Source organism: Streptomyces sp. NBC_01410 (genome assembly GCF_045040195.1).
Lineage (GTDB): Bacteria > Actinomycetota > Actinomycetes > Streptomycetales > Streptomycetaceae > Streptomyces.
Genome location: NZ_CP109530.1, coordinates 6930239 through 7045581, shown reverse-complemented (window position 1 = coordinate 7045581; position 115343 = coordinate 6930239). Strand labels below are relative to the sequence as shown.

100 protein-coding genes and 4 pseudogenes (1 of these 104 cut by a window edge) are annotated in these 115343 nt (G+C 70.9%); 55 read left to right on the top strand and 49 right to left on the bottom strand.

All coding sequences use genetic code 11. The features are described from left to right. The first annotated feature begins 258 nt into the window (after nt 1–258). Nucleotides 259–1098 (top strand): formate dehydrogenase accessory sulfurtransferase FdhD, encoded by an 840-nt coding sequence (gene fdhD, locus OG741_RS32310; RefSeq protein ID WP_405605874.1) that lies wholly within the window; start codon nt 259–261, stop codon nt 1096–1098. A gap of 84 nt (nt 1099–1182) precedes the next feature. On the opposite strand, the gene OG741_RS32305 is transcribed toward fdhD, so the two are convergent. The 4 genes from OG741_RS32305 to OG741_RS32290 all read right to left on the bottom strand — a co-directional run bounded on the left by OG741_RS32305 (nt 1183) and on the right by OG741_RS32290 (nt 6571). After that, nucleotides 1183–2856, bottom strand: a complete 1674-nt coding sequence (locus OG741_RS32305; protein ID WP_405603617.1) for a PHP domain-containing protein — start codon at nt 2854–2856, stop codon at nt 1183–1185. 35 nt (nt 2857–2891) lie between these two features. Continuing rightward, on the bottom strand, nt 2892–4793 hold the full coding sequence (locus OG741_RS32300) for a LamG-like jellyroll fold domain-containing protein (protein ID WP_405603616.1): 1902 nt from the start codon (nt 4791–4793) through the stop codon (nt 2892–2894). A 149-nt stretch (nt 4794–4942) separates the two neighbouring features. Then, nucleotides 4943–5356: a (2Fe-2S) ferredoxin domain-containing protein gene (locus tag OG741_RS32295; protein WP_405603615.1), complete on the bottom strand. Its 414-nt coding sequence runs from the start codon at nt 5354–5356 to the stop codon at nt 4943–4945. 852 nt (nt 5357–6208) lie between these two features. Continuing rightward, nucleotides 6209–6571 carry a winged helix-turn-helix transcriptional regulator gene (locus OG741_RS32290; protein ID WP_405603614.1) on the bottom strand — a complete coding sequence of 121 codons (363 nt, stop codon included), beginning with the start codon at nt 6569–6571 and terminating at the stop codon, nt 6209–6211. A 96-nt stretch (nt 6572–6667) separates the two neighbouring features. Between OG741_RS32290 and OG741_RS32285 the strand changes: the two genes are divergently transcribed. Continuing rightward, nucleotides 6668–7549 (top strand): NAD(P)-dependent oxidoreductase, encoded by an 882-nt coding sequence (locus OG741_RS32285; RefSeq protein WP_405603612.1) that lies wholly within the window; start codon nt 6668–6670, stop codon nt 7547–7549. Nucleotides 7550–7617: 68 nt separating this feature from the next. On the opposite strand, the gene OG741_RS32280 is transcribed toward OG741_RS32285, so the two are convergent. Continuing rightward, a complete protein-coding gene (locus OG741_RS32280; protein WP_405603611.1) occupies nt 7618–8640 on the bottom strand; it encodes a bile acid:sodium symporter family protein in 1023 nt (340 codons plus the stop codon). 124 nt (nt 8641–8764) lie between these two features. Between OG741_RS32280 and OG741_RS32275 the strand changes: the two genes are divergently transcribed. Beyond that, nucleotides 8765–9640: a LysR substrate-binding domain-containing protein gene (locus tag OG741_RS32275; protein WP_405603610.1), complete on the top strand. Its 876-nt coding sequence runs from the start codon at nt 8765–8767 to the stop codon at nt 9638–9640. 370 nt (nt 9641–10010) lie between these two features. Further along, nucleotides 10011–11810, top strand: coding sequence for an AMP-dependent synthetase/ligase (locus tag OG741_RS32270; RefSeq protein WP_405603609.1), 1800 nt, complete (start codon nt 10011–10013; stop codon nt 11808–11810). Here OG741_RS32270 and OG741_RS32265 read toward each other — a convergent pair. Next, entirely contained in the window at nt 11801–11956 is a 156-nt protein-coding gene (locus tag OG741_RS32265; RefSeq protein WP_405603608.1) for a hypothetical protein, read from the bottom strand. The two genes, OG741_RS32270 and OG741_RS32265, sit on opposite strands and share 10 nt — an antisense overlap. Continuing rightward, entirely contained in the window at nt 11953–12372 is a 420-nt protein-coding gene (locus OG741_RS32260; protein WP_405603607.1) for an SPASM domain-containing protein, read from the bottom strand. Before OG741_RS32260 ends, OG741_RS32265 begins: the two co-directional genes overlap by 4 nt. A 396-nt stretch (nt 12373–12768) precedes the next feature. Here OG741_RS32260 and OG741_RS32255 point away from each other — a divergent pair, with 396 nt between their 5' ends. The 5 genes from OG741_RS32255 (at nt 12769) to OG741_RS32235 (ending at nt 16063) form a co-directional block, all read left to right on the top strand. Then, the gene (locus OG741_RS32255) at nt 12769–13611 is read left to right on the top strand and encodes an aldo/keto reductase (RefSeq protein WP_405603606.1); all 843 of its coding nucleotides are present in this window, start codon (nt 12769–12771) and stop codon (nt 13609–13611) included. A 73-nt stretch (nt 13612–13684) separates the two neighbouring features. Further along, on the top strand, nt 13685–14425 hold the full coding sequence (locus tag OG741_RS32250; protein ID WP_405603605.1) for an SDR family NAD(P)-dependent oxidoreductase: 741 nt from the start codon (nt 13685–13687) through the stop codon (nt 14423–14425). Between the two features lie 8 nt (nt 14426–14433). Further along, a complete protein-coding gene (locus OG741_RS32245) occupies nt 14434–14952 on the top strand; it encodes an NUDIX hydrolase (protein ID WP_405605872.1) in 519 nt (172 codons plus the stop codon). Nucleotides 14953–15063: 111 nt separating this feature from the next. After that, nucleotides 15064–15480 (top strand): hypothetical protein, encoded by a 417-nt coding sequence (locus tag OG741_RS32240; RefSeq protein WP_405603603.1) that lies wholly within the window; start codon nt 15064–15066, stop codon nt 15478–15480. Nucleotides 15481–15607: 127 nt separating this feature from the next. Next, nucleotides 15608–16063 (top strand): RICIN domain-containing protein, encoded by a 456-nt coding sequence (locus OG741_RS32235; RefSeq protein ID WP_405603601.1) that lies wholly within the window; start codon nt 15608–15610, stop codon nt 16061–16063. A gap of 1 nt (nt 16064) precedes the next feature. Here OG741_RS32235 and OG741_RS32230 read toward each other — a convergent pair whose 3' ends face one another. Together OG741_RS32230 and OG741_RS32225 are read right to left on the bottom strand one after the other, a co-directional pair. Further along, nucleotides 16065–16937, bottom strand: coding sequence for a class I SAM-dependent methyltransferase (locus OG741_RS32230; protein ID WP_405603599.1), 873 nt, complete (start codon nt 16935–16937; stop codon nt 16065–16067). 26 nt (nt 16938–16963) lie between these two features. Then, on the bottom strand, nt 16964–17926 hold the full coding sequence (locus OG741_RS32225; RefSeq protein WP_405603597.1) for an AraC family transcriptional regulator: 963 nt from the start codon (nt 17924–17926) through the stop codon (nt 16964–16966). 81 nt (nt 17927–18007) lie between these two features. On the opposite strand from OG741_RS32225, the gene OG741_RS32220 reads away from it, so the two are divergent. Next, nucleotides 18008–18841, top strand: a complete 834-nt coding sequence (locus tag OG741_RS32220; RefSeq protein WP_405603596.1) for an NAD(P)H-binding protein — start codon at nt 18008–18010, stop codon at nt 18839–18841. A 163-nt stretch (nt 18842–19004) separates the two neighbouring features. Continuing rightward, nucleotides 19005–20690: a penicillin-binding transpeptidase domain-containing protein gene (locus tag OG741_RS32215; protein WP_405603595.1), complete on the top strand. Its 1686-nt coding sequence runs from the start codon at nt 19005–19007 to the stop codon at nt 20688–20690. 116 nt (nt 20691–20806) lie between these two features. Here the strand turns inward: OG741_RS32215 and OG741_RS32210 are convergent, their stop codons facing one another. Beyond that, nucleotides 20807–21058 carry a TetR-like C-terminal domain-containing protein gene (locus OG741_RS32210; protein ID WP_405603594.1) on the bottom strand — a complete coding sequence of 84 codons (252 nt, stop codon included), beginning with the start codon at nt 21056–21058 and terminating at the stop codon, nt 20807–20809. Nucleotide 21059: 1 nt separating this feature from the next. On the opposite strand from OG741_RS32210, the pseudogene OG741_RS32205 reads away from it, so the two are divergent. Next, nucleotides 21060–21308, top strand: a pseudogene (locus OG741_RS32205) (hypothetical protein); the annotation flags it as partial. Between the two features lie 82 nt (nt 21309–21390). Next, on the top strand, nt 21391–21765 hold the full coding sequence (locus tag OG741_RS32200; protein WP_405603593.1) for a hypothetical protein: 375 nt from the start codon (nt 21391–21393) through the stop codon (nt 21763–21765). Nucleotides 21766–21997: 232 nt separating this feature from the next. Here OG741_RS32200 and OG741_RS32195 read toward each other — a convergent pair whose 3' ends face one another. Beyond that, nucleotides 21998–22303: a 4a-hydroxytetrahydrobiopterin dehydratase gene (locus OG741_RS32195; RefSeq protein ID WP_266483092.1), complete on the bottom strand. Its 306-nt coding sequence runs from the start codon at nt 22301–22303 to the stop codon at nt 21998–22000. Between the two features lie 109 nt (nt 22304–22412). On the opposite strand from OG741_RS32195, the gene OG741_RS32190 reads away from it, so the two are divergent. Further along, the gene (locus OG741_RS32190) at nt 22413–22919 is read left to right on the top strand and encodes an FBP domain-containing protein (RefSeq protein ID WP_405605870.1); all 507 of its coding nucleotides are present in this window, start codon (nt 22413–22415) and stop codon (nt 22917–22919) included. Between the two features lie 12 nt (nt 22920–22931). Here the strand turns inward: OG741_RS32190 and OG741_RS32185 are convergent, their stop codons facing one another. Both OG741_RS32185 and OG741_RS32180 read right to left on the bottom strand, forming a co-directional pair. Next, on the bottom strand, nt 22932–24473 hold the full coding sequence (locus OG741_RS32185) for an ATP-dependent DNA ligase (RefSeq protein ID WP_405603592.1): 1542 nt from the start codon (nt 24471–24473) through the stop codon (nt 22932–22934). Nucleotides 24474–24539: 66 nt separating this feature from the next. Further along, a complete protein-coding gene (locus OG741_RS32180) occupies nt 24540–25259 on the bottom strand; it encodes a DinB family protein (RefSeq protein WP_405603590.1) in 720 nt (239 codons plus the stop codon). 207 nt (nt 25260–25466) lie between these two features. On the opposite strand from OG741_RS32180, the gene OG741_RS32175 reads away from it, so the two are divergent. Next, nucleotides 25467–26528, top strand: a complete 1062-nt coding sequence (locus tag OG741_RS32175; protein ID WP_405603588.1) for a phosphatidylinositol-specific phospholipase C domain-containing protein — start codon at nt 25467–25469, stop codon at nt 26526–26528. 59 nt (nt 26529–26587) lie between these two features. Here OG741_RS32175 and OG741_RS32170 read toward each other — a convergent pair whose 3' ends face one another. Beyond that, the gene (locus OG741_RS32170) at nt 26588–27325 is read right to left on the bottom strand and encodes an RNA polymerase sigma factor (protein WP_405603586.1); all 738 of its coding nucleotides are present in this window, start codon (nt 27323–27325) and stop codon (nt 26588–26590) included. A gap of 156 nt (nt 27326–27481) precedes the next feature. On the opposite strand from OG741_RS32170, the gene OG741_RS32165 reads away from it, so the two are divergent. Then, nucleotides 27482–28291: a helix-turn-helix domain-containing protein gene (locus tag OG741_RS32165; RefSeq protein ID WP_405603584.1), complete on the top strand. Its 810-nt coding sequence runs from the start codon at nt 27482–27484 to the stop codon at nt 28289–28291. A 64-nt stretch (nt 28292–28355) separates the two neighbouring features. On the opposite strand, the gene OG741_RS32160 is transcribed toward OG741_RS32165, so the two are convergent. The 3 genes from OG741_RS32160 to OG741_RS32150 are packed head-to-tail and all read right to left on the bottom strand — an operon-like array spanning nt 28356 to nt 31954. Next, complete coding sequence (locus OG741_RS32160; RefSeq protein WP_405603582.1) at nt 28356–30665, bottom strand: FtsX-like permease family protein; 2310 nt, start codon at nt 30663–30665, stop codon at nt 28356–28358. Between the two features lie 3 nt (nt 30666–30668). Then, entirely contained in the window at nt 30669–31454 is a 786-nt protein-coding gene (locus OG741_RS32155) for an ABC transporter ATP-binding protein (protein WP_405603580.1), read from the bottom strand. Beyond that, nucleotides 31451–31954, bottom strand: coding sequence for a PadR family transcriptional regulator (locus tag OG741_RS32150; protein ID WP_405603578.1), 504 nt, complete (start codon nt 31952–31954; stop codon nt 31451–31453). Before OG741_RS32150 ends, OG741_RS32155 begins: the two co-directional genes overlap by 4 nt. A 156-nt stretch (nt 31955–32110) precedes the next feature. Here OG741_RS32150 and OG741_RS32145 point away from each other — a divergent pair, with 156 nt between their 5' ends. Continuing rightward, a complete protein-coding gene (locus tag OG741_RS32145; RefSeq protein WP_405603576.1) occupies nt 32111–33373 on the top strand; it encodes an ABC transporter substrate-binding protein in 1263 nt (420 codons plus the stop codon). Between the two features lie 304 nt (nt 33374–33677). Further along, a complete protein-coding gene (locus OG741_RS32140) occupies nt 33678–34106 on the top strand; it encodes an ATP-binding protein (protein ID WP_405603574.1) in 429 nt (142 codons plus the stop codon). 39 nt (nt 34107–34145) lie between these two features. On the opposite strand, the gene OG741_RS32135 is transcribed toward OG741_RS32140, so the two are convergent. Then, on the bottom strand, nt 34146–34511 hold the full coding sequence (locus OG741_RS32135) for a hypothetical protein (RefSeq protein WP_405603573.1): 366 nt from the start codon (nt 34509–34511) through the stop codon (nt 34146–34148). A gap of 258 nt (nt 34512–34769) precedes the next feature. Between OG741_RS32135 and OG741_RS32130 the strand changes: the two genes are divergently transcribed. From OG741_RS32130 to OG741_RS32115, 4 genes are all read left to right on the top strand, one after another. After that, nucleotides 34770–36242: a PHB depolymerase family esterase gene (locus OG741_RS32130; protein WP_405603572.1), complete on the top strand. Its 1473-nt coding sequence runs from the start codon at nt 34770–34772 to the stop codon at nt 36240–36242. Nucleotides 36243–36275: 33 nt separating this feature from the next. Next, nucleotides 36276–37679 (top strand): tannase/feruloyl esterase family alpha/beta hydrolase, encoded by a 1404-nt coding sequence (locus OG741_RS32125; RefSeq protein WP_405603570.1) that lies wholly within the window; start codon nt 36276–36278, stop codon nt 37677–37679. Nucleotides 37680–37788: 109 nt separating this feature from the next. After that, nucleotides 37789–38202: a hypothetical protein gene (locus OG741_RS32120; RefSeq protein ID WP_405603569.1), complete on the top strand. Its 414-nt coding sequence runs from the start codon at nt 37789–37791 to the stop codon at nt 38200–38202. Next, a complete protein-coding gene (locus OG741_RS32115; protein ID WP_405603568.1) occupies nt 38186–38671 on the top strand; it encodes a peroxiredoxin in 486 nt (161 codons plus the stop codon). The genes OG741_RS32120 and OG741_RS32115 overlap by 17 nt, the downstream gene beginning before the upstream one ends. Nucleotides 38672–39016: 345 nt before the next feature. On the opposite strand, the gene OG741_RS32110 is transcribed toward OG741_RS32115, so the two are convergent. From OG741_RS32110 to OG741_RS32100, 3 genes are all read right to left on the bottom strand, one after another. After that, nucleotides 39017–40051, bottom strand: a complete 1035-nt coding sequence (locus OG741_RS32110; RefSeq protein ID WP_405603567.1) for a zinc-dependent alcohol dehydrogenase family protein — start codon at nt 40049–40051, stop codon at nt 39017–39019. A 28-nt stretch (nt 40052–40079) separates the two neighbouring features. After that, nucleotides 40080–42164, bottom strand: coding sequence for a phage holin family protein (locus OG741_RS32105; protein WP_405603565.1), 2085 nt, complete (start codon nt 42162–42164; stop codon nt 40080–40082). A 104-nt stretch (nt 42165–42268) separates the two neighbouring features. Continuing rightward, nucleotides 42269–42673, bottom strand: coding sequence for a hypothetical protein (locus OG741_RS32100; RefSeq protein ID WP_405603563.1), 405 nt, complete (start codon nt 42671–42673; stop codon nt 42269–42271). A 269-nt stretch (nt 42674–42942) separates the two neighbouring features. Here OG741_RS32100 and OG741_RS32095 point away from each other — a divergent pair, with 269 nt between their 5' ends. Then, nucleotides 42943–43707, top strand: a complete 765-nt coding sequence (locus OG741_RS32095; protein ID WP_405603562.1) for an MBL fold metallo-hydrolase — start codon at nt 42943–42945, stop codon at nt 43705–43707. Continuing rightward, complete coding sequence (locus tag OG741_RS32090) at nt 43704–44384, top strand: DedA family protein (RefSeq protein WP_405603561.1); 681 nt, start codon at nt 43704–43706, stop codon at nt 44382–44384. The genes OG741_RS32095 and OG741_RS32090 overlap by 4 nt, the downstream gene beginning before the upstream one ends. On the opposite strand, the gene OG741_RS32085 is transcribed toward OG741_RS32090, so the two are convergent. Together OG741_RS32085 and OG741_RS32080 are read right to left on the bottom strand one after the other, a co-directional pair. Then, entirely contained in the window at nt 44364–45494 is a 1131-nt protein-coding gene (locus OG741_RS32085; protein WP_405603559.1) for an MBL fold metallo-hydrolase, read from the bottom strand. The two genes, OG741_RS32090 and OG741_RS32085, sit on opposite strands and share 21 nt — an antisense overlap. 12 nt (nt 45495–45506) lie before the next feature. Continuing rightward, the gene (locus OG741_RS32080; protein ID WP_405603557.1) at nt 45507–46724 is read right to left on the bottom strand and encodes an aminotransferase class I/II-fold pyridoxal phosphate-dependent enzyme; all 1218 of its coding nucleotides are present in this window, start codon (nt 46722–46724) and stop codon (nt 45507–45509) included. Between the two features lie 220 nt (nt 46725–46944). Between OG741_RS32080 and OG741_RS32075 the strand changes: the two genes are divergently transcribed. From OG741_RS32075 to OG741_RS32055, 5 genes and pseudogenes are all read left to right on the top strand, one after another. Further along, entirely contained in the window at nt 46945–48459 is a 1515-nt protein-coding gene (locus OG741_RS32075) for a bifunctional phosphatase PAP2/diacylglycerol kinase family protein (protein ID WP_405603555.1), read from the top strand. A gap of 72 nt (nt 48460–48531) precedes the next feature. Next, a pseudogene (locus tag OG741_RS32070) lies at nt 48532–48963 on the top strand (GNAT family N-acetyltransferase); the annotation flags it as partial. 66 nt (nt 48964–49029) lie between these two features. Further along, entirely contained in the window at nt 49030–49563 is a 534-nt protein-coding gene (locus OG741_RS32065) for a GNAT family N-acetyltransferase (RefSeq protein ID WP_405605868.1), read from the top strand. A 92-nt stretch (nt 49564–49655) separates the two neighbouring features. Further along, nucleotides 49656–50465, top strand: a complete 810-nt coding sequence (locus OG741_RS32060; protein WP_405603554.1) for a methyltransferase domain-containing protein — start codon at nt 49656–49658, stop codon at nt 50463–50465. A 51-nt stretch (nt 50466–50516) separates the two neighbouring features. Further along, nucleotides 50517–50870 (top strand): VOC family protein, encoded by a 354-nt coding sequence (locus OG741_RS32055; RefSeq protein WP_266483046.1) that lies wholly within the window; start codon nt 50517–50519, stop codon nt 50868–50870. 16 nt (nt 50871–50886) lie between these two features. Here OG741_RS32055 and OG741_RS32050 read toward each other — a convergent pair whose 3' ends face one another. Together OG741_RS32050 and OG741_RS32045 are read right to left on the bottom strand one after the other, a co-directional pair. Continuing rightward, a complete protein-coding gene (locus tag OG741_RS32050; RefSeq protein ID WP_405603553.1) occupies nt 50887–52866 on the bottom strand; it encodes a DUF5107 domain-containing protein in 1980 nt (659 codons plus the stop codon). 51 nt (nt 52867–52917) lie between these two features. Further along, a complete protein-coding gene (locus OG741_RS32045) occupies nt 52918–53487 on the bottom strand; it encodes a GNAT family N-acetyltransferase (protein ID WP_405603552.1) in 570 nt (189 codons plus the stop codon). A gap of 232 nt (nt 53488–53719) precedes the next feature. Between OG741_RS32045 and OG741_RS32040 the strand changes: the two genes are divergently transcribed. Then, entirely contained in the window at nt 53720–54466 is a 747-nt protein-coding gene (locus OG741_RS32040; protein ID WP_405603550.1) for a GntR family transcriptional regulator, read from the top strand. A gap of 64 nt (nt 54467–54530) precedes the next feature. Continuing rightward, a complete protein-coding gene (locus OG741_RS32035; protein ID WP_405603548.1) occupies nt 54531–55601 on the top strand; it encodes an adenosine deaminase in 1071 nt (356 codons plus the stop codon). Nucleotides 55602–55830: 229 nt separating this feature from the next. On the opposite strand, the gene OG741_RS32030 is transcribed toward OG741_RS32035, so the two are convergent. From OG741_RS32030 to OG741_RS31995, 8 genes are all read right to left on the bottom strand, one after another. Next, nucleotides 55831–56763 carry an LD-carboxypeptidase gene (locus OG741_RS32030; protein WP_405603547.1) on the bottom strand — a complete coding sequence of 311 codons (933 nt, stop codon included), beginning with the start codon at nt 56761–56763 and terminating at the stop codon, nt 55831–55833. After that, complete coding sequence (locus OG741_RS32025; protein WP_405603546.1) at nt 56760–58775, bottom strand: prolyl oligopeptidase family serine peptidase; 2016 nt, start codon at nt 58773–58775, stop codon at nt 56760–56762. The genes OG741_RS32030 and OG741_RS32025 overlap by 4 nt, the downstream gene beginning before the upstream one ends. A gap of 11 nt (nt 58776–58786) precedes the next feature. After that, entirely contained in the window at nt 58787–60121 is a 1335-nt protein-coding gene (locus tag OG741_RS32020) for a M20/M25/M40 family metallo-hydrolase (protein WP_405603545.1), read from the bottom strand. Continuing rightward, nucleotides 60114–60947 (bottom strand): M55 family metallopeptidase, encoded by an 834-nt coding sequence (locus tag OG741_RS32015; protein WP_405603544.1) that lies wholly within the window; start codon nt 60945–60947, stop codon nt 60114–60116. The genes OG741_RS32020 and OG741_RS32015 overlap by 8 nt, the downstream gene beginning before the upstream one ends. A gap of 143 nt (nt 60948–61090) precedes the next feature. Next, entirely contained in the window at nt 61091–61816 is a 726-nt protein-coding gene (locus OG741_RS32010) for a class I SAM-dependent methyltransferase (protein ID WP_405603543.1), read from the bottom strand. A gap of 126 nt (nt 61817–61942) precedes the next feature. After that, on the bottom strand, nt 61943–64342 hold the full coding sequence (locus tag OG741_RS32005; RefSeq protein WP_405603541.1) for a SpoIIE family protein phosphatase: 2400 nt from the start codon (nt 64340–64342) through the stop codon (nt 61943–61945). A 121-nt stretch (nt 64343–64463) separates the two neighbouring features. Beyond that, nucleotides 64464–66839: an MFS transporter gene (locus tag OG741_RS32000; RefSeq protein ID WP_405603539.1), complete on the bottom strand. Its 2376-nt coding sequence runs from the start codon at nt 66837–66839 to the stop codon at nt 64464–64466. 258 nt (nt 66840–67097) lie between these two features. Continuing rightward, nucleotides 67098–67541, bottom strand: a complete 444-nt coding sequence (locus OG741_RS31995) for an SRPBCC family protein (protein WP_405603538.1) — start codon at nt 67539–67541, stop codon at nt 67098–67100. A gap of 182 nt (nt 67542–67723) precedes the next feature. On the opposite strand from OG741_RS31995, the gene OG741_RS31990 reads away from it, so the two are divergent. Together OG741_RS31990 and OG741_RS31985 are read left to right on the top strand one after the other, a co-directional pair. After that, entirely contained in the window at nt 67724–68761 is a 1038-nt protein-coding gene (locus OG741_RS31990; protein ID WP_405603536.1) for an Rv2578c family radical SAM protein, read from the top strand. Nucleotides 68762–68906: 145 nt separating this feature from the next. Then, a complete protein-coding gene (locus OG741_RS31985) occupies nt 68907–69428 on the top strand; it encodes a GNAT family N-acetyltransferase (protein ID WP_405603534.1) in 522 nt (173 codons plus the stop codon). A 339-nt stretch (nt 69429–69767) separates the two neighbouring features. On the opposite strand, the gene OG741_RS31980 is transcribed toward OG741_RS31985, so the two are convergent. After that, nucleotides 69768–70334 carry an adenylosuccinate lyase gene (locus OG741_RS31980; protein WP_405603532.1) on the bottom strand — a complete coding sequence of 189 codons (567 nt, stop codon included), beginning with the start codon at nt 70332–70334 and terminating at the stop codon, nt 69768–69770. A 344-nt stretch (nt 70335–70678) separates the two neighbouring features. Here OG741_RS31980 and OG741_RS31975 point away from each other — a divergent pair, with 344 nt between their 5' ends. From OG741_RS31975 to OG741_RS31930, 10 genes are all read left to right on the top strand, one after another. Beyond that, nucleotides 70679–72460 carry a 3-hydroxyacyl-CoA dehydrogenase family protein gene (locus OG741_RS31975; protein ID WP_405603531.1) on the top strand — a complete coding sequence of 594 codons (1782 nt, stop codon included), beginning with the start codon at nt 70679–70681 and terminating at the stop codon, nt 72458–72460. A gap of 94 nt (nt 72461–72554) precedes the next feature. Continuing rightward, nucleotides 72555–73385, top strand: a complete 831-nt coding sequence (locus OG741_RS31970) for a TetR family transcriptional regulator (RefSeq protein WP_405603529.1) — start codon at nt 72555–72557, stop codon at nt 73383–73385. A gap of 555 nt (nt 73386–73940) precedes the next feature. After that, complete coding sequence (ccrA, locus tag OG741_RS31965) at nt 73941–75278, top strand: crotonyl-CoA carboxylase/reductase (RefSeq protein WP_405603527.1); 1338 nt, start codon at nt 73941–73943, stop codon at nt 75276–75278. An 11-nt stretch (nt 75279–75289) separates the two neighbouring features. Continuing rightward, a complete protein-coding gene (locus tag OG741_RS31960; RefSeq protein ID WP_405603526.1) occupies nt 75290–77302 on the top strand; it encodes a protein meaA in 2013 nt (670 codons plus the stop codon). Then, nucleotides 77299–78258, top strand: a complete 960-nt coding sequence (locus tag OG741_RS31955; protein WP_266482990.1) for a CoA ester lyase — start codon at nt 77299–77301, stop codon at nt 78256–78258. Before OG741_RS31960 ends, OG741_RS31955 begins: the two co-directional genes overlap by 4 nt. A 2-nt stretch (nt 78259–78260) precedes the next feature. Then, nucleotides 78261–78773: a MaoC family dehydratase gene (locus OG741_RS31950; RefSeq protein ID WP_266482987.1), complete on the top strand. Its 513-nt coding sequence runs from the start codon at nt 78261–78263 to the stop codon at nt 78771–78773. 2 nt (nt 78774–78775) lie between these two features. Further along, entirely contained in the window at nt 78776–79981 is a 1206-nt protein-coding gene (locus tag OG741_RS31945) for an acyl-CoA dehydrogenase family protein (protein WP_266482984.1), read from the top strand. Between the two features lie 170 nt (nt 79982–80151). Further along, nucleotides 80152–80799 (top strand): phosphatidylserine decarboxylase, encoded by a 648-nt coding sequence (locus OG741_RS31940; RefSeq protein WP_266482981.1) that lies wholly within the window; start codon nt 80152–80154, stop codon nt 80797–80799. Beyond that, nucleotides 80792–81649 carry a CDP-diacylglycerol--serine O-phosphatidyltransferase gene (gene pssA / locus OG741_RS31935; protein ID WP_266484421.1) on the top strand — a complete coding sequence of 286 codons (858 nt, stop codon included), beginning with the start codon at nt 80792–80794 and terminating at the stop codon, nt 81647–81649. Before OG741_RS31940 ends, pssA begins: the two co-directional genes overlap by 8 nt. 94 nt (nt 81650–81743) lie before the next feature. Further along, on the top strand, nt 81744–83588 hold the full coding sequence (locus tag OG741_RS31930) for an AMP-binding protein (protein WP_405603524.1): 1845 nt from the start codon (nt 81744–81746) through the stop codon (nt 83586–83588). On the opposite strand, the gene OG741_RS31925 is transcribed toward OG741_RS31930, so the two are convergent. The 6 genes from OG741_RS31925 to OG741_RS31900 form a co-directional block, all read right to left on the bottom strand. After that, nucleotides 83589–85262 carry a GNAT family N-acetyltransferase gene (locus tag OG741_RS31925; protein WP_405603522.1) on the bottom strand — a complete coding sequence of 558 codons (1674 nt, stop codon included), beginning with the start codon at nt 85260–85262 and terminating at the stop codon, nt 83589–83591. It lies immediately after the preceding gene. Nucleotides 85263–85339: 77 nt separating this feature from the next. Continuing rightward, on the bottom strand, nt 85340–86605 hold the full coding sequence (locus OG741_RS31920) for an ABC transporter substrate-binding protein (RefSeq protein ID WP_405603521.1): 1266 nt from the start codon (nt 86603–86605) through the stop codon (nt 85340–85342). Nucleotides 86606–86607: 2 nt separating this feature from the next. Then, nucleotides 86608–87642, bottom strand: coding sequence for a branched-chain amino acid ABC transporter permease (locus OG741_RS31915; protein WP_405605866.1), 1035 nt, complete (start codon nt 87640–87642; stop codon nt 86608–86610). An 85-nt stretch (nt 87643–87727) separates the two neighbouring features. Then, nucleotides 87728–88618, bottom strand: a complete 891-nt coding sequence (locus OG741_RS31910; RefSeq protein ID WP_405603519.1) for a branched-chain amino acid ABC transporter permease — start codon at nt 88616–88618, stop codon at nt 87728–87730. Beyond that, nucleotides 88615–89439, bottom strand: a complete 825-nt coding sequence (locus tag OG741_RS31905) for an ABC transporter ATP-binding protein (protein ID WP_405603518.1) — start codon at nt 89437–89439, stop codon at nt 88615–88617. The genes OG741_RS31910 and OG741_RS31905 overlap by 4 nt, the downstream gene beginning before the upstream one ends. Then, nucleotides 89436–90242 carry an ABC transporter ATP-binding protein gene (locus OG741_RS31900; RefSeq protein WP_405603516.1) on the bottom strand — a complete coding sequence of 269 codons (807 nt, stop codon included), beginning with the start codon at nt 90240–90242 and terminating at the stop codon, nt 89436–89438. The genes OG741_RS31905 and OG741_RS31900 overlap by 4 nt, the downstream gene beginning before the upstream one ends. 158 nt (nt 90243–90400) lie before the next feature. Between OG741_RS31900 and OG741_RS31895 the strand changes: the two genes are divergently transcribed. Beyond that, entirely contained in the window at nt 90401–91594 is a 1194-nt protein-coding gene (locus OG741_RS31895) for a PucR family transcriptional regulator (RefSeq protein ID WP_405603514.1), read from the top strand. A 656-nt stretch (nt 91595–92250) separates the two neighbouring features. On the opposite strand, the gene OG741_RS31890 is transcribed toward OG741_RS31895, so the two are convergent. Then, nucleotides 92251–93366 carry a glycerate kinase gene (locus OG741_RS31890; RefSeq protein WP_405605864.1) on the bottom strand — a complete coding sequence of 372 codons (1116 nt, stop codon included), beginning with the start codon at nt 93364–93366 and terminating at the stop codon, nt 92251–92253. A gap of 168 nt (nt 93367–93534) precedes the next feature. Here OG741_RS31890 and OG741_RS31885 point away from each other — a divergent pair, with 168 nt between their 5' ends. From OG741_RS31885 to OG741_RS31840, 10 genes and pseudogenes are all read left to right on the top strand, one after another. Beyond that, a complete protein-coding gene (locus OG741_RS31885; protein WP_405603512.1) occupies nt 93535–94611 on the top strand; it encodes an ADP-ribosylglycohydrolase family protein in 1077 nt (358 codons plus the stop codon). 46 nt (nt 94612–94657) lie between these two features. After that, nucleotides 94658–95047 carry a CU044_2847 family protein gene (locus OG741_RS31880; protein ID WP_405603511.1) on the top strand — a complete coding sequence of 130 codons (390 nt, stop codon included), beginning with the start codon at nt 94658–94660 and terminating at the stop codon, nt 95045–95047. Beyond that, nucleotides 95047–97215 carry a trypsin-like peptidase domain-containing protein gene (locus tag OG741_RS31875; RefSeq protein ID WP_405603509.1) on the top strand — a complete coding sequence of 723 codons (2169 nt, stop codon included), beginning with the start codon at nt 95047–95049 and terminating at the stop codon, nt 97213–97215. Before OG741_RS31880 ends, OG741_RS31875 begins: the two co-directional genes overlap by 1 nt. Beyond that, the gene (locus tag OG741_RS31870) at nt 97212–98192 is read left to right on the top strand and encodes an AAA family ATPase (RefSeq protein ID WP_405603507.1); all 981 of its coding nucleotides are present in this window, start codon (nt 97212–97214) and stop codon (nt 98190–98192) included. The genes OG741_RS31875 and OG741_RS31870 overlap by 4 nt, the downstream gene beginning before the upstream one ends. Nucleotides 98193–98197: 5 nt before the next feature. Further along, on the top strand, nt 98198–101989 hold the full coding sequence (locus tag OG741_RS31865; protein ID WP_405603506.1) for an SAV_2336 N-terminal domain-related protein: 3792 nt from the start codon (nt 98198–98200) through the stop codon (nt 101987–101989). Nucleotides 101990–102018: 29 nt separating this feature from the next. Next, nucleotides 102019–102513: an NUDIX domain-containing protein gene (locus OG741_RS31860; RefSeq protein WP_405603504.1), complete on the top strand. Its 495-nt coding sequence runs from the start codon at nt 102019–102021 to the stop codon at nt 102511–102513. A gap of 40 nt (nt 102514–102553) precedes the next feature. Then, nucleotides 102554–103282: an SIR2 family NAD-dependent protein deacylase gene (locus OG741_RS31855; RefSeq protein WP_405603503.1), complete on the top strand. Its 729-nt coding sequence runs from the start codon at nt 102554–102556 to the stop codon at nt 103280–103282. A 186-nt stretch (nt 103283–103468) separates the two neighbouring features. Continuing rightward, a complete protein-coding gene (locus OG741_RS31850) occupies nt 103469–103696 on the top strand; it encodes an NAD(P)-binding protein (RefSeq protein WP_405603501.1) in 228 nt (75 codons plus the stop codon). Continuing rightward, nucleotides 103696–105234: a hypothetical protein gene (locus OG741_RS31845; RefSeq protein WP_405603500.1), complete on the top strand. Its 1539-nt coding sequence runs from the start codon at nt 103696–103698 to the stop codon at nt 105232–105234. The genes OG741_RS31850 and OG741_RS31845 overlap by 1 nt, the downstream gene beginning before the upstream one ends. A gap of 81 nt (nt 105235–105315) precedes the next feature. Then, a pseudogene (locus OG741_RS31840) lies at nt 105316–106041 on the top strand (SIR2 family NAD-dependent protein deacylase); the annotation flags it as partial. A 99-nt stretch (nt 106042–106140) separates the two neighbouring features. Here the strand turns inward: OG741_RS31840 and OG741_RS31835 are convergent. The 5 genes and pseudogenes from OG741_RS31835 to OG741_RS31815 form a co-directional block, all read right to left on the bottom strand. After that, nucleotides 106141–106497, bottom strand: a pseudogene (locus tag OG741_RS31835) (ROK family protein); the annotation flags it as partial. A 133-nt stretch (nt 106498–106630) separates the two neighbouring features. Continuing rightward, nucleotides 106631–107125 (bottom strand): methylated-DNA--[protein]-cysteine S-methyltransferase, encoded by a 495-nt coding sequence (locus tag OG741_RS31830; protein ID WP_405603499.1) that lies wholly within the window; start codon nt 107123–107125, stop codon nt 106631–106633. A gap of 12 nt (nt 107126–107137) precedes the next feature. Continuing rightward, complete coding sequence (locus OG741_RS31825) at nt 107138–108613, bottom strand: AlkA N-terminal domain-containing protein (RefSeq protein WP_405603497.1); 1476 nt, start codon at nt 108611–108613, stop codon at nt 107138–107140. 49 nt (nt 108614–108662) lie between these two features. Continuing rightward, complete coding sequence (locus OG741_RS31820; protein WP_405603495.1) at nt 108663–109184, bottom strand: O-acetyl-ADP-ribose deacetylase; 522 nt, start codon at nt 109182–109184, stop codon at nt 108663–108665. Nucleotides 109185–109221: 37 nt separating this feature from the next. Further along, nucleotides 109222–110646 (bottom strand): phytoene desaturase family protein, encoded by a 1425-nt coding sequence (locus OG741_RS31815; protein ID WP_405603493.1) that lies wholly within the window; start codon nt 110644–110646, stop codon nt 109222–109224. Nucleotides 110647–110732: 86 nt separating this feature from the next. Here OG741_RS31815 and OG741_RS31810 point away from each other — a divergent pair, with 86 nt between their 5' ends. Next, nucleotides 110733–111527, top strand: coding sequence for a nucleotidyltransferase family protein (locus OG741_RS31810; RefSeq protein ID WP_405603491.1), 795 nt, complete (start codon nt 110733–110735; stop codon nt 111525–111527). A 580-nt stretch (nt 111528–112107) separates the two neighbouring features. Here OG741_RS31810 and OG741_RS31805 read toward each other — a convergent pair. The 3 genes from OG741_RS31805 to OG741_RS31795 all read right to left on the bottom strand — a co-directional run. Further along, the gene (locus tag OG741_RS31805; RefSeq protein ID WP_405603490.1) at nt 112108–112929 is read right to left on the bottom strand and encodes an inositol monophosphatase family protein; all 822 of its coding nucleotides are present in this window, start codon (nt 112927–112929) and stop codon (nt 112108–112110) included. 123 nt (nt 112930–113052) lie between these two features. Next, on the bottom strand, nt 113053–114432 hold the full coding sequence (locus tag OG741_RS31800; protein WP_405603489.1) for an FAD-binding oxidoreductase: 1380 nt from the start codon (nt 114430–114432) through the stop codon (nt 113053–113055). 70 nt (nt 114433–114502) lie between these two features. Next, nucleotides 114503–115343 carry the 3' portion of an antibiotic biosynthesis monooxygenase gene (locus tag OG741_RS31795; RefSeq protein WP_405603487.1) on the bottom strand. 137 nt of this gene lie beyond the right edge of the window, so 841 of the gene's 978 nt are visible here — the last part of the coding sequence; its start codon lies off the right edge, out of view; it ends in the stop codon at nt 114503–114505.

Below are 115343 nucleotides of genomic sequence, written 5' to 3'. Positions count from 1 at the left end.
GACAGTGGAATTACCCAGTCTTGGCGGCTACCACCCGGTACGACGGCATGTGATCCCACAGGATTCGGGGGCCGGAATTTGGAGCTTCCCGAAGGGTGCTGAGTCGCCATACCGGGACGAAAGGCATGCCGTACACAATATTCTGTCGATTCAACCCGATCTCCCTCGGTGGGCTCCAACGTCACCCTGCTGGTGCAGGAGAATGAGATCGTCCAGGTCACCTCGCCGCACGACCGTACAGAATCGGAATTGATCGCCATGGGACGGGTCACCGAGCGCCGCCGCACCATCCGCATCAGGGACGGCGCCGTCTCGTCCCGCCCGGACACCCTCGTGGCCGAGGAGCCCCTGGAGATCCGCCTCAACGGCAAACCGCTCGCGATCACCATGCGCACCCCGGGCGACGACTTCGCACTCGCGGCGGGCTTCCTGGTCAGCGAGGGTGTGCTCGGGTCCGCGGACGAGCTGCGGTCGATCGTGTACTGCGCCGGGGCCACGGCCGACGGCACCAACACCTACAACGTGGTGGACGTGCAGCTCGCGCCAGGTGTGCCCGTGCCAGACATCACCCTTGAGCGCAACGTCTACACCACGTCCTCCTGCGGTCTGTGCGGCAAGGCCAGCCTCGACGCCGTACGCACCACCGCCCGCTTCCCGATCGCCGACACACCCCTGGTCCGCGTCGAGCCCTCGCTGCTCGCCGCCCTCCCCGACCGGCTGCGGGCGGCACAGCGGGTCTTCGACCGGACCGGCGGTCTGCACGCGGCGGCGCTCTTCTCCGAGGAGGGCGAGCTGCTCGACATACGGGAGGACGTCGGCCGCCACAACGCCGTCGACAAGCTCGTCGGCCGGGCCCTGCGGGACGGCCGGCTGCCGCTGTCCCGGATGATCCTTCTGGTCTCGGGGCGCGCGTCGTTCGAGCTGGCGCAGAAGGCGGTCATGGCCGGGATCCCGGTGCTGGCCGCGGTCTCCGCGCCATCCTCGCTCGCCGTCGACCTGGCCGCCGAAACGGGTCTGACCCTGGTCGGCTTTCTGCGCGGCGCCAATATGAACGTCTACGCGGGCGACGAGCGCATCGCCCTGGGCACCGGGGTCTGAAGCGCCCCCGCGCCGGCCGGGACAAGGACCCGGCCGGCGGGGAGCGATCCCCTGCGCCGGCCGGGTCCCTCCGTGTGCTCTTCGTCAGCGGACGACGTCCACGAAGGCCGGGTTGGTGTAGCACCAGGTGTCCGCCCACGCGTCGCCGTTGCCCGGCTCGTGCGGAATCGGGCCGTGCGGGTCGATCGCCGCGCCCAGGAAGCCGGGGCCGTTGCGCTTGCCGTCGCTGCCGCGCAGCCGTACGTAGAAGGACTCCTCGGCCTTCCCCAGCGGGATGCGCAGCGTGTACCGGCCCGTGCGGCCCCCGACATCGGCCGTGTGCACGACCTTGGTGTCGGGTGCGCGCCACTCGTCGCGGTCGGCGGCAGGGCCGCACACCGCGCCGCGGATCACGTCGAGGTGGGCGAGCCGAGGCACTTCGCCGTGGTGGTTGGGGCGGGTGGCGGTGGTGACGGTGACGTTGAGGACGATCCTCTCGCCGCGGCGTACCCGCAGCCGGCCGCCCAGAGTCACGCCGCGGCCGATGCCGTGCTCCCTGTTCACCCGTACGTCGATGCCGTCGAGCAGCTGGCCGTGGTCGACCCAGACCCGGCCGGCCCGCAGCCCGGCCATTACGTGCCGGTAGCCGTAGCGGGTCACACCCACGTGCGTACGGCTGAACTGGCCCGGCCAGAAGTCGCTGCCGGGCTGCGGCTCGGTGGTGTCGACCGGGTCCGGGAGCCGCCCGGTGTTGTCGAAGTTCTGGCCCGGCAGCCAGTCCCCGTTGCGCCAGGTGTCGAAGGTGACCCGGTGTACGTCCGAGTTGGACGTGACCGAGAAGAGCCGGCCCTCGGCGAGCATGGCGTCCCACAGACCGCCGACGGTCGCGGTCGCCCAGTCGAAGCCGCCGTAGGTCCGGTAGGCCTCACGCGGGTAGCCGGCGAAGGAGTTCTCGGAGGGAGAGTTCTCGTAGTCGCCGCGGATACTGTTCGGGGCGTTGCGGCCGGGCGATGCGGCGGCCTGGGCGCCGGGCGCGCCCTCCATGCCGATCATGATGCCGGGGGCTGCGTCGCGCCAGGCGCGCATCTCGTGCGGGGAGTCGATGCCCAGCCGCAGCGGGTGGTTGGCGAGGACGAGGACGTCGTCGACGTAGCCGCAGCGGCGCTGCTGCTCCAGCCACTGGAGCGCCTTGACGGCGTGGGCCTCGTTGCGAGAGGTGTCCGGGTGGCTGGGGCTGCCGGCGGTGTAGCCGAGGAGCTTGCCGTCGTAGGCCTGCTCGAAGCGGGTGAGCAGCTCGACCTCGTGGCGGCCGGGCGGGGAGAAGACGGTGGCGTGCTCGGCGCCGGGGATGTACCACTCCAGGCCCTGGAAGAGCAGCATGCGCTTGTTCTCGGCACGGGCCTTGAGGATCTCCTCGTGCTCGGCGAGGGCGCCGCCCGCCTTGTGGTGGCCTATGTTGCTGTGCTCGGTGAGGACCATCCAGTCCAGGCCGTAGCGGGATGCCGCGCCCGCGAGCTGGGAGAAGGTGTACTTCGCGTCATGGCTGTAGACCGAGTGCACATGGTGGTCGCCGACGAGATACGAGAGCGCGGGGTCGCCGAGAGACGGGGTGTGGGCCTCGGCCGCGGTCGGCGCGAGGAGGGCGCCGCCGGCGAAGGCGGCGCCGAACAGGCCCGCGCTGCGCAGCAGTCCGCGTCGCGAGAGCCCCTGCGGGTCGAGGGAGTCGGCGGGAACCTCGGGGTCCGCCCAGCGCGGCAGGGGCTGGATGGGTCTCGGCATGGTGTTTCTCCTTGGCCTGCGGAAGGGGCGAAAGATCAGGCGTTCATGAAGTCACGTACGGGCAGGGCGCGTTCGACGATCCTGATGTCGCCGAGCCAGCCGTGCATCAGCTGGTCGAGGGTGCCTCCGTACTCGTAGCCGCCCAGCAGCCAGGGCAGGCCGACCGTGCCGAGTCCGGTGGTGGCGGTGGAGGGGTTGCGGGCGACCTGGCAGCCGTCGACGTACATCGTGGTGTGCTTCGCGTCGTTGACGACGGCGACGTGCCACCACCGCTCGCGCTCCAGCTCATGGCTCCAGTTGGTGACCAGGCCGGGCTGGTTCAGTGGCGCGGCCGCCCACTGGAGGCCCGGTCCGTCGGAGAGCGAGAGGGTGGCGACGGGCTCTTCCAGGTCGCCCGCGGTCTTGCCCGCGGCGCCGAGCGTGCCGCGGCGGCTGAGGATCGAGCCCCAGGCGTGGTGTCCGGCGTCCCAGTCGGCGGGGAGCCTGAGGAAGGCCTCGATGGTGTAACCGGCGCGGAAGGTCTTGGCGTTGAGCGGGGCGTCCTTGGCGGTACGCAGATACGCACCGTGCAGCGGGGGCTTGCCGCCGTCGAAGTAGAGACTGCCGTGTCCCGGCTGGTCGGGGTGGTGGCCGGCGGACCAGCGCAGGGCGTCGGCCGGGGAGCCGGGGACGGGCTCGCGGGTGAGGTCGTTGCCGTGACCCGACAGGTCGGGGACGCGCAGCGCGGGGTCGGCCGGGGAGCCTTCGGGGTGGGAGCCGTCGAAACGCCAGTAGGCGACGGTGCCGGGTACGAGCATCCTCGCAGCGGGGCGGGGGCCGCGCGGCGGGACGGGCGCGAAGCCCGCGAAACGCTTCTCGAAGTCGACGGGGACGGAGAAGCAGTCCTGGGGACCGGTGAGTTCTATCTCGCGGCGCTCGAGCTCATTGAGGTCCTCACCCGCGCGGCCGAGGATCCACGGGGAGATCGTCTCGACGTCGATGGTGTTCCTGGCGAGGTCGAACCGGTAGAGGCGGATCATCGCGCTGCCGCCGTAGTAACGGTTCTGGTAGTTGGTGATGTGCAGATGTACGTCGTTGCCCGCGGCGTTGGTGCGGGTGGTGCGGGCAGCGGGCCAGTAGTGGCCGTTGAGGGTCAGGAAGATCTGGTCGTTCTCGGCGATCAGCTCGTCCCACAGGTGCTTGCCGTGCGCGGAGAACTCGGCTTCGTCGCCGTACTCGTCCGCGTACACGAGCTCGTGCGTGGTGAGGATGACCGGAGTTCTGGGGTGCTTGGCGATGACGCCCCTGGCCCAGGCGAGCGAGGCCGCGGAGGGCCGCCAGTCCAGGGCGAGGACCAGCCACTCACGGCCGGCTGCGCGGAAGAGGTGGTACGTGTTGTAGCCGTCGGGCGTGGCGCCGCCGAAGGTGGGGAGCCGGCGCAGGCGCTGCGGGCCGAAGGCGTCCAGGTAGGGGGTGCGGCCGCGCTGGTCGTCGGTCGAGGACTTGATGTCGTGGTTGCCGGCGACGACGCTGTAGCCGACACGGCGCCGGTCCAGGAGCTCGAACGCCTCGCTCAGCGGCCCGAATTCGCCCGGCTGCCCGTTCTCGGTGAGATCGCCCAGGTGGGAGAGGAAGACGATGTTCTCGTCGCGGCCGTGGTCGAGGATGTAACGCAGGGAGGCCTTGACGGGGGCGGCGTGGATACTGGCGCCGTCGAAGAGGTACTGGGTGTCCGGCATGACGACGAAGGTGAATCTCTGGCTGTCCGGGTCGGGACGCCAACTGGCAACGTTGTCAGCGGACTTCTGCTGGGGAAGCGCCGCTGCGGCGGGCGTGGCGGTGGCGAGTCCCGCTGCCGCGGCCGCGGTGGCGGCGCCCGTGAGTCCGGTGGCACGCAGGAACGTGCGACGACTGGCGGCGGGGAGGGGACCGTCGGGCTGGTGGAGGGGACTGCACATGGACGTCTCCGCGGTGCGTTCGTCGGGGTGCCTTCGTCGGGGTGAACGGTGAGCACGCTAGGCGAAGGGGCCGGGCACGGCGGGGCCGGAGCGGGGACGTCTGGACGAAGACTGGGTGAACGAGGCGGCGGCCCGCTTGTGACGGTGGGTCAGCGGGCCCGGCGACGGGCCTCGGAGGGCGGCGGGATCATCTGGAGCGCGAGGGTGGCGGGGGGTTCGGCCACGCCGGGACCGCCGGCGGCGACCCACTCCAGCACGTCGTCCGTCGCGTCGTCGTCGAGCGCCCAGCCGATCCAGGCCGCACGGGCTCCCCGGCGGCGGGCCTCGGTGGTGGGCTGAACCACGATCACGTTCGCCTGTCCGCAGGGACCGAGGCAGTCGCTCGTACGGACGGCCAGCCGCCCACCGGAGCCCGCGGCGGCCTCGCGCAGCCGGGCCAACTGCCCGTCGTGGTCGGTGCCGGGGTTCTTGCGCGGGTCGCCACAGCAGCACCCGCGGCATACGACGAGGGTGCAGGGGCGGGGGCGGTGAGGGCCGTGGGGGCGTGTCGCGTACGTCGTCACCTGGCGATCTTGCCAGTCGGGGGGATGGGGTTGGGGCGGGGGGGGTTGCCCAGTGCGGCGGGGTGGGCGGGTCCGTGATGCGGGCCGCGGGGCTGCCCGGCGCCGCGGGGGCGCCGTTTGGGGGCCGCTCCGGGGTAGAGCCGGGACTGCATGATTTACGGCGCGTCTCTGGTCTGCCGCGGGGCGCGGGCGTACGTGCGCCACAAATCACGCTCTACGTCCCGACTCCACCCGCTCCACGGCCCCCTTGCGAGGTGACGTTTGTCGGTCCCCCCGCGCCGAGAGGTCGCGCGCCGGGAGGCGTTCAGTTCGCGCCGCGAAGCGGGCGCTTCGGGGGTGTGGGGGCTTTGCCCCACGGGTCATGTCGGCATCGTCGCAGGTCAAACGCTCAGCCCAGGTGCGCGGGAATTCCTTGCTCCCTACAGTAGGTGTGGGGACGGAAGAGCTAGCACCGATCACCGGCAGGGACAACGGGAACTCGCTGCTCTCTACAGAGAGTGTGGAGACTAAACAGGCAGCAGCGCTCAGCAGCGTTAGTACGGGGCGCAGACCCTTGACGACATAGTGAGCGCCGTGGAGAGGCAGGCGGCGAAGATTGCCGCTGAGTTCGCCCAGGAGCTGGACGAGGCGCGCGAAGCCTACGTCTCGGGGACGGACTGACCATGGCCGTTGACGCTCTCGACCCCGGACCGGACGGGAATTAACAGTTCAGCGCGTCGGCAACCGCCCCGTTCGTGTGCTTCCCCCGTGGCGCATGGGCGGGGCTGCTTTGCGTCCTGCCGCTCGTCGCCGTTGCGGTCCCGGCGGAGCCCTGATGGACAGTGGCTGTGACCAGCACGTTCACAACAGACCCTAGCCCGCCTTCTCCTCCAGCCGTCGAATGGCAGGCCGCTCGCGGCCCCAGGCGGCCAGCGGCTGGAGTGCGTCATTGAGGCGCATGCCGTCCTCGGTCAGCGAGTACTCGACGCGGGGCGGTACCTCGTCGTAGGAAACGCGGTGCACGACGCCGTCCGCTTCCAGCTCACGCAGGTGAGAGGCCAGCACCTTCTCGGTGATCCCCGGAAGCAGTCGACGCAGCTCGCCGAAGCGACGGTGGGGATGCTCGTGGAGCGCCCAGAGGATCAGCACCTTCCACTTGCCGCCGATCACCTCCATCGTGGTATCGATCCCGCAGACGTGTCCGTCTGGTGTGCCCGGCCGGTTCAGCGTCGTCATGCCCCATCCTTCTGACGTGCTCGCTCACCCCGAGGTAACCACCCACTACCAAGTGCGTACTTGATCGCCTCCGGACCTGTGACCAGCCTAATCAGCATGGCACAGAACACTGTTGAGAAGACTCCCGTCACGATGCTGGGCCTCGGCGCGATGGGCACCGCACTGGCCCGCACCTGGCTTGCCGCCGGCCACCCACTCACCGTCTGGAACCGCACCCCAGCCCGCGCCGCAGCGCTCGCCACCGAGAGTGCAAAGGTCGCGGACACCGCCGCTGAGGCAGTCGCAGCGAACACCCTGATCGTCCTTTGCCTGTTGGACGACACCTCGGTCGATGAAGTGCTGGCCGGCACCGACCTGGCCGACAGGGACCTGGTCAACCTAACCACCAGCACCCCCGAACAGGCCCGCGCCCGCGCCGAGTGGGCCCGCGAGCGCGGCGCCCGCTACCTGGACGGCGGGATCATGGCCGTCCCTCCGATGATCGGCGTCCCGGAAACCGGCGGCTACGTCTTCTACAGCGGCTCGCGGGAGCTGTTCGAGCGGCACCAGGAGACCCTGAGCGTCCCGGTCGGCACTACCTACGTCGGCGAGGACGCGGGCTTCGCGGCCCTGCACGACGTGGCCCTTCTCAGCGCCATGTACGGGATGTTCGCCGGCGCCGCGCACGCCTTCGCCCTGATCCGCAAGGAGGACATCGACCCCGCGGCGCTCGCCCCGCTGCTCGCCGACTGGCTCGTCGCGATGGCCCCGGCAGTTCACCAGACCGCCGACCAGTTGCGAAGCGGCGACTACACCAAGGGCGTCGTCTCCAACCTCGCCATGCAGGTGGCCGGCACGTCTACCTTCCTGAGCACCGCCGAGCAGCAGGGTGTCAGCCCGGAACTGCTCAGCCCTTACTTCGAGCTGATGCGCCGCCGCCTGGCCGAGGGCAGCGGCGAGGAGGACCTGACGGGAGTGGTCGACCTGCTGGTGAACTGACCAGCCACTCGCAGGCGCAGAGACGGCAGTGTGTCCCGCCCGGTCAGACACCGGGCGGGACAGAACACCTACTTACGAACATCGGGAAGGGCGGGGTGGGGGAACGGCACCGCGGTCACCGCGTCCCGCGCCCGCCGCTTCGCGATGACCGCGCACACCATCAGCTGCATCTGATGGAAAAGCATCAACGGCAGCACCGCCACAGCCGCCTGCGCCCCGAACAGCACACTCGCCATCGGCAGCCCAGCCGCCAGGCTCTTCTTCGAGCCCGCGAACTGGATCGCGATCCGGTCCTCCCGGCCGAAGCCGAGCCGCTTCGCGCCGTACCAGGTCAGCGCGAGCATCGCCGCCAGCAGCAGCGCCTCGACCAGGAGCAGCGCGCCGAGGCGCAGGGGCGTGACCTGGTGCCAGACGCCCGCGACCATGCCTTCGCTGAAGGCCGTGTAGACGACCAGCAGGATCGAGCCCCGGTCGACGTAGCCGAGCGCCTTCTTGTGACGGAGCAGGAAGCCGCCGATCCATCGCCTGACCAACTGCCCTGCCAGGAACGGCACAAGCAGTTGCAGGACGATCTTCAGCAGGGAGTCCGCGGAGAAGCCGCCCCCCGTCCCGCCGAGCAGCAGAGCCGCGAGGAGCGGGGTCAGGACGATGCCCGCGAGGCTGGAGAAGGAGCCCGCGCAGATCGCCGCGGGGACGTTGCCGCGGGCGATGGAGGTGAAGGCGATCGAGGACTGGATCGTCGACGGGACGAGGCAGAGGAAGAGCAGGCCGCTGTAGAGCTGCGGGGTGAGCACCAGCGGTTCGAGGCTTCGGGCGGCGAGGCCGAGGAGCGGGAAGGCGAGGAAGGTCGCGCCCAGGACGGTCAGGTGGAGCCGCCAGTGCCGTAGCCCGTCGAGGGCCTCGCGGGTGGACAGTCGCGCGCCGTACAGGAAGAAGAGCAGGGCGACCGCCCCGGTCGACGCTCCGCCCGCGATGTCCGCCGCCGTTCCCGACGCCGGGAGCAGTGCCGCGAGGACCACCGTCCCGAGCAGCGCCAGGATGTACGGATCGATCGGCAGCCAGGACGGCAGCTTCAACGTGCGGCGGCTCATGTGCTCCACTTGCTCTCGGTTCGGGACGCGCCCTCTCCATGCTGCCGTCGAGAGGGGCGATCGGGAATCCCGTATACCGCTCTGACTGTCATCACGGATCGCGATGACGCGTTAGCCTCGAGGGATGTACGACCCGGCCCAGCTGCGTACCTTCCTCGCGGTCGCCCAGACCCTGAGCTTCACCCAGGCCGCCCGTCGGCTCGGTCTGCGCCAGTCGACGGTGAGCCAGCATGTGCGGCGGCTGGAGGAGGCGACCGGGCGCCCGTTGTTCACCCGGGACACGCACAGCGTGGAGCTGACCGAGGGCGGCGAGGCGATGCTCGGTTTCGCCCGGACGATCCTGGAGGCGCACGAGCGCGCGTCCGCGTTCTTCGCGGGGACGCGGCTGCGCGGACGGCTGCGTTTCGGGGTCTCCGAGGACTTCGTACTGACCAGGCTCCCGGAGATCCTTCAGGCGTTCCGGCGCGATCACCCGGAGGTCGACCTGGAACTCACGGTCGAACTGTCGGGCACCCTCCACGAGCGGCTGGAGGCGGGCCGGCTCGATCTGGTGCTGGCCAAGCGGCGGGCGGGTGACACGCACGGCGAGCTGGTCTGGCAGGACACCCTGACCTGGATCGGCGCCCCGCAGTTGCGGCTGGACCCGGACCGCCCGGTCCCGTTGATCGTCTTCCCGCCGCCGGGGATCACGCGGGCCCGCGCTCTGGAGGTCCTGGAGGCCGACGGCCGCGCCTGGCACATCGCCTGTACGAGTACGAGCCTGAGCGGTCTGATCGCGGCGGCGCGGGCCGGGCTCGGCGTGATGGCCCACACCCGCGGGCTGATTCCGCCGGGCCTCGTCCCGGTTCCGGCCCGTGCGGGTCTGCCCGAGCTCGGCGATGTGGACTTCGTCCTGCTCCACGGCCGCCGTACGGGAGCGGACCGGGAGGCGCGGGGGGCGGCGGACGCTCTGGCGGCGTCGATCCTCGCGGGCGGGGACCGACTGCACCGCGGTGGGTGACAGCGCGCTGACGAGGGCTGCGGTGTCGCGGCCGACGACGTTCGGCGCAGCGGCCTTCGGTACGATCACAACCGTCCGGCCGACCGCATCGACGGCACAGGTACGGACCAAGGCCCCGCACCCGTAGAGCGACGGTGAGCGCACCGTACAGATTCGGTGGAGATTCCGGCCCGGCGTACTTACCGTGGGGTCAGAACCTCGCCCGGGCCTGCACCATGTTGCCGGACATCTGCGCCTGACCTGTGGTGATGCCCATTCGTCCACAGTTCATGAAGCCTCTCCCGCCCCGCGGCGGGGTGGGGTAGCGTCACGGCGCTGTGCGGGGAGCGCCACAAGGAGCAGGCCATTGCGCGAGTTCACTGTCCCACCCATGGCCGCGGCGCCTCAGGTAGGCGGACTTGCGGACGCGGTCTTCGACCATGCCGAGGACGATCCCGAGCGGGTCGCCCTCGGACGCAAGGATGCCGCGGGCAACTGGCAGGACGTGACCTCCGGGCAGTTCCGCGACGAGGTGCTGGCCCTGGCCAAGGGGCTGCTGGCGCACGGTGTGCGGTTCGGGGACCGCGTCGCGATCATGTGCCCTACGCGCTACGAGTGGACGCTCTTCGACTTCGCGCTGTGGACCGTCGGCGCCCAGTCGGTGCCGGTCTATCCGACCTCCTCCGCCGAGCAGGTCTTCTGGATGCTGCACGACTCCGGGGTCTCGGCGTGCATGGTCGAGCACGAGGACCACGCCATGACCATCGGCTCGGTCATCGACCGGCTGCCACAGCTGAAGCGGCTGTGGCAGCTGGACGCCGGGGCCGTCGCCGAGCTGCTGGAGGCGGGCGCGCACATCGACGACGAGGTGGTCCACCGCCACCGGCGGGCGGTGACTCCCGACTCGATCGCCACCGTGATCTACACGTCCGGAACGACCGGCCGCCCCAAGGGCTGTGTGATCACCCACGCCAACTTCATGTTCGAGACCGACACCCTGATCGAACGCTGGGAGCCGGTGTTCCACTCCAAACCCGGCGACGAGGCCTCGACCCTGCTCTTTCTGCCGCTCGCCCATGTCTTCGGGCGGATGGTCGAGGTCGCGGCGGTGCGCGGCCGGGTCAAGCTCGGCCATCAGCCGGTGCTGCAGGCGAGCGCGCTGCTGCCGGATCTGGCGGCGTTCCGGCCGACGTTCATCCTGGCTGTGCCGTACATCTTCGAGAAGGTCTTCAACGCCGCGCGCCGCAGGGCGGAGGCCGACGGGAAGTCGGGCCCCTTCGACAAGGCCGTCGACGTCGCGGTGAGATACGCGGAAGCCATGGAGCACCGGGCCTTCGGGCTCGGCCCGGGACCGTCGGCGGGGCTGCGCATGCAGCACCAGTTCTTCGAGAAGGTCGTCTACGGCAAGGTCCGTGAAGCGATGGGCGGCCGCGTACGGCACGCGATGTCCGGCGGCTCGGGCATGGACCGGCGGCTCGGGCTCTTCTTCGAGGGCGCGGGTGTGACCGTCTTCGAGGGATACGGACTCACCGAGTCGACGGCGGCGGCAACCGCGAACCCGCCGGAGCGCACGCGCTACGGCACGGTCGGCCAGCCGATCCCCGGCACCACGGTGCACATCGCCGAGGACGGCGAGGTGTGGCTGCACGGAGCGCACATCTTCGGCGGTTATCTCGGCGACCCGAAGTCCACCGATGCCGTACTGCACGACGGCTGGCTGGCCACCGGCGATCTCGGGGCGCTCGACGAGGACGGCTATCTGACCATCACGGGGCGCAAGAAGGAGATCCTGGTGACCTCGGGCGGCAAGAGCGTCTCGCCCGTGGGCCTTGAGGAGCGGGTGCGTAACCATCCGCTGGTGGCGCAGTGCATCGTCGTCGGCAACGACCGTCCGTACATCGCGGCACTGGTCACCGTGGACCAGGAGGCCGTCGACCACTGGCTCGCCATGCAGAACAAGGCTCCCCTGCCGCCGGCCGAGCTGGTGCGCGACCCGGATCTGGAGATGGAGATCCGCCGGGCCGTGGTGGCCGCCAACACCCTGGTGTCCAAGCCCGAGTCGATCCGTACGTTCCGGATCCTGGCGCATCCCTTCAGCGAGGAGCACGGTCTGCTCACCCCCTCGCTGAAGCTCAAGCGGAAGGCGATCGAGGCGGCTTACTCGGTCGAGGTGGACGCGCTCTACCACTGACGTGAACTGCCGGGCACGGGGCAGGAGTTCCGCGCCGGGCAGCGGTCGGCGAAGACTCGTGCCTCGAGCCGCGCCGCCCCGGCGACGCCGCCAGGGCCGTCGCCTCGGAGAGCGGCCGCCAGCAGCAGGGGAGTTGATCGCTTCATGGTCCTTCCTTGCGGTAGGCGTACGCGGGTGCGGCCACCGGCACGGGGAGGCGCGGGCGGTCGACGAGATCGCGTACGAACGCGTGGTCCGGCGAGAGACGGCAGGCCGGATCGGTGCGGGTGGCGTCGCCGGTCAGGGCGTACGCCTGGCAGCGGCAGCCGCCGAAGTCCTTGGTGCGCAGCTCGCAGCTGCGGCACGGGTCCTGCATCCACTCCTCGCCGGGGTAGAGGTTGAAGGACCTCGACTCGCGCCAGATCCACTCCAGGGAGTGGTCCTTGACGCTGGGGGCGTCCAGGCCGGGCAGGGAAGCGGCCGCCGGGCAGGGGTGGACCGTGCCGTCGGGTGCCACGGTGAGCGAGAGCGCGCCCCAGCCGCCCATGCAGGGCTTGGCGATGCCGTCGACGTAGTCGGGCACGACCCAGACGAGGTCCAGCCGGGTCCGCCATCGTTCGACCGCGGCGCGCGCGGCGGCGATCTGCTGACGGCCGGGCAGCAGGGCGTCGCGGTTGCGCAGGGCCCAGCCGTAGAACTGGGCGTTGGCGAGTACCTGCCTTCCTGAGATGTGGGGGTCAGGAGTGATTCAGGAGTGATTGCCCAGTGACGCATGGGTGGAGCGGGACTGAACTTTCGTTCACATGAATGTCCGGCGTTCAGTTACGTGCCATAGGGTTGCGTCTTGAGGAGAAGTGGTCAATGGTCCGGACCGATAAGGCCGGAGCTGTATCAGGCCAACTTCGGCGTCGGGAATGCGTCTGCGAAAGTGATCGTTGACGATGGGCGTACCAACCGACGACGTAAGGATCGACCGCTCGTGAGCAAGGTCCCCTCCCTCACCCTCAACAATGGCGTCGCGATGCCGCAGCTCGGCTTCGGTGTCTGGCAGGTGCCCGACGACGAGGCGGCGAAGGCGGTTGGCACGGCTCTGGAAGCCGGCTACCGCAGCATCGACACCGCGGCCATCTACGAGAACGAAGAGGGCACCGGACGTGCCGTGGCCGCCTCCGGAATCGCCCGCGAGGAACTCTTCATCACGACGAAGCTGTGGAACGGCTCGTCCGTGACGTGGACGCGTGACGCCGTCCTGCGTGAGTTCGACGCCTCGCTGAAGAAGCTGGGCCTCGACCATGTCGACCTCTACCTGATCCACTGGCCGCGCGCGATGCGCGAGGACTACCTCACGATCTGGAAGACATTCACCGAGATCGAGCAGAGCGGCCGCGCGAAGGCGGTCGGCGTCTCCAACTTCAAGGCGCCGCAGCTCAGTCGCATCATCGAGGAGTCCGGCGTCGTACCGGCCGTCAACCAGGTCGAGCTGCACCCGCAGCTCCAGCAGGCGGAGTTGCGCGCCTTCCACGCCGAGCACGGCATCCGCACCGAGGCCTGGTCCCCGCTGGGCCAGGGCAAGGGCCTTCTGGAGGTCCCGACGGTCGTCGCGATCGCGCAGAAGCACGGCAGGACGCCCGCCCAGGTGGTGCTGCGCTGGCACCTGCAGACGGGGAACGTGGTCATTCCCAAGTCGGTGACTCCGTCGCGTATCGCCGAGAACTTCGACGTGTTCGGCTTCGAGCTGGACGACGAGGACATGCTGGCGATGGCCGCTCTGGACGAGGGCAAGCGACTGGGCCCCGACCCGGACGGCTTCGACTGGAACTGACGTCCCTGATCGACGCAAAGGGCGTGCCCCTGGCTGCTGTTCAGCAGCCAGGGGCACGGTCAGGAGGCAGCACGTGTCACGTCCGGTCACGATCGTCACAGGCGGCAGCCGGGGTATCGGCGCAGCGACATGCGTCCGGCTGGCGGCCGACGGCCACGACCTCACCCTGGCGTACGTCAGCGACAGCGCGGCGGCGGACGAGGTCGCGGCCGCTGTACGTGCGGCGGGCGCCCGCTGCGTCACGGTGCGGGCGGACGTGTCCGAAGAAGCCGACGTGGAGCGGCTGTTCGACACCGCCGCACGCGAACTCGGCCCGGTGACCGGCCTGGTCAACAACGCCGGAGTGACCGGCCCGCTCGGCAGACTCACCGACACCCGCACCTCGGACCTGCGCCGGGTGATCGAGGTGAACCTCCTGGGCTACCTGCTGTGCTGTCGGCGGGCCGCCCGCGACATGGCGGCGCTCGGCTCCGGCGCCATCGTCAACATCTCCTCCGCGGCGGCAACGCTGGGCAGCCCCGGCGAGTACGTCCACTACGCCGCGACGAAGGCGGCCACCGACGCCCTGACGGTCGGCCTGGCCAAGGAACTCGGCCCGGACGGCATCCGGGTCAACGCGGTCGCGCCCGGCGTCATCAACACCGACATGCACGCCACCATGGGCGACCCCGACCGCCCGTCCAAGGCGGCCACCACGATCCCACTCGGCCGCCCGGGAGAACCGGAGGAGATCGCCGCGGCGGTCGCCTGGCTGCTGTCGCCGGACGCGTCGTACACGACGGGCACGGTCCTGAGGGTCTCCGGCGGCCGGTGACCGGCATGGTGTCCGAACGGGTGGAACGCGTGGACGAGCAGGACCGGGAGCTTGGCGCGGTCGACCGGGACGAGGCCATCCGCAACCGGTGGCTGCACCGGGTGGCAACCGTCGTATGCCGGGACGCGACGGGCCGGATCCTGGTGCACCGGCGACCGGAGAGCGCCGCGCGCTTCCCGGGCCAGTACAACTGGATGCTCGGCGGGGCGGTGGAGGCGGGCGAGTCCTACGCGGACGCCGCCGGAAGGGAACTCGCCGAAGAAGCCGGGATACGAGTCCCGGTCCGGTTCGTCCTCAAATTCCTCTGCCGCGGGACGATCAGCCCGTACTGGCTCGGCCTGCACGAGGCCGTGATCGAGGACGCCCTGACGCCGGACCCGCGGGAGATCGCGTGGCACGCCTGGCTGCCCGAACCCGCGTTGCGGGAGGCACTGGATCAGTGGCCTTTCGTTCCCGACTGCCGGGAGGCCTTCGCGAGGTATGCCGCACTGCCCGGGCGGCGACCGGTCGGGCGAGGACGCGACTGACCCGTAACGCAGCCGAAGGCCGTTTCACGGCGAGCGCGTCGATTCCTCATATTTACGCCCCATATGCCTAGGGTTGGTGATCCGCAGTCCCCCTTCCCCTGGAGTGATCCCATGGAGCGTTTCAAGCGTGCGTCGGTGACCGCAATCGCGACGGCCGCCGTGCTGGCCGGTTCGGTCGGAGTGGCCATGGCCGTTGTCTCCCCCGCGCCACCGGCGACGGACACCGGCCGTGACAGCGCGAGACCGGCCCAGGAACGACCCACGCTGACGGCGAGAGCCACGACCGACGGCGTCCAGGCGTGGCAGGAGTTCCGGGTGTACGGCAAGGCCAGGCATCTGGCGCCGGGTACCCGGGTCACGCTGCAGCAGAAGCAGAGCGGCAAGTGGGTCACCCTGCCCGCCTCCATGAACCTCACGCAGAGGTCGACCTACAAGATGCGGGTCTACCTCGGCCTCAAGGGCCGCAACACGCTCCGGATCGTCGGCGGCGGCACCGTTTCGCCGAACCTCAAGGTCCGCGTGCACTGAGGCCGGCACGGCTTCACCGGAAGGCGTCGCCCTCGCCGCCGTCAGGCGTCCGGCGAGGGCCTCGCCCAACCCCTCTCGTACGATCGGTCAGCGCGAACGCGACAGGGCCGACCGAGAGGTACGAACATTGAGCGGGGCACTGGCACCAGGGCTCTATCTGGTGCGCAACGTCGGCAGCGGGCTGCTCCTCGAGGTGTACGGCGGAGCCAAGGGCAGCGGTGCCAATGTCCAGCAGGGCAAGGACAGCGGAGCCCCGGCCCAGCAGTGGCGGATCGATCCCGTGCCGGGTGGCAGCGGGCTCTACCACTTCGTGAACGCCGCCAGCGGAAAGCGGCTGGACGTCGCCAACGCCTCCACCGAGAACGGCGCCAACATCCAGCAGTGGAAGGCCAACAACTTCGGCGCCCAGGAATGGATCGTCGAGCAGCACCTGGACGCGCCGGGCACCGTCACCGTCGTCAGTTTCATCAGCGGTCTGCTGCTGGATGTCGAGGGCGGCAGCACCGAGGACGGCGCGAACGTGCGGCAGTGGGAGGACACCGACTCCTCCGGCCAGTGGTGGCGTCTGGAGCCGTGTTCCTGACTCAGTCCCGCCGTGCGATGTGCACCGTGCGCGCGGTGAGCAGGTACACGTCCGGGCGGTGGAGCAGGCCCTGCGGGTCCTCGGGGTCGAGCAGCCGGTCGAGCACCGCGACATCGTCCGCCGCCAGCCGTCCGTCCAGCATCTTGCGCTGCCAGTCGAGGGCGCCGACGAGATGTTCGCGTACGGCGTCGGGCACCGGCGCGGGGATGTCGAGCAGGAACGAGCGCGTCCCGCTGGGTGTGAGCCCCGCGGCGGCCATCAGCGCGCGCCAGTCCTCGACCTCGTCCTTCGCTCCGGGCAGCCCGGCACGCATCTCGATGAACCACTCGCCCTGGGCCGCGTCGAGCCTGCTCTCCAGACCCGGGCGGCCGATACCGATGTCGCGCGGCAGCTGACGCGTGGGCAGTCCGCCCTCCGCGATCGCGAGCAGCCCGCCCGGGCGCAGCAGCCGGGCGAAACCGCCGAGCGCGGCGCGCTGGTCGCCGATGTGGTGCAGCGAGTTGCCCGCCCAGATCAGATCCGCCTCGCCCAACTCGTCGATTCCGTCGGGGAGTTCGGCATGGTGCGTACGGACACGGTCCCCGAGCCCGGCGCGCTCGGCGCGGGCGCGGGCCCGTTCGAGCAGCGGGTCGGTGGCGTCCACGGCCACCACTTCCGCGTACGGGAACGCCCGGGCCAGCAGCAGGGTCAGCACTCCCGGGCCGCTGCCGATGTCCAGCACCCGCCGGACCCCGGCCGCCGGCAGCAACTCGCCCAGCCAGGCGCCCACCTGCTCGTACAGGGGGCTCTGGAACTGCGCGTTGCGCTCGAGCAGCCCGCTCATCTCGTCCCAGTCGATATGCGTGGTGTCGTGATTGTCGTGGTGATGACTCATGCCCCCAGCGTCGCGCCGCGGTGCCGTCAGCGCGACTCTTGTTGCCGTTCCGGCAAAGCTGCGCCGGTGCGGTGTTCCTGCGGGCTGATGCCCCGTACCCGCTTGAATGCGGCGCTCAGCGCGAACGAGCCGCTGTAGCCGACCTTTCTGGCCACCGCCTCGACCGTCGCGTCGGTGTCGCGCAGCAGATCCGCCGCGAGCGCGAGCCGCCACCCCGTGAGGTATGCCATCGGCGGCTCCCCCACCAGATCGTTGAAGCGGCGGGCGAGCCCGGCCCTGGAGACCCCGCACTTCGCGGCCAGCGAGGCCACCGTCCACGGGTGCGCCGGGTCGTCCTGAAGCAGCCGCAGCGCCCGGCCCACCACCGGGTCACCCATGGCCAGATACCAGGCGGGCGCCTCGGCGCCGGGACGCGAGAACCAGGCCCTCACCACGGCGATCAGCACCAGATCCAGGATCCGGTCGAGCACCACGCTCTGGCCCGGCTCGTCCCGCGAGATCTCGTCGTCGAGCACCGGCATCAGCGGGCAGTCCCAGACGTCGGCGGGCAGATGGAGCAGCTGGGGCAGCGCGTCGAGCAGCCGGGCGCTGACCTCGCCCTTCATCTGGTACGTCCCGACCAGCATGGTGGCCGCGCCGTGCGGGTCGTTGCCCCAGCTGCGTACGCCCAAGTGCATGGATTCCGCGAGCGGTTCGCCCTGGAGGGTGTGGCAGGTGCCGCCAGGACCGATCAGCGCCGTCGGCTCGCGGGTGACCTGGTCGGCCGCGGTGTACGGGCCCGGGCCGCGTGCGATCGCGACATCGCCGGGACGCAACAGCACCGGGTCACCGTCGTCGGGCATGATCCAGGCCTCGCCCGCGGTCATGCAGAGCAGGGACAGCGGGGCCCGGTCCTCGATGCGTACGGACCACGGCGGCTCCATCACCATCCGCAGGAGGAAGGCTCCCCTGGCGCGCGGTCCGTCCAGAAGTCCGGCGAGAGCGTCCATGGTCCTCAGCGTAGACGGACGCATATGGCATTGAGCCTTTGGAGCATGGAGAGTCCAGACCGTGACCGCGAACCTTGAGGCATGACAGAGAACCTGAAGCAGGAAACGGTGTTGGTGACAGCGGCCACGGGCAAGACCGGCCGGCGGGTGACGGAGCGCCTCGCGGCGCGCGGCGTGAACGTGCGGGCCGGATCGCGCAAGGGATCGGTCCGCTTCGACTGGGAGGACGAGTCGACCTGGGCACCCGCACTGCGGGGCGCGGACGCGGCCTACGTCGCGTACTTCCCGGACCTCGCGGCCCCGGGGGCGCCCGAGGCGATGCGGGCCCTCGGCCGGGTGGCGGCCGAGAACGGAGTCGGGCGTCTGGTGCTGCTCTCCGGCCGCGGTGAGCCGGACGCGGTGGTGGCGGAGGAGGCGCTGCGGGAATCGGGCCTGGACCTGACGGTCGTACGGGCCAGTTTCTTCGCCCAGAACTTCAGCGAGGGCGCGATGTACGAGGGCGTCCTCACCGGTGAGATCCCCTTCCCCGCGGGCGAGACCGCCGAGCCGTTCATAGACGCCGACGACCTGGCGGACGTGGTGGTCGCGGCGCTCACCGAGGACGGTCACGCCGGACAGGTCCATGAGCTGACGGGACCGCGGCTGCTCACCTTCGGCGAGGTGGCGGCGGAGATAGGCCGGGCGTCGGGCCGCGACGTGCGGTACGTCCCGGTGTCCGGGGTGGAATACACCGAGATGCTTCAGCAGTTCGGCTTCCCCGGACCGGAGTCGGAGTGGCTGTCGGAGCTGTTCACGATGCTGCTCGACGGCCACAACGCGTCGCTGACGGACGGGGTCCGGCGGGTACTGGGCCGCGAGCCGAAGGACTTCGCGGCCTTCGCCCGGGACGCGGCGGGTGGGGGTGCGTGGGGGTAGGACCCCGGGGGCTTCGCCCCCCCTAGGCCCGCGTATGCGACGTTCGGCCGCATGTCTGGGACCTGGTGGCGGTCCTGCGGGGGGGGCTGAGGGGTTGACCCCGCCACCCCTATGGTGGGGCCTCCGGTGAGGAGCCTGGGGAGCGGGGGACAGCGGAGGACTTGTGGGCAAGAGAAGGCGCGCCGCGCGCAGCAGAACGAACCCCGCCGTGATCGGCGGGGTGGTCGCGGTGGTCGTGGGCGGTGCGGGGTTCGCCGGGTACAGCATGTACAGCGGCGACGCGGCGGGCGAGGACAGCACATCCAATCGCCCTGCGAAGACCCTCACAGCAGGCCCGGTGAAGGCCGCGGAGGTCCAGGCCACGGCCGACGGGTTCCTCACCGCCTGGCAGCGGGGCGACGCCGCGAAGGCCTCGGCGTTCACGGACCGGACAGCGGCGGCACGGGCCGCGCTGTCCGGGTACCGCAAGGACGCGCACATCGAACAGGTGACGCTGACCCGCGGCAAGGCGTCCGGGCCGAAGGTGACGTTCAGGGTCTCGGCCACGGTCTCGTACAAGGGAAAGAGCAAGCCCCTCACCTACGGCTCCGAGCTCACAGTCGTCCGGGCCGAGGACGGCAAACCGCTCGTCCACTGGCAGCCGTCCGTCGTGCACCCGGACCTCAAAGAGAATGACACGCTGGTCACAGACGGGGCCGGGGACCCGCCGGTCAAGGCAGTGGACCGGAACGGCGCGGAGCTCACCACGGCGAAATACCCCTCGCTCGGCACCGTCCTGGACAACCTGCGGGAAAAGTACGGCAGAAAGGCCGGGGGTAAGGCAGGAATCGAACTGCGGGTGGTCCGCGGGGACAGCGCGAAAAAGAGTGAGCATCGCGCGGAGGAGAGCCTGGACCAGCCCCCCAGCAAGACGCTGCTGACGCTGTCCAAGGGCATACCCGGAACGCTGCGGACCACGCTCAGCGCGACCGCCCAGACGGTCGCCGAGCGCGAAGTGGGCGAACGCGAGCGGGCATCCGTCGTCGTCATGAAGCCGTCGACGGGCGAGATCCTCGCCGCGGCCAATTCGGGCCATGGCTACAACACGGCGCTCCAGGGGTCCCTGGCACCCGGTTCCACGATGAAGATCGTGACTGCGTCGATGCTGCTGGAGAAGGACCTCACGTCGATCGACAAGCAGCATCCGTGCCCCAAGTACGCGTCGTACGGCGGCTGGAAGTTCCAGAACGTGGAGAACTTCGAGATCAAGAACGGTACGTTCCGTTCGAGCTTCGCGGCGTCCTGCAACACCGCCTTCATCACGCAGGCGGGGAAGCTCGACGACGACGATCTGACCAAGCAGGCCCAGCAGGTCTTCGGGCTGGGCCTGAACGACTGGTCGACAGGGGTGTCGAGCTTCGACGGCGCGGTGCCGGTGCAGAGCAACGCACAGATGGCGTCATCGCTCATCGGGCAGGGCGGGGTACGGATGAACCCGCTCAATGTCGCGTCCATCATCTCGACGGCCAAGACCGGCATCTTCCGGCAGCCGTATCTGGTCTCGCCCGACGTCGACGACCGGTCGCTCGCGACGGCCCAGCGCAAGCTGGACGCGTCCGCGCAGACGCAGCTGCACGAACTGCTGAGCTACACCGCGACGTCAGGCTCCGCCGCCGAGGCCATGGCGGGCCTGGGCCCGGACATCGGAGGCAAGACGGGCTCGGCCGAGGTCGACGGCCAGAAGAAGCCCAACGGCTGGTTCACCGCGTGGCGCGGCGACCTGGCCGCGGCGGCGGTGGTGCAACAGGGCGGGCGCGGAGGCAAGTCAGCGGGACCGCTGGTGGCAGCGGTACTCCGGGCGGGCGGCTGACGTCCGCGCTCGCACCGGTGAGCAGGGGAGCCGGTCCGCGTGCTGAACCGGCCGGTTACCCGCAGACGCTTCGCCGAACGACACCGAACGGTGTCAGGAGCTTCAGGTGCGTTCGCTCAGGCCGTTTCCGACTCGCCCGCGTTGCTGAGCAGTCTGTCCACGAGGAGTTCCGGGTAGCCGGTGGCCGGTGGTTCGATGCCGAAGATCGCTCGTAGGTAGAGCGGTGCGATGAGCTGGTCGAGGATCTGTTCGAGGGGCGGGGGGTTCTCGCCGCGGGCCGCGGCCTGCTCACGGATGCGTTCGATGGCGTGGATCCGGCGTTCGAAGTGTTGCGCGCGCTCCCCTTGCGCCTGGGCGCTGCCCGGCATCGACAACGTCCTGCACTTCGGCTGCGCGGCCGCCGGACAGCCGGCGCTGGACTGCCCGGACCGCGACCCGTCCCATTTCGTCCGGCTCGACAGAGTCGTTCGGCCATGGATCGGCTGCGTCTGGGAGCTGCCGCCGATCCAGCACGAACGCAACGCGTGGGTACGGCACATGCTCGCGCCGGACCGCCCGGATCTCGACGCCTATCTCGACGACTCACTGCCCGACGGCACGACAGGAGACCGCTCATGAGCACGACTGACTTCGACTTCTTGCAGGGCGAGTGGACCGTGACCAACCGCCGCCTCGAGGACTTCCTCGACGAGAGAAGCGGGTGGGAGGAGTTCACCGCGGTGAGCCGCGGTCGCGCCACTTCGACGGCGGGGCGAACTTCGACGAGATCGAATTCCCGACGATGGGCTTCAAGGGTCTGACGCTGCGGCTGTACGACACCGAGCGCGAGGAGTGGTCGCTGTACTGGTCGAACGACCGCCGGGGCGTTCTGGACCCGCCCGTGGTGGGCGGATTCGGGGCGGACGGGCGCGGTGTGTTCTACGGCGACGACACCTACCAGGGCAAGGACGTACGGGTCCGCTTCCTCTGGTCGGACATCACCACGACCACGGCGACATGGGAGCAGGCCTTCTCGGTCGACGGCGAGAAGGCGTGGCTGACGAACTGGGTGATGGAATTGGTCCGCCGCGGCTAGGCCCTGTCCGGCCGATCTTGCCGGGCTCGCGTGCCCTGGCACGCACTCCCCCGTAGCCCTTCGGGCACGGGAGGTGCCCCCATGCCGCGTTGCGTCAGTCGCCGACGCTCCGCGTCGGCTCCATCCTCCGCCTTGCGATCGCACGCACCAGACCCCGCTCACTGATCCGGCCTGATCGACCGGACAGGACCTAGGTCGGAGGCCGGGCGGGGGGCCCGGCCCGCCCCGCCCGTCAGCCCGCGCCGTGGCCCGCGGCGATCTCTTCCACGCGCTGGGCCAGCTCGAAGTCCTTCTCGGTGACCGCGCCGCCCGCGTCGTGGCTGTTCACCGACAGGGCGACGGTGTTGTAGCCGAGCGTCAGATCCGAGTGGTGGTTCAGCGCCTCCTGGATCTGGGCGATGTGCACGACCATCGCGGTCGCCGCGAAATGCGTGGAGAGGCGGTAGGCGCGGGCGATGCGGTCGCCCTCCTGGGACCAGCCGGGGAGCTCCCGCAGGCGGTCCTCGATCTCCTTCTGCGACAGCGGCTCTGTAGGCATGACCAGATCCCTTCGGAAAACGGCTCAGGAAACGGCTCAGGAAACGGCCGCGGCTTCGGCCACCATAAATGGGATGCCCGCCCGAACGCGCTATGTGTACCTTCCACCGGTGGAAGCACTGACCGAAAAGCAGATACGCGGATCCTTCGTCAACTGCACGAAGGGCGAGGCCACGCGCATGAAGCTGCCCGCCGATTTCGCCGAACTCCCCTGGGACGACCTCGACTTCCTCGGCTGGACCGATCCCGGTGCGCCCCTGCGGGCGCACATCGTCCTGCCCCGCGAGGACGGGCCGGTCGGCATCACCCTCCGGGTGCCTTCCACCGGACGGACCAGCGCCGTGAAGTCCAGCATGTGCCAGGTCTGCCTCACAGGGCACGCCTCGTCCGGGGTGACCCTCTTCGCCGCGCCCCTGGCCGGCGCGGCGGGCCGGGACGGCAACACCGTGGGCACGTATCTCTGCGCGGACCTCGCCTGCTCGCTCTACATCCGCGGACGGAAGCTGCCGAAGCTGCGCGGCGGCCTGCACGAGGAGACTCTCACCCTGGACGAACGGATCGCCCGCACGGTCGACAACCTGACGGCCTTCGCCGGCAAGGTGATGGGCCTGCGCTGAGCCGACCGGGGTTCAAGCGCGGGAATCCAGGACCTGTTCGATGGTGTCGGCCTGCTCGGCGGGCTTGTCGGGGCGGTGACGCAGCACGCGCGCGAAGCGCAGCGCGACACCGGCCGGGTAGCGGGAGGAACGCTGGACTCCGTCGTACGCGATCTCGACGACGAGCTCGGGACGGACGGTGACGGTGAACCCGTCGTCCCCGGTTACCAGTTCCCCCAGCCGCTCCGTCTGCCAGCGCAGCATCTCGTCGGTGAGGCCCTTGAAGGTCTTGCCGAGCATGACGTACGTACCGTCGGCGGCGCGTGCGCCGAGGTGCAGGTTGGACAGGAGTCCGGTGCGCCTGCCATGGCCCCGTTCGACGGCCAGGACGACGAGGTCGAGGGTGTGGACCGGCTTGACCTTGAGCCAGGAGCGGCCGCGGCGGCCTGCCGTGTAGGGCGCGTCGAGAGCTTTGACGAGCACGCCCTCGTGGCCGCGGCGCAGAGTCTCGGCGAAGAACTCCTCGGCGTCGGCGATCTGCCCCGCGTCCGCCGGGTCCTCGACGACCGTACGACGCACACGCATCGGCTCCTGTACCAGGCGGGCGAGGACGGTGTGCCGTTCGGCCCCTGTGAGGTCGAGGGTCGACTCCCCGTCGGCGGCGAGCACGTCGAAGAAGACGGGCGAGAGGGGGAGGGTGGCCCGGGCGGCGTCCACGTCGACGCGCGAGCCGACGCGGGAGGCGATGTCCTGGAAGGAGACGGGGCGTCCGCTGCTCGCGTCCAGGGCGATGACCTCGCCGTCCAGAATGAACTGATCGCTCGTCATGGCCCGTGCTGCGGCGGTGACTTCGGGGAGCCGGTCGGTGATGTCGTCGAGGGACCTGGTGTACACACGGATGTCCTCACCGGCGCGATGCACCTGGACGCGGATGCCGTCGAGCTTCTCCTCGACGACGCAGGCCGTCTCCAGCGCCTGGACGGCTTCGGTGACCGACTTCGCCGTGTGAGCGAGCATCGGGAGGACGGGGGTACCGACGCGCAGCCGGAACCGCGCCAGGGCGGTCGGCCCGTCGGCGAGCAGGGCGCGGGCGACGCGGGGCAGCGACCCGTCGAGCATGACGGCCCGGCGCACATCGGCGGCGGGCGCGTCGGCGGCCTTCGCGACGGCCTCCAGCGCGACCGCGTCGAGCGCGCCCTGGCGGACCTCGCCGATGAGCAGCCGCATCAGAAACTCCTGCTCCCCCGCGGTCGCGGCGGCCATCAGCTCCCGCACGAGCCGCTTGCGCTCGGCCTGGGACCCGGGTCCCGCGACGCTCGCGAGCCCGGTCAGGGCGGCGTCCGTGTCCGCGACGGTGAGGCTGGGGGCCTCGGCGGGAGGTACGGGTTCCTTGAGCACGCTCCAGCCGATGCCGATACGGCCCTGCGGGAGGCGCCCGGCGAGGTAGGAGATGACGAGCCCGACGTCATCGGGCTCGGCCTCGGCGAACAGCCCCGCGAGCGCGGCGATCTTCCGCGAGCGGGCGGAGGTGGCGGCGACGTCGCGCGACACATCGGCGACCCGTACGAGAAGCATGCGGCCATGGTCCCTCGCACCGAGGGCGAGCGCACGCGGTGCGACGGGGTGCGGGCGCGCCCGGGCCTACCCGGAAGTGGTGAAGCGGGCCCGCCACAGGTCGCGGAGCAACGCGATCTCGGCCATGTGGTGGATGAGTTCGAGGTTGGCCCCCGACAGCACGGTGATGAAGGGGTGGTCGGCGTCGTTGCTGTACGGGTACTGCGAGAAGCCGACCGTGTCGAGCTGCTCGTCGGTGACCGCGGCGACGCTGTCGCGCCAGCGGTCGATCACCGCCCAGAACCGCTCCAGTGTCGAGGCGGCGGAGGGGTCGAAGTCGACCATCAGCTTCGGATCCTGCCGCCGTTCACCGAAGGTCCACTCCCATCCGCCCGCGAATTGGAAGTGCAGGTGCGCCAGCCGCCACGCGATGGTCGTGATCGGCGTCGCGTCAGGCTCCGGCGCACCGGTGTGGGTGAGGATCTGCTCGACCCGCTCGACACTCACGCTCCAGTCATCGGCGATCTTGGCGACGGTCATGCCGCCGGCGGCCTGCCGGGCAACCTCGGCGTACTCGTTTGCCGGGATGTCCGGGGCGCCCAGGTCGAGCACCCACTCGCCCGGTCCGAACGCCCTGGGCGTCGCCGCCTCGCCCCGGCGCCGGATCGACCAGCAACCGGGCACCGGCTCCCACAGGTACTCCTCGTCGCTGAGCCCCGTCAGCCGCACCTGGGCCATCTCCCTGGCGTGGTCGAACTGGTCGAGCAGCAAGCCCAAACGGTCGGTCCGCGCGCCCTCGGTCCCCATGCCTGGCTCCCCTTCGCCTTCGCGCCTCGTGCCTCGCTGCGCTCAGGCAGAAGTTAACGGCTCACCTCACGGGGCGCGACCGATTTCCCCCGCACACATCCGCCGCATCCGTAACGGCCGGTCCCCGTCTCCCCCTGGTTCACTCAACTCCCCTACTCTTCCGTCGACTTGATCGCATCGACCCAATCGACGCAAAGGCAGGGGACCATGGGGAACCTCAAGCGCGCCGCCCTGACGGCCACCGTCGCAGCCGGGCTGTTGGCGGGCGCGCTCGCGCCGGCAGAGGCGGCCACGCCCGGTTCGGTGGATCCGGGGCAGCTGCCCTACTCCTCCGCCACCTGGGTGGGCGTCCACAACGCCTACGAGAAGGCCAAGTACCCGTACTTCGCCGACGCCCTCGACTCCGGTGCCGGGATGCTCGAACTCGACGTCTGGACCAATGTGTTCGGCCGGTCGTGGCGGGTCTCGCACAGCAATCCCCTTGGCAGCAACAACAATTGCGAGAACGCCTCCAGCCCCGCCCAGCTGCGCACCAAGGCCAGAAACCAGGACCTCGGCGGCTGCCTTTCGGACATGAGGGCGTGGCACGACGCCCACCCGGGCCACCGGCCCATCCTCATCAAGGTCGAGATGAAGGACGGCTTCCAGAACAACTACGGCCGTGGCCCCGCCGCGCTCGACGCGCTGCTCTCCGCCCGGCTCGGCGACGCGCTGTTCCGTCCGGCCGATCTGGCGGGCGGCCTCCCGGAGCTCGACACGGCCGTCAGGACGAACGGCTGGCCCGCCCGCTCGGCCCTCGCGGGAAAGTTCGTGGTGGAGCTGATCCCCGGCACAGTGGAGGAGAGCAACCCGGCGGACTCACTGTGGACGGACCGTGAGTACGCGATGCATCTGCGTGATCTCGCCGCCGCGGGGCGCCTCCGGGACGCGGCCGCGTTCCCGGCCGTCCACGGCGCCGCGGCGGGTGATCCCCGCACCCGGTACGCCGACGCGGGCATCCGCCCCTGGTTCGTCCTCTTCGACGGCGACGCCGGTACGTACGCGGGCGGGACCGTCGACACCTCGTGGTACGACCGGAACCACTACCTCGTCGTCATGACGGACGCACACAACGTGGCGCCCGCGATCGACGGCACGAACCCGACCGAGACGCAGGCGCGGGACCGCGTGAACCTGCTGGCGGGCCGTTATGCGAGCGTGGTCTCGGCCGACTGGTACCCGCTGCCGTCGGTGCTCGCGACGGTGGTGTCGAGGGGCCCCGGACAGTAACGGAACGTTACGTCCATCACAGGCCTGACCCCCGGTAACAGGGAACGGGCCGGGACGGTTTATCGTTCACCTATACGTGGGGACGCGATGCGCCCCCACCCTGTGCCGCCCCGGCCGGAAACCCCCGTTCCGGCCGGGGCTTCTCTCTCGAGTGCCAGCAGCGCTGGGCCGACCAGCGCGGGCAGCCGGTCATTCACGCAGGTCAGCAGGGCCAGCCGGGCGCGACAGTCCGCGCAGTCCTCCAGGTGGAGGCACAGTTGCCCGGCCTGTCGCGGTGACTCCGGGGCCTCGCCCACATGGGCGGGAATCCGCTTCCAGTGCCTCTCGCACGCAGGGTCGTCCGGTATCCCGGGATGCGCGCGCAAAAACGCGTGCCGCATGCCCTCCTGCGCCCGGTGCAGCAGTACCGCCGTCGCTCCGTGCCCGGCGCCCACGCGGTGTCCGACCACGTCGAGAGGGTGATCCTCGGCCTCGGCCAGCCAGAGCGCTTTGACCCAGCGCTCCGGCAGCTGCCGCAGAACGCGTGACAGGAGTCCGACGTACGCGATCCGGCGGCCCGGATCCCCGTCCGCATCGGCGAGATTACGCACAGTGGTCGCCAGACAGGCGGGCACGTCATCGACCGAGTGCCCCGAGGACAACCGCCGCCAGACCCGGAAATGCGCCTCGGCGACGAGATCGTCGGCCAGCCAGGGATTGCCGGTGAGGGAGCGGGCGTACGCGACGAGCCGCGGCTGCTGCTCTGAGCACAGCCGCGCATAGGCGTCCGAGTCCAAGGCCGAGGGACTCTCGGACATAAGCAGACTCCTGTCCTATTTGTGATGAATACGAAGCTGCCGAGCCTAACCAGCAAACCCCCAGGCCCCCCAATTTTGTGACGCAGGTCACATTGACCCGCTCGCCGTCCGCAGGGACTGCGCACGCCGTCGACGTGCCGTACTACGGTTTCGGGTATGACAACTGTCGCGTCCGGCACCGGAGTAGGCCCGCTGCTGCGCGGCTGGCGCGACCGGCGCCGGATCAGCCAGCTGGAGCTGGCCCTGCGGGCCGACTCCTCCGCCCGGCACATCAGCTTCATCGAGACGGGACGCTCCCGCCCGAGCGAGGAGTTGATCCTGCGCCTCGCGGAGCACCTCGACGTTCCCGTACGGGAACGCAACGCCCTGCTGCTGGCGGCCGGTTACGCGCCTCGATTCACCGAGACCCCGCTCGACGATCCGTCGATGGGCGCCCTGCGTGAGGGGATGGAGCGGCTGCTGACGGGCTACGAACCGTATCCCGCGACCGTCGTCGACGGCTCGTACACGGTCGTCGCCGCGAACCGGGGTGTCGCGATGCTGCTGGAGGGGCTTCCGGAGCATCTGCTCACCCCGCCCCTCAACGCCATGCGGATCACGCTCCACCCCGAGGGCCTCGCCCCGCGGATCCGCAATCTGCGGGAGTGGCGCGGTCATCTGCTGGCCCAGATGGAGCGGCAGATCGCTCTGGCCCGCTCCGAGCCGCTGCGCGCGCTGTACGACGAGGTCGCCGCCTATCCCCTTCCGGGAACCGGCGCCGACGCCGAGGACCGGGAGGAATCCGTGCCCTCTCCGTATTTCGCGCTTCCGCTGCAGATCGAGCACGAAGGGCGGGTGCTGTCCTTCGTCTCGTCCATCTCCACCTTCAACACCCCGATGGACGTGACTGTCGCCGAGCTGGCCATCGAGACCCTCCTCCCGGCGGATCCGGCGACGGTCAAGTATCTGCAGTCGCTCACTCCGTAGCGGCCGCGCGCAGCGCCGACCACTGCAGAGCCGCGAACCCGGCGACGGTGGGCGTGACGTCAGCTCACATGACATCGCTGAGCGTGTCCGCCAGCCTGCGCCGGGAGGCCCGCGCGGCCGGCAGGGTCGAGACGGCGATCGCCCCGGCGACGGCGGCTCCGCCGAGCAGGAGCAGCATTCCCGGGGAAGGAGGCTGGGCAATGCCCGCGCCGAGCCCGCTCGATCGCCCCTGAAGGTCGATCAGCCACGTCGATACGTACACGCCCAGGATGGTTCCCGTCAGGGCCGCTGCGGCAGCGATGAACCCCGTGCTGGTGACAATCACCGCGGTGATCTGACGGGGGGTCAGTCCGATGGCTTTGAGGGCGAGAAGGTCGCGGCCGTGTTCGCGAAGTCCCGCGGCGATGACGGTGAACAGTTCGGCCAGACCGATGAAGGCGAGCACTCCGACGAGTCCGATGATGACCCCGCGGGCGGCGGAGAGCTGGTCGGCGGGATTGGTGTTCTTCCGCACCTCGAGACCACCGTCTGAGGACTCGGCCAGTGCACTGCTCACCGCTTCGGGGTCGGCCGCATGCGTCAGGACCAGGTTGTAGAACTCGGGCCGCAGCGAGGCGTCCCCCTCCCGAAGCGTGTCGACGGTTGTGGAGATCACGCGGCCGCCGTCCTGTGGCTCGATGCTGCGGCCCACGATATGGAGGACCTGCGGGCTGCCTCCGACGGTCATGCGGACCCAGTCACCGACCTCCGCTCCCAGGAGGTCGAGAAGTCCCTGGCCCGCCACCGCTTCGTCCGAGTTCTGGATGGTGCGGCCGTCAGCAATGGTGAAGGGGTAGGGGTGCCCCAAGGTGCCCAGGCCGCGAAGCGTGATCGTCCTGGTCTGGCCAGGGACGAGCGCCGCGACCTCGACGCCCGGGTGGGCGGCGGACACTCCCGGTTGATCGGACAGCAGCCTGCGTGCCGTCGCGTCGTCGATGCCCTCCGGCTTGGCGCGAAGTTCCGCGGCGAGTCCCACGTCCTCGGGTCGGCTTTCGAAGCGGTCGAGGGTCGACCAGGCCCCCAGAGCGATCGTGATCATCAGCAGCGGGAGCGCGAGCCGCCCCACGGCCGCCGCGGCGCGCGCCGGGCGGTGGAACGCCCCGCGCCAGCCGAGCACGAGTGCGGGCGGCGTTCTCAGCTGCAGAGCGAATCTGGCAGTCCTGGACAGCCGGCGGCCGCTCTTGATGGCTCCCCGGGCGATGGGAACGGGTGAGACACGACCAGCACGCCAGGCAGCAAGGACGGTGGCTGTCGCGATGACGAGAACCGCCCCGAGTGACGTGGCAAGGACTCTCCAGGCATGCTCGGGCAGGTCGCGCCACAGCACCATCGCGTCCCCGATGCGGCCGGGAATCCGGGGGCCCAGCGTCTCTGTGACGAGCGCCCCGAAGGCCACGCCGATAAGCGCGAAGGCCGCGTGCTCGACCAGGAACGCGCGGACGACCTGACCGGGGGTGAAGCCGATGGCTTTCAGGACGGAGATGTCCCGGAGATGTCCCCGAACTCGGGTGCTGATGGCTCCGGTTACCGCGAGGGCGGCGGCCAGCAGGGCCCCGAGGCCGAAGGAGCCGAGCAGGAGTCCCAGGAGGCGGTTGTCGCCCTCCGCTTCGTCCCGCGCCTCCTCCCAGGTGGAGACTTTGGCGACCTGGTCGGCACCGATCAATGTCACCGCCTGCTGCACGGCGAAGTCGGTGTCCTGGGGATCGGTAAGGCGAAGGCCGACCGTCTGCCCGACTCGGCGGGTGTCGGGTTCGACCTGGTGCAGCTGTGAGGGCGGCAGCCAGGCGACGCCGGGTATCACACCACGTACGAAGCGCGGCTCCGCGGTGTCCGCGATTCCCACGACCTGAAGAGTCGTATCTCTGCCGTCGCTGCCGCGGACGCGCAGAGTGTCGCCGGGCTTGACCCAGAGCGCATCGGCGGCCGATCGCTCGAGCACGATGCCGTTGGGGACGTCGTTCTCCAGCCAGTGTCCGGAGTCGACCAGTGGGCGAGCCGCTTTGGGGGGTTCGGTTGGGGCACCGCGCAGCTCCAGTGACACCTTCGCGCCGCGGATTTCGGCGGTGGCGGGGGCAGTGGGGAAGGGCCCGGAGAAGGCTGCGACGCCGTCGATGTCAGTCAGCTTCTCGGTGGGCGCGTCTGCCCTGGTGTGGATCCATACGTGCGCGCCGGAGGACTCGGTGAAGACGCGCTGCCATGGGTTGGCCGCATAGAGCAGGAGCGCGCCCGCCAGCAGGAGCGAGGCGATAATGCCTGCGGTGGCCAGGATGATGAACAGTGCCTCGCCGCGGTTGGCCCGAAGGTCGGCGCGCGCCCACCGCACGGTGGCCCGCATCGGTCAACCCTTGATTCTCAAGATGTCGGCGACACTGCGCGGCACATGCTCAGGACCGCCGAGGACCGCGTCGTCGACGACCTGGCCGTCGAAGAAACTGATCACTCGGTCCGCGGTGCTGGCAGCCCTCGCGTCGTGGGTGACCAGCAGGATGGTCTGGCCGCGCTGGTGGAAGCGGGTGAGCAACCGCAGGACATCGCGGCCTCCCTTGCTGTCCAGGCTGCCGGTCGGCTCGTCGGCTAGGAGCAGACGTGGGTGGTTGACCAGGGCACGAGCCAGCGCCACCCGCTGCTGCTCGCCTCCGGACAGCTCGCCGGGCATGCTGCGCTGCTTGCCTTCCAGGCTCAGCTCAGCGAGCAGCTCCTCGCAGCTCGCCCTTGCCTGCCGTGGACTTTTGCCGGCCAGGAGCGCCGGGAGCTCGATGTTGTCGGTCACGGTCATGTTGGAGACCAGGTTGAAGAACTGGAAGACGATTCCGATGCTGCGCCGGCGCAGCACTGCCCAGCGAGCCTCGCTCAGCGAGTCGACCTGCCGGCCGTCCAGCCAGATTTTCCCGCTGTCCGGGCGGTCCAGGCCACCCAGCAAATGCAGGAGTGTGGACTTGCCCGCGCCGGAGGGCCCGGTGACGGCGACGAATTCGCCCAGCTCGACCCGCAGATCGACGCCACGCACGGCCCGTGCCTCGGCGCCTTCCGCCTTGTACGTCTTGACCAGGCCCTGCGCCTTCACCATCGGCTGGGGATCAGCAGCAGACTGGGGATCAGCAGCAGAGGAGGCTTCGCGGCTCATTCCAGCTCCTCCTGACAGCGTTCCAGCCAGTCGAGGTCAGCCTGTAGGTGCAGCATCGCACCCTCGATCAGCAATTGCGAGATGCGCTTGTCACGGTCTTCCGAGGCCGCGAGCCTGGACAGATCACGCATGGTGTTCAGGCAATAGCGGCGCTGTTTGTTGATCAATCCGATCCGGTCGGCCGCTCCCGTCTCGTGGGCGAGCGCGAGCTTCATGAAGAAATCGTCCCGGATCTTCGGCTCGGCCGGCTCCTCGAACCAGTCGGCCGCTGCTTCCTGCCCGGCTTCGGTGAGCCGGTAGATGCGCTTGTTCGGCCGACTGGATTGAGTGATGTCCTCCCCCTGGATCAGACCCGCATTCTCCAGGCGACTGAGAGTGACATAAATCTGCCCGATGTTGGGCTGAGAGTAAGCTGCCCCCATGAGCTTCTCAAGAGCTTGCTTGAGCTCATATCCATGAGCCGGCCCCTTGAACAAGAGCACCAGCAGGGCGAGACGCACTCTGTACATTCCCCTCGCCGCGGATCAGGGAAGCGATTGTTACTTCCTCCGGCTTCGTTTCCCTTTTCGACCGGGTCCACTATCCGTCATGGCTAACAGGTATGCATAGAGCATACGCCGGGCGAGCGACGCACGCGGCGCGCGAAGGAGGCATCCATGCGGTGGGCGCGGGCCGCCAGTGGAGGGCTCATGGCCGGAGCCCTGCTCCTCGCAGGCTGCACCGGGGACGGCGGCGGACAACGGCCCGCTGACACCGGTCCGATGACCTTCGTGACCGGCGGTGACCTGACGGATTACCTGCGCAACGTACTGAGCGAGTGGAACCGCTCGCACCCCGCCGAGAAAGTGAAGGTCATCGAGCTGCCGGAAGCCGCGGACGAGGTACGCGCACAAATGGCAACCGGTTTGGCTTCGGGCAGTGGCCGCTTCGACGTGCTCAACATCGACGTGACGTGGACCTCGGAATTCGCCGCCGCCGGCTGGATCACCCCGCTCGACGCCGACCGGTTCCCGCTCGACGACTTCCTGCCCCCGGTCGTGGACACGGCAACCTTCCGGGGGGAGCTCTATGCCGTCCCCTACGTCACCAACGCGGGGCTGCTCTACTACCGCAAGGATCTGCTCCAGCGAGAGGGCAGGCAGCCGCCACGCACCTGGCGGGAACTCGAGAGTATGGCGAAGTCGATCGCACCCAAGTACGGCCTCGACGGCTATGCCGGCCAATACCTCCCCTATGAGGGGCTCACCGTCAATATCGCCGAGGTCATGCAGTCCGCCGGGGGCCAGATCCTCAGCGACGAGGGAGCACGGGTCACCGTCGATTCCCCCGCCGCCCGCGAGGGCCTTGATTTCCTCTCCCGCGGCGTTCGCGACGGCTGGATTCCCCGGGATGCCCTGACGTTCAAGGAAGAAGAATCCCGGCGCGCCTTCCAGAATGGCGACCTGCTCTTTCTGCGGAACTGGCCGTATGTGTACGACCTGGCCAACGAGAAGGGCTCCGAGATTGCCGGGAAGGTCGGTGCCGTCCCGCTGCCCGGACCGAACGGCCAGGGTTCCAGCATCCTCGGAGGCTCCAACCTCGCCGTCAACGCCAACTCACGGCATCAGAAGTCGGCGACCGAGCTGATCGCCTACCTCACCAGCGAGCGCGTCCAGCGCCAGGTGCTCACCCAGGGGTCACTGCCACCCGTACGCGCGGCCCTGTACTCCGACCCCGCCCTGGTACGCCGGTTCCCCTACCTGCCGACGCTCAAGCAGAGCGTGCTGACAGCCAAGCCGCGCCCCAAGAGTGCGCACTACGAGCAGGTGAGTCTGGCTGTCCAGGCAGTCGCTCACGACGCCCTTGCCGGTCGGCAGACATCGGATGAAGCGGTCGCCCGCCTGGCACAAGAGCTGCGGGCCATCGTGCGCAGGGGCTGAGCTGCGCGGATCGGCCGCAACGCCCGACATTGCCGGACATAACATCTTGATCCTTCGCCTGGAGCCATTGACACGCCCCCTACACACCTACTTAACATGTATGCATAACTCCAGTTTCCGGCTCAGAGGTGCCCCCTCCACCGCCGACACCGCACGGCCCCAGCCTCGCTCTTCTCCGCGGGACATCAGGCCGATCGCGATCCCCCACACTCCAGTCCGACACAATTCAGGACGGTCACTGGAAATGTATACAACCCAGATTCACAGCAGCCGCGCAGATGGTGTGGCGACACAGGAGTCGCTGATGCAGCCCCTGAGCGCCCCGCGGTTCCGCTATGAAATGACCTTCCAGACCCACGATCATTCAGTCCCCGCCACCCGTCGGGCTGCCAAAGCCATCCTTCTGGAGGGCACTCCGGGCATGAAGGACGACTGCCTCGACCGTGCGCTGCTGATCATCACCGAGCTGGTGGCCAACACCGTCCAGCACGCCGCCCGGCTGTCCCCCCGCGCCGAGCTGACTCTCGTGACCGACGACCACTGTCTGACGATCGCCGTCCACGACCGCGACCCCCGTCTCCCCCGCGTGCTGCCCCCCTCGCACCCGGATGACATCGGAGGACGGGGCCTTCGGCTGGTCCACGACCTCGCCGCCGAGGTCGACGGCACCCTGGAAGTCCACTGCGACCCCGATCGGCGGGGCAAGGCTGTACACGTCTCCTTGCCCCTCTGACCTACCCGGGGTTCTCCCTGTCGAGGGAGACGTTCGACCTCAGGAAACCCGCTTGATCGTCCAGGTGTTGGGGTCATGGCTGGGCACTGCCGAGTACTGGCAGGCGCCGCTGTAGAAGCGGTTCACCATCACCCAGCCCGCCGGGGGCAGGGTGGACATGCAGGCGTTGACGGTGGTGCCGATGGGCATGCCGGACACCTGCTTGATCTTCTTCATATTGGGGTTGAACGTGGTGCCGCACGCCCAGGTGTTCCACCACTGCACATCGACCCAGCCGGACGGCGTCAGATTGCTGTAGCACATGGACGCGGTGTCGCCGGGTGCGGCCGAGGCCGACAGCCCGGGGAGCGCGACGCATGCGGCAGCGGTCAGCAGAGCCAGCGAGGCCGAACGGAGACGGACCATGGTGGTACCCCCAGATTCATCGATCTCTCTACGTGAACTCCACAATCAGTACCGTTCCTCCGCATATGAAAAATAGTCAGTTATCGGACTGAGCTGATGGTGACCGAAAAATGGGTGCTGCCTAGCACCCCACGCCCGCACCCGCAACAGTCCCCGCACCGCCGGGCGTTCCCCGCGCTATAGGCCCCGTCACCATTCCTCCCCCACCGGCCCCGTTCCTACTGTGACCGCACCTCGGTACGCCTGCGGGAGGCCCTGATGCGGTTGCGTGAACGCCTGTCCAAGTCGCCCGGCCGTCTGGCCGTCGTCCAAGTGCTCCTCGCGGCCGCCCTGTTGCTGGCGCCGGCGCCCGCCGCCCAGGCGGCCGTACCCCTGGAGAGGGTGAGCAGCTTCGGCGCCAATCCCGGCGCCCTGAACATGTACGTCTACCGGCCCGCGGGCCTCCCCGCGCACCCGGCTGTCGTGGTCGCGTTGCACGGCTGTACGCAGAGCGCCCAGGTCTACGCCGACAATTCCGGTCTCACGACCTTCGCGGACCGGCACGGCTTCCTGCTGGTCTTCGCCGAGACGACCTCCGCGAACAACGCGAGCAGCTGCTTCAACTGGTTCCAGACGACCGACAACCGGCGCGGACAGGGCGAGGCCGCCTCCGTCAGCCAGATGGTCGCGCATGCGGAGAGTGCCTACGGCGCCGATGCGGCCCGTACGTATGTCACCGGTCTGTCGGCCGGCGGCGGCATGACCGCGGTGACGCTCGCCGCCTATCCGGACGTCTTCGAGGCGGGCGCGGTGGTCGCGGGGCTGCCGTACGACTGCACCAAGGACTCGGGCGCGTTCACCTGTATGGACCCGGGCGTGGACCGTACGCCCGCGGTATGGGCTCAGCGGGTGCGGGACGCCTATCCCGCGTACTCCGGGCCCTGGCCGCGGGTGGCGATCTGGCACGGCGACAACGACCCGAAGGTCGTACCGAGGAACGCCGGTGAGCTGAGGGACCAGTGGACCGCGGTGCACGGTGTGGACCAGAGTCCGGACCGTACCTCCACGATCGGGCCGGATCAGACGCGCCGGGAGCAGTATCTGGCGGCGGACGGCAGCGGGACGGTCGTCGTCGAGGTCGACCGGGTGCCCGCGATCGGGCACGGGACACCGGTGGATCCGGGCAGCGGGCCACAGCAGTGCGGGCAGACCGGTACCGCGAACTTCATCGACTCGATCTGCTCCGGCTACTGGATCACCGAGTTCTTCGGTCTCGACGGCTCCACGCCGGGTCCGGGTCCCGGCAGTCTCCCGGCACCGTCCGGGCTCACGGCCACAGGTGTCACCGACGCCTCAGTCTCCTTGACATGGACGGCAGTTGAGGGAGCGTCGAGTTACGCGGTGTACCGGGACGGGACGCGTATCGCGACCCCGGCGGCCGCGTCCTTCGCCGACACGGGTCTCAGCCCGGGCACCGCTCATGGCTACTCCGTCGCCGCCCGCGACGCCGCCGGAACCGAGGGCGCGCGCTCCGGCACGGTCACGGCCACCACCACCGGCGGGGCGCCCGCCGCCTGCTGGACCACCGACAACTACCACCAGGTGCAGGCGGGGCGGGCCACCGCCGACGGCAGCCATGCCTACGCCAAGGGCTCCGGGCAGGACATGGGCCTCTACAACACCTTCGTCACCCACACGCTCAAGGAATCCCCGGTCGGCCACTTCGTCGTCGCCGACGGCAACTGCCCCTGACCCCACGGTCCGTACGCCCCAGGAGGTCTCTCCGTGCCCCTGCCCCTCGCCGTTCCCTACGCGGCCGCGCTGCTGCTCTCCGTCGCCGCGCTCCCGGCCGTCGCCCATCAGCAGGACACCCCGGCGTCCGGCCACTGCACCCGGATCGCCCGGCTGCATGTGCCGGGTGCCGAGCACCAAGAGGCGTCCTGCCTCGACGAGTTGACGACCGCGGGGACGGTCGCGTCCGGTCACACCGACCCGGCCGACTGGGCGGGGCTGACCCCGGCGGGCCTTGCCACTCCCACCGGTGTGCCCGGCATCCAGATCGACGGCTACTTCCCCGACACGTCCGCCGGCAACACCAACCATGGCTGGAAACACGACGCGCAGTTCGTCGTCCGGCTGCCCGACCGCTGGAACGGCGGCCTTGTCGTCGCGGGCTCCCCCGGTGTGCGCGAGCAGTACGCGAACGACCGGGCCATCGGCGACTGGGTCCTCTCCCGCGGCTATGCGTTCGCCGCGACCGACAAGGGCAACACCGGGCCGGCCTTCTACCGTGACGGCGCGGCGCCCGGCGAGGCGATAGCCGAATGGAACGACCGGGTCACCGAGTTGACCAGGGCGGCCCGCGCGGTCGTCGCCCAGCGCTACCACCGACCGCCGTCCCGCACCCTCGCCACAGGCATGTCCAACGGCGGCTATCTGGTGCGCTGGCAGCTGGAGAACCATCCCGGGCTGTACGACGGCGGCGTCGACTGGGAGGGGACGCTCTGGCGGACGAAGGGTCCGAACCTGCTGACCTTTCTGCCCCCCGCGCTGCGCCACTATCCGCTCTACGCAACGGGCGGACCCGGCGCGGGCGAGGCGCACCGGGCCATGGTCGCCGCCGGATATCCGGCGGGGTCGGAGTTTCTGTGGCCGTTCCACCATCGGTACTACTGGGATCTGACCCAGCGGATCTACCGCGAGGAGCTGGACCCTGGCTACGACGGGTCCGCCGAGGCGGGCACCCCGTACTGCGCGCCCGGCACGTCCGCGTGCGACGCGGACTATGTGTACGCCTCTCGGCCCCCGGAGGTCCGCCGTGCCGTCGCCGCGATCGCACTGACCGGCCGGATCGGAAAGCCGTTGATCACCCTGCACGGCACTCTCGACGTACTGCTGCCCATCGGCCAGGACTCCGATGTGTACGCCCGCATGGTGCGCGACGCGGGCCGCGGCGGGCTGTTCCGCTACTACCGGATCGAGGGCGGCACGCATGTCGACTCGCTGTACGACGTCTTTCCTGACAATCTCCGGCCGTTGACACCCTGTCACCGCTCGGCCTTCACGGCCCTGGAGGCATGGATCGGACACGGCAGAGCGCCAGTGCCGAGCCGCACCGTGGCCCGCCCGGAAGGTGCCGGTCCGGGCACGCTGCTCACAGAGTGCTCCCTCGCGGGCAAAGAGACCTGATTCTGAGCAATCCCGGGTCTCACCGGCGCCGAATGACAGCGTGTGGCGGCGCGCCGGTCGGCGGCGCGCCGGACCGGCTCTGGGGGCGCAGGTGCGAGCGACGATACGGGTGCGTGTACTGGCGGAGGACGGGCCACAGGTGTGGCTCGCCGTGAGCGGCCGACTGGCCCGGTCCACCGCTCCGATGCTGACCGGGGCGCTGCGCCTGCGGGAGGCCGAGGGCTTCACTGTGCTGTTCGTGGATGTCGGCGCGCTCGCCGACGACCGGGAGCTGACCCTCCAGGAGATCCGTGACCTGTTCCCGGGCGGCAGGCGACTGGCGTTCCACATCATCGGTTCCGCCGATGACCTTCGATTGCAACCCGGCCACGATCGCCGGTTCGTCTTCCATCCGGGACCTGCTTCGGCGTGGACTGTGTGGGTACGCGGCCCTTCGACGATGCCCTCGACGAGGGGCCGCAAGGCAGTACTCCCGTCCGTCCGCACTCGTAGCCGCAGGAGTTCCCTTGGCAGCATCACCTGAACACGGCCAGTCCGTCGCCGACTTCACCCTCCCCGGCGGGATTCTGGTCGACGACGTCTTCGAGCGCCGCGACTTCACGCTGAGCGGGCAGCGGGGCCGCCCGCTGGTCATCGCCTTCTATCCCGGCGACGACACCAGCGTGTGCACCAAGCAGCTCTGCTCGTACTCCAGTGGTCTGGAGTCGTTCACGGACTGCGGCGCCGAGGTCTGGGCGGTCAGCCCGCAGAGCGTCGACAGCCATGAGTCGTTCGCCCGCAAGTACGGGCTGCGCATGCCGCTGCTCGCCGACACCGACAGGGCCGTCTCACGGGCCTTCGGCATCGCGGCGCCGGGCATCGGGCTGCGGCGTGCCGTCTTCGTCATAGCGGCCGACGGGACGCTGCACTGGAAGCATGTGGCCCTGTTCGGGGCGACGTTCCAGTCGAAGGAGACGCTGGCCCGACAGCTCGCGGCGCTCCAGGACGCGTGAGGGGGCGCCTGCGGCGGGCTTGTTCCCCACCCCGCCCCTTCCCGTAACCAGGGGCTCCGCCCCCGGACCCCCGCACCTCAAACGCCGGCGAGGCTGAGTTTCGCGCCGTCTGCCCCGGGGCTCCGCCCCGGACCCCGCGCCTCAAACGCCGGCGAGGCTGATATGTGCGGCAGGGCCGCACATCCAGCCCGTCCGGCGTTTGAGGACACGCCCGAAGGGCGTACGGGGGCTCGGGGGCGGAGCCCCCAGTTCGCGCCGCGAAGCGGGCGCCAGGAGGTTGGGGGTCCCCCCGGACGGAGTCTGGGGGAGGGCGGGGTGGGGAACAAGCCCGCCGCAGGCGCACCCTTACCCCATGTGCGGCGCTATCACCGTCACCCCGGACCCGCCGCCCAGCGCCGCCAGCGCCCCCGGCGCCTCCGTGAGGCCGATCGTCCTCGTCACCAGCAAGCCCGGCCGCAGCGACCCCGACGCCACCATCGCCATCATCTCGGGGTACGCGTGCGCCGCCATGCCGTGGCTGCCGAGGATCTCCAGCTCCAGCGGGACGACCCGGTCCATCGGCAGGTGGACGCCCTGGGGCAGCAGGCCGACCTGGACGTGGCGGCCCTGACGGCGCAGGCTCTGGACGGAGTTGACGCAGGTCACCGGCGCGCCCAGCGCGTCCAGTGACAGATGCGCACCCCCGCCGGCCGCGGAGCGGACCGCGTCCGCGACGCCCGCGCCGAGGGCCGACGCGTCGAGGCACACCTCCGCGCCGAAGGTCCGCGCGAGCTCCAGCGCGTCCGGCGAGACGTCGACGGCGACGACCCTGGCCCCGCAGGCCGCCGCGATCATCACCGCGGACAGGCCCACACCGCCGCACCCGTGGACGGCGACCCACTCCCCCGGCCGCACCCTGCCCTGCGCCACCACCGCGCGGAAGGCGGTCGCGAACCGGCAGCCCAGGCTCGCGGCCGTGCTGAACGACATCGCATCGGGCAGGGCGACCAGATTGGTGTCGGCGTGGTGGACGGGGACGTACTCGGCGAAGGACCCCCAGTGGGTGAAGCCGGGCTGCTCCTGGTGCTCGCACACCTGCTGGGCGCCGCGCGTGCATGCCGCGCACCGGCCGCAGGCGCAGATGAACGGCACGGTGACCCGGTCGCCGGGCCGCCATTCGGCGACGCCGGTTCCCACCGATTCGACGACTCCGGCCAGTTCGTGCCCCGGGACGTGCGGGAGCGTGATGTCGGGGTCGTGGCCCATCCAGCCGTGCCAGTCGCTGCGGCACAGCCCGGTCGCCTCGACCCTGATCACCGCGCCGCCGGGGGCCGCCACGGGATCGGGCACCTCGCGCACGTCGAGTGGCCCGCCGAACTCCTCGAACACCACAGCACGCACTCGGCACACTCCCGGTTCGCCTGACGTTCTACGGCGTCAACGTATCCGGAGGGAAGGCTTCTGCGGCAGACCCGATCGGCACCTGCGGCCCCTGGGACTCGCGCAGCCAGCGCCGCAGCACGCGGTGCACACGCTCGGCACCGACCACTTCGGCGTCGGGCTCGGCCGGTGCCGACAGGTCGAGTGGCGACAGCAGGAAGGGCTGGGACTGTTCGCCGCCGAGCCCGCCGTGCGAGCCGATCTGTTCCTCGAAGGCGTGCACGGTGCCCGTCTTCGGGTCGTACATCGAGTTGACCATGATGTCGGCGACGTGCGGGAAGGAGTCGGTGCGCCGTACTGCCTCCGCGGCGCCGGTGCCGAAGACACTCAGCGGGCCGTAGTCGGTCAGCCGGCCGACGGGTACCTCTTCGCCGTCGGGGCCGAGGACCAGTGAGCCGTACCGCTCGCTGCGTACCAGCAGGAAGCCGATGCCCGGGTGGCCGGCGAGCGTCCGGAGCAGCGCCGGGTGGCGGCGCTCGATCTGCTCGCGGCTGAGACGCTCCTTCGTGTCGGCGAAGGAGATCAGCGCGAGGTTGCCGGAGGCGAGCACGATCGGGTCGGAGCCCGCCTGCGGATGTTCGTCGGCTCCTTCGGCGCGCTGCCGGTGCAGCGCCATGCGCAGGGCGTCGCCCGCGGCGTCGCGTGCCTCCGCGCCGCTCTTGGAGCGTTCCGCCCGGCGTGAGACGGGCAGTCCGCACCCGGCGCGCACGAGATCCTTGAGGGTGAGTCCGTACCTGCTCTCGAAGGTCTCTCCGGGGCTCTGGCCGTGGTCGGACAGCAGCACGATCCGGTAGTCGCGGGGCGCGTGTTCGGCGACCTTGGCCATCAGCGCGATCGACCGGTCGAGGCGTTCGAGCACCAGCGAGGCGTCCTTGCTGTGCGGCCCGGAGTGGTGGGCCACTTCGTCGTACGCGACGAGGTCGGCGTAGACGGCGGTGCGCCCGGCGAGCATGTCCCCCATCACCGAGGCAACCACCACATCGCGCTCGATGACCGTCGCGAACGCCCGGATGAAGGGGTAGAGCCCGCCGCGCCCCACCCGCGGCCGGTCGCCGCGCAGGCGCGCCCGCGTCGACTGCCCGATCTCACGGGCGACTTCGGCGACGAAGGACAGTGCGGTACGCACGGCATTGGCGGGGTCGGAGAAGTACGCGAAGTAGCCCGCCCTTGAGCGGTTGGCCTTGCCTCGTCTGGCGGCCATGGACAGGACGAGCGCGAGCTGGTCCGCGCCGCCGCTGAAGAGGTTGCCGCGGCTCGCGCCGTCGACGGTGAGCAGTCCGCCGTCGCCGGTGCGCTCGATGGCGCGGCGCTGGAGTTCGGCGGCGCTCGCGGGCCGGTTGCTGACCATGACCCGGCCGCTGTCCTTCTCGTACCAGCGGAAGGCGGGGACGTCGTGGTTGGAGCCGTGCAGGATGCCGAGCTGGCTGGCGCCGGTCTGGCTGGACCAGTCGGTGCGCCAGCGGCTGAGCCGGTGCGTGGTGCCGATCCATCCGGCGACGGTCGGCATGACGCCGTCGTCGGCCGCGTTCCGCAGGACTTCGTAGCCGACCCCGTCGAGCTGCAGGAAGACCGTGCCGGGCGTCCGAAGGGGCCCGCTGTCCTCGCCGCGTCTGCGTCTTCGGCGGTCGGCGAGCCGGGAGAGCCGGCGGCGGTAGGCGTTGTCGTCGCGGACGGCGAGCCCGGTGGAGGTCGCCGACGCGACGGCGGACATCACGGCGGCGACGACGACCGCGGTCTCCGGGTCGGCCGCGCCGCGCCCGTTTGGGATCAGCCAGAGCGCGATCAGCAGCAGCGAGCCGTTGAGGAAGAACACCAACAGGCCGAGCACCAGGGCGGGTACGAGCAGCAGCGCCCGTACGACGACGGGCCAGACCAGCGCGGTCAGCAGACCGAAGGCGCCGGCGCCCCAGGCGGCGGTGACGGCGGTCCTGGTGATGGAGTCCCCGTCGTCGGACTGCAGCTGGAAGTCGGGCAGCAGCCCGGCGAGCGCCAGCATCGTCAGTGTGGACACCGCCCACACCACGATCACCCGCACCAGGGCTGCGCCGGCCGTACGCCATCGCCCTTCGACCACGCCGCTTTCACCTCACCCTTGGATCAGGTCTCCAGCCTGGCACAGGGGCTCGGTTTGTCCGGCGGGGGTGGCCGCGCGGTCATGGGCGGGGCCGGGCGGTGCGGTCAGCAACCGTCGTAACCGGCGGTCGGCATGGAGAGCCTGCGATGCACACTGGCCTTCATCGCCGCGTCGTAGACGGGCTCGTCGAGGTTCGCCGTCTCCAGCGGTACGCCTCTGCGTTCGCACTCGGCGAGGAAGTCCGGCAACGACGTCAGGGCGCGGGCCAGCACCCGCTCGTTGGGGGCGACGAACAGATCCACGCTGCCCGCCCCGACGTCGGCCCACAGGGCGCAGTGGTCGGGGCGCAGCCCGTAGAAGAGGAGCTGCCGGGTGACGACATAGCCCTTGTCGGCGGCCCAGCGGGCACACATCGCGTGCTGGCTGCGGGTGTCCACCAGAAAGGGATCGCTGTCGAGTTCCTCGAGGGGGGTCAGGCTGGCGATGGCCGCCACGCGTAAGCCGTCCATGGACATGGGATCCCCCTGCACTCTCGGTCACTGGCCGATGACCCTACTCCGGGCTCCGGGTCCCGGCATCCAGGTCCTGTCCGGTCGATCAGGCCGGATCAGTGAGCGGGGTCTGGCGTGGTGCATCGCAAGGCGGAGGATGGAGCCCACGCGGAGCGTCGGCGACTGACGACAACGCAGCGAGGTGCCGTGCCAGGGCACGCGAGCCCGGCAAGACCGGCCGGACAGGACCTAGGCTCGGGGCGTACGGGTGCAAGGAGGAGGCGCGCGTGGAGGTCACCTGGTGGGGTCATGCCACCTGCACGGTCGAGGACTCCGGTGTCCGGGTGCTGACCGATCCGCTCTTCGTGCGCCGGCTCGCGCATCTGCGCAGACGGCGCGGTGAGCTGCCGCCCGCGGAGGCGGCGGTCGCCGAGGCGGTCCTGGTGTCGCATCTGCACTCCGACCATCTGCATCTGCCCTCGCTGGCGCGGCTGGCTCCGGGCACCTGGCTGGTGGTGCCGCGCGCCGCGACACGGTCCGTGCCGGGGCTGGCCCGGCTGGGTCTGCGGGTCACCGAGGTGGCGCCGGGTGACGAGGTACGGGTCCGGGACCTGGTGGTGCGGGCTGTGCCCGCGCTGCACGACGGGCGGCGGCTGCCGCTCGGGCCGCACCGTTCACCGGCGCTGGGCTATGTGATCAGCGGCGAGGCGCGTACGTACTTCGCCGGGGACACCGGGCTCTTCGACGCGATGGCCGACGAGGTCGGCCCGGTCGATGTGGCGCTGCTGCCGGTGGGCGGCTGGGGGCCGTTTCTCGGCCACGGGCATCTGGACCCGGGACGGGCGGCGCAGGCGCTGGCCTCGCTGGCGCCGCGCGCGGCCGTGCCCGTGCACTACGGCACGTACTGGCCGATCGGGATGGACGGGATCCGGCCGCACGAGTTCTACGCCCCGGGCGAGGAGTTCGTACGCAAGGCGGCGCGGCTGGCTCCGCAGGTGGCGGTGCACCGGCTGGGGCACGGCGAGCGGGTCAGGCCGGAGGCTGCCCGGTGAGGTCGACGCCCTGGGAGTCGCTCGGGCAGCTGTCCGAGATCGTCGGGAAGCTGCCGCCGGAGTCGACGCAGCAGGCGGTCGGCTACCCGTCGCTGTTTCTGCTCGTGGTGCTGGGTGCGCTGGTGCCGGTGGTGCCGACAGGGGCGGTGGTCAGTTCGGCGGCGGTGGTGGCCTTCCATCAGACGGCCCCGCTGTCGCTGCTGTTCGTGTTTCTGGTGGCGTCGCTCGCGGCGTTCCTCGGCGATGTGACGCTGTACTGGCTCGGCCAGCGCGGGTTCCGCTCGAAGAACGGCTCGCGGTGGCTCGCGGCGCTGAGCGACCGTGCCGCGCCCGACCGGCTCGATCAGGCGCAGCGCAAGCTGGACGAGCGCGGGGTGACGGTCCTGGTGCTCTCCCGGCTGGTGCCGGCCGGGCGGATCCCGGTGATGCTGGCCTGCCTGCTGAGCCGGATGCCGCTGCGCGACTTCGTGCGCGGCGACATCCCCGCATGCCTGGCCTGGGCGGCGACGTATCAGCTGATCGGGATTCTCGGCGGCTCGCTGTTCGACGAGCCGTGGAAGGGCGTGGTGGTGGCGGTGACCCTGACCGTGGTGATCAGCGGGGCGCCGACGCTGTGGCGCCGGGTCCGGCGCGGGTCGCGCCCCGGCTCGGCGGGCTCAACCGGCCAGCAGGCGTGAGCCGCCCACCGGCAAGTCCCACAGCCGGTCCCGCGGCCGGCCGGTGCGCTCCCAGGCGGCGCGGACCCGGCTGAGCGGCTCCAGGACCGGTTCGGCGGAGAGCACGAACGTCGCCCAGTGCATCGGGGCCATATGCCGCGCGCCGAGATCCTCGAAGGCGCGTACCGCCTCTTCGGGGTCGGTGTGGACATCGCTGAGCCACCAGCGCGGGTCGTACGCGCCGATCGGCAGCAGCGCCACATCGAGGTCCGGGTGGCGGCGGCCGATCTCCTTGAACCAGTGGCCGTAGCCGGTGTCACCCGCGAAGTACACGGACTGGCCGAGCCGGTCGGTCAGCACCCAGCCGCCCCAGAGCGAGCGACAGGTGTCCATGAGGGTGCGCTTGGACCAGTGGTGGGCGGGGACGAAGTCGAAGCGGACGCCGCCCAGCTCCGCGCACTCCCACCAGTCCAGTTCGGTCACGCGGGTGAAGCGGCGGCGCCGGAACCAGCGGGCGAGGCCCGCCGGGACGAAGACGGGGGTGTGGCGCGGCAGTCGCTTCACGGTGGGGGCGTCCAGATGGTCGAAGTGGTTGTGGCTGATGACCACCGCGTCGATCGGCGGCAGGTCCTCCCAGCGCACTCCGACGGGCGTGATGCGGGCCGGGGTGCCGAAGATGCGGCGGGACCAGACGGGGTCGGTGAGGACGGTGAGCCCGCCGATGCCGAGCACCCAACTGGCGTGTCCCGCCCAGGTGACGGCGACGGTCGCGGTGTCCACGGCGGGCAGCGGCCCCGGCGCGAAGGGCAGCAGCGGAATGTCGCGCAGCCCGTCGGGGCCGGGGCGCACGGCGCCCTCGGTGGCGAGGCGGGCCATGGCGCGTACGCCGGGCAGGGGCGCGGTGAGCCGGCCGGCGAAGGTCCTCGGCCAGGTGCGGATCTCTCCGAGGGGGCGGGGCCGGGAGCGTACGCCGGGGTGGTTCGGCGGTGCGGGGTGAGGTGGCTGTGCGTGGGCGGTCGCCTGTGCCGAGTCGACTGCGTGTGCGGGGTCGGTCGCCTGTGCCCCGTCGGTGGTGTGTGCCGCGTCGTCTGCCTGGCCCGAGTGCTCCGCCTGCTCCGTCTGTTCCGTCATCCGGGGCTCCGTTCAACGCAGTTCGTCGAAGGCCGTTCCAAGAATGCTCAACGCCTCCGCCACGTGCGGCAATTCCAGAGGTGCCGGTGAGGTGAGTGATTCCTGCCGCTGTTCGGGAGTCGAACCCAGCAGCGGCCCGGTGGCCAGCCGTACGCGCAGCGCCCCCAGCTCGTCGTCGAAGCGGTGCCCGCCGGGAACGGGCGTCCCGATGCGGTCGCTCAGATACTCCTCCAGCTCCATCGAGTCGTTCACCCCCCGATCAGCGAGGCGCGAGCGCAGCGGCCCGAGGTCGGCGTACAGATGGCGGCCCGCCTGCGGCGGCCGGGCCAGGGCCCCGGAGGCGAGCACCGCGCGGTGCACTTCCGCGGCCACGCGCGCGTGCAGGGCGGCCGCCCGCTCGGCCCTTTCGGTGACCGGACCCGGCTCGTCGAGCGCGTGGGTCGCGGCCACCGCGATCGGTTCGGCGACGACCGCGCCCAGCGCGGTGAGGAAGTCGAGGGTCCTGGCCCGCCTGAGCGCTCCCTCGTCGGTGCGGGGGAAGCGGGCGACGGCCACCGGCCAGGATGGGGGCGTGAGCGCTCCGGCCAGATCGCTGATGATGGTCACGTCCTCGGGGCACATCTCCGCGGGGCTGAGCAGCACCGTCTCGTGGGGCCGGTGCAGGGTGTCGCGCCAGGTCTCGTCGCTGATGATGTGCAGCCCCTCACCGACGGCGGCCTCGCACGCCTCGCGCACGGTCTCGGGCGGGGCGACGGTCGCGGTGGGGTCGTCGGCGACGGAGAGCAGCAGCAGCCGGGGCATGCCGCCCTCGGCGCGGACTCTGCGTACGGTCTCGAGCAGGGCGAACGGGTCGGGCACACCGCCGCACTCCGCCGGGGTCGGCACATGGTAGGCGGGCCTGCCGAGCAGCCGGACCTGCGGAGTCCACCAGGCGGGGCACGGACGCGGCATCAGCACATCGCCGTCGTGCGCCCCGATCAGGGCGAGCAGCAGGGGCTGCGCGCCGGAAGCTGCTGCCACCTCCTCGGGCCGTGAGCGCAGCCCGCGCCGCCACCAGTAGCCGCAGGCCGCCTCGCGCAGCTCGGGGCCGCCGCCGGGAGGCTCCCCCACGGCGCGGTCCGACGCGGCCGCGAGCACATCGACGAGCTCGGGCAGCACGGGCAGTCCGGACTCGGGGGCGGGCGGTCCGAAACGGACACGGCCACGGTCTTCCGGTGCCGTCCGCTGCATGTGCCGTCACCTCCGCGTGTCCCCAGGACCGGTCACCGGCCCACGAGCCCTTTATACGGAGGTTTGCGCGAGCTCGCCGTGCGGGATCCCGCGCTGGAGTCGCGATCGGCCGGGCATCGGACGACGGTGCCGGGCGACGGTGACCGGGTGGCGGACCACCGACGTGGGTGAATGGGCCCCCTCCTGCGTGGCGGCGGCGTCCACCGGGTACCCGCGTTCCATGTCAGACGCTCACGCACAGGCTCAAACACAGGGAATGCCGCAGGCCCGCGCCCGGGTCACGGCGCTGCTCGGCGCGTGGGACCGGCAGGTCCACCACGCCATCGCGGCCCGGCACTGGCCGCTCGCGGAGCCGGTGCTGCCTCGGCTGAGCCGCAGCGCCAACCACGGGCTGCTCTGGCTCGGCACGGCCGCCGGGATTGCCGCGCTCGGGCGCGACGCGCGCTCGCGGCGCGCCGCCGTACGGGGCGTGGCGTCTCTCGCGCTCGCCTCCGCCGCCATCAACACCATCGGCAAGCGCTCGGTGCGCAGAGCACGGCCGCTGCTCGACGCGGTGCCCGTGATACGGCAGCTGAAGCGGCAGCCGTTCACGACGTCCTTCCCCTCCGGGCACGCCGCCTCGGCGGCGGCCTTCGCGACCGGCGTGGCACTGGAGTCGAAGAGCTGGGGCGCGATTGTCGCGCCGGTGGCCGCGTCTGTCGCCTTCTCGCGCGTCTACACGGGCGTGCACTATCCGAGCGACGTGCTGGTGGGCGCGGCGCTGGGCGTAGGTGCGGCCTTCGCGCTGCGCGGCGCGGTGCCGACCCGTTCGCAGCTTCCGCCGCCCGGCCCGCCGCATGCCGACGCACCCGCGCTGCGCAACGGCGAGGGCCTGGTCGTCGTGGTCAACCGGCAGGCGGGCTCGGCGGATTCGGCCCGGCTGGTGCATGAACTGCTGCCGCTCGCCGAGATGGTGGAGTGCGCACCCGACGAGCTGGCGGCGGAGCTGGAGAAGGCGGCCGAACACGGCCGGGTGCTGGGGATCCTCGGCGGCGACGGAACCGTCAACCGGGCGGCGACCCTCGCCGCCGCGCGCGGTGTGCCGCTCGCCGTCTTCCCGGGCGGCACACTCAACCACTTCGCGTACGACCTGGGCATCGAAACGGTCCAGGACACCTGCCGTGCCCTCGCGGGCGGCGAGGCCGTCCGCGTCGACCTGGGGCGCTTCACCCCGGGACCCGGCGGCGGCGCCGAACCGGGCCACTTTCTCAACACCTTCAGCCTGGGCGTCTATCCGGAGCTGGTGCGCATCCGTGAGCGCTGGTCGCCGCGTATCGGCGGCTGGCCGGCCGGGGTGCTCGCGGCGGCACGGGTGCTGCGCGGCGAACACCCGCTGGAGGCCGAGGTTCAGGGCCGCCGCCGCCCCATGTGGATGCTGTTCGCCGGCAACGGCATCTACCAGCCGGTGGGCCCGACGCCCGGAAACCGCCAGTATCTGGCCGACGGCCTGCTGGATGTGCGCGTGGTGCACGGCGGTCGCTGGCCGGGGCTGCGGCTGCTGGCCGCGGCGCTCGCCGGCCCGCTGAGCCGCTCGCCGGTGCACGCGGCGCAGAAGCTGCACCAGCTGCGTATCTCCGGGCTCGCGCCGGGCACGCCGCTGGCATACGACGGTGAAGTGACCGCGGCGCCACGGGAGTTGGTGGTGGACAAGCAGGTCGAGGCGCTGACCGTCTACCGCCCGCAGGCCCTGCTCTGAAGTCCGTCCACTCGCGGGACTCGCGCGGAAACCGGATCGACGGGCTCGGCCCGCGTCCCGCACCATGAGCACATGCAGATCCGCCGCGCGCAGACGCATGACGCACCGGGGATCGCCGCGGTCCACGTACGGTCCTGGCAGGCGGCGTTCTCCGGTGTCGTGCCTCAGGAGCATCTCGATTCGCTCGATCCCGCGCGTGAGGCGCTGACCTGGACGGGACGGCTCACCCAGCCCCGAAGGCCCGCCGCCGGTGTGCTGGTCGCCGAGACCCTTGAGGGGATCGTCGCCTTCGCCTCGTACGCACCGGGCCGCACCGCGGGCACCGCGGAGATCGGCATGCTGTACGCGCTGCCGGAGGTGTGGGGCTCCGGAGTCGGCTCAAGCCTGCTGGCGGCCGTCGTCGACGAGCTCACGGAGGCGGGCTGCACCCGGGCCACGCTGTGGGTGCTGGAGGCCAATGACCGGGCCCGCCGGTTCTACGAGGCATCGGGCTGGCGCCAGGACGGCGCCGTCGAGGTGGACACGAGCTCCGGCCTCCCGCTGATCAAGCTGCGCTACCGGCGCCCGCTGCTGCCACGCCTCGCCTCCGAGCTCATCCGCAGCGAACGGCTGGTGCTGCTGCCGCTCGCCGTCGAGCACGCGGACGAGATGGCGAAGGCCCTGGCCGATCCGTCCCTGCACACGTTCGTCGGCGGCGCGCCGGACACGGTCGAAGCCCTGCGTTCGCGGTACGCCCGCATGCTGGCGGGTGCGCCCGATCCCGCCGTGTCCTGGTGCAACTGGGTCATCAGCCTCCGGGCCGAGTCCCGTCTCGCGGGCACTGTCCAGGCGACGGTGCGCCCCTCGGGACACGGCCGCACGGCCGAGGTCGCCTGGGTGGTCGGCACGCCCTGGCAGGGCCGGGGTGTCGCCACCGAGGCGGCACGCGCGCTCGTCGGCTGGCTCGCGGACCGGTCGGTGCACACGGCCGTCGCCCATGTGCACCCGCACCATCTCGCATCGGCGGCGGTCGCCACAGCGGCCGGCCTGAAGCCGACCGACCGAGTGCGGGACGGCGAGGTGCGCTGGCAGGCGGACCTCGCCATGAGCCCTCGGCATTCCTGACGCAGCCCATCCCACATAACAAGACATGGGTCTCGTCATACGGGACAGCGGCGTACGGTTGCCGTACCCGCTTCCGGAGAAGGAGTTCGGCCATGCCGAAGGAGACCGCCGTCTACACCCATGGGCACCACGAGTCGGTGCTGCGTTCTCACCGCTGGCGGACGGCCGCGAACTCCGCCGCGTATCTCATCGGTGAACTCCGGCCGGGTATGGACGTGTTGGACGTGGGCTGCGGTCCGGGCACCATCACGGCCGACTTGGCCGAGCTGGTGGCGCCCGGCCGGGTGACAGCCGTCGACGCCGCCGAGGACGTACTGGTCCAGGCGCGCGAGACCGCCGCCGGACGGGGCCTCGACAACATCCGCTTCGAGATCGCCGATGTCCACGCACTGGACCACCCCGACGACTCCTTCGATGTCGTCCACGCCCATCAGGTGTTGCAGCATGTCGGCGATCCGGTGCAGGCGCTGCGCGAGATGCGGCGGGTCTGCCGCCCCGGCGGCATCGTCGCGGCGCGCGACAGCGACTACGGCGCGTTCACCTGGTTCCCCGAGCTCCCCGCGCTCGACGACTGGCAGGGGCTGTACCGGCGCGTCGCCCGCGCGAACGGCGGCGAGCCCGACGCCGGCCGCCGGCTGTTGTCCTGGGCCCGGGCGGCAGGCTTCACCGAAATCACCGCGTCCGCCGCGGCCTGGTGTTTCGCAGGGCCCGACGAGCGCGCCTGGTGGAGTGGCCTGTGGGCGGACCGTACGACCGCGTCGGTGTACGCGCGGCTCGCCGTCGACGGCGGGCATGCGACAGCGGAGCAACTGGCGGCGGTCTCCGACGGCTGGCGGGAATGGGGCCGCCTGGACGACGCCTGGTTCATGGTTCCGCACGGCGAAGTCCTCTGCCGGGTATGACAATCCGGCAATCGATTTCGCCGCCCGCCGCCGCGAACTACGCTCGCTCGTATGGAGATCCTCGGAACCACGCTTCGCATCTGCGTCGACGACCTGGAGGCCGCGGCTGCCTTCTACGAGCGGCTCACCGGAGCCACGCCCCTGCGTTTCGAGCGCGGCGGGGTCTCGGTGGCGGCCGTCGGCTGCTTCCTGCTGATGAGCGGTCCGGAGTCGGAGCTGGAGGTGCTGCGCAAGGTGACGGCGACGATCGCGGTGAAGGACGTGGACGAGGCGTACGCCACGCTCTCCGAGACCGGCGCGAGGGTCGTCGCGGGTCCGGTGCCGACCCCGGTGGGCCGCAATCTGATCGCCGTGCACCCGGACGGCGCGGTGTTCGAGTACGTCGACCGCAAGGCCGCCGAATGACCTGCGGTCGCCGCCCTCAGCCGCCTGCCGGGCGCATCCGGTAGTCGTACGCCTCGGGCAGCGGCTCGTCGGTGATCCGGGACCACACGTCTTCGAGGATCTCCGCGCCCTCCCGCAGGTCCGCCACCTCGAAGCCCGCGTCGAAAATCGCGCGCGCCTCGTCCTTGCGGCCCTCGGCGGTGAGGAGTTGGGCTTCGGCGAGCCGGAAGCGGCCGCGCTGCTGGACCGCCGGACGCAGCCGGTCCCAGACCGCGCGGGCCTCCGTGGTGCGGCGGGCGGCGAGCAGCGCGGCGATCGCCTCGCGGCCGAGCGCTGCCGTCGCCGACGTCCACGTCGCGCCGTCGTCGCGGCGCTCCTGGCACAGGTCGTCGAAGGCTTCGGCGTAGCGGTCGGCGGCGCGCGTCGTCTGGCGGCCTTCCAGGTCGGCGACCGCGAGGCAGCGCAGCAACGGCCAGCGGGAGGGGGCGAGTCTGAGGCCGCGTTCCCAGCTGCGTACGGCCTGGGCGAGGTCGCCCGCGTGCCACTGGGCGACACCGAGGTGGTACTCGGTCAGCGGTTCGGCGGGCGCGGTCTCCAGCATGTCGCGCCAGTGCGGTGCCACGAGCGAGGGGCCGGGCGGTACGACCCTGCGGGGCGCCGGGAAGACGCCGGTCCTCAGCAACTCCCGCCAGGGCGCCTGCTCTTCGCCGAGCGTCGACTCGTCGAAGGGCGTGCCGGGCAGTTTGTGTCCGCCGCGCAGCACCTCCAGGGCTCCCCAGCCCGATCCGGTGGCGAGCCGCTCGCCCGGTTCGGTGTCCGCGCAGGGCCGCCACGCCTCGTACGCGGCGTCCACCGCCTCCCGTGGCAGAGCCTGCGACAGCCGGTTCTCCACCTCGGCGCGCGCCGCGTTCCAGTCCTCGCCGTGGACGGCCGCGGGGTCGGCGGCGAGCGGTCCGTACGACTCCAGCCAGCTGAACTCCCCGCCCCCGTCGAGGCGTACATGCTCCAGCTGGGTGCGCGCGAGCCCCGCCTGGATCTCCGCGTAACCCGCCGTGCCGGGCTCGGTCAGCCACTGCTGCCAGCGCCGTCCGCCGCGCCCCGAGCCCCAGAGGAAGAGCTTGCGGCCGCGCAGCGCGTCGGTCGAGGTCTGGACGAGGCCGTGGCCGTCCGCGTCCAGCGAGGCGATCCACTTGCGGGCCTCGGCGGGCACCTCGTAGAAGTAGTCGGCGGGATACTCGCTGCGCAGGGGGTACGTACGGTCCGCGCTCCGGAATTCGGGCACGGGCACCCGGCGCAGGCTGCGCTCGTATCCGAAGTGCCAGGCTTCGTCGGCGGGTGCGAGCACCCGGGTCGTCTCGTGCTCCTCGACGGCGATGTTGGACCACCAGTAGACGGGCGCGGGCCGCTCGTGAGGATTACGGATCCGCACGCCGACATGGAGGAAGTCGGAGCCGTCGGGCAGCCACAGATCGACCTGGAAGGGCAGATCGCGCAGCCTCTCCCACTCCCAGAGCCTGACCATCTCGCCCCCGTCGGGCGCGGGCACGACGGCGGCGTGCAGCGGTGCGCAGGACAGCGTGGTGTGGCCGGTGGCGCCGATGTTCCACTCGATGCCGCCGGAGTACCAGGCGCCGTTGAGCGCGAAGTCGGCGGGCTGGAACACGGGGTTGCGGTAGAGGAGTTCACGCCCGGTCGGCTTGTGGTGCAGCGAGTGGATGCGGCCGCCGAGGCCCGGCAGCACCGTCGCCCGCAGCCGCTCGTTCTCGATCACGATCGCGTCGAGCGGGGTCTCGGTACGGCGGCGGCCGTACCCGTCGAGCACCCGCACCGGCAGCAGCGTGCGCAGTGGCTCGTACCCGATCTGCCGTGCCATCTCGCGCGGCAGATCCTGCTTGGAACGCTCGTCGACGGCGTGCATCTCGTCGAGCGGACGCAGTGCGGGCAGCGGATTCGGCGGCCCCACGGGGGCGGCCGGCAGGGTCAGTACGGTACGCCGCACGGTTGTCATGGCGACCATCGAACACGGAGGTCGCCGCCCTGACCAGGGGCTCCGCAGGTCAGACTTCGGTCAGGCTTCGGCAAAGTCAGCGGTGAGCATCTCGCTGGTGATCGCCCAGCGTTCGTGGTCGCGCCAGGCGCCGTCGATGAAGAGGAAGGCGGGCGAGAAGCCCTCCAGGCGGAAGCCCGCACCGCGCACGAGCCCGATGGAAGCCGCGTTCAGCGGCTGGATATTGGCCTCGAGTCGGTGCAGTCCCATGACGCCGAAGGCGTGTCGCACGACCAGGCCGAGGCCCTCGCCCATCAGGCCGCGGCCGACGGCGTGTGCGAAGGCGCCATAGCCGATCGCCCCGGAGCGGAAGCCGCCCGCGACGATGTTGTTGATGTTGATGAAGCCCGCGATCCCGCCGGACTCCCGCTCGCAGACGAGGAATCCGGCCTTGGTCGGGTCCTCGATGAGCTTCTGCGCGTACATGGCGTAGGTCTCGGCCGTGGCGGGCGGGAAGAGCCAGGGCCGGTGGTGTTCCGTACTCCGGCGCACCAGCTCGGTGAATTCCTCGCCGTCCTCGTACGTGTAGGGGCGGATGCCGACCCGTGGGCCCGTGGTGAGGTACGGGGAGGCGGAGGAGGTCTCGGCCATCACGCCAGCCTAATCGGGTCCTGCTCCCATGAGGGCGGCGGAGTGGGCCGTACGGGTGAGGCGAATCGATCTTGTCTGACAAGTAAGCCCGATACGGAGAGGGACCTACAGGCGCATGACGCGGCTGTGACGTCCACGGAACCGCGAGAGCGCAGCTCGCCCACGCTTCGTTGAACATTGCCACGCCGCCGCGGCTCGCATAGCTTGCTGACAAGTGAGCCGAGGAGGGTCAGTGGCAGTCAGCGGGCAGCAGCGGAGGCCGGTCGTCGTTCTGTACGAGCGGATCGCGGACGCCATCCACGAAGGCACCTATCCGCCCGGCTCAACCCTGCCGTCCGAGCCCCGGCTCGCGGCCGAGCTGGGGGTCAGCAGACCGGCCCTGCGCGAAGCCCTGCTGCTGCTCCAGGAGGACGGGCTGCTCTCGGTACGCCGAGGAGTGGGCCGGACCGTCAACGACCGCCCGCCGCGGCGCGGTTACGAGCACATCCAGCCGCTCGAAGATCTGCTGTCCACCGGCTCACCGCTGCGGGTGCGGCCACTGCTTCGTGCCGTGGAGGAGCCCACCGACTTCACCACCCAGCATCTGCTCGCCCCGGCCGGGGCGGAGCTGCGGTTCTGGGAGTCGCTGCTGGCCGGGGAGGGCACGGCGGCGGCACTGAGCCACGAGTGGGCGGCCGCCGAGGAGGTCCTGGACCTGGTGCATCCGGCCTTCGCCGATGCGCTGCGGGCCGCGCCCGCCCCGGCCGGCTCGATGCTCGCCGTGCTCGTCGGGGCATCCCGCGGGGTGACGCTGACGGGGCACAGCGGGGTGAGCGCGACGCTGCTCGGACAGCGGCGCGGCGAGCAGCTCGGCCGGGCGGCCGAGACTCCTGCGGTGCTGGTCACCCAGGTGGTGCGGGTCGACGACACCCCGATCCTGGCGGCCAAGCACATGCTGCCGACCGGGGCGCCCGCCCTGCCCGTCGTCCAGTCGAACTGAGGGTGGCCGAGCGCGGGAGACGCCCGTCACGGCACCGTCCCGGGACGTGCCGTACACTCCCGGGATGCACTTGTCTGACATCCTCCGCGCACCCAAGGCGGTCCTCCACGACCACCTGGACGGCGGTCTGCGCCCCGCCACGATCATCGAGCTGGCCCGGGAGTGCGGCTACCGCGAGCTGCCCACCGAGGACCCGGCCGAGCTGGCGGTCTGGTTCCGCGACGCCGCGGACTCCGGCTCCCTGGAGCGCTATCTGGAGACCTTCGCCCACACCTGCGCGGTGATGCAGACCCGCGAGGCGCTGGAGCGCATCGCGGCGGAGTGCGCCGAGGACCTGGCGGCGGACGGGGTCGTGTACGCGGAGGTGCGCTACGCCCCCGAGCAGCACCTGGAGCGCGGCCTGACCCTCGACGAGGTCGTCGACGCGGTCAACGCCGGCTTCCGCGAGGGCGAACGCCGCAGCGGCGGCCGGATCACGGTCCGCGCCCTGCTCACCGGCATGCGGCACACCGAACGCTCCCTGGAAATAGCCGAGTTGACGGTCGCCCACCGCGAGCGCGGGGTGGCCGGCTTCGACATCGCGGGCGGCGAGATCGGCAACCCGCCGTCCCGGCATCTGCCCGCCTTCCAGCATCTGAAGCGGCACAACTGTCACTTCACGATCCACGCGGGCGAGGCGGTCGGCGCCGAGTCCATCCACGAGGCGGTGCAGATCTGCGGCGCCGAGCGGATCGGCCACGGCGTCCGCATCACCGACGACATCACGGTGCACGACGACGGCACCGCGGACCTGGGCCACCTGGCCGCGTACGTACGCGACAACCGCATCGCTCTGGAGGTCTGCCCGACCTCCAACCTCCAGACGGGCGCCGCCAAGGACTACGCGACGCACCCCATCGACCTGCTGCGCCGCCTCGGCTTCCGGATCACGCTGAACACGGACAACCGGCTGGTCTCCGGCACCACGATGAGCCAGGAGTTCCGGCACATGGTGGACGCGTTCGGCTACGGGCCCGAGGTCTTCGAGGAGTTCACCGTGGCGGCGGTCGAGTCGGCGTTCCTGCCGCTGCCGGAGCGGCGGCGCCTGATCGACGAGGTGATCCGTCCCGGGTACGCGGCGCTGTCGGCGCGCTAGTCCGCGTGGCGCCTGCGGCGGGGCTTGTCCCCTACCCGCCCTCCCCCAGACTCCGTCCGGGGGGACCCCCAACCTCCCCGTATGCGACCTTCGGCCGCATGTCCTCAAACGGCGGACGGGCTGAATAATTCAGCCCCGCCGGCGTTTGAGGCGCGGGGTCTGGGGCGGAGCCCCAGTTCGGGAAGGGGCGGGTAGGGGAACAGGCCCGCCGCATGCGCACCCCGCACCCTCACCGCAGCGCCGGCTCGTCCAGCGTCAGTGTGCGCGCCTCCGCGTCCAGCACCGCTGCCACCCCGAACGGCATCGTCAGCGCCGGCGCCCCGTGCCCGAAGCCCAGCTTCTCGACGACCGGCGCGCCCAGGCCGCCGAGCCGGTCGAGCAGCACCGCCCGTACCTCCTCGTACGGACCGCACTCCTCCCACGATCCGAGCGCGACGCCCGCGACGCCCTCCAGCCATCCGGAGCGCAGCAGTTGGGTGAGGATCCGGTCGAGCCGGTAGTCCTCCTCGCCCACGTCCTCGATCAGCAGCAGACCGCCGCGGGCCGACGGCCGGGCGTGCGGGGTGCCGAGTTCCGCCGCGAGCAGGCTCACACAGCCGCCGAGGGTGACGCCCCGGGCCCGGCCGGGGACCATGGTGCGGGCCGTTTCCAGGCCCAGGGTGCGTACCGACTCGGGCTCGAAGAGCGTGGCGCGCAGCGACTCCCGGGTGCGTTCGTCCTTGAGGAAGGTGAGCGCGCCCGCCATCGGCCCGTGCAGTGTGGCCAGGCCCGCCCGGACGGCGAAGGCCTCATGGAGTGCGGTGACATCGCTGTAGCCGATGAAGATCTTGGGACCGGCCGCGCGCATCGCACTCCAGTCGAGCAGGTCGACCAGGCGCTGCGCGCCGTATCCGCCGCGTGCGCAGATCACCGCCGAGACCGAGGGATCGCACCATGCCCGGGTCAGATCACGGGCGCGGGCCTCGTCGGTCCCGGCGAGATACGGGAGCCGCGGGTGCCGGTCCCGGACGTGTGGCATCACGACGGGATCCAGGTCCCAGCCGCGCAGGATCTCCAGGCCCGCTTCGAGCCGGTCGTCGGGGACGGGACCGCTGGTGGACACGACGGCGACCTTGGCCCCGGGCCTCAGTCGCTCCGGCCGGGTCAGGGGCTTGAGGGTCACTTCTTCAGCTCCAGCAGCGGGACGTCGGGGCGGACGATGCGGAAGGTCTGGGCGTAGAGGGACAGTTCGGACTCGAGCGCGCGGACCATGGTGTCCGCCCGGCGGAAGCCGTGGCCCTCGCCCTCGAAGGCGATGTACGCGTGCGGGATGCCGCGGCCGGCCATCTGCGCCAGGAAACGCTCGCTCTGCACCGGAGGGCAGATCACGTCGTCGAGCCCCTGGAGCAGTAGGAACGGCACGCCGATGCGGTCGGTGTGCTGGAGCGGCGAGCGCTCGCGGTAGCGGCTGGGCACCTCGTCGGGCGGGCCGATCAGCGACTCCAGATACCGCGACTCGAAGTCGTGGGTCTCGCCGTCCGCCCAGCTCACCAGGTCCAGAACCGGATAGATGATGGTGCCGCAGGCATAGATGCCGGTGGTGGCGAGCGAGGCCGCGGTGGTCCAGCCGCCGGCGCTGCCGCCGCGGATGGCCAGGCGCGCTGGATCCGCCGTTCCCTCGGCGGCCAGGGTCTCGGCGACGGCCGCGCAGTCCTCGACGTCGACGACGCCCCACTGCTCGCGCAGCCGTTCGCGATACTCGCGGCCGTACCCGGTGGAGCCGCCGTAGTTGACCACGGCGACGCCGATGCCGCGCGAGGTGAAGTAGGCGATCTCCAGATTGAGGACGAGCGGTACATGACCGGTGGGGCCGCCGTGCGCCGCCACCACGAAGGGCGGCAGTTCGTCGTCGGGAGCGATCCGGTCGGGGCTGTGGGGCGGGTAGATGTGGGCGTGGATCTCGCGGTTGTCGGGGCCGGTGAAGGTGCGGATCTGGGGCTCCGGGTAGTACACCGGGTCCACCGGGTCGTCGTGCGCCGAGCCGATGACCCGGGTCCGGCCGGTGCGGGTGTCGAGCTCCACGACCTCGTACGCGCTGCGCGGGCTGGCCGCGACTCCGATGACCCGGTCTCCGTGCACGGCGAGGGTGGACGCCCACTCGGTCCAGGGCCCCGCGGCGTCGACGAGCTCACCGGTATCCGGGTCGAGCAGACCGAGGACGGTGGTGCCCTTGCCGTGGATGACGGCGATCAGTCCGTTCTCCAGCGGGTGGAACCACTTGAGGCCGATCTTCCACAGCGGCCCGCCGAACTCCTCCCCGCGGCCGGGGCACAGGCCGGTGCCCGGGACGAAGCCCGGCCCCGCGCCCGGCTCGAGCGCGTCCGGCCGGACCCTGTGCAGCTCCCACCAGTTGCTCACGTCGGAGACGAAGAGGAGCGAGCCGTCCGGGGCCCAGTCGACCTGGCACACCGATTCGTCCGTGTCCCCGACGACCGGCCGGACCCCGCCGAAGGGACCGTCCTCGCTCACCTCGCCGAGCATGACGACGGTGGCGTCCCAGGGCATCTGCGGATGGTCCCAGGCGATCCAGGCGGCGTGCCGCCCGTCCGGTGAGAGCCGCGGCCCGGTGACGAAGCGGTGCCGGTCGTCGCAGAGTTCCCGTACCGCCCCCCGGTCCATTGCCGCGGAGCCGTCCAGGGGTACGGCCGCGATCACCCGGCGTACGTCGGTGGGGCCCTCGCCGGTGAACTCCTCCAGCACGCACCAGACTTCACCCCGCTCCGGGAGAAGCTGGGGGTCGGCCCAGCGCAGTCCGCCGCCGACCGGGGACAGGGGGGTGAGCGGGCGCGGGGCGGCCTCCGGTGCGTCCGGCTCGTACGCGTACAGCCGCTGGTCGGGGAAGTGCACGAAGACGACGAGGGGCCCACCGTCGGCGCGCCGGGCCCCCGCCCAGGGGTGACCGCCGTACTCGATGACCCTGCTGCGTACATTCCACGGGGCGGGGAGCACCGACTCCTCCGCGCCGTCGGCCCGTCGGCGCATCAGAGCACGTCTGCCGCCCTCGGTGGGGCGCGGCGCGGTCCACCACACCTCGTCGCCGATCATGCCGAGGAACTCAGGGCGCCCGTCGTGCGAGGCGGCGAGTGCCGCGTCGATCGGCGACGGCCAGGTTCCGTAGGCTCCCGTGGGTACCATGACCGACTCCCCTATGCGGACCGCAGATAGTGGTCGAGGACCTTGACCCCGAAGTGCAGCGCCTCGACCGGGACGCGCTCGTCGACCCCGTGGAACATGGCCGCGTAGTCGAAGCCGACGGGGAGCTTCAGCGGCGAGAATCCGTACCCGGTGATGCCGAGGCGGGAGAACTGCTTGGCGTCGGTGCCGCCCGGTGTGCAGTACGGCACGACATGGCCGTCCGGGTCGAAGAGTTCGACGGCCGCGCGCATCTTGGCGTACGCCGGGGAGTCGAGGGGTGACTGCAGGGCCACCTCGCGGTGGTGGAACTCCCAGTCGACGTCCGGACCGGTCAGCCGGTCGAGGGTGTCCTTGAACTCGTCCTCGCCGCCGGGCAGCATCCGCCCGTCGACATACGCGGTCGCGTGTCCCGGGATCACATTGAGCTTGTAACCGGCTTCGAGCATCGTCGGGTTGGCGCTGTTGCGGACGGTGGGCTCGACCAGGGCGGCGGCCCGGCCTAGCTTGGCGATCAGCGCGTCGGCGTCGAAGCCGTCCGCCTCGACATCGACGTCGATGCCGTGCAGCCGGGCGAGCTCGGCCAGCGCGGCCCGTACGGTCGGGGTGAGCCGCAGCGGCCACTCGTACTCGCCGATCCGCGTGATGGCCGCGGCCAGCCGGGTCACCGCGTTGGCGCGGTTGATCTTGGAGCCGTGTCCGGCCGTGCCGTGCGCGGTGAGCTTGAGCCATGCCGTGCCGCGCTCACCGGCGCCGATCGGGTAGAGCGTCATCCCGGGTCCGGCGTGGAAGCTGAAGGCCCCGGATTCGCTGATTCCTTCCGTACACCCCTCGAAGAGGCCGGGGTGGTGGTCGGCGAGGAAGCCCGAGCCGTCGATGGCGCTGGCCTCCTCGTCGGCGGTGTACGCGATCACGATGTCGCGCCGGGGCCTGATTCCGGCCCGCGCCCAGGCCCGGACGACCGCGAGGATCATCGCGTCCATGTTCTTCATGTCGACCGCGCCGCGGCCCCATACGACGCCGTCGCGGATCTCCCCGGAGAAGGGGTGCACGGCCCAGTCGGCGGGTTCGGCGGGCACCACGTCCAGATGGCCGTGGACGAGCAGGGCGTCGGCAGAGGGGTCGGTTCCCTCGATCCGGGCCACGACGTTGGTGCGCCCCGGGGTGCGTTCCAGCAGGGTGGGCTCAAGTCCGGCACCGGCGAGGCGCTCGGCGGCGTACTCGGCGGCTGGCCGCTCCTGGCAGTCGCCGCCGCCTTTGTTGGTGGTGTCGATCCGGATCAGCTCGGAGGTGAAGGTAACCACCTCGTCGAGCGCTTGACAGTCGATGGGCGTTGTCACGTCAGCCATACTGCTCCTCCACTGCCGCCGATACGATCGTCGTGACCGCTTTAAAGGTACGAATGCCCTCAAACATCGTCTCGCTGGTGTACGCGACCCTGCGCTCACCGCTGCCCGCGACTCCCGGCACGACGGTGGCCGCGGCCGCGAGGTGTTCCGCGTCGAACTCCAGATCCACGGTGAACGGGCCGCCGCGCACCGGCTCGTGGCGCCCGGCCAGGGCCGTCGCCTCCTTGGCCGCCGCGCGGATGTCGGACGCGGTCCGGCCGGGCGTGCGGCACACCGCCGCATAGCGGGACACGTAGTCCTTCACGGCGACCTTCCGGGCTTCCGGCGCGTAACCGTCGGCGTCCACGCAGGTCAGATCGTCTCCGGTGACGAGCACCACCGGTACGCCGTACTCGGCGACCACATGCGCGTTGAGCAGCCCCTCGCTCGCGCGCATGCCGTTCAGCCACACGCCCGTGATCGAGTTGGCGAGATAGGTGTGCGCGAGCACACCTTCGGTGCCCGCGCCCGTGTGGTACCCGACGAAGGCGATGGCGTCCACGTCGCCGTGCTGCACACCCTCGACCATCGACAGCGACTTGTGCTTGCCGGTGAGCATCTCGACCCGGTCGTCCAGCCGCTCCAGCAGCAGATTGCGCATGGACCAGTGCGCTTCGTTGATGAGCACGTCGTCGGCGCCACCGTCGTAGAAACCGAGTGCCGCGGCGTTCACGTCCGAGGTGAACATGGCCCGGCAGCGCTCCCACTGGGGCGTGCCGGGCAACACGTCGGCAGGCCAGGTCACACCGGTGGCGCCTTCCATGTCGGCGCTGATGAGGATCTTCACGGCATCACGGTACGCGTCGTTCAACAACCCGGCCAGGACTGATGGACGTGCCAGTGGTCCGGTCTACGGAGGCCTGGTCGCCCATCCCCCGGCTGCTTTCACTTCGGCGGGACGAGGGTGCGCGGGAAGAGGGCGGTGCTGCGCTACCCGTTCCGGCCGACGATCAGCCACTTCGAGGGGAGTTCGATCCGGGAGCCGTCCGCCGCGTACTCCGTTGTCGTCAGCGGCAGGTCACCGCTCGCAAGCACGTCGAGACCGGCGATGCGGAACAACTCGGCCACCTCCGCGTCGGCCACCGCTCCGGGCACGATGCCGTGCCTGAAGACCGGCTGGAGCTTCGGCGGGGGGCCCGAGGGCAACTTCGCGAGGCCCATCAGCTTCTGGCCGGCCGCCTCGGCGAGTTCCACCACGAAGGCGCGTCCGCGCTCGCCCACGAGTGTGGCGATGGTGTCGACCAGCGGCTGACGGTCCTCGGGGTCGCACTGGTGCAGGACGCCGCGCATATAGACATTGGCGTCGCCCAGTTCCGTATGCAGCTGCGCGACCTGGTCCCCGTCCACGGCGTCGATCACCCGGAACAGCGCATCGCCCTGTTTGTCCTGCCTCCTGGCGAGTTCGATCGCGGCGGACGACAGGTCGACGCCGAGCACCTTCGGGAAGCGGTCGGCCAGGAAGAGCGTCTGGGTGCCGTTGCCGCAGCCCAGGTCGAGGAGCGTCAGCCCGGGATGGTCCACAAGCGGTTCGTAGAGCGCGAGATGCAGTCCCGCGGTCAGCGCCGGCTCCGCGTCCCAGAAGACCGATCCGGGCTCCCCGGAGACCTCGCTCCAGAAGCCTTCCCAGGCGTTCTTGTACCGACTCGTCACGCTCATGACCAGCTCCCCAGGGGTATGACACAGCGTCAAGATCGGTCTACCGCTCCCGGGTTGCGGCGACAAGCACCCTGCCTATTCCTTCACGTGGCGTTCGAGCGACGGGCCGAGAGCCCTCGCAATCGCCTACAGCAGCGCCAGCTCGAACCAGACCGTCTTGCCCTCGGTCGTGCGGCTCGTGCCCCACTCCCGCGCCAGGCTGCTCACCACCCGCAGTCCGCGCCCGAGCCCGTCGGCCGGGCGCGCGTCCAGCATGGCCGGCAGGTTGTGATCCTCGTCGGCCACCTCGCACAGCAGGGATCCCGCCCGGACGAGGCGAAGCTCCGCGCTCCGGCCGCTCGCGTGCCGTATCGCATTGGTGACGACTTCGCTGACCAGCAGTTCCACGGTCTCGGTCAGTTCGGCGAGCCCCCAGGAGCGCAGCTGCCCGCGGACCAGGCGCCGTGCCCTGGCCGCCTCGCGCGGTTCGCGGGACAGCTCCCAGACGGCCACGTCCTCGGGGTCGATGCCGTTCAGCCGGGCCATCAGCAGGGCCACGTCGTCCTTGCGTCCGCCGCGGGTGTTCAGCGAGCGGATGATGGTGTCGCAGGCGTCGTCCATGGAGGCCGCGGGGTGCGCGGCCGACTCGCAGAGCGTCGCGAGCCCGACGCCGATGTCCTCGCCCCGCACCTCCACCAGGCCGTCCGTGCACATCACCAGGCGGTCGCCCGGCGCCACCGGCACGCGGACGCACCGGAAGGGCACTCCGCCGACACCGATCGGCGCTCCGGTCGGCAGGTCGAGGAGTTCGCTGCGCCCGTCGGCCGCGCGGACGATCACGGGCGGGACATGGCCCGCGTTCGCCATCTGCAGCTCATTGCCGATCGGGTCGTACACCGCGTACAGACAGGTCGCGAGATAGTGCTCGCCCAGGCGCTGGGCCAGGTCGTCGAGATTGCGCAGGAGCTGCTCGGGCGGCAGATCCAGCGCGGCCATGGTCTGCACGGCCGTACGCAACTGGCCCATCATCGCGGCCGAGTTGAGGCCGTGGCCCATCACATCGCCGACCACCAGCGCCGTACGCGAGCCGGGCAGCTTGATGGAGTCGAACCAGTCGCCGCCGACCCGGCCGAGCAGGGTGCCCGGCAGATAGCGGGTGGCCGTGTCGCATCCGGCCATCCGCGGGGTGACCTGCGGCAGCATCGAGTCCTGGAGGGTCTCGGCGACATTCTCCTGGTAGGTGTACATCCGGGCGTTGTCGAGGACTAGCCCGGCGCGCGCGGCCAGTTCCGCCCCCGTGACGCGGTCCATGTCGTTGAACAGGGCGCGCTCGGGGTGGCGCAGCAGAATCATGAAGCCGAGCACCACGTTGCGCGCCTTCAGCGGAACGACCAGCATGGAACGTCCGCTGATGAGGGGCCGTATGTCGCGCTTCTCGAACTGCGAGGCGATGGCCGTGCCCATCTGCTCGCTGATGCGCGGCACCAGGACCGGTTCGCCGGTGGTCATGCACTGGAAGAACGGCGTGTGTTCGGGAAACGGCATGGATTCGCCGACCGGCACCACATCGTCCCAGCGGCCCGGCTCGTCCACATGCTCGACCGCGACGCGGTGCCACATCGTCGTCGCGTCGGGCGGTCCGTCCGGGAATCCCTCACCGGCGATGACCTGTTCGCGCAGATAGGTGCCCGCGACATCGGTGAAGCGCGGCACGACGGCGGCGCTGACCTCCTGGATCGTACGGGCGAGGTCGAGGGACGAGCCGATGCGGCCGCTCACCTCGTTGAGGAATTCCAGCCGTTCGCGCACCGCGGCGTATTCAAGGTCCTGCTCGAGATCGGCCGTGTCCACCGCCCGGCCCGCGGCGGCCGCGGCTTCGGCGGCCTGCTGCCGTGCCTTGCGTTCCGCGCGGCGGGGCACTCCCCAGTCGGGTGTGACCGGCACCCGGTCGTGGTGGCTGAACTCGAGCACCGGATAGCCCAGATCGAGGACCTGGGAGACGATCCGGGTCGACTCCTGGACGCTCATGCTCGGCAGGATCTCCGGGAGCCTGCGCGCCAGTTGGTCGGAGCCGGGGAACTCGGTGTGCAGGGCGAAACCCGGAGCTATCCGCTCGACGCTCTGGTCCTCGCCCACGAACTGCGCGGCGTCCGCGGCCAGTACGAGCAGCCGCTCCTCGCCGGGGCCGACCATGGGATACGCCCACCACAGCACATCGACCCGCTCGCGTCCCGGCTCGGCGAGCCGGGCCCTGCCCGCCGCCGGATAGGAGGTGAGGCCGTTCAGGGAGGCGTCGAGTCCGGGGCCGAGGCCGCCGTAGCCGTCGTACGACTCGTACTCGCCCTCGGGGGCCAGCGCTCCGGTGACGGGGAGCAGATCGACGGCGGGCCTGCCCACCGCCTCCTCCCTGGTGGGACCTAACAGCCGCCGCGCACCTGTCGACCAGTGCGAGACCAGGCCGTCGCCGTCCACGACGACCACGGCAAGCGGAATCCGGCCGGCCACGGCGTACTGCTGTGGCGGTGTCGGCGGAACACCACTGTCCATGGGTGGGAGGCTCCTTCCCCGCCGCAGTTCCTGCGGCCTTACCCCACGGTACGGCCCCACGCACGCCCTGCGCCGGGCAACGGCGGAATAGGTTGTGCGCCCGCTCGCAACTGACGCCGGATCAGTCCTCGTGTCCCAGCTGGAGATCGCGCTCGGTGCGCCCCCCGCCCGCGACCTGCAGGACTGTGGCGACCGGCGGGTAACCTGCGGCGATGACCGTGTACTCGCCCGAGGACAGGTCGACGAATCGGAAGGTGCCGTCGGGGCCCGTGGTGAGGGTGTCCACCACATTGCCCGCCACGTCGAGCAGAGTGACCCGGGCATCCTCGACCGGCCGCCCGCCGCCGGCCCGTACCGTGCCCTTGAGCACCGCACCCCCCGCCAGCTCGACGTCCTGCCTCGTCTCGCGGGACGCCTGGACGCTCACGGGGAGCGCGGCAGGACGGAAGGCGGGGGCGCTCGCCGCGAGGGTGTACTCCCCCGCCACCAAGTCCGTGAACTGATAGCCGCCTTCGCGGCCGCTGCGGGTCGATGCGACGACATCGCCGCGTACGTCGGTGAGCGTGACGGCCGCGTCCCGCACGGGTGAACCGTCAGCGGTGACGACGGTCCCGGCGAGGCGTCCGGCACCGCCAAGGACCACATCGAGCTCGACCGGCCGGTCGCCGACGGTGACAGTGACCGCCTGCGGCTGATGCCCGCCGGCCGCCGCGATCATGACGTACGAGCCGGAGCCCGGCACGCTCAGCGCGTACCGCCCGTCCTCGCCGCTCGCACCGCGCCCGATCTGGCTCCCGTACACATCGATCAGGGTCAGGGCGGCGCGCGGGACGCCGCTGCCGTCGTGGTGCTGGACGGTTCCGCAGACCGGCACGCCGGAGGTGTACGCGGGCGCGCTGCGGGCCTTGGGCACGGACGCGGTTTCGGCGGGGGCGATGTGGGACACCAGCGGTTTCTCCTTGAGGAAGAAGGCGATGAACAGGCCGAGCGCGAGCACCGGCACGAGTAAGAGGAAGATCCGCGGCATCGCGTCTGCGTAGGCCTGGACATAGCCGTCGCGCAGGGCGGGCGGCAGGGCATGGACGAGCTGGGGAGTGATGGACTGCGGGTCCGGCAGGTCGGCGCCGGCCGGGAGGCGGTCGGCGAGAGCGCGGGTGAGGCGGTCGGCGAAGAGGGTGCCGAAGACGGCGGCGCCGACACTGCCGCCGATCTGCCGGAAGTAGTTGCCGGCGCTGGTGGCGGTGCCGAGGTCGCCGGGCGGTACGGAGTTCTGCACGGCCAGGATCAGTACCGGCATCACCAGTCCGATGCCCACACCCAGCACGGCCTGCCCGATGCTGTGGTCCAGCCGCGGGGTGTCCCTGTCCAGGCGGGACAGCAGCCACATCCCGACGACCGCGACCGCGCTGCCGAGGACCGGATAGAGCTTGTAGCGGCCGGTACGGGTGATGAGCCGGCCCGACACGATCGAGGCGACGACGATGCCGCCCATCATGGGCAGCATGAGCAGCCCGGACTCGGTGGCGCTGACGCCGTCGACCATCTGGAGGAAAGTCGGCAGATAACTGGCCACGCCGAAGAGCGCGACGCCGACGACCGCGCCGACGAGGCTGGTGACCGTGAAGACCGAGTCGCGGAACAGCCGCAGCGGGATGATCGGTTCGGGGGCGTAGTTCTCAACGACGATGAAGAGCAGGGTGCATCCCGCCGCCCCGGCCGCCAGTCCCAGGATGACGCGCGAGCCCCACGCGTACTGGGTGCCGCCCCAACTGGTCAGCAGAACAAGGAAGGTGGAGGCGGCAGCGAGGAACAGGGCACCGAGGAGGTCGAGCCGGCCGCGGGCCGCGGGCTTCGGGAGCTTCAGCACCGCGGTGATCACGAGCAGGGTGACCAGGCCGAGGGGCACGTTGAAGTAGAAGCACCAGCGCCAGGAGACATGGTCGGTGAAGTAGCCGCCGAGCAGGGGTCCCGCGACGGATGCGAGTCCGTAGGCGGCGCCGATGAGTCCCATGAAGCGGCCGCGTGCTCTGGCCGGGACGATGTCCGCGATGATCGTCTGCACGCCGATCATGAGGCCGCCGGCTCCGATGCCCTGGAGGGCGCGGAAGGCGATGAGCTGGTCCATGCTGCGCGACCGGCCGGCCAGTGCGGAGCCGATGACGAAGACGACGATCGCGAACTGGAAGACGCCTTTGCGGCCGAAGAGGTCGCCGAGCTTGCCGTAGAGGGGCAGGCCGATGGTGGCGGTGAGGAGATAGGCGGTGATCGCCCACGGCATCCGTTCCAGGCCCTGGAGCTCGCCGACGATCTTCGGCAGGGCGGTGGCGACGATCATCTGCTCCAGCGCGGCGAGGAGCAGCGCGAGCATCAGGCCGGTGACGACGAGGCGTACGCGGCGGGGGCTGAGAGCGGTGCCCTCGGCAGGTCCGGGGGGTGGCGGCGGTGCGGCGGCGGCCGGAGCGGCCCGTTCGTCCTTCACCAGAGTGATCCCGCCCACGTCAACTGCTCCCCTCGTCGCGACTGCGCGGCGTAATTCTTCGCATTACACGCCAACGGGGAGCAAGCGGGACGTTATTGAGAACGGGGGCGCTTCGTGCGGCCCAACTCGCCCTGGCGGGGCGCGCGTCGGGCGCTCATCAGGGGCTTTCCCGCGACCCGTGGCGCGTGGGCGCATCACGGAGCCGCGGGGAAAACCACTCGAAACGGTGAGAGTTGGAGTCGATTCCTTGCTCGGCTGCTTCTCGACTCTTCTCGGCTACTTCTCGACCTCGGCGGCCAGCTTGGCGAGCAACGCGTCGTAAATACGCCCAAGTCCCTTGGGGGCGAAGGTCCTTTCGAAGAATCCGCCGATGCCGCCCGCGCCGTTCCAGACACTGCTGACGACGACCTTGGACCGGCCCTCGCCCGCCGGGGTGACCGTCCAGGTGGTGACCATCGAGGAGTTGCGGTCCTTCTCGACCAGCTGACCGTCGGTCGGCTCGGCCACTTCGAGGAGGCAGTCACGGATGCGCTTGCTGGTCGCCTGGAGCTTCCAGTGGACGAGGGTGCCCTCGCCGTCGCCGCCCTCGCGGACCTCGTACTCACTGAAGTGCTCGGGCAGGAGCTTCGCGCGGGTGTTCTCGTAGTCGGCCAGCGCGTCGAACACCTTCTCCGCGTCCGCCGAGATGATCCGTTCCGTGGTGGCCTCGACCTGCGCCATTCCTGTTCCTCCAGCACTTCGTTCTTCGGGGGTGACCGCTAGCCAATCACCTCGGATGCGGCCGCCCAAATCCACCTCGGGTCCGGCCCGGGTCCCGTCCGGATCCGGTTCGGGGAACGGGGTTGCGGTGATCAAGGGAACAAGTGTTCTATTCTGTGGTCAGTGCTACCGAGGAGGCGTCCATGCGCTGGGACAATCTGGTCGAGAACCCCCGGGCGGCCGGGGACACCGCGCTCTTCGCGACGTCGGCGGTGACCACCCGAACCTTCGACACACCCGAATTCCGCGGCATCACCTTTCATGAGATCCGCGCCCGGTCGATCCTGAACCGGGTACCGGGGGCCTCACGCATGCCGTTCGAGTGGACCGTCAACCCGTATCGGGGCTGCACGCACGCGTGCGTCTACTGCTTCGCCCGCAAGACCCACAGCTATCTGGACCTCGACACCGGGCTCGACTTCGACTCCCAGATCGTCGTGAAGATCAACGCGCCGGAGCTGCTGCGCCGGCAGCTCGCGTCCCGGCAGTGGCAGGGCGCGCATGTCGCGATGGGGACGAACGTCGACTGCTACCAGCGGGCAGAGGGCCGCTACCGGCTGATGCCCGGCATCATCGCCGCCCTGCGCGACCACGCCAATCCGTTCTCGATCCTCACCAAGGGCACGCTGATCCTGCGCGATCTGGAGCTGCTGCGGCAGGCGGCCGAGGTGACCGAGGTGGGCATCTCCGTATCCGTCGGCTTCACCGACCGCGAACTGTGGCGCACGGTCGAGCCCGGCACGCCCTCGCCCGAGCGCCGCCTCGACGTGGTGCGCACGCTCACCGACAACGGCATCGGCTGCGGGGTGCTGATGGCGCCGGTCATCCCGTTCCTGGGCGACCACCCGGACCAATTGCGCGCCACCGTCCGGGCGATCGCCGCGTCGGGGGCGACATCGGTGACCCCGCTCGTGCTCCATCTGCGGCCCGGCGCACGGGAGTGGTTCATGGCTTGGGTGGCGCAGCATCATCCGCATCTGGTGCAGCGCTACGAGCGGCTGTACGCGGAGGGGGCGTACGCGCCGAAGTGGTACCAGCGCCGGATCACGCGCCATGTCCATGAGCTGGCCACGGAGTTCGGGATAGGGCCGGCGGACCGGGGCATGCCCCGGCGCATTCCGGTGCCGCAGGAGCCGGATCCGGCGATTCTTCCGGAGCCGACGCAGCTGACGCTGCTCTGAGCCGGGTTGTCAGTGGCGTACGCAAGGATGGACGCATGAATTCGCGACTCACCCGTGTACTTGCCCCTGAAGGCGCTTCCCCCGGCACCGGATACAGCCATGTCGCCTGGGGGACCTACTTCGCCCTCGTCGGGGAGAGCGAGTGATGGACGTCCGGGTGCGGGACATGACGCTGGAGGACGTCGAGGCCGTCGCGACGATCCGGGTGCGCGGCTGGCAGTTCGCCTACGACGGGCTGATGCCGGCGTCGTATCTCGACGCGATGAGCGTGGAGGAGGACGCGCCGCGGCGCCGCGAATTCCTCACCAAGGGCGGCGGCGTGATGACCAATGTGGTCGCCGAGCAGGACGGCGAGGTGGTCGGCTGGGGCTGCTTCGGACCGAGCAGCGACGAGGGCCAGCCGGCCGGGGTGTCCGAGCTCTACGCGATATACGTGCTGCCGGACCGGGTCTCCACGGGGGTGGGGCGGGCGCTGATGGACGAGCTGACGGGGCGGGCCGAGTCGGACGGTTTTGAGCGGATGCTGCTGTGGGTCGTGAAGGAGAACGACCGCGCCCGCCGCTTCTACGGCAAGGCGGGCTTCGCACCGGACGGCGCGGAGGAGGGGTTCGAGGTGGCGGGCGTCGAGGTCCCGGAAGTCCGGTACGCCCGGCGGCTCAACGGCTAGGCCGCTGCTGGGGTTGTCCCCCACCCCGCCCCTTCCCTGAACTGGGGGCAAGCCCCCAGCCCCCACCGGGGCTCCGCCCCGAACCCCGTGCGGGGGCTCCGCCCCCGGACCCCCGCGCCTCAAACGCCGGCGGGGCTGAAATGTGCGGCAGGGCCGCACATCCAGCCCGTCCGGCGATTGAGGACATGCGGCCGAAGGTCGCATGCGGGGTCCGGGGCGAAGCCCCGTCGGGGGTCTGGGGGCTTGCCCCCAGTTCGGGATGGGGGTACCTCCCACGGCCGCCAGGCCGTAGGGGGAGGGCGGGTCGGGGAACAGCCCCGCCGCAGGCGCCCGCCCGCGTCACGCCAGCCGCGCCAGCGCCGCCTCCGCCGCCGCGGCCAGACGCGGATACGCCCGCGCCGACCTGAGTATCTCCCCCGCCCGCTTGTCACCCAGCGCGCCCAGCCCCTCGACGCATGCGAGCGCCAGCCTCCAGTGCGGGTCGCCCGGGGCCAGCCTGCGCCGCAGGACGGTGATCAGCGCCGGTACGGACTCGGGTGCCCTCAAGCGCGTGAGCAGGCGTACGGGGACCAGCGCATAGGCGACCCGCAGCTCGTTCGTGGCGAGGGCTGCCGCGGCTCGCGGCGTGCGGGGGTCGGCCAGCCGGGACAGGGCGTGCGCGGCCGAGACACAGCGTTGGGGGTCGCGGTGGTTGAGGAGCAGGACCAGGGCCTCGAAGGCCCGCCGGTCCCCCGCGCAGCCGAGCCGGAAGGCGGCCATCTCGCGCGCCCACAGGGGCCTTTCCTGTTCGGTGAGGACGCCCGCAAGCTCCTCCCGGTCCTCGGTGGTCAGCAGTCTTTCGCATGCCACCGAGCCGCCCGACTCGCCCCGAAGCCGCTGCGCCAGTACCCGTAACTCCTCATCCATGGCGGCCAGGGTAGCGGCGCGGCGTCGGCGATCCAGATCACATTGCCTCACCCCTGGCGCGCTCGTTACTCGCGAGTTAATCTCAAGTGAGCGGGTAACCCCCGCACAGCTCACGGTGGCCTGGTGACGCAGCCGCCGCGAGTGTTTGTCGGTTCGGCAGTACCTGCACGACGTACGACGCGACTCCGGGACAGAGTCCGTCGACCCGCACCACGACACGTATGTCATCCGGTGCGGCGAATTCTCCGTGCGCCCCGCGCCCCTTGGCGTTCCGCCCGCGTACTCGCCCGCGCTCCGCCTGCGCGCTCCCCTCATCAGTCGTCACTCATCCCTGGAGTCCCCCGATGGACACCCCTCTCCACACCATTGCCGTCGTCGGCCTCGGCACCATGGGCACCGGCATCGCCGAGGTCCTTGCCCGCGCCGGACGCGAGGTCATCGGCATCGACATCAGCGACGCCGCCGCCCGCCGGGCCGTCACCGCCCTGGAGGCCTCCACCGCCCGCGCCGTCGAGCGCGAGCGAATGACCGAGGAGGAGCGCCGGAACACCCTCGCCCGTTTCCGCACCTTCTCCGATCTGCAGGCCGCCGCCGATGCGGACCTCGTGATCGAGGTCGTGTCCGAGTCGTACGAGGCCAAGCAGCAGGTCTTCCGCGCCCTGGACACAGTCGTGCGCCCCGGCACCATCCTCGCGACCGGCACCAACGCGCTGTCGGTGACCCGGCTCGCCGCCGACTCCGAGCACCCCGAGCGCGTGCTCGGCCTGCACTTCTTCAACCCGGCCCCGGCGATGAAGCTGGTCGAGGTCGTCTCCTCGGTGCTGACCGCGCCGGCCGCCGTCGAAGCGGTCACCGTGCTCGCCCGTGAGCTCGGCAAGGAGCCTGTCGCGGTCGGCGACCGGCCCGGTTTTGTCGCCGACGGGCTGCTGTTCGGCTATCTCAACCAGGCCGCAGCGATGTACGAGGCCAAGTACGCCTCCCGCGAGGACATCGACGCCGCGATGAAGCTCGGCTGCGGACTGCCGATGGGCCCGCTCGCGCTGCTCGACCTGATCGGCATCGACACGGCCCGTACCGTCCTGGACGCGATGTACGCCGAGTCCCGCGACCGGCTGCACGCTCCCGCACCCATCCTCAAGCAGCTCAGCGAGGCGGGCCTGACCGGCCGCAAGACGGGCCGCGGCTTCTACACCTATGCCGCCCCGGGCACCGGGGACGTGGTGCCGGACGCGCTCACCCCGCAGCCGTCGGCCGAGGCGTCGGGCGGCCGCGAGGTCAGCTCCGTCGGCGTCGCCGGTTCCGGCACGATGGCGAGCGGCATCGCCGAGGTCTTCGCCAAGGCCGGTTACGACGTGGTGCTGGCCGCCCGCGGTCTGGAGAAGGCCGAGACCGCCAAGTTCCGTATCGCCAAGTCGCTTTCGCGATCCGTCGACAAGGGCCGTATGACGGCCGAGGCGCGCGAGGAGACGCTCGCGAGGATCACCCCGGCCGGTTCGCTCGACGCCTTCGCCGATGTCGACCTCGCGGTCGAGGCGGTCGCCGAGGACCTGGAGATCAAGCAGCAGCTCTTCGCCACCCTGGACAAGATCTGCAAGGCGGGCGCGGTGCTCGCCACCACCACCTCCTCGCTGCCGGTCGTCGCCTGCGCCCGCGCCACCTCGCGCCCGCAGGACGTCATCGGGATGCACTTCTTCAACCCGGCCCCGGCGATGAAGCTGGTCGAGGTGGTCCGTACGGTCCTCACCTCCGACGACGTCCACGCCACGGTCCGCGAGGTCACCACGAAGATCAGGAAGCACCCGGTGGACTGCGGCGACCGGGCCGGTTTCATCGTGAACGCCCTGCTCTTCCCGTACCTCAACAACGCGATCAAGATGGTCCAGGAGCACTACGCCACCCTGGACGACATCGACACCGCGATGAGGCTGGGCGGCGGCTATCCGATGGGCCCCTTCGAGCTGCTCGACGTGGTCGGGCTCGATGTCTCGCTCGCCATCGAGAAGGTGCTGCACCGCGAGTTCCGCGACCCGGGCCTGGCCCCGGCGCCTCTGCTGGAGCACCTGGTGGCCGCGGGCTGCCTCGGCCGCAAGACGGGACGTGGTTTCCGCGAATATGCCCGGCGCTGATTGCGAAGCGGGCTGGGGCGGGCTGCTCGATCCCTCGGGCGGCCCGCCCGATGCCTCCGGGGCACCGAACCCGCAGGCGCGCTCGGCTGCACGAATGCAGTACGTTCAGCTCATGCCCCAGCCCGCCAAGCCCACCCGTACCAAAGCCACTCCCGACGCTCCGGAAAGTGCCGCGGGCTCCCGCGCCGCCGCCCAGCGCCTCAAGATGCGGCGGGAGCTGGCGGCCGCGGCCATGGAGCTGTTCGCGACCAAGGGCTACGAGGCGACGACCGTCGACGAGATCGCCGCGGCGGCCGGGGTCGCGCGGCGGACCTTCTTCCGCCACTTTCGCTCCAAGGAAGAGGCGATCTTCCCGGACCACGACGACACGCTCGTACGCGCCGAGGCGGTGCTGAACGCGGCTCCGGCGCACGAGCATCCGCTGGACACGGTGTGCCGGGGCATCAAGGAGGTCATGCGGATGTACGCGGCCTCCCCCGCGGTCTCGGTCGAGCGCTACCGCCTGACCCGTGAGGTGCCCACGCTGCGGGAGCGGGAGATCGCCTCGGTGGCCCGCTACGAGCGGCTGTTCACCCGCTATCTGCTGGGCCACTTTGACGAGCGCGACCACCACGACGGCAACGACGACCCGCTGCTGGCGGAGGTGGCCGCGTCCGCGGTCGTCACCGCGCACAACCACGTGCTGCGCCGCTGGCTGCGGGCGGGTGGCCAGGGGGATGTCGAGTCCCAGCTGGACCACGCCTTCGCGATCGTCCGCGAAGCCTTCGGCACGGGCATCGGCGCGGGCCGCGCGCCGCAGGGCGAACGGACGGGGCCGGCGGCGGTGGCGACGCGGACGAGTGACGATGTGCTGGTGACGGTGGCGCGGACGGATGCGCCGCTGGACGAGGTCATGCGCACGATCGAGCGCGCGCTGCGCGGCTAGCCCCCACCGGGGGCTCCGCCCCCGGACCCCCGCGCCTCAATCGCCGGCGGGGCTGGATGTGCGGCTGGGCCGCACATTCAGCCCGTCCGGCGTTTGAGGACATGCGGCCGAAGGTCGCATACGGGGTCTGGGGGCTTGCCCCCAGTTCGGGAAGGGGCGGGGTGGGGAACAAGCCCGCCGCAGGCGACCCGCACACAAGCGAACACAGAACGCGACGGCCCCGCACATAGCGGGGCCGTTTCGCGTGTGCGGCGCCCAGGTGACATCCGCGAGACACCTTTGTTTCAAAGTCTTGGCACGCAGTGTCTTGCGAGCTGGCACGGCGTGCCATACGTTGAGAGAGTCCGGGCGGCCGGCGTGCAGAGACCACTCGTACGCCGGCTGTCCCCGCAAACCATCGGTTTGTGCGCCCGGACGCCTGCGTCACAGGCAACCTCCCGCGCCCACCAGCGCTGCCAACAGCACCACCCCCGCCGAACCGACGGCACACCTCCACAGCAGCATCCCGACGTTCCCCTCAGCGTTCCCCGAAACGCGCTTCGCCGGAGGCACCCCGTGAAGGAAATCCTGGACGCGATCCAGTCGACGGACAGCACGTCCGCCGATTTCGCCGCACTGCCCATCCCCGACTCGTACCGCGCGGTCACCGTGCACAAGGACGAGGTCGAGATGTTCGCGGGTCTCGAGACCCGCGAGAAGGACCCCCGCAAGTCCCTCCATGTCGAGGACGTGCCGGTGCCCGAACTCGGGCCGGGCGAGGCCCTGGTGGCGGTGATGGCCAGCTCGGTGAACTACAACTCCGTCTGGACCTCCATCTTCGAGCCGATGGCCACCTTCGGCTTCCTGGAGCGGTACGGAAAGCTCTCCGAGCTCACCAAGCGGCACGATCTGCCGTACCACATCATCGGCTCCGACCTGTCGGGCGTCGTGCTGCGCACGGGCCCCGGAGTCAACGCCTGGAAGCCGGGCGACGAGGTCGTGGCGCACTGTCTGTCCGTCGAGCTCGAGTCGAGCGACGGCCACAACGACACCATGCTCGACCCCGAGCAGCGCATCTGGGGCTTCGAGACCAACTTCGGCGGTCTGGCCGAGATCGCGCTGGTTAAGTCCAACCAGCTGATGCCCAAGCCGCAGCACCTGAGCTGGGAGGAGGCCGCGGCTCCGGGCCTGGTCAACTCCACCGCGTACCGCCAGCTCGTCTCGCGCAACGGCGCGGGCATGAAGCAGGGCGACAACGTGCTGATCTGGGGCGCGAGCGGCGGACTCGGTTCGTACGCCACCCAGTTCGCGCTGGCCGGCGGCGCCAACCCGATCTGTGTCGTATCCAGCCCACAGAAGGCGGACATCTGCCGCGCGATGGGCGCCGACGCGATCATCGACCGCAACGCCGAGGGCTACAAGTTCTGGAAGGACGAGCACAACCAGGACCCGCGCGAGTGGAAGCGCTTCGGCAAGCGCATCCGTGAGCTCACCGGCGGCGAGGACGTCGACATCGTCTTCGAGCACCCGGGACGCGAGACCTTCGGCGCGAGCGTGTACGTCACCCGCAAGGGCGGCACGATCGTGACGTGCGCCTCCACCTCCGGCTACAACCACGAGTACGACAACCGCTACCTGTGGATGTCGCTGAAGAGGATCGTGGGCTCGCACTTCGCCAACTACCGCGAGGCATGGGAAGCCAACCGCCTGGTCGCCAAGGGCAAGATCCACCCGACGCTGTCGAAGGTCTACTCGCTCGACGACACCGGCCAGGCCGCGTACGACGTGCACCGCAACCTCCACCAGGGCAAGGTCGGCGTGCTCGCCCTCGCCCCGCGCGAGGGTATGGGCGTCCGCGACGAGGAGCTGCGCGCCAAGCACATCGACGCCATCAACCGCTTCCGTAACGTCTGAGAGACGCACACATGACAGAGCGTCAGAAGGACCGGCCGTGGCTCATGCGGACGTACGCCGGTCACTCGACCGCCGAGGCGTCCAACGAGCTCTACCGGCGCAACCTCGCCAAGGGCCAGACCGGCCTGTCGGTCGCGTTCGACCTGCCGACGCAGACGGGCTACGACCCGGACCACATCCTCGCCCGCGGCGAGGTGGGCCGGGTCGGGGTCCCCGTCTCGCATCTCGGTGACATGCGGCGGCTGTTCCAGGACATCCCCGTGGAGCAGATGAACACCTCGATGACGATCAATGCCACCGCGATGTGGCTGCTGGCGCTCTACCAGGTGGTCGCCGAGGAGCAGGGCGCCGACGCCACCAAGCTCCAGGGGACGACACAGAACGACATCGTCAAGGAGTACCTGTCGCGCGGGACGCATGTCTTCCCGCCCGGCCCCTCTCTCCGGCTGACCACCGACATGATCACGTACACGGTGGCCAACATCCCCAAGTGGAACCCGATCAACATCTGCAGCTACCACCTGCAGGAGGCCGGCGCCACACCGGTCCAGGAGATCTCGTACGCGATGTCCACCGCGATCGCCGTGCTGGACGCCGTCCGCGACTCCGGTCAGGTGCCCGCCGAGAAGTTCGGCGATGTGGTCGCGCGTATCTCCTTCTTCGTGAACGCGGGCGTCCGCTTCGTCGAGGAAATGTGCAAGATGCGCGCCTTCGGCCGCATCTGGGACAAGGTCACCCGCGAGCGGTACGGCATCGAGAACGAGAAGCAGCGGCGCTTCCGCTACGGCGTCCAGGTCAACTCCCTCGGCCTGACCGAGGCCCAGCCGGAGAACAACGTCCAGCGCATCGTCCTCGAAATGCTGGCCGTGACGCTCTCGAAGGACGCACGCGCGCGTGCCGTCCAACTGCCCGCCTGGAACGAGGCCTTGGGCCTGCCCCGCCCCTGGGACCAGCAGTGGTCGCTGCGTATCCAGCAGGTGCTGGCCCACGAGAGCGACCTGCTGGAGTACGAGGACATCTTCGAGGGCTCGCACGTCATCGAGGCCAAGGTGGACGCCCTGGTCCACGAGTGCCTCGCCGAGATCGCCCGGATCCAGGAGATGGGCGGCGCGATGGCGGCCGTCGAGTCCGGCTATCTCAAGTCGCAGCTGGTCTCCTCGCACGCCGAGCGGCGCGCCCGGATCGAATCGGGCGACGAGAAGATCGTCGGCGTCAACATCTTCGAGACCACCGAGCCCAATCCGCTCACCGCGGACCTGGACGAGGCGATCATGACGGTCGACCCGGCCAACGAGGCGCGGGTGGTCAACAAGCTCCACGAGTGGCGCGACAACCGCGACGAGGCCCGGGCGACCGAGGCGCTGGCCGCGCTGAAGAAGGCGGCCGCGGGGTCCACGAACCTGATGGCCGCCACCGTCGAGTGCGCCCGCGCGGGTGTCACGACCGGCGAGTGGTCCTGGGCGCTGCGCGATGTCTTCGGCGAGTTCCGCGCGCCGACGGGCGTCTCCAGCGCACCGGTCGCCGTGACCGCCGAGGCGGGCACGCCGCTCGCCGTCGTACGCGAGAAGGTGTCGCGTACCGCCGACGAGCTCGGCGCGGGACGGCTGCGGCTCCTCGTCGGCAAGCCCGGCCTGGACGGGCACTCCAACGGCGCCGAGCAGATCGCCGTACGGGCCCGCGACGCGGGCTTCGAGGTGGTCTACCAGGGCATCCGGCTCACACCCGAGCAGATCGTCAACGCGGCCCTCGCCGAGGACGTGCACTGCGTGGGCCTGTCGATCCTGTCCGGCTCGCACGCCGAGCTGGTACCGGATGTACTGGAGCGGCTGCGCGAGGCCGGCGCGGCCGATATCCCGGTGATCGTCGGCGGGATCATCCCGAACGCCGACGCCGCCGATCTGAAGGCGGCGGGTGTGGCCGCCGTGTTCACCCCGAAGGACTTCGGCATCACCGAGATCATCGGCCGTATCGTCGACGAGATCCGGAAAGCGAACAAGCTCGACCCTCTGGAGGTCCCCGCATGACCGTCAACCGTCTCCGCCCGCGTCGCTCGTGCCTGGCGGTTCCCGGCTCGAACCCGCGCTTCCTGGAGAAGGCCCAGGGCCTGCCGGCCGACCAGGTCTTCCTGGACCTGGAGGACGCCTGCGCCCCGCTGGCCAAGCCCGAGGCCCGGCACACCATCGTCAAGTTCCTCAACGAGGGCGACTGGACGGGCAAGACCAGGGTCGTACGGGTCAACGACTGGACCACCGAGTGGACCTACCGCGATGTCGTCACGGTCGTGGAGGGCGCCGGGCAGAACCTCGACTGCATCATGCTGCCGAAGGTCCAGGACGCCCAGCAGGTCGTCGCCCTCGACCTCCTGCTGACGCAGATCGAGAAGACCATGGGCTTCGAGGTCGGCAAGATCGGCATCGAGGCGCAGATCGAGAACGCGAAGGGCCTGGTGAACGTCGACGACATCGCGGCCGCCTCGCCGCGCGTCGAGACCATCATCTTCGGCCCGGCCGACTTCATGGCGTCGATCAACATGAAGTCGCTGGTCGTGGGCGAGCAGCCGCCCGGCTACCCGGCGGACGCGTACCACTACATCCTCATGCGCATCCTGATGGCCGCCCGGACGCACAACCTCCAGGCGATCGACGGCCCGTACCTCCAGATCCGCAACCAGGAGGGCTACCGCGCGGTCGCCCAGCGCGCCGCCGCCCTCGGTTTCGACGGCAAGTGGGTGCTGCACCCGGACCAGGTCGCCGCCGCGAACGAGATCTTCTCGCCCTCGCAGGAGGACTTCGACCACGCCGAGCTGATCCTGGACGCGTACGAGTACTACACCTCCGAGGCGGGCGGCAAGAAGGGCTCGGCGATGCTCGGCGACGAGATGATCGACGAGGCGAGCCGCAAGATGGCGCTGGTCATCTCCGGCAAGGGCCGCGCGGCCGGCATGCAGCGCACCTCGAAGTTCGAAGCCCCGGAGGCCTGATCATGCAGTTCGGACGCACCTACGAGGAGTTCGAGGTCGGCGCGGTCTACAAGCACTGGCCCGGGAAAACGGTCACCGAGTACGACGACCACCTCTTCTGTCTTCTCACCATGAACCACCACCCCCTCCACATGGACACCAACTATGCGGAGAAGACGACGGACTTCGGCAAGAACGTCGTCGTCGGCAACTACATCTACTCGCTGCTCCTCGGCATGTCGGTCCCGGACGTCTCCGGCAAGGCCATCGCCAACCTGGAGGTCGAGTCGCTGAAGCACGTCGCGCCGACCTTCCACGGCGACACGATCTACGGCGAGACCACCGTCCTCGACAAGACCCCCTCCCGCTCCAAGAGCGACCGCGGAATCGTCTATGTCGAGACGAAGGGTTACAAGCAGGACGGCACCCTCGTCTGCGTGTTCCGGCGCAAGGTGATGGTCCCGACCGAGACGTACATCAAGGAGCGCGGCGGCGAGCAGCCCGGCCGCCCGGAGCTGAAGGCACAGGAGAAGTAGCCATGGCGCGTCTCGCCCAGACCGCAGGTCTGACCGATATCCAGCAGGAAATCCTGGCCACCGTCCGGGACTTCGTCGACAAGGAGATCCTCCCGGTCGCGACCGAGCTGGAGCACCGCGACGAGTACCCGACGCAGATCGTCGAAGGCCTCAAGGAACTCGGCCTGTTCGGGCTGATGATTCCGGAGGAGTACGGCGGCCTGGGCGAGTCGCTGCTCACCTACGCGCTGTGCGTCGAGGAGATCGCGCGTGGCTGGATGTCCGTCTCGGGCATCATCAACACGCACTTCATCGTGGCGTACATGCTCAAGCAGCACGGCACCCAGGAGCAGAAGGACACCTTCCTGCCGCGGATGGCGCTCGGCGAGGTGCGCGGCGCGTTCTCGATGTCGGAGCCGGGTCTTGGCTCCGATGTGTCGGCCATCACCTCCAAGGGCGTCAAGGACGGCGACGAGTACGTCCTCAACGGCCAGAAGATGTGGCTGACGAACGGCGGAACGTCCACTTTGGTCGCCGTCCTGTGCCGGAGTGACGAAGGACACCCGGAGGGCACCGCCCCCCACAAGTCGATGACGACCTTCCTCGTCGAGAAGGAGCCCGGCTTCGGAGAGGTCCGCCCCGGTCTCACCATCCCGGGGAAGATCGACAAGATGGGTTACAAGGGCGTCGACACGACCGAACTCATCATGGACGGACTGCGCATTCCGGCCAACCGGGTACTCGGCGGCACCACCGGCCGAGGGTTTTACCAAATGATGGACGGCGTGGAAGTCGGCCGCGTGAATGTCGCGGCACGTGGCTGCGGCGTCGCACAGCGTGCCTTTGAACTGGGCGTCTCCTACGCCCAGCAACGTCACACTTTCGGCAAGCCGATCGCCCAGCACCAGGCGATTCAGTTCAAGCTGGCCGAGATGGCTACCAAGGTCGAGGCCGCGCATGCGATGATGGTGAACGCGGCACGCAAAAAGGACTCCGGGGAACGAAACGACCTGGAGGCAGGGATGGCGAAGTACCTCGCCTCCGAGTACTGCAAGGAAGTCGTCGAGGACGCCTTCCGTATCCACGGCGGTTACGGCTTCTCCAAGGAGTACGAGATCGAGCGCCTCTACCGTGAGGCTCCGATGCTGCTGATCGGCGAAGGTACCGCCGAGATCCAGAAAATGATCATCGGTCGTCGGCTGCTCGAGGAGTACCGATTCCAGGGTTGATTGTCGCGTTTGAGTCGGTTCGGCCGCGAAGACGATCACAGCCTGTCATCGTCTTCCGGCCGCCGACTCGGGCTCTGGCTTTCCCAGTTGCGGCCCGCAACCGATAGCATCGCCCGAAAGCCGCCGTCCCCCCGTTGCCTGCGCGGCATCATCCGCTACGAAGGTCATCCATGCCCCACAGCCAAACCTCTGCACCACGCGGCCGCGTCCGCCTTGCGCGCGGAGCATCGCCGTGGCTTCTGCCGACCGTCGCCACCGCTGCACTCAGCCTGGCCCGCTCGCGCCGCTCGCGGCGTGCGGCGGCCATCGCCGTGCCCACCACCGCGCTCGCGGCGGGCATGCTGTGGTTCTTCCGCGACCCCGAGCGCGAGATCGCCGAGGGCCGCGTCATCTCCCCCGCCGACGGTGTGGTGCAGAGCATCATGCCGTGGAAGGACGGACGTACCCGCGTCGCGATCTTCATGAGCCCGCTGAACGTCCACGTCAACCGCGCCCCCCTCGCGGGCACGGTGACGTCCGTCGAGCACGTACCCGGCGGCTTTGTGCCGGCGTTCAACAAGGAGAGCGAGAACAACGAGCGCGTTGTCTGGCACTTCGACACCGAGCTCGGCGACATCGAGATGGTGCAGATCGCGGGGGCTGTCGCCCGGCGCATCGTGCCGTACATCCCCCAGGGGACGAAGGTCGAGCAGGGCGAGCGCATTGGTCTGATCCGCTTCGGATCGCGCGTTGACATCTACCTGCCGGAAGGTGTTGACGTCGCCGTCGAGGTCGGTCAGACCACGACCGCGGGGGTGACTCGAATTGACCGTGATTGATCCCGACACACAGGCGGGCTGGGTCGCCGAGGCAGAGGCCGAGGACGACGCGGAGGAGATGCCGCTCTCACTGCGGCTGTCGATAGCCGACACCCTCACGCTCGGTAACGCCACGTGCGGCTTCATGGCGGTGTACTTCACCACCACCGGGATCCTGATCCCGCACCTCACCGGCAGCAACGAGAGCGGCATGGCGCGCAACAGCGCGGCGACCGCCGTGATCCTCATGCTGCTGGCCGCGATCTTCGACCTCTGCGACGGGCTCGTGGCGCGCAAGCTGCGCAGCTCGCCGATGGGCGCGGAGCTGGACAACCTCTCCGACCTGATCAGCTTCGGTCTCGCCCCGGCCTATTTCGTGCTCGTGTACGGGATGGTCGCGGACGACGCCCAGCAGAAGGTCTCGGCGGTGGCCGCGATCGTCGTGCTGCTGGCGGTGGTGCTGAGGCTTGCCAGATTCTCGTGCGTGACCATGAAGGACGGCATGTTCCAGGGCATGCCGAGCCCCTTCGGAGCGCTCACGGTCGTCTCGATCGTGCTGCTGGAGCTGCCGTTCATCCCGACGCTGCTGGCGATCATCGGCACCGCATGGCTGATGGTGAGCCGGGTCGAGTACCCCAAGCCGCGGGGTGTCCTCGCGGTGGCGATGCTCGGCTGGATCGTTGCCGCGATGGGCATGCTGGCGGCGTGGGCGTTCGACGCCCCGGGCGGTCAGGTGCTGCTCCAGACCGGCTGCGCGCTGCAGATCGTGATGGCGGCGACGATTCCGCTCTTCGCGACGGCGCGACGTGTGAACACGTTCCGTGACAACCGGCGCGAGAACCGCGAAGCCAGGGCGGCGCAGCTTCCCTAGCTCAGTCTCCGCAGCGCAAACGCACGGTGGGCCCGGATGCGATCTGCATCCGGGCCCTCGTCATGTGCCGTCCCTTCTGGAATGATCGACGGCCATGTCAGGGGGAACGCTTCACCAACTGTTCGAAGACAGGGTACGGACCGAGCCGGACCGTACCGCCGTGATCACCGACCGCACCCGGCTGACCTACCAGCAGCTGGACGCGAGGGCCAACAGGCTGGCCCGGCATCTTGCCGAGACCGTCCGTCTGCCGGCCGGGCATCTGATCGCCATCCGCACCTTACGCACCCCGGATGTGCTTGTAGCCGTCCTGGCCGTGCTCAAGGCGGGCGGTTCCTATGCCGTCGTCGGGCCCGACCAGAAGGCACACCCGGTCGTCGCCGATGCGCGGGCCGTCATCACTCATCAGCGACATCTGGCCCGGATCGACGACGGCAAAGACCAGCCCGTCATCACTCTGGACGGCGACGCCGCGGCCATCGGGGCTCACTCGGGCGAACCGTTCGACGAGCCCCCCGCCACGGGCTGGCGAGCCGGCGTGCTGCTCACGGCCGGGACCACAGGTGTGCGCCGCCCGGTGGGCATCTCGCACGAGCGGCTGAGGGCCGCGTACGAGGCCTGGGCCGAGGTCTACCGGCTCGACGCCGAGGACCTGGTGCTCGTCACCGCGGCACCGGACACCACAGAGTTCGCCGCCGGTTGGATACGGGTCCTCGGCTCCGGCGCGACGCTGGTGCTGTCCCGGCGCGAGGCCTTCACCGTCGCCGACATCGACCCGCTGACGGCGGCGCGGCTGCTCGACGACGCCCGCAACGTCTCGGGGCTGCGGCTGGTCGCGGTGTGCGGTGAACAACTGCGGCTCGACGAGCAGGTGCGGCTGGAGCGGCGGCTGGCTCCGGGGGCTCGACTGATCAGCGTGTACGGCCCGACGGAGGTCGCCGGATGCGGCACCTGGTTCGAGACCGGTCAGCTCGGCGGTCCGGTGACGGATCCCGAGCGCCACGCCTATCTCGGGCGGCCGTTCCCGGGCTGCAAGGCACGGGTCCGCAAGGGGCAGATCTGGCTGACGCCGCCCGGCGGCGGTGACGCCGTGCCCACCGGGGATCTCGGGCGGCAGGAGGGTGAGGGACCGCTGGAGTTCCGGGGCCGGATGGCACACCGGGTCAAGGTCGATGGACGAACCGTCGACACCTACCGGGTCGAAGCTGCGCTGGCCGGGCATCCGCGGGTCGGCGAGGCGATCGTCGGGGAGGATGGCGGGCGGCTGATCGCCTATGTCCTGCCGGCCCCGAGGAGTGCGTCGCCGGGGGCGGAGGCCGTACGGAGCCATCTGACCGGCGTCGTACCGGCAGCGGACATCCCGCGCACGGTGGTGCCGATCACGTCGCTGCCGCGCAACAGCGCGGGGAAGGTGGACCGTACGGCGCTGGTGCGCCCGCCGGAGCGGACCGCCGCGAGCAGGTCGGCCGGAAGCAAGGGGGGCGGCGGACAGCTGACGGCCGAGGACCGGGCCGTCGCCGGGATGTTCGTGGCGTTCGTGGTCGCGATCATGTCGTTCTTCTTCACCGACGTCATCTGGCCCGGCTCCACCGATCTCTCCCTGGTGCCCAACCCCTGGGCCTGGTTCTTCCGGGGGCTGTACGTCGCCGAGAGCCTGGCCCTCGCGGCCGGGGTGGGATTCCTGATCGGCGGGCGGAGGCTGATGTCGAGCCTGGGCAGACCGAAGGGACTGACGACCGCGGCCCATCTGGCCATCGTCTATCTGCTCGCCTCCTGGTGGCCGCAGGACAATCTGTACCGGCTGGCGGCAAAGCAGGACTGGCCACGGCAGGCGGCGCTCGTCTACACCTTCAATGTCCCGCTGATGATCGCGGCGGGTGTGGTGGCGGCCTGGGCCGTGTGGGGAGCGCTGAAGTCCGGTCCGGAGGACCAGAAGTGATCAGCCGAAGATCCGGCCCAGGTCGTGACTCGCGGCGCGCACCAGAGCATCGGCCGCAGCCAGCCGCTCTGACGTACACGCCGCGATGAGCACACCCACGTACGGATCGGGCTCATAGCCCGCCGTGGGGATCGACGGGACGAGAACCGCGTCGATCCCCGCGCACCGATCCGTCAACTTCCGTAGAAATGCCATCAGTTCGGGCTCGGGAAGGCGCGCGCCGAGCGGTACGCGGTCCAGTGACCGTACGAGATGGTCGCCGCCGCGGAGCTCATCGAGGCGCAGTTTCACCATGAACGCGGCCGAGGGGCCGGTGAGCCGGAGGTTGGTCTCGGTCGGGGCGAGCCGCCCCGCGGGGCCGGTCACGAAGTCGACGTCGTACCAGCCGCGGTAACCGCTCGCGGCGAGCTCCCGGCCGACCGCGTGGCCGAACCGCAGGGCGTGCGCGGCAAGGTCGTCCGGTACGGCTCCGGGGCCCACGGTCGCCCCGCGGTAGACCGTGCCCTCGACGTCCATCGCCGCGACGCCCACATCGTGCACCTGACCCTGGGCGTCGATCAGCCCGTCGTACGTCGGATCGCCCGTCGTCCCGTCACCCGCCACAAACTCCTCGAGCAGCAGCGGGCCCCTCGGCAGCAAGCCCGCCCGGACGCGGTCCGTCACCACGCGGGTACCCGAACCTCCGGCGCCGTGCTCGGTCTTGACGACGGTGGTCGCACCGGCACGGGCCCTTGCGGTGATCAGCCGGGCCGCCTCACGGCGGGTGGCGGGCGTCCACCGCTCAGGCACCACGATGGCGGGGTGCTCGGGGGCGAGCTGCCGGAAGAGGGTGTGGGAGGCCCGTTTGGACTCGTGGCGCAGGGCGTCCGGCGGGAGTCGGCATCCGGAGAGCTCGCCGGACGCCTCGGTGTGGCCCCAGGGCACGAAGGGCAGACCGAGCGCGCGCAGATTCCGGACCAGGGCGGGCCGGGCCAGCACCTCGGGGCCGGTGAGGCCGTCGTACACCTCGACCGTGCCCCAGCCGAGCTGCCGACCGACCATGGCGATCCACCCGCCGGGTACGGATCCGGGCACAACGAGCGCCGCCGGGTGCGGGCTCGCGAAGGCGGCCAAGCAGGCGTAGTGGTCGGCCGCCCGCCGCGCCTCGTCCGTCACGTCGCCGAACTGACTCTGGAACTCCGCGACATTGCCCAGATGCACCGCCCGCCGCCCGTCCGTCCAGGCCTGCGCCCAGTCGGGGCGCGGGGTCAGCGTCACCTCCAGGCGCGGCAGCTCCCGCACGGCCGGGACGGGGCGTGCGCCCATCGCCCGGTAGAAGGGCTCGGCGTTCGGGTCGGCGTCGATGGCCAGCCGCTTGAAGCCCAACTGCCGTGCGGCGTCGAGGACATACGCGTAGAGGGTCCTGCCGACTCCGCCGCCGATCGCCCAGGGTTCGACGAACAGCAGGCCCAGCTCACCGTCGGGTGCCTCGCCCTCCAGAGACGCGACGCCGAGCACCGCGGTGTCGTTCTCCGCGACGACGATGCGGCGTGCCGCCAACTCCCCCGCTCGGATGGCGAGTTCGTCGCGGCACGCCGCCAGGAATGCCTCGTCGTAGCCCCAGTGCGCTTTGGAGCGCAGGACCAGGGCGGTCAGGGCGTCGGCTTCGTCGGTACGGGCGTCACGTATCCACACACGGCGACCTTAGGCGACCCCCCGGCGCCTCAGGGAGCCGAGGGTTCAGCCCGTCCGGCGGGCGAGGACACTCCCTCTCAGCCACCCGCCTTGTACGACTCCGCCGCCTTCGCGACCGCCGCGGGCCGCACCACCTTCAGACCGCCCGGCACCTTGAGGTCGGGCTTCATGATCAGGCTCTGCCGGGTCGACGGCGCCGCGGGGTCGGAGAAGTTGTGCGTGATGCCGAAGCCGCTGTCGTACGAGGACACCGTCAGCAGCGCCTTGTCGATGCCCGCCCTGGTGAGGTCCTTGGCCGCGCAGGCCTTCTTCAGCACCTCGCCGTAGACGCTCGCTGCCGTGTAACCGGCGACCACGCCGTTGTCGAGACCGTCCTTGGGGTAGGCGGCCTTGTACTCCTTCGCGAGCTTGGCCGGGCCCGCGCCCGGGTCGCCGATGGGGAGGGTGGAGGCGGCGACGTAGTAGTCCTTCGTCAGCGCGGGCGCCGCCGGGGTGCCCAGCAGCTGCGGAGCGAAGGCCGAGTTGTTGCCGATCATGGGGACCTTGAAACCGCCCGCCGCTGCGACGCCGACCAGCGAGGCCGCCTGGCGCGGCCCGGCACTGATCAGGACCGCCTTGACGCCCGCCTTCTTGAGCGCCGCGACCTGCGCGGACATGTCGTTGTCGGTGGGCTTGATCTTCTGCTCGACGACGGTCAGACCGGCCTGCTGCGCCGCGTACTTGGAGCCCTTGAGGGCGTTTTCGCCATAGTCGCCCTCGAAGTAGACATGGCCGATCTTGTCGCCCTTGGCGATGCGCTTCTGGCCGAGCAGATAGTCGACCGCGTTGATCGTCTCGATGTCGTACGTCGCTCCCACCACGCGGATGTACGGGCTGCCCAGCAGCGATCCCGACCAGGCCTGCGGCAGCACAAGTCCCTTGTCCTGGCCGTCGATACGGCCCTTGACGGCCGCGACGAAGGGCGAACCGATGAACTGCGAGAAGCCGAGCACCTTCGGTTCGAGTTCGGTGTACCCGGCGACGGCCTTCTGCGGGTCGTAGCCGTGGTCGCGGATGGTCAGTTCGATGCTGCGGCCGCAGATGCCGCCCGCGGCGTTGGTCTGCTTCGCCCACAGCTGCTGCGCCTGGGTGACGCTCTTGCCGAGCGAGGCGTAGACGCCCGTCATGTCGGTGAGCACGCCGAGGTTGATGGTCTTGGCCGTGACGCCTTCGCCGGTCTTCACACCTCCGGCGTCCTTCTCGTCACCGCCGCCTTCGGTGGCCTTCGAGCTGCATCCGGCAAGGGCGGAGCTGGTCAGGGTCAGGGCGGCGGCCAGCGCCGCCAGGTACAGACGTGGCTTCATGTCTACTCCCTTGGGGTCTTGCGTGAGGTGATGAGACGGGTGAGTCCGCCGGGCAGGAACAGGACGACCGCGACGATCGCGGCGCCGTACAGATAGCGCGATGCCTCCCCGGGTGCGACGCCGCCGGTGCCGGGGGCGGAGACCAGCGGGAGGGTGTCGCTGTAGTGGGTGAGGATCTGGGGCAGCAGGGAGACGAAGACCGCGCCGACGACGGCGCCGGCGACCGTGCCGAGGCCCCCGATCACGATCATGGCGAGGAATTCGAGGGACAGGATCACCCCGAAGTACTCGGGGACGGTGCGCTGGAAGACCAGGGCGATCAGTACACCGGCGAGCCCCGCGTACATCGAGGACAGGATGAAGACGCCGGCCCGGTAGCGGGCGACCGGTACGCCCATGACGCCCGCGGCGATGCGGTGGTCGCGGATCGCGTTCATGGCGCGGCCCGGGCGGCCCCGTAGCACTCCGCGGGCGAAGAGTCCGCAGCCGATGAGGGCGAGCAGGGCCACGTACCAGAGCTTCTCGGCGGACTGGAAGGGGACAGCTGCGATGACCGTCTCGCTGTCGTCGAAGTCGATGCCGAAGAGCGAGAGGGGTGGAACGGCCCGGCCGTTGAATCCTCCTGTCAGGTCACCGGCGTTGAAGAGGACGTGCTGGCCGATGAAGATCAGCGCGAGCGTGGCGATGCCGAGATACGCGCCGCGCAGCCGCCCCGCGATGGGGCTGAACAGGCCGCCTGCCGCGCCCGCGACGAGCACCGCGAGTACTGCGGAGAGCCAGGTCGGCAGGCCGAGGCCGGTGAGGCGGTGGCCGTTCTCGACTCCGCTCTCGCCCGCCAGGACGCAGTAGCTGTACGCGCCCACCGCGAGGAAGAAGGCGTGCCCCATGGACAGCTGCCCGGTGGCACCGGTGAGGAGGTTGATGCCGATCGCGCCGATCGCGGCGGCCATCGCGAAGAGTCCGGCCTGAAGCCAGAAGCGGTCGAGGTAGAAGGGCAGGGCGATTAGCAGGACGGTGCCGGCGATCCAGAGGTACACCTTGGGACTCTTCGCGTACGCCCTGGGGCTCTTCTGGTACGCCTTGAGGCTCCTGGCCACGTACGCCTTGGGGTTCTTCAGCGTCTCAGACACGGGCGGGCTCCTTCGTGCCGAAGAGACCGGCGGGCCTGACGAGCAGGACGAGCACCATCACCAGATACGGCGCGAGATCGCCGATCCCCCGGCCCAGGAAGGACAGTTCGCCCTGATACCCGGTGGCGAAGGACTCGGTGACACCGACGATCAGACCTCCCGCGAGAGCGCCGGTCGTGGAGTCGAGCCCGCCGAGGATCGCCGCCGGGAAGGCCTTGAGTGCGGCGAGCGAGGTGGCACGTTCGAGCCCCGGCGTCGGGAACACGGTGAGGAAGAGGGCGGCGACCGCGGCGAGCGCGCCCGCGACCGCCCAGGCGGCGAGCGAGACCCGGCCCAGGCGTACCCCCATCAGCGCCGCGGTCTCGGGATTCTCGGCCGCCGCGCGCATCGACACGCCCCACGAGGTGTACCGGAACGCGAGCAGGAACACGGTGATGAGCAGGGCCGCCGCAACGAAGGCGGCGATACGGGTCTGCGCGATGGTGATGTCCCCGATGGTGACGACGCGGTCTCCCCACGGGTCACCGAGCGCGAGGACGTCCGTGCCGATACGGCGGGTGAGTTCGGTGGTCAGGAGAATGTCGACGCCGATAGTGACGATGGCCAGGACGCTGTGGTCGGAGCCCCGGTAGCGGCGCATGACGAGGAATTCCACGGCCGCGCCGACCACGGCGGCGCCCGCGATGCCGACGGCGAGCGCGGCCCAGAAGCCGATGTCGTCGTGGAGAACGGCGGTGACATAGCCGCCCGCGAGCAGCAGGGACGCGTGGGCGAAGTTGACGACTTCGGTGGCCTTGAAGATGACGACGAAGCCGAGCGCGATCAGCGCGTAGACGGAGCCGATGGAGAGCCCGCCGAGGAGTAGTTCGACGAAGGTCGTCATGCCTGCGCCTCCGTTCCGAGATAGGCCTGTACGACGGCCGGGTCGCTCTGTACCTGTGCGGGGGTGCCGTCGGCGATCCGGCGCCCGAAGTCGAGTACGGTCACGGCGTCCGCGAGCCGCATCACCACCCCCATGTCGTGTTCGACGAGCACGATGGATATGCCGAGGCTGTCTCGTACGCCCGCGATGACGGAGGCGGTCTGCCGCCGCTCGTCCGCGGTCATCCCGGCGACGGGCTCGTCGAGGAGCAGCAGCCGCGGTTCCATGCACAGGGCGCGGCCGAGTTCGACGAGCTTCTGCTTGCCGTACGGGAGTGCTCCCGCGGGCCGGTCCAGATCGCCGCCGAGTCCGGTGAACTCCGCGATCTCCCGTACCCGGTCCAGATGTTGACGGGCCTCGCGGGCGGCGGACGGCAGCCGCAGCCCGGCGGCGAGGAACCCGGCGCGGGTGAGCCGGTGCCTGCCGAGCAGCAGGCTGTCGGCGACGGTGGCGTGCGGCGGGAGTGCGAGGTTCTGGAAGGTACGGGCGATGCCGAGGGCGGCGATGCGGTCGGGAAGGAGCCCGGTGAGCTCCCTCTCGCCGAAGCGGACACTGCCGGAGGTGGCCCGGTAGACGCCCGACAGGACGTTGAAGGTGGTGGACTTGCCGGCGCCGTTGGGGCCGATGAGGGCGTGGACGCTGCCGGGTGCGACGGTGAAGGAGACGGAGTCGAGGGCGGTGAGCCCGGCGAAGCGGACGGTGAGGTCGGTGACGGTCAGGGCGGGGACGGCGGGGGCGGGGGGTGTCGCCGCGCCTTCCACGTCGGTACGCGGTGCGCTCATGCCGACCACCTGCTCAGCGCCGGCGCCGCCGCTTCCGCGCTGACGGCGTCGGCCGCAGCCGTCTCGTCGACCACGCCCAGGTAGCGGCGCCGCACCTCGTCCGAGGAAGCGAGCTCGTCCGCCGGGCCCGAGAGGGCGACCTCGCCGACGTCGAGTACGTACGCCGTCGAGGCCAGCCGCAGCGCGATCGCCGCGTTCTGCTCGACCAGCAGGACCGATGTACCGGCGGCGTTGATCTCCTGCACGGTCTCGGCGATGCGCGCCGCCATCAGCGGGGCGAGGCCGAGCGACGGCTCGTCGAGCAGCAGAAGCCGTGGCCGGGCCATCAACGCCCGTCCCATCGCGAGCATTTGCTGCTCGCCGCCCGACAGCAGTCCGGCACGCTGGTGCGCGCGGTCGGCGAGGACGGGGAAGAGCTCATGCACCCGGGCGAGGGCCTCGGCGCTGGAGCGGCGCCCGCCGGCCGCGCCCAGTGCGCCCGCCCGCAGATTGTCGGCGACGGTCATCCGAGCGAAGACCTGCCGCCCTTCCGGGACCTGGACGACGCCCGCGGCGACGACCGCTGCCCCGCTCAGCCCTTCCAGCGGACGGCCTTCGTAGCTGATGCTGCCGGACGTGACGCGGCCACGCTGAAAGCCGAGGGTGCGGGAGACGGCGCGCAGCAGGGTCGATTTGCCGGCACCGTTGCCGCCGAGGACGGCGACGATCGCGCCCTCCGGCACATCGACGGAGACGTCCCGCAGTGCCCGTACCGGACCGTAGCCGACGGACAGCGCACGCACTTCGAGCGAGGTGGCAGCCATGTGGACCCCCTTTCCGGGCTTGTTCGAAATTGCCCTGTGGGGGCACACACCAGCACCGGTCCGGCGTACCGTCCAGGCGGTATGCTCGAATCGCTGCGCATGACCAGCGGTGCGGCGCGCGCATTGTGCAACGGCACAAGGGCTGGCATCCTCCGGTCATGGGTGGCCACAGAGCACGCACCGAGCGTGAGTGGTCCGTCCTGGTGAGCGCCTCCGAGGTGCTGCTGGAGCGCGTGCCGAGACTGACGGACCTGCTCATCGACGAACTTCGGGCCCATTCACCGCAGTTCGACCTCGCCGTACCTCGCGACGAGCACTGGCAGCAGATCAACGAGGCGATGCGGTACGGCATCGAGGCGCTGGCCGCATCGCGTTCGGCGCCGCGGCGGGACCTGCTGTACGCGGACCAGCTCGGCCGGCAGCGCGCCGAGCAGGGGCTACCGCTCGACCTCGTCCTGTACGCGTACCGGCACGCGGGCTATCTCGTCTGGGACGAGCTCCTGGAGATCGTCACCGACAAGAATCCGGACGCACTGCCTGTGCTGGTGCATCTGGCGTCCGACGTGTGGGCGGGCGTGGACCGGCAGGCCTCCACGGTGGCGGACGCGTACCGCGACACCGAGCAGGAGATGCAGCGGCGCAGCGACGAGCGGGTCCAGGCGCTGTTGGACGCACTGCTGGAGGGCCGCTCCACACCCGGCCTGGCAGCGAGCGCGGCGGCGGGCCTGGACCTGCCGGAACAGGGGCGGTACGCGGTGGTCGTGGTCCGGGTGGAGCGCGCGGCGGGGCGCGAGCCGTTCCGCCGGGTCGCGATGGCGGAGGGGCTTCGGTTCTTCTGGCGGATGCGTACGGACTACGAGATCGCGGTGGTCGCGCTGGAGGCGGGGGTGGGGCTCACGGAGCTGTCCGCTGTTCTGCACCGGCGCTGCCAGGGCCCCGGCGGGATCAGCCCGGTGGTGCCGGGCCTGGCGGACCTGGGCCTGGCGCGGCGCCTGGCGGAGACGGCCCTGCGTACGTGCGGCCCGGACGCACGCGGGATCGTGCGCCTGGACGAACACCTCCCCACGGCCCTGGTGGTGAGCCAGCCGGAACTGGCGGCCCGCCTGATCGCGGACGTCTTCGGCCCCCTGCTGGACCTGGACCCGGCGGACAGGGCGTTGCTGCTGGAGACGCTGGACGCGTGGCTGGAATGCGGGGGCTCGGCGGGCCGGGCGGCGACGCGGCTGTACTGCCACCGGAACACGGTGTTCAACCGCCTGCGCCGCCTGGAACAACTGACGTCGAGATCACTGGGCCGCCCGCGAGACCTGATCGAAATGACGCTGGCGCTGGACGCGTTTCGTCTGGGGTGAGGGTGGGCGCGGCCGTCCGGGGTGCGGGGTGTGGGCTTGCCCGGCGCCGCGGGCCGTCCGGGGTGCGGGTCGCGGGGTTGCCCGGTGCCGTGGGCGTGCCGTCTGGGGTCCGCTCCGGGGTGGAGCCGGGACTGCATGATTTACGGCGCGTCTCTGGTCTGCCGCAGGGTACGGGCGTCCCCGCGCCACAAATCACGCTCTACGTCCCGACTCCACCCGCTCCACGGCCCCCTTGCGGGGTGACCTGCTCGGTCACCCGCACCGCGGAGACGCGGGTGCCTCGCTCGCGCCGCGGGAAGCGGATGCCCGGCTTGCGCCGCGAAGCCGGCGCTCGGGGGGTGTGGGGCGCCAGCCCCAACGTTGCACCTCCCTCTCGGGGACCCAGGCCTGCGCCGCGCAGCCGGCGCGGCGCGGGTGTGGGGGCGCCGGCCCCCGCGTCCTCCCCCTCCCCAGGGGGTCTGGGGGCCTCGCCCCAGTTTCGGGAAGGGGCGGGGTGGGGGAACAAAACCCCCGTCGCCACGAAGCCCGACGCCCAAGCGGGGCCCCGCGCCGCCGGGCTTCGCCCGCGAAACCACCCACCGGGCAGCAACCACCAACACCCCCTGGCCCACGGCCACCACGAACCCTGGAAACGGGCGGGGTGGGGGAACAACCCCCTACCGCAGGAAATCCCGCGCAATACCCTCCGCCACCCGCTCCAGCAGCGGCCCCGCCTCCGCCATGCACTTCCGTGGGTCCGGTTCCAGCGCCGTCAGGGGATACGCCCTGCGGATTCCCGCCCGGCCCAGCGCCTCGGGCGGCAGCGCCAGGCGGCCGCAGACCGCGACGACCTCGATGTTCCGGGCGCGGGCCGCCGCCGCGACGCCCGCGGGGGCCTTGCCGTGGAGGGTCTGTTCGTCGAGGGAGCCCTCGCCGGTGATCACCAGGGTCGCCCGGGACAGTGCCTCCGCGAAGCCGAGCACGTCGAGCATGACCTCGATGCCGGGCCGGAAGCTCGCCCCGAGGGCGACCAGCGCGCCGTAGCCGATGCCGCCCGCCGCCCCCGCGCCGGGGAGCTGGGCCTGCTCGGGGCCGAGGATGGATGCGTAGTGGGCGAGCGCCGCGTCCAGCGTGGCGACGTCCTCCGGGGTCGCACCCTTCTGCGGGCCGTACACCGCGGGCGCGCCCTTGGGCCCCGTCAGCGGGTTGTCGACGTCGCTGGCGAGGACCAGCTCGACGTCCTTGAGCCGGGGATCGAGGCCGGACAGGTCCGCGGACGCGAGGTCGCGGAGGCCGCCGCCCCCGGGGCCGACCGGCTCGCCGTCCGCGTCCAGGAAGCGCGCGCCGAGTGCGGCCAGCATGCCCGCGCCGCCGTCCGTGGTCGCGCTGCCGCCGACGCCGAAGACGATCGTCCGGGCTCCCGCGTCGAGCGCGGCGCGCAGCAGCTCGCCGGAGCCGTACGTCGTCGAGGTGAGCGGCGCGAAGACCCCGTCGGGGAGGTGCTGGAGCCCGGAGGCCTCCGCCATCTCCACGACCGCGGTGCCCTCCCGCAGGGCGTACGCCGCGGTGAGGGGTTCGCCGAGCGGCCCGGTCACCAGGACCTCGCGGCGTTCGAACCCTGCCGCCACCGCCGCGGCGACCGTGCCGTCGCCGCCGTCCGCGACGGGCAGGGCCTCGACCGCCAGACCGGGTACGACCCGCTGGAGACCTGCGGTGACCCGTTCCGCGACCTGTACGGCCGTGAGCGAGCCCTTGAACTTGTCAGCCGCGACGAGCACACGCGCGGGCTGAATAACTGCTCCGTTCGTCACCTTGCTATCCCTTGCTTTCGAACAGGCAGTCGCGCCGCCCCGACCCTATCCGGACGTCTCGACGGTCTGCCACCTGATCACGGCTTGACATTTCGGACCATACCGGGGCACTGCCGAGCGGTTCCGGCGCCGATTCGGTAAACCGGACGTATGGGCCTCCAGCATGTCGACCTCGCCGACCGGATCCTCGGCGGCTGGCTGGGCCGGGTCGCCGGCAACATGCTCGGCAAGCCCGTCGAGCGTGGCGACTACTGGACCCGGGACCGCATCGACCGGTATCTGCGCCGCACCGACGCGCTCCCGCTCACCGACTACCTTCCCGGGCCGCCGGCGGACGCGTTGCCCGGCGAATTCGAGCTGCGTCCCGAGTGGCGTGAGTGCGTACGGGGCCGGATCCACGGCAGTTGCCGGGACGACGACGTGGACTACACGGTCCTCGGGCTGCATCTGCTGGAGAGCCACGGCTTCGGGTTCACCACCGAGCAGGTGGGCGAGGCATGGCTGCTGCATCTGCCGTTTCTCCAGACGTTCACCGCCGAGCGGGCCGCGTACCGCAATCTCGCGAACGGTCTCAAGCCTCCGGTCAGCGCCACGCGCGACAATCCCTACCAGGAGTGGATCGGCGCGCTCATCCGCGCCGACATCTTCGGCTGGACCTGTCCCGGCGACCCGCACCGCGCCGCCGCGCTCGCCCGCCGCGACGCGGTCCTCTCGCACACGGGCAACGGCGTGTACGGGGCGATGTGGGCGGCGGCCCTGATCGCCGCCGCGTTCACCGCGAACATCCCGCGCGACGCGGTCGAGGCGGCTCTGGAACGTATCCCCGCGGGCTGCCGGCTCGCTCGCGCGGTGCGCCACACCGTGGCCCTGCACGCCTCCGGGACGTCCTGGTCCGACACGCTCGGCGAACTGGCCGACGAGACGGGCGGCCTGGGCTGGATCCACACCGTTCCGAACGCCGCCGTCATCACGGCCGGACTGCTGTACGGCGCGGGCGACTTCACCGCCACCATCGCCCTCACGGTCCGCGGCGGCCTCGACACCGACTCCAACGGGGCGACGGCGGGCTCGGTTGCGGGTGTGCTGAGCGGAGCGGCCGCCATCCCCGCGCAGTGGACGGAGCCTCTGGAAGACCGGCTGCGTACCGCGGTGTTCGGATTCGACGGCGTACGGATCAGCGAACTGGCGGAGCGTACGGTGCGGTTGGCGGCGTTCTCCGCGAGTTGACACGAAACGGCTGCCGCCGGGGGTGCTTGATCGGCACAATGGCCAGATGCCTGAGTACATGGAGCTTGCGCTGTCGGACGGTTCGCAGGTGCGCCTGGAGCTGTCGGGGGCCGGAGAGCCGCTCGCCGTACCGTCTCAGGGCACCGGCGCGGCCGATCTGCCGGAGGGCTTCGGTGCGGCCAGGCCGGTGGCGAGCGGCCCCGGCCGGGCGGCGGCGCTGGCCGCTGACGCGCTGCGTACGGCGCTGCGCCCGCTCGGTCCGCTGCTCGACGAGGTCCACGGCGCGGTGTCGGCGTCCGAGAACCCGCCGCAGGAGATCACCGTGGCGTTCGGCGTCGAGATCGGCCAGGATCTGAAACTGGGCATCGTCGGGGCCAACGGCAAGGCCACCATGAGCATTTCGGCTACCTGGCAGAGTGGGACACCGCAGAACTGATGGGCTGGTTCAGAAGGCCGGCGGCCGCCGCCGCGCCCCGCGTCTCCGTGCTGCACGGCGGCGCGAAGACGGCGGCGGGCGGCGCCGCACTGCTCTCCGCCCGGCGCGTGGTGACCTGCGCCCATGTCGTCAACGACGCGCTGGGCCGCGATCTGTACACCACGGCCCCGCCCGCCGACGACGCGCTGCACCTGGCCTTCCACGGGCCCGGCGCGGCCCAGCACCGCACGGCCAGGCTCGCGGTGTGGGTGCCGCCGCAGTGGGGCGCGTCCGCGATGGTCTGGCAGGGCGATCTCGCCGTACTGGAACTCGACGAGCCCGCGCCGCAGTGGCTCAGCCCTGTCGTCTGGCGCGACATGGCCGAGGGGCAGAGGCTGCGGGCGTGGCACGGCGGCGGAGAGGCCATCGCGTTCGCGGACACCGAAGTGAAGCTCCACGAAGACCGGTTCGGCTATCTGGACGGGCAGCTGTCCGGCGCCGCGATCGGACCCGGCTTCAGCGGCGGGCCGCTGTGGGCGACCGAGGACGCGACGGTGGTGGGTCTGGTCGTGGCCCATGTGATGCCCGGCGAAGGGCCGATGAGCCCGCAGGCGACGGTGCGGCGCAGCTGGGCCGTGCCGTGGCAGGCGATCCGGGAAGAGCTGGAGCGGGCGGGGGCGGCCGACACCGTCGCCGAGTGCGCGGTGCGTGGACGGTACGGCACGGCGGCGTGCGCAGACGGCTCCACGGCCGCCGGCGTCGCCGCCGAGCTGTGGTCGCTGCTCGGCGATCCGGCGCGCCGGGCACAGCACGCCCGCACCCTGGCCGCCCTGTTCGGATACGAGCCCCCGCCCGGGGAATCCGCCCCGGCCGTGGAGGAGTTGGCGCAGTTGCTCGCCTCCGAGGAACGCGCACTCGCCTCGCTCAGCGAGTCGCTCGCCCCCACCCTCCAGGACGGCCACGCGCGCGCCGGGCTCGACCGGCTGCTCGCTCTGGGCAGGCTGACCGGTACGGCGCGGCTGCTCTCCCTCGACGAACACCGGCTGTTATTACGGGAGTTGAGACCGGCTGTCGTCGCGGACGCCGCGCTGCTGCCGCGGGCGGCCCGCGAGGCACTGCGGTACATCGCCCCTCCCCGGTCGCTGAGCGGCGCCCGGCTGGATCCGCGCGACCTGGATGCGGCGGTCACGGAGCTGGAGGCGTACCGCGACGGCGGGCGGCCCGCGGACGGCATCTCGCCGGTGCCCGCCCTGCTCACGCTCGTCGAGTACGCGGCCGCGGCCACCGCGCCGCCGGTGCGCGCGGCCCTTCACGCCTGGTCGGAGCGGGTCGCGGCACGGCTCGGCTGCCATCCGGCCGCCGTGCAGCTGCGCCGTGCGGATGCCACGGCCTGGGCCGCGTACCGCCCCTCCCCCGTCGTCCGTCTGGTCGCCGAGATCTCCGGTCCGCCCGACCGGTACGCCTGCGCGCTGTGGGAAGTGCGCCAGGACGGTGCAACGGCCTCGCTCGTGACCGCGGACGAGCCGCGCAGCGGGGCCGAGATCGCCCGGCTGATCCGTGAGGCGGCCGAGACCGCCCGGGACGACGGCGGTCAGGGCGTCACCCATGTCGACATCGTCGTCGACCGTGACGGGCTGCACCTGCCCTTCGACGAGTGGGAGGCGGCCAGTTCGGTGGAGTTCCTGCCGCGGATCCCGCTCGGGGTGAAGTTCCGTATCGCGCTGCGCTGCCCCGAGGTGAGCGCCCGCGCCCCGCGCCGCGAGGCCGAGCTGCGCCGGCGCTGGGAGAGCGCCCACACCGGGCCGCTCGTCGTCGACGAGAACTGTGCGTCGCCGGAGAAGGTGTGCGCGCTGCTGGAGACCAGCCATCGGGACACCGCGCAGGTCGTGCTGCACGGCCCGCCCGCCCCGCGCGAGGCGCTGCTCCAGCTCTGTCTGGCCCTCGGCGTCCCCGTGGTGCTGTGGGACCGGGCGGCCCAGAGCCACGAGCACGCCGACCGGCTCGACGGCATCGCACCCGCCGGACCGCTGCACCAACTCCCTGAGCGTATCCAGCACTTCAGGGCCGAACAGTACGGCGCGAGCGTCCCGTCGCCCGCCCGGCCCTCACTCGTGTGGGAGAACACGGAGCTGCCACTGCCCGGTGGGCTCGAACTGCTTGACCCCGCGGAAGGAGCGGACATCCGATGAACCCCGCACAGGACCACCAGGGCAACGGCGACTGGAGGCTGTTCCGCGGCGACGGGCAGGCGCGTACGGTCGACTTCCCCGAGGCTCCGCCGTGGCGCCGCTTCGACAACAACTCCTCGGCCTCGGCGAGCACGCCGCGCCCGCTCCCGTATCTGATCGGGCAGGCCGAGGCCGATATCGTCAACGCGGCGCTGCATCTGCGCCGCCCCCTGCTGGTGACGGGCAGGCCAGGCACGGGCAAGTCGTCCCTGGCGTACGCGATCGCGCACGAACTGCGGCTCGGCCGGGTGCTGAACTGGCCGGTCAACAGCCGGGCCGCCCTGCAGGACGCCCTCTACCACTACGACGCGATCGGCCGGCTGCGTGAGTCGAACCTCCGCAACGAGGCGGGCGAGGTCTCCGGAGAGCTGGACGTCGGCTCGTACGTGCGGCTGGGAGCACTCGGTACGGCCCTGGTTCCCGGCACACGCCCGCGGGTTCTGCTGGTCGACGAACTCGACAAGGGGGACGTCGATCTCCCCAACGATCTGCTGAACGTCTTCGAGGAGGGTGAGTTCGAGATCCCCGAGCTGGCCCGGCTGCCCGAGGACCAGGCCTCGGTCCAGGTGATGACGGCCGACCCCGAGTCCTGGACGGAGGTGGTCAGGGGCCGGGTGCGCTGCTCGGAATTCCCGGTCGTCGTCATCACCAGCAACGGCGAACGCGACTTCCCGCCCGCGTTTCTGCGCCGGTGCGTACGGCTCGCCCTGCCGGAACCGGACCCGGACAGGCTGCTCGCCATCGTCCGCGCCCATCTGGGGTCGGCGGATCTACCCGGCGTCGACGAGCTGCTGCGCGCCTTCCTGGCACGGCGTGCCCGCGGTGAACTCGCCACCGACCAGCTGCTGAACGCCGTGTTCCTGCGCAAGGGCGGCGTCGACCTGGACGCCGACGGCCTGCTCGACGCCGTACTGCACCGGCTCGGCGGGACGGTGTAGCGCCGGTGTGGAGCGAGCTGCGGCGGATCCTGGCGGACTGCGGGGCGGAGCTGTCCCACGAAGAGCTGCTGGATGCGCTGTGGCTGGCCGGGCGGCTGCCGGCGGGAGCGTCGTCGGTACTGGCCGGGGCGGGCGCCGACGCCGAGCCACCGCCGGATGGGCAGGAGGCACCTCCTTGCGGGGACCCGGCCGCCGACCCCCGCCCGCCCTGGCCGGACGACCCGCAGAGATCGGTTCCCACAGCGCCGGACGCGCGGCCCTCGCCGGACGCGCGGCCCGGCATGGGACGCGGCTCCGATGTTCACGGCGCACCCGCCCCACGGGAGCGCCCGCGGCACGACCGGCCGGCCGTCCCCGTACGTGCCCCGCAGGACAAGGCGCTCGGCTCCGCCGAACTGCCCCTCGGGCGTGCGCTGCGCCCGCTCAAACAGCTGCGCCCCGACCGCAGGACCGCCGAGCTGGACGAGCCCGCCACCGTGACCGCGATGGCCGAGACCCGGTTGCCCGACGCGGTCCTGCGCCCGGGCCGCGCCCGCTGGCTGGATCTGGTGCTCCTCGTGGACGACGGGGTGTCGATGCTGTTGTGGCAGCGGCTCGCCGGCGAGACACGGCTGCTGATGGAGCGCAGTGGCGCCTTCCGTGACGTCCGCGTGTACGGGCTGGACAGCCGGAGCCCCAAAGCTCCCCTGCTGGGCAGGCGCCCCTACGAGCAGGACAGCGCCCCGCTGCCCGCGTCCGCCGTCACGGACCCCGCGGGCCACACCCTGCTGCTCGCCATCAGCGACGGCGTCGGCGCGGCCTGGCGGGACGGCCGGATGCACACGGCGCTGGAGCGCGCCGCGCGGGTCGGCCCGACGGCCGTGCTGCACGCGCTGCCCGAGCGGCTGTGGGAGGGCTCCGGCATCCGTACCGAGGAATGGGAGGTGACCACGCAGGGGCGTGGCGCGCCCAACCACACCTGGCGGGTCGCGGACCCGGTGCTGCCGCCCGAAGTCGCCCCGTACGACAGGGTTGCGGTGCCGGTGCTCGCGGCGACCCCCGAATCCCTGGGCGCCTGGGCCCGGTTGGTCGCATCGCCCGGCACCTCGGCGGTCCTGCCACTGCTCGCCGACCGGACCCCTGCCCGCCCCTACGCCGCGACGCGCACGCCCGGCGGGGACGGTCTGCTGCGCTTCCGCACGGCGGCCTCCCCTCAGGCGTACCGTCTCGCCGCCCATCTCGCTGCGGTCTCCCCGCTCTCGGTGCCCGCCATGCGACTGGTGCAGGACGCGCTGGGCCCCGAGATCGACACCGGGCATCTGGCGGAGGTGTTCCTGGGCGGCCTCATGCGCCCTGCGGGCGGGGACGATCTGCTGCCGCAGCACCGGGGCTTCGACTTCGCCGAGGACACCCGGCGCATCCTGCTCGACACGCTCCCGGCCGGCGAACTCGTACGGGCCACTCGCGCGGTCAGCGCACGACTCGCCGAACTCGCCGACCGTCAGGGAGACTTCCCCGCCTGGCTGCCGCATCCCTCGGGGACGGACCGGCTGCCCGCGGGCGGACGCCCCTTCGGGTGGATGGACGAGCGGCTGCTGCGACGGCTCGGGGTCCCGCGGGGCCCCGCGGTTCCGCCGCCGTCGTTCGTCGACACTCCCGGTTCCGACTGGGAGTCGCCCGCCCCGGGGAACCCGCGGACGGCGGGTCCCTTCCGGCTGATCGCCCGGAACCGGTTCGGCTGGCCCCATATGGGGCTGTATCTGGGGACTTCCGAGCAGCATGCGGGGATCGCCGTGATCCGTATCCCGGAACTGGAGCGGTCGTGGAGCGCCGCGCTGATCACAACGGAGGCGGAGGCCCTGTCCCGGATGGGCGGCGTGTACGCGCCACGGCTGCTCGGCCATGACGCCACCGCCGTGCCCGCGTGGATCGCCACCTCATACGCCCAGGACCAGCGCGACTCCGGTCCGGCGCCCAATCTGCGCACGTTCCTCAACGAACGGGGTGCTCTCCACGGCATGGAGTTCGTGTCCGTCGGGAGGCAGCTGGCGAACGGTCTCGCACGGGCGCACCGCAAGGGCGTCATCCACAGCACGCTGATCCCCAACTGTGTCCTCCTGGCGGGACAGGAGGTCCAGATCACCGGGTGGATGGCCGCCTCTCTGGACGGTGTCCACAGCCCCTACCGGTGGGTCCTGCGCCAGCAGGAGGAGTTCCGGGCACCGGAACTCCTCAGCGACGACGATCCGCCCACCAAGGCGTCCGACATGTATGCGGTGGGACGGATTCTGCTGGCCGCGGCTGCCGGCGACTGGCGCTACGATCCGGCCGCGGATCCGCACCTTCCCCCCGCGACGGGCCGCGGTCACCAGGCGCTGCTGCGCCGCTGCGTCGCGACGGATCCGGCGGACCGGCCCACCGCGGACGAGCTGCTGCGGGCCTTCAACGCCAGAGCCCATGAACAGCCCGATGTTCCGCTGCTGGCCGCACAGTTCGGCGTGGGCGAGGGCGGCCGACCGGTCCTGCTGGACCTCAATGAGCGGGTGTACGGCGGCGACGGCCCGCACGGACTGCTGACCGGCACCGACGTCCGGGACCGGCACCGGATGCTCGCCGCGCTCGTCCGGGGCCTGGCCGAGGCGAACCCCGGGGGCGCCGTCACTTTCGTCTGCGCCTGGCACGGCGACTCGGAGTACCTCTCCGCGCTCGCCGCGCTGCCGGAGGTGAAGTGGGCCCAGGATCTCACCGCGCGGCCGGAGGCAATCGGTGAACTGCGTGACCTCCTGCACGCGCAGTTGGACCAGCGAAGGCAACTGCAGCGCCCCTGGCTCGTGGTGGTCCTGGACGATTACGAACGCATCCGGAACTCCGGCCCGGAGCTGGGCATTGTCGACGAGACGATCAGAACCGCCCGCTACCAGGGCGTCCACATCCTCCTCGGGGACGATCACGTCCATCGCCGCTCCGGGACCGGAACGGCGCATCTGACCTGCCGTATCGAACTCACCGGCCCCCGCGGGCACGGCCTCTTCCATGACGGCGTGTTCCAGCCCGTCCCCTTCCGTCCCACCCCGCGGTCCGCCGAGGAGCAGGCCGCCGAACTCGACGCCGAGCACAGCCGCGGCGTCGCGCATCTGCGGCGCAGCGAATGGGCCGAGGCGCACGCCGTGCTCAGCGGCGTCGCATCCGCCCGGCTGGCGCTGCTGGGCCGGGATCATCCGGCCACGCTCATGTCACGGTACGAGCGGGGGTTCGCGCTGCTCGGGCTCGGCCAGTACCGGGAGGCACTGGTCGAGTTCCAGACCGTCGAGGAGGGCAGGAGCGCGGCATTCGGCCCGTACCACCCCGACACGCTGGACGCGCGCCAGCAGACCGCCTTCACCCTCGGCCTGCTGGGCCGCCACAGGGAAGCCCTGCCCCTCTACAACGAAGTACTGACCCGACGGCTGCAGATGCAGGGCGCCCGGCACCCCGACGCACTGCGCTGTCAGCACAACGTGGCCTTCACCCTCAGCGCCCTCGGCCGGCATCAGGAGGCGTACCACCTGGCCTCCCAAGTCCTCACCGCCCGGATCGGGGTGCTCGGCGGCGACCACCCCGACACTCTGGCCACCCGCCATGAGATGGGCCACTTCCTTGCCCGCATGGGCCAGTGGGCGGGGGCGCTGGAGATGTACGAGCTCGTGGCCGGGACCCGTACGCGAGTCCTGGGGGCCGACCACCCGGACACTCGCGCCGCCCGGCACGATGCCGACCAGGCCCGTCTCCGGCTCGGCGGCCCACCCGCCGGAAACCGCCCGCCGGGCGCCAAGGGCTGACCGCCCGCACCCCCATTACGCTTCCCCGAGTGACTTCCTCTGACTACGCCACGTACATCGCATCCCTGCCCCGCATCCTCGCCGGTGCCGCCGTTCTCATCCGTGACGGCGAGGGACGTGTGCTGATCGTCGAGCCCAACTACCGCGAGGGCTGGGCGCTGCCCGGCGGGACCATCGAGTCGGATCTGGGCGAAACCCCGCGGCTGGCCGCCCGCAGGGAGGCGCTCGAGGAGATCGGACTCGACGTGGAGCCGGGCGCGCTGCTTGCGGTGGACTGGGTGCAGGGCACCGCGCGGCCGCCGATCGCGGCGTATGTGTACGACGGCGGGGTGCTGACCGAGGCACAGTTCGCGGCGATCCGGCTGCAGGAGGAAGAGCTGATCTCCTGGCGGCTGGTGTCGCGTGACGAGATCCCGGCGCACTTCCTGGGCAGTTCGCTGGGTCACCGGGTGCTGGCCGCTCTGGACGCCCTGGAGAAGGGCAGCGGAACGGTGGAGCTGGAGAACGGGCTGCCGCCCGCGTAATCGGCTCGCCGCCGCGCGGCCTGCTGCGTACGCTCGCGGCATGACTCTCGTCGCGATCCTGAGCGGCGCCGGTATCTCCACGGACTCCGGCATCCCCGACTACCGCGGGCCGAACGGCCTGTGGCGGCGCGACCCGGAGGCCGAGAAGCTCGTCACGTACGACTACTACATGGCCGATCCGGAGATCCGGCGCCGGTCCTGGCAGATGCGGCGGAAGAACCGGACGCTGCAGGCCGAACCCAACGCGGCACACCGGGCCGTGGCGGAGCTGGAGCGGTCCGGGGTGCCGGTGCGGGTGATCACACAGAACGTGGACGGGCTGCACCAGCTCGCCGGCATGCCCGCCCGCAAGGTGCTCGAACTGCACGGCACCGCACGGACCGTGGTGTGCACCAAGTGCCACGCCAAGGCACCGATGGAGGAGGCGCTCGCGCGAGTCGAGGCCGGTGAGGAGGATCCGCCGTGCCTGGAGTGCGGCGGCATCCTCAAGTCGGCCACGGTGATGTTCGGCGAGCGGCTCGACCCCGTGGTCCTGGGCGATGCTCTCGCGATCACCAAGGCATGCCAGGTCTTCATCGCCGTCGGGACGAGCCTCCAGGTCCAGCCCGCCGCGGGGCTTGCCGGAGTCGCCGCCGACCACGGCGCCCGACTGATCATCGTCAACGCCGAGCCGACCCCGTACGACGACCGGGCCGACGAAGTCGTCCGCGAGCCCATCGGCACCGCTCTGCCCGAACTCCTGCGCCGGCTGGGCACCGAGAGCATCTGAGACTACGCCCCCGGAAGGCCCATTACCTGGTCTGGCCGCGCCGGCTACGCACGTTGACAGGCGTCTGTCGACATGTTGCTATGAGGCGCTGCTCAGCCGGGCCTGCTGCCGCGTCGCATGCCGCTCGGGCACCGGATCGACGGTCACTTGATGGGGCGGCGCCCCCCGAACCCAGAGCGAGGACCCATGCCGGAGCGCGCCGCGACCATCATCGGCGGCGGGATCGGCGGCCTCGCGGCGGCCATTGCCCCGCACCGACGGGGCCGGCGTGTCGAGGTGCCGGAACGGGCTGCAGAGTTCACTGAGATCGGCGCCGGTATCTCCCTGTGGCCGAACGCGCTGCACGCGCTCGAGGTGCTCGGCCGGACCGCGCCCCGTGACCGGGTGACCGCGACGGAGAGTGAGAGCCACTGATGCCGGACTGGACTTATCACCCGCTGCGCGGCTCGGCCGCCGCCCTCTTGGGCCGGCGCCGTTCGCAGCGGACCGCACTGAGGCTGTTGGCCTCGATCGGCTCCCGTCCCGTCGGCGCGTGGCTGATCGCTCGGTCGCTCGGCCACCGCCGTCCGCCGGAGCGGCTCGCCGGCGAGATCGCCGGTGTGCCCGTGACCGTCCGCCTCGGCATATCCGTCCCGCCCTCGCTCGCCCGCGAAGCGCTACGCGCCATGCCCCCGCTCGGGGCTGGTGTCGTCGAGGTGGCATCCGTCTCGGCGGCCGAAGCGGAGACCGTACGCGAGGCCGCTGCCGGCCGTTCGATCCCGATGGTCGTCCGCGCTTGCGACCCGGAGGCCGAGGCAGCCCTCAAGCCTCATGTCGACGGGTTCACCAGCGGCGACGAACCGCACGTGGTCCACATGTCCGACCCGTCGGTCACCGCCGCGGCCGCCGCGCTCGAAGAGCCGGGCGCCGTCGTGCTCGCCCGGCCCGGACTGCTCGTCGCGGCCGGACCCGGCTGGTTCGCACGGGTCGCCGAGGCAGTCACGCCCACCGCGCCCGCTCCGGTGCTACGGGACGTCGGTCGCGATCCCCGACGCTGGCCCGCCTGGTGGTGGGCGCTGCTCGTGGGGCTCGGCATGACAGGCGGCGGACTCGGCGCCGCGGCGATCGCGCTCGGGCCGGTGCTGCTCTGGTACGACCGCGACTACCTCGGCATGACGCTGCACGACATGCATGCCGCCAATCACCACCTCGTGCACTTCCTCCAGCACGATCGGATCACCCTGGCCGGCACGATGGTGGCGATCGGCGCGCTCTACACCGGCCTCGCCGTGGGCGGGATCAGACGCGGCTGGACCTGGGCCCGCGATGTCTATCTGCTCTCGGGGGCAGTCGGCTTCCCCACCTTGTTCTACTTCCTGGCCACCGGATTCGTGGAACCTCTGCACACCGCTACCACCATCGTGCTGTTCCCGATGTTCGTGGCCGCGGTCCGCCGGACCCCGTACGCACCGCGGTGGCGCCTGGCGCCCGAGGGGCCGGAGCCGGAGCGCCGACGGGCACTGGCCGGCCAGTTGCTGCTGATCGTCACGGGAGCGGGGCTGTTCGTCGGCGGAGCGGTGATCTCGGTGGTCGGTCTGACCGGCGTCTTTGTGCCGACCGACCTGACCTTCCTGGGCACCAGCGCGCAGACGCTGGAAATCGTGAATCCCCGGCTTGTGCCGTTCGTCGCCCACGACCGCGCGGGGTTCGGAGGCGCCCTGATGGCCGCCGCGGTGGCGATCACTCTGCTCAGCGCGTGGGGCTGGCGGCGGGGTGAGACATGGGTGTTCTGGACCCTGGCAGCGGCGGCGGCCGCCGGCTTCCTGCCGGCTGTCATGGTGCACGGCGCGATCCACTACACGGACTTCATCCACCTCGCGCCGGTGTACTCCGGCATCGCCCTGACCGGCACCGGCCTGCTGCTCGCCCGTCCGTATCTCTGTGCCAAGTCGTCGGCGAGGCCGAAGGACTGACGGGCCGCCCCGGCTCCCCAGGAGCACACAAGCCCCCGATATCCGGTCGCCCAGTGGGGACGCGCGACTTACCCTCGGCCCATGAACAAGCCCCTCGTCGCCATCCTCAGTGGCGCCGGTGTCTCCACCGATTCCGGGATCCCCGACTACCGCGGGCCGAACGGCCTGTGGCGGCGCGATCCGGAGGCCGAGAAGCTCGTGACCTACGACTACTACATGGCCGATCCGGAGATCCGGCGCCGGTCCTGGCAGATGCGGCGGAAGAACCGGACGCTGCAGGCCAAACCCAACACGGCGCACCGGGCCGTGGCGGAACTGGAGCGGTCCGGGGTGCCCGTGCGGGTGATCACGCAGAACGTGGACGGGCTGCACCAGCTCGCCGGAATGCCCGCACGCAAGGTGCTCGAACTGCACGGCACCGCACGGACCGTGGTGTGCACCAAGTGCCACGCCAAGGCACCGATGGAAGAAGCGCTCGCGCGAGTCGAGGCCGGTGAGGAGGATCCGCCGTGCCTGAAGTGCGGCGGCATCCTCAAGTCGGCCACGGTGATGTTCGGCGAGCGGCTCGACCCCGTCGTACTGGGCGAGGCTCTCGCGATCACCAAGGCATGCCAGGTCTTCATCGCCGTCGGGACGAGCCTCCAGGTCCAGCCCGCCGCGGGGCTTGCCGGCGTCGCCGCCGGCCACGGCGCCCGACTGATCATCGTCAACGCCGAGCCGACCCCGTACGACGACCGAGCCGACGAAGTCGTCCGGGAGCCCATCGGCACCGCCCTGCCCGAACTGCTGCACCGGCTGGACACCGCCGCCGGCGAGGTCGTCGAGCCGCTTGACACCCTGTGGCGTCGGCATCGGCATGCTGCCGATTTCACCGGCCCATCCTCGCGAGCCGCGGACGACCCGTCCCTCGCACAGGTAGGCCGATCCCACTGCGGTCCCACAGACGATCACCGCAGCGGACGAGGCCTTGGAAAGGCCGGCCGACTCCTGCGCGAGAGCACCTCGGATGTCATTGACGAGCAGCAGTGGGGTTCCGTCATGGTGCAGTCCCTCCCAGCCCGTGAGCTGGGGCAACACGTCGGAGATCTTGACCTGACCGTTCTCGACGAGGCCGGGCACGGCGATCCCCAGTGCCGTCGGCTTCAGGGCGTTGTCGGCGATGAAGGCCCGGACAGCGGCTTCGATGTCTGCGGGAACGACCGAGGGACCCGTGGCCAGGCGCCGAGTGAGCGGCGCTTCAAGATCCTGCCCCTCCGCGAGCATGAGCACCTTGGTACCACCGATGTCGACGCCTACTGCCGCATGCCGCATTGCCTCACCTCACGCCGCTATCCCGAACAGAAACCTATCGCCCCGTTGGGAAGCCGAGCGGCTGTGAGATCGCCGGGGCCCGTGCCTAGAACAGCGCGTCGTCCGGTGTACCGGACTCGAACGCCAGCAGCCGCTGCTTGCGGTCGAGTCCGCCGCCGTAGCCCACGAGGCCGCCCGTCGAGCCGATGACCCGGTGGCAGGGGACGATGATCCCGATCGGGTTCTTGCCGTTGGCCAGACCCACCGCGCGGGAGGCACCGGCGTTGCCGAGCGCCTCGGCCAGTTCGCCGTAGGTCCGTGTCTCGCCGTACGGGATCTGCCGCAGCTGTTCCCACACGCGCTGCTGGAAGTCCGTGCCGTGCAGCCGCATCGGCAGGTCGAATTCCGTGAGCTCGCGGGCGAAGTAGGCCTCCAGCTGGCGGATCGCCTCGCCGAAGGCGGCGGGATCCTCCTCGCCGAAGGTCTCCTCGTCGGGCCGGTGGCGCTGCTGGGGCATGTAGAGGCCGCTCAGCACTCCGTCGGTGGCGACGAGGGTCAGCGGGCCGTAGGGACTGTCGACAACCGTGTGCTGCTTGGTCATGGCTGAACTTCCTTAAGAGGGCAGGCGGTTGATGGGGTGATCGTCGGTGGCCCAGAGGTACTGGACGGCGTACGCCCGCCAGGGCCGCCAGGCCGCGGCGCGGTTGGTGAGCGCGGCCGGGGTCGAGGGCAGACCCAGTTCGGCGGCGGCGCGCCGTATGCCGAGGTCGCCGGGCAGGAACGCGTCCGGGTCGCCCAGGGCGCGCATCGCGATCACTTCGACCGTCCAGGGGCCGAAGCCGGGGATCGCGGTCAGCTGGGCGCGGGCCTTGTCCCAGTCGCTGTCGATGCCGAGCCGCAATGAGCCGTCGGCCAGCGCCCCGACGAGGCTCATGACGGTGGTGCGGCGGGTGCCGGGCAGCGCCAGGCTCTGGGGGTCCAGCGTCGCCAGCGCCTCGGAGGACGGGAAGAGATGCGTGAGGCCGCCCTCGGCGTCCTCGATCGCCTCTCCGTGGGCCGTGACCAGGCGGCCCGCGTGGGTGCGGGCCGCGGCCGTCGAGACCTGCTGGCCCAGCACCGCCCGTAGGGCGAACTCCGCCGCGTCGACGGTGCGCGGCACCCGTCGCCCCGGCGCCTTGTCGACCAGCGGCGCGAGCAGCTCGTCCGTACGCAGCTGGTCGTCGACGGCGACCGGATCGGCGTCCAGGTCGAGCATCCAGCGGCAGCGGCTGATCGCGATGGTGAGGTCGCGGGGGTCGGTGAGGGCGAGCCGGCAGGCGATGTGGTCGGGCCGTGGGGTCAGGGCGACGATTCCGTGCCCGTAGGGGAGGTTGAGGGTGCGGCGGTAGGCCCCGTCCAGCCACTCCTCGACGCCGGGTACGCCGGTGGCGGCGAGGTGGCCGAAGAGGTTGCTCGGGTTGAGCGGCGCGCGGTACGGGAGCCGCAGGGAGATCACTCCGGGGGTCTGCGGGGGTGCGGTACGGCTGCGGGTGGCGCGGGCGCGCAGTTCGCCGGGGGCGAGTGCGAAGACTTCGCGGACGGTGTCGTTGAAGGTGCGGATGGAGGCGAAACCGGCCGCGAAGGCGACCTGGGCCATCGGGAGCGGGGTGGTTTCGATGAGCAGGCGCGCGGTCTGGGCGCGCTGTGCGCGGGCCAGGGCGAGCGGTCCCGCGCCCAGCTCGGCGAGGAGCTGGCGCTCGATCTGCCGGGTGGAGTAGCCGAGGCGGGCTGCGAGGCCCGGTACCCCTTCGCGGTCCACGACTCCGTCGCGGATGAGACGCATGGCGCGTGCGACGGTGTCCGCGCGGGCGTTCCACTCCGGAGAGCCGGGGCTGGTGTCGGGGCGGCAGCGCTTGCAGGCCCGGAATCCGGCCTGCTGACAGGCGGCGGCGCTCGGGTAGAAGGTCATGTTCTCGACCTTCGGCGGCACCACCGGGCAGCTGGGGCGGCAGTAGATCCGCGTGGTCAGCACGGCCGTGAAGAACCAGCCGTCGAATCGGGCGTCCTTCGACTGGACGGCGCGTACGCAGCGCTCGGTGTCGGTGTGCATGGCTCAAGCATCCGGCAGCGCCAGGGCCGGTGCTAGCGAGAAAACGACATCAGCCTTGCGCTGCCAGGGCGGTCTCGAATTCTCTGTACGCATGCTCGTCGAAGAGCACGAAACGGACCTCGGTGACCGGCGCGGCGGCCGCCTCGCGGACCGTACGGACCGCGATACGCGCGCCGTCGTCCATCGGCCAGCCGTAGATGCCGGTCGAGATGGCGGGGAAGGCGATGGTGCTCGCGCCCAACTCCCGTGCCACGCGCAGCGATTCACGGTAACAGGAGGCCAGCAGGCCGGAACGGTCCTCCTGCCGGGACCACACGGGGCCGACCGTGTGGATCACATGGTCGGCGTCCAGGCGGCCGGCGGTGGTGGCGACGGCCTGCCCGGTGCGCAGGCCCTTGCCGTAATGCGAGGCGCGCAGGGCACGGCATTCCGCGAGGATCTCGGGTCCACCGCGACGGTGGATGGCTCCGTCGACACCACCGCCGCCGAGCAGTGAGGAATTGGCGGCGTTGACGATGGCGTCGACACGCTGCCGGGTGATGTCCCCGCGCACGAGCGTGATCTCGACCATGACTTCAGCCTACGCACGTGGACCATGCGGCTTCGGCCTACGCGGAGTGCCCCCTGCGCAGACTGCGCCAGACCGCCTTCGCGGCGTGGTGGCCGGACATGCCGTGCACACCGGGGCCCGGCGGGGTCGCGGAGGAGCAGATGAAGACGGCGGGGTGCGCGGTGGCGTACGGGACGCGGGCGAGCCTGGGACGGATCAGCGTCTGGAGTCCGGCGAAGGCTCCGCAGGCGATGTCCCCGCCCACGTAGTTGGCGTTGCGCCGGGCGAGCTGGGGCGGGCCCGCGACGGCGCGGGCCAGCACGAGGTCGCGGAAACCGGGCGCGAACCGCTCCAGCTGCCGCTCGATGACCTCGGTCGCGTCGCCCTCCCAGCCGGCCGGCACATGGCCGTACGCCCAAAGGACATGCTTGCCCGCCGGAGCGCGGGAGGGGTCCACCAGGCTGGGCTGGGCGGTGATCAGGAAGGGGACCTTGGGGTCACGGCCCCCGACGGCGGCGGTCAGGGCCGCGTCGATCTCGCCGGCGGTTGGGCCGATGTGCACGGTCCCTGCCGCACGGGCCTCCTGCGCGGTCCAGGGCACGGGCCCCGAGAGCGCGTAGTCGATCTTGAAAGCGGCGGCGCCGTAGCGGTAGTGCTGATACGCCTGGCCGAGACCCGCGATCCTGGCGAGCGCGGTCGGCGAGGTGTCGAAGACATACGCACGGGCAGGGGGCAGCTCGTCCAGCCGCTTCACCTCCGTGCCCGTATGGATCACGCCGCCCTGCTCACGCAGATACGAGGCGAGAGCGTCCGAGATCGCCTGCGAACCGCCGCGCGGCACCGGCCAGCCGACCTCGTGCGCGGCGAGCGCGAAGCACAGGGCGATCCCGGCGGTGGCGAACCCGCTGGTGGGGGCGATGGCATGGGCGGCAAGACCGGCGAACAGACCGCGGGCCCGCTCCCCCTCGAAACGGCGCGAGACCCAGGTGGCGGGCTGCAGCGCGACCATCCCGAAGCGGGCGAGACGGTACGGGTCGCGGGGCAGGCCGTCCCAGGGGGTGCGCAGGAAGTCCGCGGCGAGGGTGTCCCAGTGCCCGAGGAAGGGCGCGACGAGCCGTCGGTACGCCCCGGCGTCACCGGCGCCCAGCGACATGGCGCTCTCACCGACCGACCTGCTCAGCACGGCCGCGGTGCCGTCCGGAAAGGGGTGCGCGAGGGGCAGTTCGGGGTGCAGCCACTCCAGGCCGTGCCGGGCCAGCGGCATGGCGGCGAAGGCCGGTGAGCCGATGCCGAGCGGATGGACGGCGGAGCAGGGGTCGTGCCGGAAGCCCGGGAGGGTGAGCTCCTCGGTCCTCGCTCCCCCGCCGACGGTGTCCATCGCCTCGTACACCGCCACCGAGAAGCCGCGGCGGGCCAATTCGACAGCTGCGGTCAGCCCGTTGGGCCCCGCCCCCACGACGACGGCATCGAGCATCGACGGCACCTTCGGACTCCTTTGTCAGCCGATGGCCAAGGTCCCCAGGATATTGCGGAGCACCGACAGCGGGGGCGGCGGTAGGCTCCGCGGCGATGATTTCCCGAATCGAAGCGATGTCGCAGCAGCTCATGGCCGTATGCGGGGTGCGCGCGGTGGCCCTGGGCGGCAGCCGCGCCCGGGGCACGCACCGCCCGGACTCCGACTGGGACCTGGGCGTCTACTACCGGGGTTCGGTCGATACCGGGGCGCTGGCGGCCCTCGCCACAGAGGTGACGGGCACGCAGGTGGACATCGCGGGCCCCGGCGGCTGGGGTCCCTGGGTCAACGGCGGCGCGTGGCTGACGGTGGACGGCGGCCAGGTGGACTGGATCCTGCGCGACCTCGACCGCGTCGAGGCGGTCTGGGCGGACTGCCTGGCGGGGCGGTACGAGACGGGCATGCAGGCCGGCCACCCCCTGGGCTTCTGGTCGCCCGCGTACGCGGGCGAGGTGGCGCTGTGCCGCGTACTGGCCGACGCGGACGGCGAGTTGACGTCACTGCGCACCCAGGCCCAGGGGTACCCGGAGCCGCTGCGCCGCGCTCTGATCGACGCGGCGTGGGAGGCGGACTTCTCGGTCGCGGCGGCGCGGAAGTCGGTGGGCGCGGGGGACGTGCTGCATGTGTCGCTGTGCCTGAGCAGGGCGTTCGGCGTCCTGGTCCAGTCGCTGCACGCGCACGCGAGGGTGTGGTGTCTGAACGAAAAGGGCGCGCTGAGGACGGCGACGTCTTTGCCCGCGGCGCCGGAGGACTTCGCGGCCAGGGTGTCGGGGGCGCTGCGGGGCCTGGACACGGGGGCGGTGGACTCGGCGGACGCGCTGGTGGCCGAGGCGAGGTCGCGGCTGGGCTAGCGGCGCGGGGTATGGGGTCCGGTGTGCGGGCGGCCGCGGGGCGCGGGCCTTGGAGGGTGCGTTGCGCGGTGCTGCCGCAGGGTGCGGCCTTGCGGGTGCGTTGCGCGGGCACGCCGCAGGGTGCGGCCTTGCGGGTGCGTTGCGCGGGCACGCCGCAGGGTGCGGGTTCGGGGGCCGCTGCGCGGGCCTTGTCCCCTCCCCGCCCTCCCCCTACGGCCTGGCGGCCGTGGGAGGTACCCCCATCCCACAACCGGGGCTCCGCCCCGGACCCCGGTCCTCAAACGCCGGACGGGCTGAATGGCCGGTGCCGGACTGGCGGCGCGGAGTGATCGCATCAGGCGGCGCGAAGCTGCCGCTCCTGCGGCGCAGGGCGCCAGGGGGTGCGGGGGAACCAGCCCGCACTGTGCGGCGCCGCGTAGGCGCCGGAGCCGCGGAGGTGGAGAGGCCAGCCCAGGGTCCTCGGGCTCGACCGCGAAGCCGTTGGAGCACAGCAGCCCGACTGTGGGGGCGCCAGCCCCCCACAGGGCCCTGGGTCGGAGCCGCAAAAGTCACAGCGGGCAGGGGCGGGGTGGGGAAACACTCACCCGCGCAACAGGTCCCGCACCCTCTCCGCCGTACCCCCGTCCCTCGCCGCCGTGAACGGCAGCGCATTGCCTCCCCCGATACGGAACCGCTCCCCCGACACCGTCATCTGCGCGCCGCCCGCCTCCGTCACCAGGAGCAGGCCCGCCGCGTGGTCCCATGCGTTCTCCCAGGAGAAGGCCACCGCGTCCAGGTCGCCCCGGGCCACCGACAGGTACTCCAGGCCCGCCGATCCGCAGGGGCGGGACTGGATGCCCTCGGCGTTCAGGCCGAGCAGGGCGTGCTTCTGGTCCGGGGTGGTGTAGTCCGGGTGGGACATCGCGATCTCCAGCACCGCGCCCGGCGTCGGCGAACCCGACCGTATGGGCGTGCCGTTGAGCCGTGCGCCGCCGCCCCGTATCGCGATCGCCATCTCCTCCAGGACCGGCGCGTACGTCCAGGACGCGAGCACCTCGCCGTGCTGTGCGAGAGCGACGAGCGTGCAGAATCCGGGCTCGCCGCGGACGAACTGCCGTGTGCCGTCCACCGGGTCGACGATCCAGACGGGCGCGTCGCCCTGCAGCGCCTCGTACACCGAAGGGTCCGCGTGGACGGCCTCCTCGCCCACCACGACGGAGCCGGGCAGCAGCGCCGTCAGCGAGGCGGTCAGGTGTTCCTCGGCATTGCGGTCGGCCGTCGTCACAAGATCGTGCGGGCCGGTCTTCTCGACGATCTCGTGCGCGGCGAGCTGGCGGTAGCGCGGCGTGATCTCGGTGGCGGCCGCCTTGCGGACCGCCTCCTCGACTGCGGAAAGATCACCGTTCAAGAAGTCATCGATCATTTCTCCAGCAAAGCACGGCCCGCTGACATCGCGCTGTCCGGTCCGCGCCCCATGGCGTAACCCTGCATTCCCCTCGGGTTCCATGGGTCACCGACAGTGATGACGTGACCACGCCACCGCGGTTTATCGCCCGAGATAGGAGAAGAAGACGTCCTCGGGGTCGTAGCGTGCCTTGAGCCGTTCCAGCCGGTCCCAGTCGGCCGGACTGAAGGAGCGTCGGGTGCGGGAGGGGTCGGCCATGAGGTCGGCTTCGGCGATGTAATGGCCCGTGCCGAGGGGTTCGACGGCTCGCATGGCGTCGCGCAGCCAGCGCATGTTGGCGTCGTCCTGCGCCGGGGAGTCCCAGATCGCGAACGGGACGACATAGCTGTCGCCGAGCACCGAGAAGGCCATGTCCTGCTGGAGCGCCTTGTCCCGTGAGACCGGTGACACGGGGGCGAGTACGAGGGACCTCTCCGAGGGGGCCGCGGCGACGACTGCGGCGAGCCTCGACAGGAGGGTTTCGTAGTCCGCGCCGGACCAGAGTGTGTCAGCCGCACAACGGTAACTGGCCGGCCACAGGGTCCCGGAGCTCTCGTCGAGGGCCTCGAGGGAGGCCGGCTCGTCGGCCTGGATGAAGAGGGCACGGTCGTCGAGCGGGCAGGCACGCAGCGGCCCGAGAGAGCGGATCGCCTCGTCCTGGCTGTCCGCGAAGGCGGTGGCCGCGACAACGACCACCTTGGGCCTCGGTGTGGCCGCCGACATGGCCGGGTCGGCAGTGCCCATCAGGAAGGACAGTTCGACGGTCCGCGGGAGTTCGGTGGCGGCCTCGCTCACCCAGCGGGTCACGGGTACGACGTCCGCCAGCGCAAAGGCGTACGTGGTCGTCACGATCGCCTCCGGGCGCGGGTGCAGGGCGAGGCGGAAGCCGGTGACAATCGCGAAGAAACCGGGGCCGGCTCCGCGCGCCGCCCAGAACAGGTCGGCGTTCTCCTCCGCGTCGCATCGGACGACCTCGCCGGCGGCCGTGACGGCTTCTATCTGCCGCACGCTCGCGCAAGCCGGTCCCAGCGCGCCGGAATTCCAGCCGAGACCGCCGCTGAGGAGGTACCCGCCGACGGCGACGGAGCCGCAGTGCCCGGTGGGGAAGGCCAGGCCGTGCCGGGAGAGTTCGGCGGCGAGTGCGCCGCCGGTGACGGCGGGCTGGACGGTCGCCGTGGCCGAGTTCGGGTCGATGTGGGTCCGGTTGAGTGCGGCGAGGTCGATGAGCATGCCTCCGTCGCGCAGTGGCGAGCCGCACCAGCTGTGCCCGCCCGCCCGTACGGCGATGCGCAGGCCCTCGGAGCGGGCGAGTGCCACGGCTTCCGGGACATCGCGTTCCGAGGCGACCCGGACGATCAACTCGGGGAACCGGTGGGGCTTGAGCCCGTTCCACAGGATGTCCCGCCGGGTGCTCTCGTATCCGGGGTCGCCCCGCCGGACGATGTCTCCTTCGATACGCCGCGCCTGCGTCTGTCCGCCCACGATGACCCCATTGGTTGACCAGTCGTCAGTCAGTCGTCAGTCGGTCCTCGGTCAGTCAGTCCTCGGTCGGTCAGTCAGTGGTCAGGCCGAAGACCAGGATGAAGACCGCCCAGCACAGCATCACCACCAGCGCTCCCGCCACATGCGTACGCGTGGAACGTGCCCGGCTGGGCAGCAGCCAGAACGCGAGGGCTCTGTTGACCAGCGGCATCAGCACCCAGGTCAGGATGGAGACACTCAGCACATTGGAGATGAACAGTCCCAGATACCCGGGTACGCCCCAGTCGTCGAATTCCTTTCCCACCGTCAGATCCAGAACCATCACCGTCGGATAGAGCGCCAGAACGACGGACATGGCCTGTTTCCAGTTGGACGGAATCCCTTCCTCGTCGCCCTCCCCGAAACGGAACCAGCCGCTGAACGCCGACCCGATCTTGCGTACGTCGTACGAGGAGAAGTACTGGCGCCCCTCGTGCAGCAGCTTTTCGCGTTCGGCAGAGTCGAGCCATGCGTCGAGGTTGTCACGAGTGTCGTAACGGAAAACGACCACCCAGTTGTCCTGGATTCCCTTCACCGGCTCGAACAACTCGGTCCCCATAAAACCGGGATGCTTTTCCTGCGTCTTCAGGACCTTGTCCTGCCAACGCTTGAAGTCGCGTTCTTTCCCCGGCCGTACGGAATGGGAGATGACCGCCGTGACAGCCCGCGGCTCCTGAGGGGCGGGCGCTCCGCCGGCCAATACCTCCAGGGTCGGGGCGCCGTCGAACAGCAGTTGCGCCTCGTCCAGGAGCCTGCGGCGAGCGGCGGAGTCCAGCCATGCGGTCAGTTGGTCGACACGGGAGAAGCGGAAGACCACCACCCACTCGTTCTCCTCGCCGGAGTCCGGTGGATACAGCTCCGCGCCCTCGAAG

What these genes read in the sequence shown, in the direction of transcription:
- fdhD (WP_405605874.1), top strand. Translation starts at nt 259, where the DNA reads ATGGGACGGGTCACCGAGCGCCGCCGCACCATCCGCATCAGGGACGGC.
- OG741_RS32305 (WP_405603617.1), bottom strand. Translation starts at nt 2,856, where the DNA reads ATGCCGAGACCCATCCAGCCCCTGCCGCGCTGGGCGGACCCCGAGGTT.
- OG741_RS32300 (WP_405603616.1), bottom strand. Translation starts at nt 4,793, where the DNA reads ATGTGCAGTCCCCTCCACCAGCCCGACGGTCCCCTCCCCGCCGCCAGT.
- OG741_RS32290 (WP_405603614.1), bottom strand. Translation starts at nt 6,571, where the DNA reads ATGACGACGCTGAACCGGCCGGGCACACCAGACGGACACGTCTGCGGG.
- OG741_RS32285 (WP_405603612.1), top strand. Translation starts at nt 6,668, where the DNA reads ATGGCACAGAACACTGTTGAGAAGACTCCCGTCACGATGCTGGGCCTC.
- OG741_RS32280 (WP_405603611.1), bottom strand. Translation starts at nt 8,640, where the DNA reads ATGAGCCGCCGCACGTTGAAGCTGCCGTCCTGGCTGCCGATCGATCCG.
- OG741_RS32275 (WP_405603610.1), top strand. Translation starts at nt 8,765, where the DNA reads ATGTACGACCCGGCCCAGCTGCGTACCTTCCTCGCGGTCGCCCAGACC.
- OG741_RS32270 (WP_405603609.1), top strand. Translation starts at nt 10,011, where the DNA reads ATGGCCGCGGCGCCTCAGGTAGGCGGACTTGCGGACGCGGTCTTCGAC.
- OG741_RS32265 (WP_405603608.1), bottom strand. Translation starts at nt 11,956, where the DNA reads ATGAAGCGATCAACTCCCCTGCTGCTGGCGGCCGCTCTCCGAGGCGAC.
- OG741_RS32240 (WP_405603603.1), top strand. Translation starts at nt 15,064, where the DNA reads ATGGAGCGTTTCAAGCGTGCGTCGGTGACCGCAATCGCGACGGCCGCC.
- OG741_RS32230 (WP_405603599.1), bottom strand. Translation starts at nt 16,937, where the DNA reads ATGAGTCATCACCACGACAATCACGACACCACGCATATCGACTGGGAC.
- OG741_RS32225 (WP_405603597.1), bottom strand. Translation starts at nt 17,926, where the DNA reads ATGGACGCTCTCGCCGGACTTCTGGACGGACCGCGCGCCAGGGGAGCC.
- OG741_RS32220 (WP_405603596.1), top strand. Translation starts at nt 18,008, where the DNA reads ATGACAGAGAACCTGAAGCAGGAAACGGTGTTGGTGACAGCGGCCACG.
- OG741_RS32210 (WP_405603594.1), bottom strand. Translation starts at nt 21,058, where the DNA reads ATGCCGGGCAGCGCCCAGGCGCAAGGGGAGCGCGCGCAACACTTCGAA.
- OG741_RS32195 (WP_266483092.1), bottom strand. Translation starts at nt 22,303, where the DNA reads ATGCCTACAGAGCCGCTGTCGCAGAAGGAGATCGAGGACCGCCTGCGG.
- OG741_RS32185 (WP_405603592.1), bottom strand. Translation starts at nt 24,473, where the DNA reads ATGCTTCTCGTACGGGTCGCCGATGTGTCGCGCGACGTCGCCGCCACC.
- OG741_RS32180 (WP_405603590.1), bottom strand. Translation starts at nt 25,259, where the DNA reads ATGGGGACCGAGGGCGCGCGGACCGACCGTTTGGGCTTGCTGCTCGAC.
- OG741_RS32175 (WP_405603588.1), top strand. Translation starts at nt 25,467, where the DNA reads ATGGGGAACCTCAAGCGCGCCGCCCTGACGGCCACCGTCGCAGCCGGG.
- OG741_RS32170 (WP_405603586.1), bottom strand. Translation starts at nt 27,325, where the DNA reads ATGTCCGAGAGTCCCTCGGCCTTGGACTCGGACGCCTATGCGCGGCTG.
- OG741_RS32165 (WP_405603584.1), top strand. Translation starts at nt 27,482, where the DNA reads ATGACAACTGTCGCGTCCGGCACCGGAGTAGGCCCGCTGCTGCGCGGC.
- OG741_RS32160 (WP_405603582.1), bottom strand. Translation starts at nt 30,665, where the DNA reads ATGCGGGCCACCGTGCGGTGGGCGCGCGCCGACCTTCGGGCCAACCGC.
- OG741_RS32155 (WP_405603580.1), bottom strand. Translation starts at nt 31,454, where the DNA reads ATGAGCCGCGAAGCCTCCTCTGCTGCTGATCCCCAGTCTGCTGCTGAT.
- OG741_RS32145 (WP_405603576.1), top strand. Translation starts at nt 32,111, where the DNA reads ATGCGGTGGGCGCGGGCCGCCAGTGGAGGGCTCATGGCCGGAGCCCTG.
- OG741_RS32140 (WP_405603574.1), top strand. Translation starts at nt 33,678, where the DNA reads ATGCAGCCCCTGAGCGCCCCGCGGTTCCGCTATGAAATGACCTTCCAG.
- OG741_RS32135 (WP_405603573.1), bottom strand. Translation starts at nt 34,511, where the DNA reads ATGGTCCGTCTCCGTTCGGCCTCGCTGGCTCTGCTGACCGCTGCCGCA.
- OG741_RS32130 (WP_405603572.1), top strand. Translation starts at nt 34,770, where the DNA reads ATGCGGTTGCGTGAACGCCTGTCCAAGTCGCCCGGCCGTCTGGCCGTC.
- OG741_RS32100 (WP_405603563.1), bottom strand. Translation starts at nt 42,673, where the DNA reads ATGGACGGCTTACGCGTGGCGGCCATCGCCAGCCTGACCCCCCTCGAG.
- OG741_RS32085 (WP_405603559.1), bottom strand. Translation starts at nt 45,494, where the DNA reads ATGACGGAACAGACGGAGCAGGCGGAGCACTCGGGCCAGGCAGACGAC.
- OG741_RS32080 (WP_405603557.1), bottom strand. Translation starts at nt 46,724, where the DNA reads ATGCAGCGGACGGCACCGGAAGACCGTGGCCGTGTCCGTTTCGGACCG.
- OG741_RS32075 (WP_405603555.1), top strand. Translation starts at nt 46,945, where the DNA reads ATGTCAGACGCTCACGCACAGGCTCAAACACAGGGAATGCCGCAGGCC.
- OG741_RS32060 (WP_405603554.1), top strand. Translation starts at nt 49,656, where the DNA reads ATGCCGAAGGAGACCGCCGTCTACACCCATGGGCACCACGAGTCGGTG.
- OG741_RS32055 (WP_266483046.1), top strand. Translation starts at nt 50,517, where the DNA reads ATGGAGATCCTCGGAACCACGCTTCGCATCTGCGTCGACGACCTGGAG.
- OG741_RS32050 (WP_405603553.1), bottom strand. Translation starts at nt 52,866, where the DNA reads ATGGTCGCCATGACAACCGTGCGGCGTACCGTACTGACCCTGCCGGCC.
- OG741_RS32045 (WP_405603552.1), bottom strand. Translation starts at nt 53,487, where the DNA reads ATGGCCGAGACCTCCTCCGCCTCCCCGTACCTCACCACGGGCCCACGG.
- OG741_RS32035 (WP_405603548.1), top strand. Translation starts at nt 54,531, where the DNA reads ATGCACTTGTCTGACATCCTCCGCGCACCCAAGGCGGTCCTCCACGAC.
- OG741_RS32025 (WP_405603546.1), bottom strand. Translation starts at nt 58,775, where the DNA reads ATGGTACCCACGGGAGCCTACGGAACCTGGCCGTCGCCGATCGACGCG.
- OG741_RS32020 (WP_405603545.1), bottom strand. Translation starts at nt 60,121, where the DNA reads ATGGCTGACGTGACAACGCCCATCGACTGTCAAGCGCTCGACGAGGTG.
- OG741_RS32010 (WP_405603543.1), bottom strand. Translation starts at nt 61,816, where the DNA reads ATGAGCGTGACGAGTCGGTACAAGAACGCCTGGGAAGGCTTCTGGAGC.
- OG741_RS32005 (WP_405603541.1), bottom strand. Translation starts at nt 64,342, where the DNA reads ATGGACAGTGGTGTTCCGCCGACACCGCCACAGCAGTACGCCGTGGCC.
- OG741_RS31995 (WP_405603538.1), bottom strand. Translation starts at nt 67,541, where the DNA reads ATGGCGCAGGTCGAGGCCACCACGGAACGGATCATCTCGGCGGACGCG.
- OG741_RS31990 (WP_405603536.1), top strand. Translation starts at nt 67,724, where the DNA reads ATGCGCTGGGACAATCTGGTCGAGAACCCCCGGGCGGCCGGGGACACC.
- OG741_RS31985 (WP_405603534.1), top strand. Translation starts at nt 68,907, where the DNA reads ATGGACGTCCGGGTGCGGGACATGACGCTGGAGGACGTCGAGGCCGTC.
- OG741_RS31980 (WP_405603532.1), bottom strand. Translation starts at nt 70,334, where the DNA reads ATGGATGAGGAGTTACGGGTACTGGCGCAGCGGCTTCGGGGCGAGTCG.
- OG741_RS31975 (WP_405603531.1), top strand. Translation starts at nt 70,679, where the DNA reads ATGGACACCCCTCTCCACACCATTGCCGTCGTCGGCCTCGGCACCATG.
- OG741_RS31970 (WP_405603529.1), top strand. Translation starts at nt 72,555, where the DNA reads ATGCAGTACGTTCAGCTCATGCCCCAGCCCGCCAAGCCCACCCGTACC.
- OG741_RS31960 (WP_405603526.1), top strand. Translation starts at nt 75,290, where the DNA reads ATGACAGAGCGTCAGAAGGACCGGCCGTGGCTCATGCGGACGTACGCC.
- OG741_RS31955 (WP_266482990.1), top strand. Translation starts at nt 77,299, where the DNA reads ATGACCGTCAACCGTCTCCGCCCGCGTCGCTCGTGCCTGGCGGTTCCC.
- OG741_RS31950 (WP_266482987.1), top strand. Translation starts at nt 78,261, where the DNA reads ATGCAGTTCGGACGCACCTACGAGGAGTTCGAGGTCGGCGCGGTCTAC.
- OG741_RS31945 (WP_266482984.1), top strand. Translation starts at nt 78,776, where the DNA reads ATGGCGCGTCTCGCCCAGACCGCAGGTCTGACCGATATCCAGCAGGAA.
- OG741_RS31940 (WP_266482981.1), top strand. Translation starts at nt 80,152, where the DNA reads ATGCCCCACAGCCAAACCTCTGCACCACGCGGCCGCGTCCGCCTTGCG.
- OG741_RS31930 (WP_405603524.1), top strand. Translation starts at nt 81,744, where the DNA reads ATGTCAGGGGGAACGCTTCACCAACTGTTCGAAGACAGGGTACGGACC.
- OG741_RS31920 (WP_405603521.1), bottom strand. Translation starts at nt 86,605, where the DNA reads ATGAAGCCACGTCTGTACCTGGCGGCGCTGGCCGCCGCCCTGACCCTG.
- OG741_RS31910 (WP_405603519.1), bottom strand. Translation starts at nt 88,618, where the DNA reads ATGACGACCTTCGTCGAACTACTCCTCGGCGGGCTCTCCATCGGCTCC.
- OG741_RS31905 (WP_405603518.1), bottom strand. Translation starts at nt 89,439, where the DNA reads ATGAGCGCACCGCGTACCGACGTGGAAGGCGCGGCGACACCCCCCGCC.
- OG741_RS31900 (WP_405603516.1), bottom strand. Translation starts at nt 90,242, where the DNA reads ATGGCTGCCACCTCGCTCGAAGTGCGTGCGCTGTCCGTCGGCTACGGT.
- OG741_RS31895 (WP_405603514.1), top strand. Translation starts at nt 90,401, where the DNA reads ATGGGTGGCCACAGAGCACGCACCGAGCGTGAGTGGTCCGTCCTGGTG.
- OG741_RS31885 (WP_405603512.1), top strand. Translation starts at nt 93,535, where the DNA reads ATGGGCCTCCAGCATGTCGACCTCGCCGACCGGATCCTCGGCGGCTGG.
- OG741_RS31880 (WP_405603511.1), top strand. Translation starts at nt 94,658, where the DNA reads ATGCCTGAGTACATGGAGCTTGCGCTGTCGGACGGTTCGCAGGTGCGC.
- OG741_RS31875 (WP_405603509.1), top strand. Translation starts at nt 95,047, where the DNA reads ATGGGCTGGTTCAGAAGGCCGGCGGCCGCCGCCGCGCCCCGCGTCTCC.
- OG741_RS31870 (WP_405603507.1), top strand. Translation starts at nt 97,212, where the DNA reads ATGAACCCCGCACAGGACCACCAGGGCAACGGCGACTGGAGGCTGTTC.
- OG741_RS31855 (WP_405603503.1), top strand. Translation starts at nt 102,554, where the DNA reads ATGACTCTCGTCGCGATCCTGAGCGGCGCCGGTATCTCCACGGACTCC.
- OG741_RS31850 (WP_405603501.1), top strand. Translation starts at nt 103,469, where the DNA reads ATGCCGGAGCGCGCCGCGACCATCATCGGCGGCGGGATCGGCGGCCTC.
- OG741_RS31845 (WP_405603500.1), top strand. Translation starts at nt 103,696, where the DNA reads ATGCCGGACTGGACTTATCACCCGCTGCGCGGCTCGGCCGCCGCCCTC.
- OG741_RS31830 (WP_405603499.1), bottom strand. Translation starts at nt 107,125, where the DNA reads ATGACCAAGCAGCACACGGTTGTCGACAGTCCCTACGGCCCGCTGACC.
- OG741_RS31825 (WP_405603497.1), bottom strand. Translation starts at nt 108,613, where the DNA reads ATGCACACCGACACCGAGCGCTGCGTACGCGCCGTCCAGTCGAAGGAC.
- OG741_RS31820 (WP_405603495.1), bottom strand. Translation starts at nt 109,184, where the DNA reads ATGGTCGAGATCACGCTCGTGCGCGGGGACATCACCCGGCAGCGTGTC.
- OG741_RS31810 (WP_405603491.1), top strand. Translation starts at nt 110,733, where the DNA reads ATGATTTCCCGAATCGAAGCGATGTCGCAGCAGCTCATGGCCGTATGC.
- OG741_RS31805 (WP_405603490.1), bottom strand. Translation starts at nt 112,929, where the DNA reads ATGATCGATGACTTCTTGAACGGTGATCTTTCCGCAGTCGAGGAGGCG.